This is a genomic window from Enterobacter sp. V89_11 (genome assembly GCF_029967775.1).
Taxonomy (GTDB): domain Bacteria; phylum Pseudomonadota; class Gammaproteobacteria; order Enterobacterales; family Enterobacteriaceae; genus Enterobacter; species Enterobacter ludwigii.
The window spans coordinates 56271-171613 of sequence record NZ_JASCAN010000024.1; the positions used below are offsets into that span (position 1 = coordinate 56271).

Annotated in this window: 107 protein-coding genes, 1 tRNA gene and 3 pseudogenes (2 of these 111 cut by a window edge); 61 read left to right on the top strand and 50 right to left on the bottom strand. The window is 55.2% G+C overall.

The features are described 5' to 3' along the window. On the bottom strand, positions 1–551 hold the 5' portion of the coding sequence (gene msrA, locus QLG09_RS17635; protein WP_078774351.1) for a peptide-methionine (S)-S-oxide reductase MsrA. The gene continues 91 nt to the left of window position 1, outside the view; only the first 551 of its 642 coding nucleotides appear in the window; it begins with the start codon at positions 549–551; its stop codon lies off the left edge, out of view. 225 nt (positions 552–776) lie between these two features. On the opposite strand from msrA, the gene tamA reads away from it, so the two are divergent. From tamA to QLG09_RS17650, 3 genes are read left to right on the top strand one after another with little or no spacing between them, the layout of a single operon-like run. Continuing rightward, positions 777–2510, top strand: coding sequence for an autotransporter assembly complex protein TamA (tamA, locus tag QLG09_RS17640; RefSeq protein WP_020882918.1), 1734 nt, complete (start codon positions 777–779; stop codon positions 2508–2510). After that, complete coding sequence (gene tamB, locus QLG09_RS17645; RefSeq protein WP_282489213.1) at positions 2507–6283, top strand: autotransporter assembly complex protein TamB; 3777 nt, start codon at positions 2507–2509, stop codon at positions 6281–6283. The genes tamA and tamB overlap by 4 nt, the downstream gene beginning before the upstream one ends. A 2-nt stretch (positions 6284–6285) precedes the next feature. Next, the gene (locus QLG09_RS17650; RefSeq protein WP_014168360.1) at positions 6286–6630 is read left to right on the top strand and encodes a gamma-glutamylcyclotransferase; all 345 of its coding nucleotides are present in this window, start codon (positions 6286–6288) and stop codon (positions 6628–6630) included. Between the two features lie 42 nt (positions 6631–6672). Here QLG09_RS17650 and QLG09_RS17655 read toward each other — a convergent pair whose 3' ends face one another. From QLG09_RS17655 to ppa, 4 genes are all read right to left on the bottom strand, one after another. Further along, positions 6673–6966 carry a hypothetical protein gene (locus QLG09_RS17655; protein ID WP_032669643.1) on the bottom strand — a complete coding sequence of 98 codons (294 nt, stop codon included), beginning with the start codon at positions 6964–6966 and terminating at the stop codon, positions 6673–6675. After that, a complete protein-coding gene (locus QLG09_RS17660) occupies positions 6944–7414 on the bottom strand; it encodes a hypothetical protein (RefSeq protein WP_282489215.1) in 471 nt (156 codons plus the stop codon). The genes QLG09_RS17655 and QLG09_RS17660 overlap by 23 nt, the downstream gene beginning before the upstream one ends. Continuing rightward, positions 7411–7995 (bottom strand): hypothetical protein, encoded by a 585-nt coding sequence (locus QLG09_RS17665; RefSeq protein ID WP_020882914.1) that lies wholly within the window; start codon positions 7993–7995, stop codon positions 7411–7413. Before QLG09_RS17665 ends, QLG09_RS17660 begins: the two co-directional genes overlap by 4 nt. Positions 7996–8742: 747 nt before the next feature. Further along, entirely contained in the window at positions 8743–9273 is a 531-nt protein-coding gene (gene ppa, locus QLG09_RS17670) for an inorganic diphosphatase (RefSeq protein ID WP_020882913.1), read from the bottom strand. 309 nt (positions 9274–9582) lie between these two features. On the opposite strand from ppa, the gene ytfQ reads away from it, so the two are divergent. From ytfQ to QLG09_RS17695, 5 genes are all read left to right on the top strand, one after another. Then, a complete protein-coding gene (ytfQ, locus tag QLG09_RS17675) occupies positions 9583–10539 on the top strand; it encodes a galactofuranose ABC transporter substrate-binding protein YtfQ (RefSeq protein WP_020882912.1) in 957 nt (318 codons plus the stop codon). 124 nt (positions 10540–10663) lie between these two features. Beyond that, on the top strand, positions 10664–12166 hold the full coding sequence (ytfR, locus tag QLG09_RS17680) for a galactofuranose ABC transporter, ATP-binding protein YtfR (RefSeq protein WP_020882911.1): 1503 nt from the start codon (positions 10664–10666) through the stop codon (positions 12164–12166). Between the two features lie 10 nt (positions 12167–12176). Continuing rightward, positions 12177–13202: a galactofuranose ABC transporter, ATP-binding protein YtfT gene (gene ytfT / locus QLG09_RS17685; RefSeq protein WP_025205793.1), complete on the top strand. Its 1026-nt coding sequence runs from the start codon at positions 12177–12179 to the stop codon at positions 13200–13202. Further along, entirely contained in the window at positions 13189–14190 is a 1002-nt protein-coding gene (gene yjfF / locus QLG09_RS17690) for a galactofuranose ABC transporter, permease protein YjfF (protein WP_020882909.1), read from the top strand. Before ytfT ends, yjfF begins: the two co-directional genes overlap by 14 nt. 93 nt (positions 14191–14283) lie before the next feature. Further along, a complete protein-coding gene (locus QLG09_RS17695) occupies positions 14284–15855 on the top strand; it encodes a methyl-accepting chemotaxis protein (RefSeq protein WP_049023700.1) in 1572 nt (523 codons plus the stop codon). Here the strand turns inward: QLG09_RS17695 and QLG09_RS17700 are convergent. Together QLG09_RS17700 and fbp are read right to left on the bottom strand one after the other, a co-directional pair. After that, positions 15827–16183 (bottom strand): LysR family transcriptional regulator, encoded by a 357-nt coding sequence (locus QLG09_RS17700; RefSeq protein ID WP_025205788.1) that lies wholly within the window; start codon positions 16181–16183, stop codon positions 15827–15829. The genes QLG09_RS17695 and QLG09_RS17700 overlap by 29 nt on opposite strands. Positions 16184–16331: 148 nt before the next feature. Further along, complete coding sequence (gene fbp, locus QLG09_RS17705; protein WP_020882906.1) at positions 16332–17330, bottom strand: class 1 fructose-bisphosphatase; 999 nt, start codon at positions 17328–17330, stop codon at positions 16332–16334. A gap of 197 nt (positions 17331–17527) precedes the next feature. Here fbp and mpl point away from each other — a divergent pair, with 197 nt between their 5' ends. Next, positions 17528–18904: a UDP-N-acetylmuramate:L-alanyl-gamma-D-glutamyl-meso-diaminopimelate ligase gene (mpl, locus tag QLG09_RS17710; protein ID WP_025205787.1), complete on the top strand. Its 1377-nt coding sequence runs from the start codon at positions 17528–17530 to the stop codon at positions 18902–18904. A 92-nt stretch (positions 18905–18996) separates the two neighbouring features. Here mpl and yjgA read toward each other — a convergent pair whose 3' ends face one another. After that, positions 18997–19548: a ribosome biogenesis factor YjgA gene (gene yjgA / locus QLG09_RS17715; protein WP_014168373.1), complete on the bottom strand. Its 552-nt coding sequence runs from the start codon at positions 19546–19548 to the stop codon at positions 18997–18999. Between the two features lie 95 nt (positions 19549–19643). Here yjgA and pmbA point away from each other — a divergent pair, with 95 nt between their 5' ends. The 14 genes from pmbA to QLG09_RS17785 all read left to right on the top strand — a co-directional run bounded on the left by pmbA (position 19644) and on the right by QLG09_RS17785 (position 31037). Further along, positions 19644–20996 carry a metalloprotease PmbA gene (gene pmbA / locus QLG09_RS17720; RefSeq protein ID WP_020882904.1) on the top strand — a complete coding sequence of 451 codons (1353 nt, stop codon included), beginning with the start codon at positions 19644–19646 and terminating at the stop codon, positions 20994–20996. 41 nt (positions 20997–21037) lie between these two features. Beyond that, positions 21038–21424 (top strand): cytochrome b562, encoded by a 387-nt coding sequence (gene cybC / locus QLG09_RS17725; RefSeq protein WP_014168375.1) that lies wholly within the window; start codon positions 21038–21040, stop codon positions 21422–21424. Between the two features lie 318 nt (positions 21425–21742). After that, positions 21743–22081, top strand: a complete 339-nt coding sequence (locus tag QLG09_RS17730) for a glycine dehydrogenase (protein WP_182268149.1) — start codon at positions 21743–21745, stop codon at positions 22079–22081. Positions 22082–22091: 10 nt separating this feature from the next. Continuing rightward, positions 22092–22454, top strand: coding sequence for an SFCGS family glycine-rich protein (locus QLG09_RS17735; protein WP_003830384.1), 363 nt, complete (start codon positions 22092–22094; stop codon positions 22452–22454). A 2-nt stretch (positions 22455–22456) separates the two neighbouring features. Next, a complete protein-coding gene (locus tag QLG09_RS17740; RefSeq protein ID WP_006810338.1) occupies positions 22457–22756 on the top strand; it encodes a DUF4312 family protein in 300 nt (99 codons plus the stop codon). A gap of 22 nt (positions 22757–22778) precedes the next feature. After that, complete coding sequence (locus QLG09_RS17745) at positions 22779–23555, top strand: DUF4311 domain-containing protein (RefSeq protein WP_014168378.1); 777 nt, start codon at positions 22779–22781, stop codon at positions 23553–23555. 13 nt (positions 23556–23568) lie between these two features. Next, positions 23569–24210, top strand: coding sequence for a DUF4310 family protein (locus tag QLG09_RS17750; RefSeq protein ID WP_014882285.1), 642 nt, complete (start codon positions 23569–23571; stop codon positions 24208–24210). A gap of 42 nt (positions 24211–24252) precedes the next feature. After that, positions 24253–25386, top strand: a complete 1134-nt coding sequence (locus tag QLG09_RS17755; RefSeq protein ID WP_020882901.1) for an amidohydrolase/deacetylase family metallohydrolase — start codon at positions 24253–24255, stop codon at positions 25384–25386. Then, a complete protein-coding gene (locus QLG09_RS17760) occupies positions 25370–26488 on the top strand; it encodes a DgaE family pyridoxal phosphate-dependent ammonia lyase (RefSeq protein WP_014168381.1) in 1119 nt (372 codons plus the stop codon). The genes QLG09_RS17755 and QLG09_RS17760 overlap by 17 nt, the downstream gene beginning before the upstream one ends. After that, positions 26485–27225 carry a KDGP aldolase family protein gene (locus QLG09_RS17765; RefSeq protein WP_014168382.1) on the top strand — a complete coding sequence of 247 codons (741 nt, stop codon included), beginning with the start codon at positions 26485–26487 and terminating at the stop codon, positions 27223–27225. The genes QLG09_RS17760 and QLG09_RS17765 overlap by 4 nt, the downstream gene beginning before the upstream one ends. Before the next feature lie 151 nt (positions 27226–27376). Further along, positions 27377–28513: a lactonase family protein gene (locus QLG09_RS17770; RefSeq protein ID WP_025205775.1), complete on the top strand. Its 1137-nt coding sequence runs from the start codon at positions 27377–27379 to the stop codon at positions 28511–28513. 19 nt (positions 28514–28532) lie between these two features. Beyond that, a complete protein-coding gene (locus QLG09_RS17775) occupies positions 28533–30443 on the top strand; it encodes a PRD domain-containing protein (RefSeq protein ID WP_282489219.1) in 1911 nt (636 codons plus the stop codon). 77 nt (positions 30444–30520) lie between these two features. Next, a complete protein-coding gene (locus QLG09_RS17780; RefSeq protein WP_025205772.1) occupies positions 30521–30763 on the top strand; it encodes a type II toxin-antitoxin system RelB/DinJ family antitoxin in 243 nt (80 codons plus the stop codon). Next, a complete protein-coding gene (locus tag QLG09_RS17785; protein ID WP_282489220.1) occupies positions 30753–31037 on the top strand; it encodes a type II toxin-antitoxin system RelE/ParE family toxin in 285 nt (94 codons plus the stop codon). The genes QLG09_RS17780 and QLG09_RS17785 overlap by 11 nt, the downstream gene beginning before the upstream one ends. Positions 31038–31040: 3 nt before the next feature. Here the strand turns inward: QLG09_RS17785 and nrdG are convergent, their stop codons facing one another. The 5 genes from nrdG to QLG09_RS17810 all read right to left on the bottom strand — a co-directional run bounded on the left by nrdG (position 31041) and on the right by QLG09_RS17810 (position 38729). Continuing rightward, positions 31041–31505, bottom strand: a complete 465-nt coding sequence (gene nrdG / locus QLG09_RS17790; RefSeq protein WP_059306428.1) for an anaerobic ribonucleoside-triphosphate reductase-activating protein — start codon at positions 31503–31505, stop codon at positions 31041–31043. 138 nt (positions 31506–31643) lie between these two features. Next, positions 31644–33782, bottom strand: a complete 2139-nt coding sequence (nrdD, locus tag QLG09_RS17795) for an anaerobic ribonucleoside-triphosphate reductase (protein WP_032679516.1) — start codon at positions 33780–33782, stop codon at positions 31644–31646. Positions 33783–34149: 367 nt separating this feature from the next. Beyond that, a complete protein-coding gene (locus tag QLG09_RS17800; RefSeq protein WP_282489221.1) occupies positions 34150–34722 on the bottom strand; it encodes a PTS sugar transporter subunit IIA in 573 nt (190 codons plus the stop codon). A 1-nt stretch (position 34723) separates the two neighbouring features. Then, positions 34724–37321: a glycoside hydrolase family 38 C-terminal domain-containing protein gene (locus QLG09_RS17805; RefSeq protein ID WP_282489222.1), complete on the bottom strand. Its 2598-nt coding sequence runs from the start codon at positions 37319–37321 to the stop codon at positions 34724–34726. 10 nt (positions 37322–37331) lie between these two features. Then, positions 37332–38729, bottom strand: coding sequence for a fructose-specific PTS transporter subunit EIIC (locus QLG09_RS17810; protein WP_020885398.1), 1398 nt, complete (start codon positions 38727–38729; stop codon positions 37332–37334). Between the two features lie 179 nt (positions 38730–38908). On the opposite strand from QLG09_RS17810, the gene QLG09_RS17815 reads away from it, so the two are divergent. Beyond that, on the top strand, positions 38909–39568 hold the full coding sequence (locus QLG09_RS17815; RefSeq protein ID WP_014168392.1) for a MurR/RpiR family transcriptional regulator: 660 nt from the start codon (positions 38909–38911) through the stop codon (positions 39566–39568). 8 nt (positions 39569–39576) lie between these two features. Here QLG09_RS17815 and QLG09_RS17820 read toward each other — a convergent pair whose 3' ends face one another. The 4 genes from QLG09_RS17820 to treR all read right to left on the bottom strand — a co-directional run bounded on the left by QLG09_RS17820 (position 39577) and on the right by treR (position 44659). After that, the gene (locus QLG09_RS17820) at positions 39577–40323 is read right to left on the bottom strand and encodes an oligogalacturonate-specific porin KdgM family protein (protein WP_025205757.1); all 747 of its coding nucleotides are present in this window, start codon (positions 40321–40323) and stop codon (positions 39577–39579) included. 134 nt (positions 40324–40457) lie between these two features. Next, positions 40458–42113 carry an alpha,alpha-phosphotrehalase gene (treC, locus tag QLG09_RS17825; protein ID WP_059306424.1) on the bottom strand — a complete coding sequence of 552 codons (1656 nt, stop codon included), beginning with the start codon at positions 42111–42113 and terminating at the stop codon, positions 40458–40460. A 51-nt stretch (positions 42114–42164) separates the two neighbouring features. Then, positions 42165–43583: a PTS trehalose transporter subunit IIBC gene (treB, locus tag QLG09_RS17830; RefSeq protein ID WP_025205752.1), complete on the bottom strand. Its 1419-nt coding sequence runs from the start codon at positions 43581–43583 to the stop codon at positions 42165–42167. Between the two features lie 128 nt (positions 43584–43711). Continuing rightward, positions 43712–44659, bottom strand: coding sequence for a trehalose operon repressor TreR (gene treR, locus QLG09_RS17835; RefSeq protein WP_014168396.1), 948 nt, complete (start codon positions 44657–44659; stop codon positions 43712–43714). Positions 44660–45051: 392 nt separating this feature from the next. Between treR and mgtA the strand changes: the two genes are divergently transcribed. Then, positions 45052–47760 (top strand): magnesium-translocating P-type ATPase, encoded by a 2709-nt coding sequence (mgtA, locus tag QLG09_RS17840; RefSeq protein WP_020885394.1) that lies wholly within the window; start codon positions 45052–45054, stop codon positions 47758–47760. 150 nt (positions 47761–47910) lie between these two features. After that, the gene (locus QLG09_RS17845) at positions 47911–50295 is read left to right on the top strand and encodes a family 20 glycosylhydrolase (RefSeq protein ID WP_282489223.1); all 2385 of its coding nucleotides are present in this window, start codon (positions 47911–47913) and stop codon (positions 50293–50295) included. 65 nt (positions 50296–50360) lie between these two features. Here QLG09_RS17845 and ridA read toward each other — a convergent pair whose 3' ends face one another. From ridA to arcA, 9 genes are all read right to left on the bottom strand, one after another. Further along, complete coding sequence (gene ridA, locus QLG09_RS17850; protein ID WP_014168399.1) at positions 50361–50747, bottom strand: 2-iminobutanoate/2-iminopropanoate deaminase; 387 nt, start codon at positions 50745–50747, stop codon at positions 50361–50363. Positions 50748–50821: 74 nt separating this feature from the next. Further along, positions 50822–51283, bottom strand: coding sequence for an aspartate carbamoyltransferase regulatory subunit (gene pyrI, locus QLG09_RS17855; RefSeq protein WP_025205744.1), 462 nt, complete (start codon positions 51281–51283; stop codon positions 50822–50824). 12 nt (positions 51284–51295) lie between these two features. Then, positions 51296–52228 (bottom strand): aspartate carbamoyltransferase, encoded by a 933-nt coding sequence (gene pyrB, locus QLG09_RS17860; RefSeq protein ID WP_014168402.1) that lies wholly within the window; start codon positions 52226–52228, stop codon positions 51296–51298. A 34-nt stretch (positions 52229–52262) separates the two neighbouring features. Continuing rightward, entirely contained in the window at positions 52263–52367 is a 105-nt protein-coding gene (locus QLG09_RS17865) for a pyrBI operon leader peptide (RefSeq protein ID WP_168769597.1), read from the bottom strand. 100 nt (positions 52368–52467) lie between these two features. After that, entirely contained in the window at positions 52468–52947 is a 480-nt protein-coding gene (locus tag QLG09_RS17870; protein ID WP_025205741.1) for an ArgR family transcriptional regulator, read from the bottom strand. Between the two features lie 80 nt (positions 52948–53027). Then, a complete protein-coding gene (locus QLG09_RS17875) occupies positions 53028–54431 on the bottom strand; it encodes a YfcC family protein (protein ID WP_020885390.1) in 1404 nt (467 codons plus the stop codon). A 46-nt stretch (positions 54432–54477) separates the two neighbouring features. After that, complete coding sequence (gene argF, locus QLG09_RS17880) at positions 54478–55482, bottom strand: ornithine carbamoyltransferase (protein ID WP_020885389.1); 1005 nt, start codon at positions 55480–55482, stop codon at positions 54478–54480. Between the two features lie 90 nt (positions 55483–55572). Next, on the bottom strand, positions 55573–56484 hold the full coding sequence (gene arcC, locus QLG09_RS17885; protein WP_282489224.1) for a carbamate kinase: 912 nt from the start codon (positions 56482–56484) through the stop codon (positions 55573–55575). Between the two features lie 10 nt (positions 56485–56494). After that, positions 56495–57715 (bottom strand): arginine deiminase, encoded by a 1221-nt coding sequence (arcA, locus tag QLG09_RS17890; RefSeq protein WP_020885388.1) that lies wholly within the window; start codon positions 57713–57715, stop codon positions 56495–56497. A 675-nt stretch (positions 57716–58390) separates the two neighbouring features. Between arcA and QLG09_RS17895 the strand changes: the two genes are divergently transcribed. The 5 genes from QLG09_RS17895 (at position 58391) to QLG09_RS17915 (ending at position 65301) form a co-directional block, all read left to right on the top strand. Further along, complete coding sequence (locus QLG09_RS17895; RefSeq protein ID WP_014168409.1) at positions 58391–58843, top strand: YhcH/YjgK/YiaL family protein; 453 nt, start codon at positions 58391–58393, stop codon at positions 58841–58843. A 218-nt stretch (positions 58844–59061) separates the two neighbouring features. After that, entirely contained in the window at positions 59062–59970 is a 909-nt protein-coding gene (gene yagE / locus QLG09_RS17900) for a 2-keto-3-deoxygluconate aldolase (protein ID WP_049023686.1), read from the top strand. Positions 59971–59984: 14 nt separating this feature from the next. After that, positions 59985–61952, top strand: a complete 1968-nt coding sequence (gene yagF / locus QLG09_RS17905) for a xylonate dehydratase YagF (protein WP_049023685.1) — start codon at positions 59985–59987, stop codon at positions 61950–61952. Positions 61953–62287: 335 nt separating this feature from the next. Further along, a complete protein-coding gene (locus QLG09_RS17910) occupies positions 62288–63670 on the top strand; it encodes an MFS transporter (protein WP_072126504.1) in 1383 nt (460 codons plus the stop codon). An 11-nt stretch (positions 63671–63681) separates the two neighbouring features. Continuing rightward, entirely contained in the window at positions 63682–65301 is a 1620-nt protein-coding gene (locus QLG09_RS17915; RefSeq protein WP_282489225.1) for a glycoside hydrolase family 43 protein, read from the top strand. A gap of 4 nt (positions 65302–65305) precedes the next feature. On the opposite strand, the gene xynR is transcribed toward QLG09_RS17915, so the two are convergent. From xynR to QLG09_RS17930, 3 genes are all read right to left on the bottom strand, one after another. Next, positions 65306–66064: a DNA-binding transcriptional repressor XynR gene (xynR, locus tag QLG09_RS17920; protein WP_025205733.1), complete on the bottom strand. Its 759-nt coding sequence runs from the start codon at positions 66062–66064 to the stop codon at positions 65306–65308. Positions 66065–66197: 133 nt separating this feature from the next. Next, entirely contained in the window at positions 66198–67202 is a 1005-nt protein-coding gene (argF, locus tag QLG09_RS17925) for an ornithine carbamoyltransferase (protein WP_032679528.1), read from the bottom strand. Next, positions 67172–67267 (bottom strand): hypothetical protein, encoded by a 96-nt coding sequence (locus QLG09_RS17930; protein WP_215723726.1) that lies wholly within the window; start codon positions 67265–67267, stop codon positions 67172–67174. Before QLG09_RS17930 ends, argF (QLG09_RS17925) begins: the two co-directional genes overlap by 31 nt. Before the next feature lie 99 nt (positions 67268–67366). On the opposite strand from QLG09_RS17930, the gene rraB reads away from it, so the two are divergent. The 5 genes from rraB to QLG09_RS17955 all read left to right on the top strand — a co-directional run bounded on the left by rraB (position 67367) and on the right by QLG09_RS17955 (position 70891). Then, positions 67367–67792: a ribonuclease E inhibitor RraB gene (gene rraB, locus QLG09_RS17935; RefSeq protein WP_282489226.1), complete on the top strand. Its 426-nt coding sequence runs from the start codon at positions 67367–67369 to the stop codon at positions 67790–67792. A 46-nt stretch (positions 67793–67838) separates the two neighbouring features. After that, positions 67839–68597, top strand: coding sequence for a tRNA isopentenyl-2-thiomethyl-A-37 hydroxylase MiaE (gene miaE / locus QLG09_RS17940; RefSeq protein ID WP_282489227.1), 759 nt, complete (start codon positions 67839–67841; stop codon positions 68595–68597). Between the two features lie 30 nt (positions 68598–68627). Then, complete coding sequence (locus QLG09_RS17945) at positions 68628–69356, top strand: hypothetical protein (protein WP_049023678.1); 729 nt, start codon at positions 68628–68630, stop codon at positions 69354–69356. Between the two features lie 104 nt (positions 69357–69460). Beyond that, positions 69461–69545 (top strand) — tRNA-Leu (locus QLG09_RS17950). Between the two features lie 227 nt (positions 69546–69772). Beyond that, positions 69773–70891 carry a hypothetical protein gene (locus tag QLG09_RS17955; protein WP_049023645.1) on the top strand — a complete coding sequence of 373 codons (1119 nt, stop codon included), beginning with the start codon at positions 69773–69775 and terminating at the stop codon, positions 70889–70891. 176 nt (positions 70892–71067) lie between these two features. Here QLG09_RS17955 and QLG09_RS17960 read toward each other — a convergent pair whose 3' ends face one another. From QLG09_RS17960 to QLG09_RS17975, 4 genes and pseudogenes are all read right to left on the bottom strand, one after another. Then, positions 71068–71277: a KTSC domain-containing protein gene (locus QLG09_RS17960; protein ID WP_020885377.1), complete on the bottom strand. Its 210-nt coding sequence runs from the start codon at positions 71275–71277 to the stop codon at positions 71068–71070. Between the two features lie 2 nt (positions 71278–71279). Further along, positions 71280–73112, bottom strand: a complete 1833-nt coding sequence (locus QLG09_RS17965) for an ATP-binding protein (protein WP_049023643.1) — start codon at positions 73110–73112, stop codon at positions 71280–71282. Next, complete coding sequence (locus tag QLG09_RS17970; RefSeq protein ID WP_049023642.1) at positions 73102–74364, bottom strand: SIR2 family protein; 1263 nt, start codon at positions 74362–74364, stop codon at positions 73102–73104. The genes QLG09_RS17965 and QLG09_RS17970 overlap by 11 nt, the downstream gene beginning before the upstream one ends. A gap of 405 nt (positions 74365–74769) precedes the next feature. Then, positions 74770–75877 (bottom strand): annotated as a pseudogene (locus QLG09_RS17975) (IS3 family transposase). A 198-nt stretch (positions 75878–76075) separates the two neighbouring features. Between QLG09_RS17975 and QLG09_RS17980 the strand changes: the two are divergent. Further along, positions 76076–76927 (top strand): hypothetical protein, encoded by an 852-nt coding sequence (locus tag QLG09_RS17980; protein ID WP_196761981.1) that lies wholly within the window; start codon positions 76076–76078, stop codon positions 76925–76927. A gap of 367 nt (positions 76928–77294) precedes the next feature. Here QLG09_RS17980 and QLG09_RS17985 read toward each other — a convergent pair whose 3' ends face one another. Beyond that, positions 77295–78170 carry a phosphorothioated DNA-binding restriction endonuclease gene (locus QLG09_RS17985; RefSeq protein ID WP_014168429.1) on the bottom strand — a complete coding sequence of 292 codons (876 nt, stop codon included), beginning with the start codon at positions 78168–78170 and terminating at the stop codon, positions 77295–77297. Positions 78171–78470: 300 nt separating this feature from the next. Here QLG09_RS17985 and QLG09_RS17990 point away from each other — a divergent pair. Further along, positions 78471–78923 (top strand): annotated as a pseudogene (locus QLG09_RS17990) (SymE family type I addiction module toxin). Between the two features lie 95 nt (positions 78924–79018). Here QLG09_RS17990 and QLG09_RS17995 read toward each other — a convergent pair. The 4 genes from QLG09_RS17995 to QLG09_RS18010 all read right to left on the bottom strand — a co-directional run bounded on the left by QLG09_RS17995 (position 79019) and on the right by QLG09_RS18010 (position 81940). Further along, entirely contained in the window at positions 79019–79765 is a 747-nt protein-coding gene (locus tag QLG09_RS17995) for a class I SAM-dependent methyltransferase (protein WP_049023638.1), read from the bottom strand. 10 nt (positions 79766–79775) lie between these two features. Beyond that, entirely contained in the window at positions 79776–80033 is a 258-nt protein-coding gene (locus QLG09_RS18000) for a YjhX family toxin (protein ID WP_014168433.1), read from the bottom strand. A gap of 288 nt (positions 80034–80321) precedes the next feature. Beyond that, positions 80322–80894, bottom strand: coding sequence for a DUF1349 domain-containing protein (locus QLG09_RS18005; RefSeq protein WP_047356922.1), 573 nt, complete (start codon positions 80892–80894; stop codon positions 80322–80324). Between the two features lie 50 nt (positions 80895–80944). Beyond that, positions 80945–81940, bottom strand: a complete 996-nt coding sequence (locus tag QLG09_RS18010; RefSeq protein ID WP_044859407.1) for a LacI family DNA-binding transcriptional regulator — start codon at positions 81938–81940, stop codon at positions 80945–80947. A 241-nt stretch (positions 81941–82181) separates the two neighbouring features. Between QLG09_RS18010 and QLG09_RS18015 the strand changes: the two genes are divergently transcribed. The 6 genes from QLG09_RS18015 (at position 82182) to QLG09_RS18040 (ending at position 89823) form a co-directional block, all read left to right on the top strand. Beyond that, positions 82182–83420, top strand: coding sequence for an MFS transporter (locus QLG09_RS18015; protein ID WP_014168436.1), 1239 nt, complete (start codon positions 82182–82184; stop codon positions 83418–83420). A 19-nt stretch (positions 83421–83439) separates the two neighbouring features. After that, positions 83440–84873 (top strand): glycoside hydrolase family 32 protein, encoded by a 1434-nt coding sequence (locus QLG09_RS18020; RefSeq protein WP_049023635.1) that lies wholly within the window; start codon positions 83440–83442, stop codon positions 84871–84873. Positions 84874–84964: 91 nt separating this feature from the next. After that, positions 84965–86230: an OmpG porin family protein gene (locus QLG09_RS18025; protein ID WP_049023634.1), complete on the top strand. Its 1266-nt coding sequence runs from the start codon at positions 84965–84967 to the stop codon at positions 86228–86230. A 14-nt stretch (positions 86231–86244) separates the two neighbouring features. Next, complete coding sequence (locus QLG09_RS18030; RefSeq protein WP_049023633.1) at positions 86245–87738, top strand: glycoside hydrolase family 32 protein; 1494 nt, start codon at positions 86245–86247, stop codon at positions 87736–87738. A gap of 12 nt (positions 87739–87750) precedes the next feature. Then, complete coding sequence (locus QLG09_RS18035; RefSeq protein WP_020885345.1) at positions 87751–88764, top strand: OmpG porin family protein; 1014 nt, start codon at positions 87751–87753, stop codon at positions 88762–88764. Between the two features lie 108 nt (positions 88765–88872). Further along, a complete protein-coding gene (locus tag QLG09_RS18040) occupies positions 88873–89823 on the top strand; it encodes an aminoimidazole riboside kinase (protein WP_049023631.1) in 951 nt (316 codons plus the stop codon). 271 nt (positions 89824–90094) lie between these two features. Here QLG09_RS18040 and guaD read toward each other — a convergent pair whose 3' ends face one another. The 5 genes and pseudogenes from guaD to trpS form a co-directional block, all read right to left on the bottom strand. Next, positions 90095–91474, bottom strand: a complete 1380-nt coding sequence (gene guaD, locus QLG09_RS18045; protein WP_049023630.1) for a guanine deaminase — start codon at positions 91472–91474, stop codon at positions 90095–90097. 61 nt (positions 91475–91535) lie between these two features. Continuing rightward, the gene (locus QLG09_RS18050; RefSeq protein WP_044858805.1) at positions 91536–91982 is read right to left on the bottom strand and encodes a hypothetical protein; all 447 of its coding nucleotides are present in this window, start codon (positions 91980–91982) and stop codon (positions 91536–91538) included. A 401-nt stretch (positions 91983–92383) separates the two neighbouring features. Further along, on the bottom strand, positions 92384–92722 hold the full coding sequence (locus QLG09_RS22400; RefSeq protein WP_049023629.1) for a hypothetical protein: 339 nt from the start codon (positions 92720–92722) through the stop codon (positions 92384–92386). A 40-nt stretch (positions 92723–92762) separates the two neighbouring features. Beyond that, positions 92763–92930 (bottom strand): annotated as a pseudogene (locus QLG09_RS18055) (hypothetical protein); the annotation flags it as partial. A 173-nt stretch (positions 92931–93103) separates the two neighbouring features. Further along, positions 93104–94108, bottom strand: coding sequence for a tryptophan--tRNA ligase (gene trpS, locus QLG09_RS18060; RefSeq protein ID WP_049023628.1), 1005 nt, complete (start codon positions 94106–94108; stop codon positions 93104–93106). 199 nt (positions 94109–94307) lie between these two features. On the opposite strand from trpS, the gene fosA reads away from it, so the two are divergent. Next, positions 94308–94733, top strand: coding sequence for a FosA/FosA2 family fosfomycin resistance glutathione transferase (gene fosA, locus QLG09_RS18065; protein ID WP_049023721.1), 426 nt, complete (start codon positions 94308–94310; stop codon positions 94731–94733). On the opposite strand, the gene QLG09_RS18070 is transcribed toward fosA, so the two are convergent. Then, complete coding sequence (locus QLG09_RS18070; RefSeq protein WP_049023626.1) at positions 94719–95726, bottom strand: LacI family DNA-binding transcriptional regulator; 1008 nt, start codon at positions 95724–95726, stop codon at positions 94719–94721. The genes fosA and QLG09_RS18070 overlap by 15 nt on opposite strands. 185 nt (positions 95727–95911) lie before the next feature. Here QLG09_RS18070 and QLG09_RS18075 point away from each other — a divergent pair, with 185 nt between their 5' ends. Together QLG09_RS18075 and QLG09_RS18080 are read left to right on the top strand one after the other, a co-directional pair. Further along, positions 95912–97000, top strand: a complete 1089-nt coding sequence (locus QLG09_RS18075) for a cellulase family glycosylhydrolase (protein WP_049023625.1) — start codon at positions 95912–95914, stop codon at positions 96998–97000. Positions 97001–97045: 45 nt separating this feature from the next. Then, a complete protein-coding gene (locus QLG09_RS18080) occupies positions 97046–98440 on the top strand; it encodes an MFS transporter (RefSeq protein WP_228176100.1) in 1395 nt (464 codons plus the stop codon). A 33-nt stretch (positions 98441–98473) separates the two neighbouring features. Here the strand turns inward: QLG09_RS18080 and QLG09_RS18085 are convergent, their stop codons facing one another. Beyond that, a complete protein-coding gene (locus QLG09_RS18085; protein ID WP_282489233.1) occupies positions 98474–98860 on the bottom strand; it encodes a VOC family protein in 387 nt (128 codons plus the stop codon). A gap of 93 nt (positions 98861–98953) precedes the next feature. Here QLG09_RS18085 and QLG09_RS18090 point away from each other — a divergent pair, with 93 nt between their 5' ends. The 3 genes from QLG09_RS18090 (at position 98954) to QLG09_RS18100 (ending at position 101627) form a co-directional block, all read left to right on the top strand. Beyond that, positions 98954–99724, top strand: coding sequence for a DeoR/GlpR family DNA-binding transcription regulator (locus tag QLG09_RS18090; RefSeq protein ID WP_020885337.1), 771 nt, complete (start codon positions 98954–98956; stop codon positions 99722–99724). A 63-nt stretch (positions 99725–99787) separates the two neighbouring features. Then, complete coding sequence (locus tag QLG09_RS18095; RefSeq protein WP_014168451.1) at positions 99788–100390, top strand: ATP-dependent Clp protease proteolytic subunit; 603 nt, start codon at positions 99788–99790, stop codon at positions 100388–100390. A gap of 115 nt (positions 100391–100505) precedes the next feature. After that, on the top strand, positions 100506–101627 hold the full coding sequence (locus QLG09_RS18100; protein WP_025205676.1) for a cupin domain-containing protein: 1122 nt from the start codon (positions 100506–100508) through the stop codon (positions 101625–101627). Positions 101628–101665: 38 nt separating this feature from the next. On the opposite strand, the gene QLG09_RS18105 is transcribed toward QLG09_RS18100, so the two are convergent. Then, positions 101666–101860 carry a DUF2767 family protein gene (locus QLG09_RS18105; protein WP_020885335.1) on the bottom strand — a complete coding sequence of 65 codons (195 nt, stop codon included), beginning with the start codon at positions 101858–101860 and terminating at the stop codon, positions 101666–101668. Positions 101861–102089: 229 nt separating this feature from the next. Between QLG09_RS18105 and QLG09_RS18110 the strand changes: the two genes are divergently transcribed. The 3 genes from QLG09_RS18110 (at position 102090) to foxA (ending at position 105645) form a co-directional block, all read left to right on the top strand. Beyond that, positions 102090–102323, top strand: coding sequence for a DUF2171 domain-containing protein (locus tag QLG09_RS18110; protein ID WP_020885334.1), 234 nt, complete (start codon positions 102090–102092; stop codon positions 102321–102323). Between the two features lie 138 nt (positions 102324–102461). Next, entirely contained in the window at positions 102462–103415 is a 954-nt protein-coding gene (locus QLG09_RS18115; protein WP_047743305.1) for an AraC family transcriptional regulator, read from the top strand. A gap of 121 nt (positions 103416–103536) precedes the next feature. Then, complete coding sequence (gene foxA / locus QLG09_RS18120) at positions 103537–105645, top strand: ferrioxamine B receptor FoxA (RefSeq protein WP_282489263.1); 2109 nt, start codon at positions 103537–103539, stop codon at positions 105643–105645. Positions 105646–105711: 66 nt separating this feature from the next. Here the strand turns inward: foxA and QLG09_RS18125 are convergent, their stop codons facing one another. Then, complete coding sequence (locus QLG09_RS18125; RefSeq protein ID WP_020885331.1) at positions 105712–107127, bottom strand: PLP-dependent aminotransferase family protein; 1416 nt, start codon at positions 107125–107127, stop codon at positions 105712–105714. A 176-nt stretch (positions 107128–107303) separates the two neighbouring features. On the opposite strand from QLG09_RS18125, the gene QLG09_RS18130 reads away from it, so the two are divergent. Next, positions 107304–107465: a DUF1127 domain-containing protein gene (locus QLG09_RS18130; protein ID WP_014168457.1), complete on the top strand. Its 162-nt coding sequence runs from the start codon at positions 107304–107306 to the stop codon at positions 107463–107465. Between the two features lie 59 nt (positions 107466–107524). On the opposite strand, the gene QLG09_RS18135 is transcribed toward QLG09_RS18130, so the two are convergent. Together QLG09_RS18135 and QLG09_RS18140 are read right to left on the bottom strand one after the other, a co-directional pair. Continuing rightward, the gene (locus tag QLG09_RS18135; RefSeq protein ID WP_020885330.1) at positions 107525–107779 is read right to left on the bottom strand and encodes a DUF4282 domain-containing protein; all 255 of its coding nucleotides are present in this window, start codon (positions 107777–107779) and stop codon (positions 107525–107527) included. Positions 107780–107860: 81 nt separating this feature from the next. Next, positions 107861–109249, bottom strand: a complete 1389-nt coding sequence (locus tag QLG09_RS18140) for a PLP-dependent aminotransferase family protein (RefSeq protein ID WP_014168459.1) — start codon at positions 109247–109249, stop codon at positions 107861–107863. Between the two features lie 102 nt (positions 109250–109351). Here QLG09_RS18140 and QLG09_RS18145 point away from each other — a divergent pair, with 102 nt between their 5' ends. After that, positions 109352–109831, top strand: coding sequence for a carboxymuconolactone decarboxylase family protein (locus QLG09_RS18145; protein ID WP_032679560.1), 480 nt, complete (start codon positions 109352–109354; stop codon positions 109829–109831). Here QLG09_RS18145 and QLG09_RS18150 read toward each other — a convergent pair. Beyond that, positions 109818–110720, bottom strand: coding sequence for a LysR family transcriptional regulator (locus QLG09_RS18150; protein WP_025205665.1), 903 nt, complete (start codon positions 110718–110720; stop codon positions 109818–109820). The two genes, QLG09_RS18145 and QLG09_RS18150, sit on opposite strands and share 14 nt — an antisense overlap. Before the next feature lie 100 nt (positions 110721–110820). On the opposite strand from QLG09_RS18150, the gene QLG09_RS18155 reads away from it, so the two are divergent. The 6 genes from QLG09_RS18155 to QLG09_RS18180 form a co-directional block, all read left to right on the top strand. Then, on the top strand, positions 110821–112236 hold the full coding sequence (locus QLG09_RS18155) for an aldehyde dehydrogenase family protein (protein ID WP_282489238.1): 1416 nt from the start codon (positions 110821–110823) through the stop codon (positions 112234–112236). 108 nt (positions 112237–112344) lie between these two features. Then, the gene (locus QLG09_RS18160) at positions 112345–112668 is read left to right on the top strand and encodes an antibiotic biosynthesis monooxygenase (RefSeq protein WP_014168463.1); all 324 of its coding nucleotides are present in this window, start codon (positions 112345–112347) and stop codon (positions 112666–112668) included. Beyond that, positions 112661–113038 carry a hypothetical protein gene (locus QLG09_RS18165; RefSeq protein WP_041162412.1) on the top strand — a complete coding sequence of 126 codons (378 nt, stop codon included), beginning with the start codon at positions 112661–112663 and terminating at the stop codon, positions 113036–113038. The genes QLG09_RS18160 and QLG09_RS18165 overlap by 8 nt, the downstream gene beginning before the upstream one ends. After that, positions 113031–113726 carry a winged helix-turn-helix domain-containing protein gene (locus QLG09_RS18170; protein WP_257806720.1) on the top strand — a complete coding sequence of 232 codons (696 nt, stop codon included), beginning with the start codon at positions 113031–113033 and terminating at the stop codon, positions 113724–113726. The genes QLG09_RS18165 and QLG09_RS18170 overlap by 8 nt, the downstream gene beginning before the upstream one ends. Positions 113727–113861: 135 nt before the next feature. Next, entirely contained in the window at positions 113862–114332 is a 471-nt protein-coding gene (locus QLG09_RS18175) for a MarR family transcriptional regulator (protein ID WP_025205651.1), read from the top strand. Continuing rightward, on the top strand, positions 114329–115343 hold the 5' portion of the coding sequence (locus tag QLG09_RS18180; RefSeq protein ID WP_282489264.1) for an HlyD family secretion protein. The gene runs 53 nt beyond the window's last position; only the first 1015 of its 1068 coding nucleotides appear in the window; the start codon lies at positions 114329–114331; the stop codon falls past the right edge of the window. Before QLG09_RS18175 ends, QLG09_RS18180 begins: the two co-directional genes overlap by 4 nt.

Below are 115343 nucleotides of genomic sequence, written 5' to 3' on the forward strand. Positions count from 1 at the left end.
TCCGCATAGTAGAACGGTTTGGCAGAGGCGATTTCTGTGGTGACCTCGCGGTTGTCACCGGCATCGCGCATCGCTTTCTGGAAGCGCGCCAGACTTGCGCGGGCGGCCGTCTCCTGCTCCGGAGTGAGAGGGTAGATAGCCGAGCGGTACTGGGTGCCGTGGTCGTTACCCTGACGCATGCCCTGGGCCGGGTCGTGGTTTTCCCAGAACACCTGCAGAAGTTGCTCATAGCTAATGACGGCAGGGTCATACACCACGCGTACGGCTTCGGCATGACCGGTCTCGCCAGAGCACACTTCGCGATAGGTTGGGTTTGGCGTATACCCCCCCGTGTAACCCGCCGCGGTGCTGTAAACGCCGGGGAGTTGCCAGAAGAGACGTTCTACTCCCCAGAAGCAGCCCATGGCGAACAGGGCGATTTCCATTCCATCAGGAACGTTTGTCATTGAATGGCCATTCACGGCGTGTAAGGTCGCCACAGGCATAGGGGTGTTGCGTCCCGGTAATGCATCAGCTTGTGAAACAAGATGCTTTTTGTCGAATAAACTCACGATGGGGGCCTCCCGGGCTGCGATGTTTCGGTTAAGGTTGTCACGAAGCGTTTAATTGAACACAATAAATGCGCTGAATGAGTCTAGATTTAATCATAAGAAATATTTGGGTGTTACACCCGTTTTCAACCCGTGATGTGGGTTTTTGGCTAACAGGCCGTATTTTGCCGCGGAGCGGCACTTCATTTGCTTCCAGGGTGGAAAAAGGGATATTCAGGAGAAAACGTGACAAAAATCCGCCAGTTATGTTTGGTCAGTTTATTGCTGACAAGCGGGGTTGCCAGCGCGGCGAATGTCCGTTTGCAGGTTGAGGGGTTATCCGGGGCGCTGGAAAAAAACGTGCGTGCGCAGCTGTCGACCATCGAGAGCGACGAAGTGACGCCGGACCGGCGTTTTCGCGCGCGCGTGGATGATGCGATCCGCGAAGGGCTGAAAGCGCTGGGTTATTACGAACCCACCATTGATTTCGATCTCCGTCCGCCGCCAAAGAAGGGGCGACAGGTGCTTATTGCCCGCGTTTCACCGGGTGAGCCGGTGTTGATCGGCGGCACTAACGTCATTCTGCGCGGCGGCGCGCGTACGGACCGGGACTACCTGGATCTGCTCAGCACGCGGCCGAAAAACGGTACCGTGCTGAACCACGGTGACTACGATCATTTCAAAAAAGAGCTGACGAGCGTTTCCCTGCGTAAGGGGTACTTTGACAGCCAGTTCGACAAAAGCCAGCTGGGCATTGCGCTCGACAGGCACCAGGCCTTCTGGGATATCGATTATGACAGCGGCGAACGTTATCGTTTCGGCGATGTGACCTTCGAAGGCTCACAAATTCGTGAAGAGTATCTGCAAAACCTCGTGCCTTTCAAAAAGGGCGATTACTACCAGTCGCGTGATCTGGCGGAGCTGAACCGCCGACTCTCCGCCACCGGGTGGTTTAACTCGGTGGTTGTCGCGCCAGAGTTTGATAAATCGCGCAAAACCAAGGTGTTGCCGCTGCATGGCGTTGTTTCGCCGCGCACCGAGAACACCATTGAGACCGGTGTTGGTTATTCGACCGACGTCGGTCCGCGCGTGAAAGCCACGTGGAAAAAGCCGTGGATGAACTCATACGGTCACAGCCTGACCACCAGCGCCAGTATCTCGGCGCCGGAACAGCAGCTCGATTTCAGCTACAAAATGCCGCTGCTGAAAAACCCGCTTGAACAGTATTACCTTGTTCAGGGCGGTTTTAAGCGTACCGACCTGAACGATACCGAGGCAGATTCCACCACGCTTGCGGTATCGCGATACTGGGACCTCTCCAGCGGCTGGCAGCGCGCCATTAACCTGCGCTGGAGTCTGGACCATTTTACCCAGGCCAACGTCACCAACACCACCATGCTGCTCTACCCGGGAGTGATGATCAGCCGTACCCGCTCGCGTGGCGGCCTGATGCCAACCTGGGGCGATTCCCAGCGTTACTCCATCGATTACTCCAACACCATGTGGGGTTCCGATGTGGATTTCTCGGTGATTCAGGCGCAAAACGTCTGGATCCGCACGCTGTATGACAAACACCGCTTCGTGATGCGCGGCAACCTCGGCTGGATTGAAACCGGCGACTTCGACAAAGTTCCGCCGGATCTGCGCTTCTTCGCCGGTGGCGACCGCAGTATTCGCGGTTACAAATACAAATCCATCGCGCCGAAAGATGATGACGGCAAGCTGATTGGTGCCTCCAAGCTGGCTACCGGCTCGCTGGAGTACCAGTACAACGTCAGCGGAAAATGGTGGGGCGCGATGTTTGTCGACGGCGGCGAAGCGGTAAGCGATATCCGCCGCAGCGACTTTAAAACCGGCGCGGGCGTGGGCGTACGCTGGCAGTCTCCCGTCGGGCCAATCAAGCTCGATTTCGCCGTGCCGGTGGGTGATAAAGAAGAACACGGTTTACAGTTTTACATCGGTCTGGGGCCTGAATTATGAGTTTATGGAAGAAGATAAGCCTCGGGGTGCTGATTTTTATCGTACTGCTGCTCGGTACGGTGGCGTTTCTGGTCGGAACGACGTCTGGCCTGCATCTGCTGTTTAACGCGGCTAACCGCTGGGTTCCCGGGCTGGAAATTGGCCAGGTGACAGGCGGCTGGCGCGATCTGCGTCTGAAAAACATCCGCTACGAGCAGCCTGGCGTGGCGGTAAACGCGGGGGAATTTCACCTCGCGGTGAAGCTGGGCTGCCTGCGGGACAGCAAGCTGTGCGTTAACGATCTGTCGCTGAAAGACGTGAACGTGGCGATAGATTCGAAGAAAATGCCGAAATCGGCACCCGTTGAGGAAGAGGATAGCGGCCCGCTGAATCTCTCCACACCGTATCCGATTGCCCTCTATCGGGTGGCGCTGGATAACGTCAATGTCAAAATCGACGACACCACCGTCTCCGTCATGGATTTCACCTCCGGCCTGCGCTGGCAGGAGAAAAACCTCACCCTGACGCCAACCTCCCTTCAGGGGCTGCTGATTGCGCTGCCGAAAGTGGCGGACGTGGCGCAGGAAGAAATTGTCGAACCGAAGATCCAGAACCCGCAGCCGGAAGAGAAACCGCTGGGCGAAACGCTGAAAGATCTCTTCTCTAAACCTGTGCTGCCGGAGATGACGGACGTTCATCTGCCGCTGAACCTGAATATCGAAGAGTTTAAAGGCGAGCAGCTGCGTCTCACCGGCGATACCGATCTGACGGTCTTCAACATGCTGCTTAAAGTCAGCAGCATCGACGGCAACATGAAACTCGACGCGCTGGATATCGACACCAACCAGGGCTCGGTTAACGCGTCAGGGAATGCCCTGCTGCGCGACAACTGGCCGGTGGATATCACCCTGAACAGTTCGCTCAACATCGACCCGCTGAAAGGCGAAAAAGTGAAGGTCAACGTGGGCGGGGCGCTGCGCGATAAACTGGATGTCGGCGTTAACCTCTCCGGCCCGGTGGATATGGATCTGCGCGCGCAAACACAGCTGGCGGAAGCGGGGCTGCCGCTCAACCTTGAGGTTGTCAGTAAGCAGCTCTACTGGCCGTTCACCGGCGAAAAACAGTTCCAGGCCGATGACCTGAAGCTGAAGCTGAGCGGCAAAATGACGGATTACACCCTGTCGTTCCGCACGGCGGTGAAGGGGCAAGGTGTTCCGCCAGCGACGATTACGCTGGATGCTAAAGGCAACGAACAGCAGGTGAATCTCGACAAACTGACCGTTGCGGCGCTGGAAGGCAAAACGGAACTCACCGCGCTGCTCGACTGGCAGCAGGCGATCAGCTGGCGTGGCGAGCTGAAGCTGACGGGGATCAACACGGCCAAAGAGGTACCGGACTGGCCATCAAAACTGGACGGCCTGATCAAAACCCGCGGCAGCCTGTATGGCGGTACGTGGCAGATGGACGTGCCGGAAATCAAGCTTACCGGTAACGTGAAGCAGAATAAGGTCAACGTTGAAGGCTCGCTGAAGGGCAACAGCTATCTGCAGTGGGTGATCCCGGGTCTGCACGTGGCGCTGGGCCGTAACACGGCGGATATCAAAGGCGAGCTGGGGGTGAAAGATCTTAATCTGGATGCCACCATTGATGCACCAAATCTGGATAACGCCCTGCCAGGGTTGGGCGGCACGGCGAAAGGGTTAGTGAAGGTGCGCGGCACGGTAGAGGCTCCGCAGCTGCTGGCCGATATCACCGCCAGCAACCTGCGCTGGCAGGCGCTGACCGTTGCGCGGGTTCGCGTCGAAGGGGATGTGAAATCCACCGATCAGATTGGCGGTAACCTGAACCTGCGCGTGGAGCGCATTTCTCAGCCCGACGTGAACATTAATCTGGTCACTCTGGATGCCAAAGGTAACGAAAAACAGCACGATCTCCAGCTTAAGGTGCAGGGCGAGCCGGTATCCGGTCAGCTTCATCTGACCGGAAGCTTTGATCGCAAACAGGCGCGCTGGAAAGGGACACTGGACAATACCCGCTTCAACACCCCGGTAGGGCCGCTGGCGCTGTCCCGCTCTATCGCGCTGGACTACCGCAACGCCGAACAAAAGATCAGTATCGGACCACACTGCTGGACCAACCCGAATGCGGAACTGTGCGTGCCGCAGACCATTGATGCGGGGGCGGAAGGGCGTGCGCAGCTCAACCTTAATCGCTTCGACCTGGCGATGCTAAAACCGTTTATGCCGGAGACAACTCAGGCCAGCGGCGTCTTTAGCGGGAAAGCCGATGTCGCGTGGGACACAACCAAAGAGGGGCTGCCGCAGGGTAGCGTGACGCTCTCCGGTCGTAACGTGAAGGTGATACAGGAGGTAAACGACGCACCGCTGCCTGTGGCGTTTGATACCCTCAACCTGAGTGCCGATCTGCATAACAACCGCGCGGAGCTGGGGTGGCTTATCCGTCTGACCAACAACGGTCAGTTTGACGGGCAGGTGCAGATTACCGATCCGCAAGGACGCCGTAATCTCGCCGGTAACGTTAATATCCGCAACTTCAACCTGGCGATGGCCAACCCGATTTTCTCACGTGGAGAAAAAGCGGAGGGGATGCTCAGCGCGAACCTGCGTCTGGCGGGCAATGCGCAAAGCCCGCAGCTGTTTGGGCAGATGCAGCTTAACGGCGTGGATATCGACGGCAACTTTATGCCGTTTGATATGCAGCCAAGCCAGATTGCGATGAACTTCAACGGCATGAGCTCGACCCTCGCCGGGGTGGTGCGTACCCAGCAGGGGCAAATCAACCTCAGCGGCGACGCCGACTGGAGCCAGCTTGATAACTGGCGGGCCCGTGTTGCGGCCAAAGGCAGCAAGGTGCGGATCACCGTACCGCCGATGGTACGTCTGGACGTATCCCCGGATATTGTCTTTGAAGCCACCCCAAGCCTCTTCACGCTGGACGGCAACGTGGACGTACCGTGGGCACGCATCGTGGTGCACGAGGTGCCTGAGAGCGCGGTGGGCGTCTCCAGTGACGAAGTCATGCTCAATGAAAATCTCAAACCCGTTGAGCAGAAGAGCGCCGGTATTCCGATCAACAGTAACCTCACCGTTCACGTCGGCAATAACGTGCGTCTGGATGCGTTTGGGCTGAAGGCGAGACTGACGGGGGATCTGAAAGTCGCGCAGGACAAGCAGGGTCTGGGTCTGAACGGCCAGATCAATATTCCTGAAGGGCGCTTCCATGCCTATGGTCAGGATCTGATTGTGCGTAAAGGTGAGCTTCTGTTCTCCGGCCCGCCGGATCAGCCACTGCTCAATATCGAAGCGATTCGTAACCCGGAAGCCACCGAAAACGACGTTATTGCGGGTGTTCGCGTTACCGGCTCTGCTGATGAACCGAAGGCGGAGATCTTCTCCGACCCGGCAATGTCCCAACAGGAAGCCCTGTCTTACCTGCTGCGTGGGCAAGGACTGGAGAGCGGCCAGAGCGACAGTGCGGCGATGACCTCGATGTTAGTGGGTCTGGGGGTTGCACAAAGTGGGCAGGTTGTGGGTAAAATCGGCGAGACGTTCGGCGTAAGCAATCTGGCACTGGACACCCAGGGCGTGGGTGACTCCTCGCAAGTGGTGGTCAGTGGCTATGTACTGCCGGGTCTGCAGGTAAAATATGGCGTGGGGATCTTTGACTCACTGGCAACACTCACGTTACGCTATCGCCTTATGCCTAAGCTATATCTGGAAGCAGTGTCCGGCGTAGACCAGGCACTTGATCTGCTCTATCAGTTTGAGTTTTAGCAATGCGAATATTTGTCTACGGCAGTTTACGAACCAAGCAAGGCAACAGTCACTGGATGACCAATGCCCTGCTGCTGGGGAATTACAATATCGAGAACTACCAGTTGTATAGCCTGGGCCACTATCCAGGCGCGGTTCCTGGGGAAGGAACAGTACAGGGTGAAGTTTATCGTATTGATAATGCTACACTTGCCGAACTTGATGCCTTGCGCACCAGGGGCGGTGAATACGCTCGCCAGTTGATCCAGACGCCGTATGGAAGTGCGTGGATGTACGTCTACCAGCGTCCGGTCGAGGGGTTAAAGCGGATTGTAAGCGGTAACTGGTTAGACAGAGACCAGTACTGAAAAAAACAACGCCACCGTCAGGTGGCGTTGTTTTTTATGGGCTTAGCTCTCTTCTGTGCTTCGGCGTCGGGTCAAAAACAGCGGAACAAAAAGCATGATGTACGGAGCAACCAGCCATATCAGACACAGGGCGCGTGAAAAGCCGTAGTAGTTGATGCACCGCGTATTGCTTGAAATGACGGGAATAAAAAACAGTAAAAACAGCAAAATGGCATAATCGCTACGGTAGGGGATCCATAAATAAAACAAAAACCAGGCGAGCTGGAATGTCATGATGCAGAGATACTGCCATTTGCTGTCTTTACCGTAACAGTCAAACGCCTTTATGTAGCCCATCTTTATGCTTTGAAGAAAGAAACTTAGCATGTAAAACGCTCACGATCGCGACGGTCAGGAGTGTGCTGGCCAGCAACTCGATTAAAAAATAGCTATGGGTGATGTTAGTTGCACCTGAGCTCAAGGTATACCATTTACTATACCCTCTATGCACTGCAACAAAAAGGGTATACAAACCTGTATTAATAAAGAACTGAAGTAGACACGAAATGATTATATTCTTCGGCAATTTTTTTAATACAGCGAGTAAAGCATAAACAATTAAAACGGATAGGGAAAAATACAGGCCATTAATAAAATTAGATAATACAATTGAATTTATATTAGTAAATATCAGGTCATGGCTGCCATAAAACCATGACAAATATTCAAAATGCGTTGCTCTGCCAAAGATAAAAGCTGCGATTGCTAATACGAGTATACCAGAGATATGATGTTTCTTTCTCATAATTTTGCCCCGCTAGCCAGAAGCGCTTTCATCGTTTTGCTGGCTTCTAACTGATCTTTAATTATGGCAAGGTCGCGAGTATTTTGATTATATTTGGCAATAGCCGTTGGCGTTCCTTTACCACCGTTGTCCATAAAGAAGACAATATCTTGCCGTCCATACAGTAGAACCTGCGGGATAGGATCCCGTCCATAATTGACCGCCTGCGGGAGGGAGTGGATAGATTCTGTAGTGAGGAAACGAGGGATATCTTTATGCTCAATGTTCCCTAAAGGTGTTGTAGCAATAAGGGAACCGATGAATTCCGTTGTATAAACTAATGAATCTGTATCTTTAGTCGTAACTTTTGAACCTGTAATATATTTAATCTGTTGCCATAAGGTTATATCTTTGGGGGCAATCTTAACACCATCCATAAACATATCTTGCTTTCGTTTCAACTGAATGACTGTGCGATGGACTTGAGTCAAAGAAGGGCTTATTTCACCAAAGGAAGGCATAAGGCCATCACGTGCATAGAGCCTTTCAATGATGAAGTAAATTCCAGTTGGGCGGGCAACATCAATGTTAATCGATGACATAGTGAACCTGTGGCGTGTGATGGCATATGTTTATCATAGCAGTATGTTATTAATGGTTAAACCATTCAACTGGCTCCCACCATATATGATAGGTTTCTCTGTATTGTAATGATCGGTATTAATAAAAAATAAGAATATTCTTAACGATCTCGTGTCTCCCAGTGATGATTTATACGGCACGTCCGCTGCTCTGCCTGTCTGCATTTTGTGAATAGGTTAACAATCACATGTGAAATTGATACTGAATTACTTTTTCCTTCGAACATGCTTCCTGTTTCTATCATCGTTTCCCTCCATGCTGGCGCATACCTGCCTGAAAGAGTACAACAACCTCTGTACCTACGTTGTTATCGTTTGTATAACTGCGGAGGTGTCGACATGTGAAACCAATAATCAGTTAGTGATCACTCCGGTGACAAAACAATATTCACTCGACGAGTTGTTATTTCAGTAAGATCTGTCAACACCTGACATGAGTGAACAGGACGCGTGGGGGGGAAACTTTGCCCGCGATGCCGGATTTAGCGTGCCACTGTTGTGTGAGGAACGGGATATTCGGGGCATCATCCTGGTGAACCAGGTCCGGATGATGGATTCAGCTGCACTTCAGGAAAAGTGAATTGATGTGGCGTCAGATGAAACAGTAGGAGATGCACTCCTACGGTGTCAGGCAATCGTGAATTTAACCGCAGACGCAAGGCACAAAAAAGCCCCGACTCGCGGGGCCTTATTATTCAGCGGTAAGAATTACTTCTTCGCAGCGCGTTCGAAAGAGGAGATGATTTCCGCTTTCGCTGCTTCTGCGTTTTCCCAGCCGTCAACTTTAACCCACTTGCCTTTTTCGAGGTCTTTGTAGTGCTCGAAGAAGTGAGTGATCTGCGCTTTCAGCAGTTCTGGCAGGTCGTTCACATCTTTGATGTGATCGTACTCTTTGCTCAGTTTGGTGTGCGGAACAGCAACCAGTTTCGCATCTTCACCAGATTCGTCGGTCATTTTCAGCACGCCAACAGGACGGCAGCGAATGACTGCGCCTGGCTGCAGTGGGTATGGCGTTGGAACCAGTACGTCAACCGGGTCACCGTCCAGAGACAGGGTGTGGTTGATGTAACCGTAGTTGCATGGGTAGAACATGGCGGTAGACATGAAACGGTCTACAAACAGTGCACCGCTCTCTTTGTCCACTTCGTATTTGATAGGATCTGCGTTAGCCGGGATTTCGATAACTACGTAGATGTCTTCTGGCAGTTCTTTACCCGCAGGGACGTTGAGTAAGCTCATGTCTGTGTCCTTTAAAATGGATGGTAAACAAGTGGCAGGTATTATAGCCAACTGGCGCTGAAAGTCTCCGCCTGTTTTCGTCTTCTCTCCACGTTCTCCCCACTTTTCAGACCGATTCCATGACAGGAAAATCCATAAACTCAGCCGCTTTTTTAATGGTGAAATGAAAGCGATTACAAACTTGTGATTAACGTTTTATTCACTTTTCTGAAGTGTGATGTAACGCAATTCGTTACATATTTCATTGGCTATAGTCATTTCGCAGAACATCTTTTAACCAACAATAAACACCCCTACGAGGACGTTCATATGTGGAAGCGCTTACTTCTTGTCACAGCAGTTTCGGCAGCCATGTCGTCTATGGCGATGGCCGCCCCTTTAACCGTAGGTTTTTCCCAGGTCGGCTCTGAATCCGGCTGGCGAGCGGCAGAAACCAACGTTGCGAAAAGCGAGGCCCAGAAACGCGGTATCACCCTGAAAATCGCCGATGCGCAGCAAAAACAGGAAAACCAGATCAAAGCCGTGCGGTCATTTATCGCCCAGGGCGTTGATGCCATCTTTATTGCGCCGGTCGTGGCCACTGGCTGGGAGCCGGTCCTGAAGGAAGCGAAAGACGCTGAGATCCCGGTTGTTTTGCTCGATCGTTCCATTGATGTAAAAGACAAATCTCTCTATATGACCACCGTCACCGCCAACAACGTTCTCGAGGGCCAATTAATTGGTGACTGGCTGGTGAAACAGGTGGATGGCAAGCCGTGTAACGTCGTTGAGTTGCAGGGGACCGTCGGGGCGAGCGTGGCCATCGATCGTAAGAAAGGCTTCGCGGAGGCCATCGCCAAAGCGCCAAACATTAAGATTATCCGTTCTCAGTCCGGCGACTTTACCCGCAGTAAAGGTAAAGAGGTCATGGAGAGCTTTATCAAGGCTGAAAACAACGGCAAGAACATCTGCATGGTTTACGCCCACAACGATGACATGGTGATCGGGGCTATTCAGGCAATCAAAGAAGCGGGGCTGAAGCCGGGCAAAGATATCCTCACTGGCTCTATCGATGGCGTGCCGGATATCTATAAAGCGATGATGGACGGCGAAGCGAACGCCAGCGTGGAGCTGACGCCAAACATGGCTGGCCCGGCATTCGATGCGCTGGAGAAATTCAAGAAAGACGGCACCCTGCCTGAAAAAGTGACGATCACCAAATCGACGCTCTACCTGCCTGACACCGCGAAAGAAGAGTTAGAGAAGAAGAAAAATATGGGCTACTAAGGCCTTTTCCCTCGCCCCTTACCCCACTCCTCTCCCCTGAGGGGAAAGGGTATACAAGGGCGGGTAGACTGGCATGAACATTTCCCTCTCCCCAACCGGGAGAGGGCGAGGGTGAGGGGGAAACATGACCGACACACAACACCAGGAAATCCTCCGCACAGAGGGCTTAAGCAAGTTTTTCCCCGGTGTAAAAGCGCTGGATAACGTTGATTTTAGCCTGCGACGCGGTGAGATTATGGCGCTGCTGGGAGAGAACGGTGCGGGAAAATCGACGCTGATTAAGGCACTTACCGGCGTTTACCATGCCGATCGCGGCACAATCTGGCTAGAAGGCAACGCCATTTCGCCAAAAAACACCGCCCATGCACAACAGCTGGGGATTGGGACGGTTTACCAGGAAGTGAACCTGCTGCCGAATATGTCGGTGGCGGATAACCTGTTTATCGGCCGTGAGCCAAGACGCTTCGGCCTGCTGCGACGCAAAGAGATGGAAGCGCGGGCCACCAGGCTGATGGAATCCTATGGCTTCTCCCTGGACGTTCGCGAACCGCTGAACCGTTTTTCCGTCGCGATGCAGCAAATTGTCGCGATTTGCCGGGCGATCGATCTCTCCGCGAAAGTGCTGATCCTCGATGAACCCACCGCGAGCCTTGATACCCAGGAAGTTGAAATGCTCTTTACCCTGATGCGCCAGCTGCGCGATCAGGGGGTAAGCCTGATCTTCGTCACCCACTTCCTCGATCAGGTGTATGAGGTTAGCGATCGCATCACGGTGCTGCGCAACGGCAGCTTTGTCGGCTGCCGCGAAACCCGAGAGCTGCCGCAGATAGAACTGGTCAAAATGATGCTGGGCCGCGAGCTGGAAACCAACGCGCTTCAGCGCGCAGGCCGCACGTTGCTCAGCGATAAACCGGTCGCGGCCTTCAGCGATTTTGGCAAAAAAGGGGTGATCTCGCCCTTTAATCTGGACGTGCGGCCCGGTGAAATTGTCGGGCTGGCGGGCCTGCTGGGTTCCGGGCGCACCGAAACCGCCGAGGTGATCTTCGGGATCAAACCTGCGGACAGCGGCAGCGCGCTGATCAAAGGTAAACCGCAGACCCTGCGATCGCCGCATCAGGCCTCCTGCCTGGGCGTGGGCTTCTGCCCGGAAGACAGGAAAACCGATGGTATAATTGCCGCCGCCTCGGTGCGGGAAAATATCATTCTGGCTCTGCAGGCGCAGCGCGGATGGCTACGCCCCATCCCGCGGAAAGAACAAAACGCCATTGCCGAGCGATTTATCCGTCAGCTCGGTATTCGTACGCCGAGCGCTGAACAGCCCATTGAATTTCTCTCCGGTGGCAACCAGCAGAAGGTATTGCTGTCACGCTGGCTGCTGACTAAACCCCAGTTCCTGATCCTCGATGAACCGACGCGCGGTATCGACGTTGGGGCGCACGCCGAAATTATCCGGCTTATCGAAACGCTGTGTGCAGACGGTCTGGCGCTGCTGGTTATCTCATCCGAGCTGGAAGAGCTGGTGGGGTATGCCGATCGCGTCATCATCATGCGCGATCGTAAGCAGGTGGCAGAGATCCCGCTGGATAAACTGTCCGTTCCGGCAATCATGAATGCCATCGCGGCGTAAGGAGTTAATCGTGATGCCCCGTTCGCTTCCGCAAACCGGTGCAACCAGGCGCCGCTTCACCTGGCCTACCGGCACGCCGCAAATTATCGCGTTGCTGCTGGTGCTGCTGATCGATAGCCTGGTCGCCCCGCATTTCTTTCAGATTATCGTGCAGGATGGCCGGCTGTTTGGCAGTCCGATAGACATTTTAAACCGTGCCGCCCCGGTGGCGCTTCTGGCCATTGGTATGACGCTGGTGATCGCCACCGGCGGGATTGACCTCTCCGTCGGTGCGGTGATGGCCATCGCCGGCGCCACGGCAGCGTCCATGACCGTCGCCGGGCACAGCCTGCCGGTGGTGCTGCTGGCTGCATTAGGTACCGGGGTGCTGGCCGGACTGTGGAACGGCATTCTGGTGGCGGTCCTGAAAATTCAGCCGTTTGTCGCCACTCTCATCCTGATGGTGGCCGGACGCGGTGTGGCACAGCTTATCACCTCGGGTCAGATTGTGACCTTCAACTCCCCCGGGCTGGCATGGCTTGGCAGCGGTAAACTGTTCTTCTTCCCGACGCCGATCGTTATTGCGCTGGTCACATTAGTCGTGTTCTGGCTCTTTACCCGTAAAACGGCGCTGGGCATGTTCATTGAAGCGGTCGGGATTAACATCCGTGCGGCGCGAAACGCCGGGGTTAATACACGGCTGATGGTTATGCTGACCTACGTGCTGAGCGGCATTTGCGCCGCCATTGCCGGGGTGATCGTCGCGGCGGACATCCGTGGTGCGGATGCCAACAACGCCGGGCTATGGCTGGAGCTGGATGCGATCCTGGCGGTGGTTATCGGTGGCGGATCGCTGATGGGCGGGCGGTTTAATCTGCTGCTCTCGGTGATCGGCGCGCTGATTATTCAGGGTATGAATACCGGGATCCTGCTCTCCGGTTTTCAGCCGGAACTCAACCAGGTGGTGAAAGCGGTGGTCGTGCTCTGCGTGCTGATCGTCCAGTCGCCGCGCTTTGTCAGCATCATTAAAGGGATCCGTGGCCATGATAAAACGTAATTTACCGTTAATGATCACCCTGGGCGTGTTTGTGCTGGGTTATCTCTACTGCCTGACGCAATTCCCGGGCTTTGCCTCTACCCGGGTGATTTGCAACATTCTGACGGATAACGCCTTTTTAGGCATTATCGCCGTTGGCATGACCTTTGTGATCCTCTCCGGTGGGATCGATCTCTCGGTTGGGTCGGTGATCGCTTTCACGGGCGTATTCCTCGCAAAAGCGATCGGTTTCTGGGGGATCTCGCCGCTGCTGGCCTTCCCGCTGGTGCTGGTGATGGGCTGCGCGTTTGGCGCCTTTATGGGGCTTTTGATCGACGCGCTGAAAATTCCGGCTTTTATTATCACCCTCGCCGGCATGTTCTTCCTGCGCGGCGTGAGCTACCTGGTCTCGGAAGAATCGATTCCGATTAACCATCCTGTCTACGACACGCTCTCCAGCCTGGCGTGGAAAATCCCCGGCGGCGGTCGTCTGAGCGCAATGGGGTTGCTGATGCTGGGCGTGGTGGTGGTGGGGATCTTCCTTGCCCACCGTACCCGGTTTGGTAATCAGGTCTATGCCATTGGCGGCAGTGCCACCTCGGCAAATCTGATGGGGATCTCCACCCGCAGCACCACAATCCGCATCTATATGCTCTCGACCGGACTGGCGACGCTGGCGGGGATCGTCTTCTCGATTTATACCCAGGCGGGTTATGCCCTGGCAGGCGTCGGGGTGGAACTTGATGCCATCGCCTCGGTGGTGATTGGCGGCACGTTGCTCAGCGGCGGCGTTGGCACGGTGCTGGGGACGCTGTTCGGCGTGGCGATCCAGGGACTGATCCAGACCTATATCAACTTTGACGGCACGCTCAGTTCATGGTGGACCAAGATCGCCATTGGCATTCTGTTGTTTATTTTTATCGCTCTGCAGCGCGGCCTGACGGTGCTCTGGGAGAACCGACAAAGCTCGCCTGTTACCCGTGTAAACACTTCAGTAACAGAGCCATAACACGCTGAATTTGCTTAAAGTCTAAACATTTTCCGGTAGCGGCCGATACTCTTTTTTTATGCCCAGAAATATCTCGCTACCGGAAATAATATCATGCTTAAAACGCTATCGATTCGTACCGGCTTGCTCTCTTTACTGGCCGTTATGACCCTTCTGCTGCTGATTGTCAGCGGCATTGGCATTTATGCCCTCACACAGAGTTCTTCTTCACTCCAGCGCATCAACCACCTTCAGGGTGAGCAGATGGTGCAGCTTAATTCTGGCTATACCCTGATCCTGCGCGCGCGTAATGAAGCGGGTCAGGCGGTCCGGATGATGGAAATCGGCATGCTGGATGACGCGGCCAAATCGGTGAAAAACATCAATCAGGAGATTGCCCAGGCCCGTAAAACGCTGAAAGGCGTGATCGACGGCGGGGTGGCGGATGAGCAGGGACAAAAATTGCTGGATAAGGTGGCCGCGAGCCTGGCGACCTATAACCAGCAGGGGATCGACCCGATGCTGAAAGCCCTGAACGATCAGAGCGCAGACAGCTATTACGATCTGCTTGAGAACACGCTGATCCCGGTGGCGGCGCAGTTTGATAATGATATGCAGGTCTTTCAGAAATGGAGCGAAGCGCGCGGGAAAGCGGAAGTGAAGGCCGTGCAGTCGAGCAAAAACCGGGTACTGATCCTGATCGTGGTGGCCGCGCTGCTGACGGCTGGCATTATTGTGCTGGCGTGGCTGGTACTGCGTCACATGCTGCTCAAACCGCTTTCGGCCTCCATTGCTCAGCTGGAGAACGTGGCGGCGGGCGATTTAACCCATACGCTGAATGACCCGGCGAGCCAGGAGTTTAACCGCCTGAACACGGCCATTGAGGGGATGCGGCAGTCTTTGATGAACTCGGTTTTACGGGTACGTGATGCCAGCTCGCAAATTGATACCGGCAGCCGCGAGCTGACGGCGGGGAACATGGATCTTGCCCAGCGCACGGAATCCACCGCGACATCGCTTGAGCAGACGGCCGCCAGCATGGAAGAGATCACCGCCACGGTGAAACTCAATGCAGACAACGCCGAGCAGGCGCACCAGCTGGCGAAATCCGTGTCTGACACCGCCGATCACGGCAGCGAAATGGTCTGCTACGTCATTGAAAAAATGCGTGATATCGCCGGCAGTTCGGCACGCATCGCCGATATTCTGAGCGTCATTGACGGCATTGCCTTCCAGACCAATATTCTGGCGCTGAACGCCTCGGTGGAAGCGGCGCGCGCGGGTGAGCAGGGGCGCGGGTTTGCCGTTGTCGCCGGTGAAGTGCGAAACCTCGCCAGCCGCAGCGCTGACGCAGCAAAAGAGATCCGTTCGCTTATCAGTGATTCTCAGACCCACGTAAACGAAGGCAGCGAGCTGGCGCAGCAGGCTGGCGAAACGATGGATGAGATCGCAACAGAAGTACTGCGCATGACCAAACTGATGCGCGAGATTGCGACCGCGTCCCAGGAGCAGAGTCGCGGCATTGAGCAGGTGAATATTGCCGTGAATCAGATGGACGAAACCGCGCAGCAGAATGCGGCGCTGGTCCAGCAATCTTCTGCCGCGACGCGCTCGCTGGAAGAGCAATCGCGTCAGCTGATGGACGCCATGGCATCATTTAAACTGACGGCTCAGACAGCGGCATAATATTTTCCCGCCCCGGCGCATTCTGTGTCGGGGTTTTATGTGTCGCTGAATTTAATGCGCCAATATTATCGTGAATATCACCCATTAATATTTCCAGAGACTGGGTTAATGCTAATGCATTTTCAGTCGGCTCAAGATATAACCCTTTGCGGAAAAATAGCGGCTCGTCAAACAGCTGATTAAAGCGTTTTAATGCCAGACTCACCGCGGGGCGCGACATCTCCAGACGTACAGAGGCTTTTGCCATACTGCCGCAGCGGACCACTTCAATAAAAACAGGGATAAGATTTAAATCAATGCCGGTATTAGCACGGGAATAATTTTTCATGACGGTTAGGCTCCAGGAAATATTTGTCAAACTGTTATGGAAATAATGCAGGAGCAAAACCGAATATTAAAGCGTGTTTTTTATAAACACTTATACGGTAAAATATATAAATGAAGCGGGGAGCCTGAAGGGCTCCCCGTGTTATGGGTTATGCGTCCGGATACTCACGGATAAAACGTTCAACGTCATCAACCATATGGGTGTTGCCGACAAAGAACGAACGACGCTGGTGCAGGCTTTCCGGCACGATGTCCAGAATACGCTCTTTACCGTCGCTCGCCTTGCCGCCAGCCTGTTCGGCCAGGAACGCCATTGGGTTGCATTCATACAGCAGACGCAGCTTGCCGTCAGGGTGGCTTGCCGTGCTTGGGTAGAGGTAGATACCGCCTTTCAGCAGGTTGCGGTGGAAGTCAGCAACCAGCGAGCCGATATAGCGGGACGTGTACGGGCGCTGAGTGGCTTTATCTTCTTCCTGGCAGAACTTGATGTATTTCTTAACGCCGTTCGGGAATCGGATGTAGTTGCCTTCGTTGATGGAGTAGGTGTTGCCCTTCTCCGGGAAGCGCATACGTTCCTGGCTCAGGCAGAAAACGCCCAGCGAGGGATCGTAAGTAAAGGCGTGAACGCCGCAGCCCGTGGTGTACACCAGCATGGTGGAGGAGCCATAAACGACGTAACCGGCTGCCACCTGGTTACTGCCCGGCTGCAGGAAATCTTCCTCTGTCACCGGCGTGCCAACAGGCGTGACGCGGCGGTAGATGGAGAAAATGGTACCGACAGAAACGTTAACGTCGATGTTAGAGGAACCGTCCAGCGGATCCATCAGCACAACGTATTTAGCGTGTTCACACCCTTCGAAAACGACAATTTCATCTTCTTCTTCGGAGGCGATACCCGCCACGATGTCGCGCGCGCGCAGTGCAGCTTTCAGTTTTTCATTTGCGAACAGATCGAGTTTCTGTTGAACCTCGCCCTGAACGTTCTCGGCACCGCTGGCACCCAGGATATCGACCAGACCGGCCTTGTTGATATCACGGTGGATGATCTTAGCGCCCAGCTTTATTGCCGACAGCAAAGCAGTGAGTTCACCCGTAGCATGAGAAAACTCGTGCTGCTTTTCGACAATAAATTCACCTAACGTTTTCATAACACTTTCCCTGCATCTTTGTGAGTAGAGCGATTGTATGTTCACTAAAACGACTAAAGCCCAACAATCTTAACAAACATTCAAATATTAGCGCAGAGGTGAATCGCGCCAGCAATATACGGATTTACCTGAAATGCGTTTCGCTGTCGCAGACATGTGAGTAAAATGTGCGCCACATTGAAGAAGGATAGTGACGTATGCGCATTCATATATTGGGGATTTGTGGCACTTTCATGGGCGGACTGGCAATGCTGGCGCGCTCTCTGGGCCATGAAGTGACAGGTTCGGACGCCAATGTGTATCCGCCGATGAGCACGCTTCTGGAGAAACAGGGCATCTCTCTGATTCAGGGATACGATGCCAGCCAGCTGGATCCTGAGCCGGATCTGGTGATCATTGGCAACGCCATGACCCGCGGTAATCCGTGCGTTGAGGCGGTTCTGGAACGCAACATTCCGTTCATGTCTGGCCCGCAGTGGCTGCATGATTTCGTGCTGCGCGACCGTTGGGTCGTTGCCGTAGCCGGAACGCATGGCAAAACCACGACCGCCGGAATGGCGACCTGGATCCTCGAAGCCTGTGGTTATAAGCCAGGCTTTGTGATCGGGGGTGTGCCGGGTAATTTCGATGTTTCTGCGCGTCTGGGTGACAGCCCGTTCTTCGTGATCGAAGCCGACGAGTATGACTGCGCGTTCTTCGACAAGCGCTCCAAGTTTGTGCACTACTGCCCGCGGACGCTGATCCTCAACAACCTTGAGTTCGATCACGCGGATATTTTTGACGACCTGAAAGCGATTCAGAAACAGTTCCACCATCTGGTGCGCATCGTTCCGGGTCAGGGCCGCATCATCCTGCCGGAAAACGACATCAACCTGAAGCAAACCCTGGCGATGGGATGCTGGAGCGAGCAGGAGCTGGTGGGCGAGCAGGGGCACTGGCAGGCGAAAAAACTTAACGCGGATGCCTCCGAGTGGGAAGTGCTGCTCGACGGTGAGAAAGTGGGTGAGGTGAAGTGGGGCCTGGTGGGCGAGCACAACATGCACAACGGCCTGATGGCGATTGCCGCAGCACGTCATGTGGGCGTTCAGCCTGCGGATGCGGCGGATGCGTTAGGCTCGTTCATTAACGCCCGCCGTCGTCTGGAGCTGCGCGGTGAAGCCCACGGCGTCACGGTGTATGACGACTTTGCGCATCACCCGACCGCCATTCTGGCGACGCTTGCGGCCTTACGCGGCAAAGTCGGCGGGACCGCCCGCATTCTGGCCGTGCTGGAACCGCGTTCGAACACCATGAAAATGGGCATCTGCAAAGACGATCTTGCGCCATCCTTAGGGCGTGCCGATGAAGTCTTCCTGCTGCAGCCGCAGCATATTCCGTGGCAGGTGGCCGAAGTGGCCGATGCCTGCATTCAGCCTGCGCACTGGAGTGCGGATGTGGATGCGCTGGCGGATATGGTGGTGAAAGCCGCACAGCCTGGCGATCACATTCTGGTGATGAGCAACGGCGGTTTTGGTGGGATCCATCAGAAGCTGCTGGACGGTCTGGCGAAGAAAGCGCAGGCGGTCGCCGAGTAAAAAAAAGCCCGGTAGCGCTCACGCTTACCGGGCTTTTTCTCCCTCGCCCACAGGGAGAGGGGCGAGGTTAAGGGCACTCAACGATGCTGTGCTTACTCTTCGTTTTCAGACAGCTCACGCAGATACTGGAAAATCAGGCGTGCAGACTTCGGCGGCTTGTTCGCCTCTTTCTCTTTCTGGGCATTGCGGATCAACGAACGCAGCTGCTGGCGATCGGCATCCGGCCACAGGTTCAGTACTTCCGGTACCGCATCATCACCTTGTTCAATCAGACGATCGCGGATCTGCTCAAGCTTATGGAACAGCGCAACCTGCTGGTTGTGGCGGTTTTTCAGTTTGTCCAGCGCCTGGCGGATCGGTTCAACGTCACGCTGACGCAGCATTTTACCGATAAGCTGAAGCTGACGGCGACGGCCTTCTTTCTTGATTTTCTGTGCCAGTTCAATGGCATCGCGCAGATCCTGGTCGAGCGGGAGTTTATCCAGCGCGTTTTTACCCAGTTCTACCATTTCCGCGCCAAGCTGTTTTAACTCTTCGGCGTCACGTTTAATTTCACTTTTACTGACCCAGATGATCTCATCATCTTCGTCTTCGATGTCATCACCGGGAACGTCGTCGAGCCAGTCTTCGGGCTGCTTAGTCATGTCAGGCTCCTTAAAAAAAGAGGCTAATGTTACCAGTTAAGACGCGCACTGAAAAACGGTTCTCTGTTAGACTTCAATTAACTCTCTCTTACAGTATGGCATTTGCGATGAAAGTAACCTCACAAGTTGAAGCGCAGCGTAAGATTCTGGAAGAAGCCGTCTCCACCGCGCTGACGCTCGCTTCAGGTAAATCAGATGGCGCCGAAGTGGCGGTAAGCAAAACCACCGGCATCAGCGTCAGCACCCGCTACGGCGAAGTGGAAAATGTAGAATTCAACAGCGATGGCGCCCTGGGGATCACGGTTTATCACCAGAATCGCAAAGGCAGCGCGTCATCGACCGATCTCAGCCCGGATGCCATTGCCCGTACGGTGCAGGCTGCGCTGGATATTGCGCGTTACACCTCGCCCGATCCTTACGCCGGCGTTGCCGACAAAGAGCTGCTGGCATTCGATGCCCCGGATCTCGATCTTTTCCACCCGGCGGAAGTGACGCCGGACGAAGCGATCGAACTGGCTGCCCGTGCCGAGCAGGCGTCTCTGAAGGCCGATAAACGCATCACCAATACCGAAGGCGGAAGTTTTAACAGCCACTACGGTATCAAAGTGTTTGGTAACAGCCACGGGATGCTGCAGGGCTACTGCTCAACGCGCCATTCGCTCTCCAGCTGCGTTATCGCTGAAGAGAATGGGGATATGGAGCGTGATTACGCCTACACCATCGGTCGCGCGCTGGGCGATTTGCAGTCTCCTGAGTGGGTTGGCGCAGAATGCGCGCAGCGCACGCTGTCCCGTCTGTCGCCACGTAAACTCTCCACCATGAAAGCCCCGGTCATTTTTGCCAATGAAGTGGCGACCGGCCTGTTTGGCCACCTGGTGGGGGCGATTGCTGGGGGCTCCGTTTACCGTAAATCAACGTTCCTGCTTGACTCGCTGGGCAAGCAGATCCTGCCGGAATGGCTGACCATTGAAGAGCATCCGCACCTGCTGAAAGGGCTGGCCTCGACGCCGTTCGACAGCGAAGGTGTGCGCACCGAGCGCCGCGATATCATCAAAGACGGCATTCTGACGCAGTGGCTGCTGACCAACTACTCCGCGCGCAAGCTGGGGCTGAAAAGCACCGGTCACGCGGGCGGCATTCACAACTGGCGAATCGCGGGTCAGGGCCTGAGCTTTGAGCAGATGCTTAAAGAGATGGGCACCGGTCTGGTCGTCACCGAGTTAATGGGCCAGGGCGTAAGCGGCATTACCGGCGATTACTCGCGCGGCGCGGCGGGCTTCTGGGTTGAGAACGGTGAAATTCAGTATCCGGTAAGCGAAATTACCATCGCCGGCAACCTGAAAGACATGTGGCGCAATATTGTTACTGTCGGTAACGATATTGAAACACGTAGCAATATACAGTGTGGTTCAGTCCTCTTACCGGAGATGAAAATCGCCGGGCAGTAATACCCGTAAAGGCGTTTTAATAATAAAAAAGGAAGTGAGCAATGCGTAAACACCTGTTAGCGATCGTCGCAGCGTCAACGCTGGTTCTTGGTTCTTCTGCGTTTGCTGCCGATCTTGAAGACGACATGGGCATCCTCAGTGAAAACCTGAAGGTGGTGCAGAAAACGGACAATGCGGCGGAAATGAAAGGCGCATTGACCAAAATGCGTGAAGCGGCACTGGACGCACAGAAATCCACGCCGCCAAAGCTGGAAAATAAAGCGGCAGACAGCGCTGAGATGAAAGACTACCGCCACGGCTTTGACGTGCTGGTCGGTCAGATTGACGGTGCACTGAAGCTTGCCAACGAAGGCAAAGTGAAGGAAGCCCAGGCGGCAGCCGACCAGTTTGTGACCACGCGTAATACCTATCACAAAAAGTATCGTTAATTCTCGGTACGCGCTTTCCCCGTGCGGGGGCGGTTAATCGCCCCCGCATGTTTGCTTTCCGGGCATAAGAAAACCTTATCCACCTCACATATTTGCACGCCTGCCCATAATCTTTTTCGCTCCCACGCCCCCTTAATTGCCGTCAGATAGCGTGATATTCATCACGTAAATACAGTGATTTATCTATATTCAGCATATTTATGTGGCACAGATCACTGCCGGTGCTCGCCTTTCCACTTCGAAGTGGAAAACAACTCGCTACAAACAATTCCCCCCCAACGTTAGTTTTATTCCAGAGCCATTAACGGGGTAAGACGAGTGATTAACGGAGCGGTAATGAACGACGTTGGAGATCAGGCGGTGCAAACAGAGCAGCTCGCTAACACCATGCTGACGCAGGTGTATGCCCTGCTGGCCCGGCACAACATCATCCCCAACGCAGTACAGGAACAGATGCTCACCTCCCACGTTCGCGCGATGGCGCACCGGTCCGTGACCGGCGAGCCGCTGCCGGAGGTTGAAGCCGAGCTGTTCGACGAAATTTCTCCCGATTCAATGCGGCTTGCCCGTGAAGTGGTCGCGCAGTTTGGCAACCTTCCTGATGAAGAGGCCTGGCTGCTCTCCGTTCACTTCGAAGTCGCGAAAGACAACCTTTAAGGAGCAACACATGGAACAGATTACAGTCGTGATTGGCGATCGCCTGGGTAAAGGTCAGAAAGTGGCGGCAGGCGTTGAAAAAGCCGGTGGACGTGCGGTTGTCGTGCCGGGTGTGGCGGCAGACATGAAGCTCGGTGACGTGATGAAAGCGGAAAATGCCACCTTCGGCATCTCCTTCTGCGGCAGCGGCGGCGCGGGTGCCATCACCGCACAAACCAAATATGGCTACAAAGCCAAATACGGCATGCGTTCAGTGGATGAAGGCGTCACCGCCATCAATGAAGGCTGCAATGTGCTGGGCTTTGGCTTTATGGATAAAGAAGAGCTGGGTGAGCGTCTGGTTCAGGCGTGGCAGAAGAAACACGGCGCATAAGCATGAAAGAACAGTTCACAACCACGGTGAGAGTGAAGGGCAAAGGCGACGCTAAAGCGCGCGCCTTTGCTGATGCGCTCAACCACGTTCAGGCCGCGGTGATGAAAGCCTCACCGCATATCTTACTGCGTATTGAGCCACAGGATGTGCAGGTCGTTCAGGCGCAAGAAGCGGTGCGTAAAGAAGCTTTTCTGTTCTTCTTTCTGCGCCGGGAAAGACGCACCTACAGCGTGGAGCTGGATGTGACCGTCAACGTGACTGCCATCAATCTCGACCAGGTGGATTTCGTCACGCAACGCTGATTATTCATAAAAGGGCAGACTGATGTTCTTAATTATATTAATAAAATCGCTCATCATTGGCGGCCTGGTTGGCGTCGGTGTGGGGGCCGGGGCTGCACGCATGTTTCATGCGCCTACCACTCAGGGTATGGGCGCGTTTCGTACGTTGGGGGAACTGAACTCCTGTGAAGGGGATCCGGCTTCTCACTTCTCCTTCGGGTTAGGCTTCTTCTTTAACGCCTGGGCCTCTTCCGTGGCTGCAGGTGCATTCACACAGGACGTTGACCACCGCATCATCCCGAACTGGGGTGCTGCAGCACTGATGATTAAAAACCGTAACGTCGGCGAAACGCTGCACGATCCGCGCAAAATGGCGATTGCCTGCGGCGTGATCGGCATGATTGTCGTCACCTTCCTTAACCTCACCGCCTCTTCTGTTCCGGCTGCGCTTCAGGTGACCGCCGTGAAGGTGCTGGTGCCTGCGGCAAACCTGCTGGTCAACACCGTGATGCCGGTGATCTTCTGGCTGGCCGCCATCGATGCGGGTAAAAAATCGGGCTTCTGGGCCACCATTTTTGGCGGCGCGGCGCAGCTGATCATGGGTAACGCCGTACCGGGTCTGGTGCTGGGTATCCTGATTGGTAAGGGCGTTGAAGAGAGCGGATGGAACCACGTCACCAAAGTGATGATGGCGGCCATCGTGGCGCTGTTCGTGCTGAGCGGTTTCTTCCGTGGCTTCGACATGAAGATGATCGAATCCTTCCATCTGACCGTGCCGAACTGGCTCGACATGATCCACAACGCGCTCAGCGGTAAATAACAGGAGCCTCGACATGGAACAGAATAAAGGTTTTTGGTATGCCGACTGGTCGTTCCCGATCTTCGTTGGCCTGCTCTCTTCCGGTGTTTTCGCCGGGACGCATATGTACTACCTCTACGGCATCGGCGCGTTCAACGAAGTGGCCTTCGTGGCGATGCTGAAAGCGGGGATGGATACCGGCGTTTACGGCGCGGTGGCGGCGTTCGGTGCGAGCTTCCTGTTCGCCCGTATTATCGAAGGGTCGCTGGTCGGTATCCTTGATATCGGCGGGGCGATCCAGACCGGGGTGGGCCTCGGGGTTCCGGCGCTGCTGCTGGGCGCGGGCATCATGTTCCCGGTGACCAACTTTATCGCCGCGCTGATCACCGGCCTGGTGATTGGCCTGGCAATTGGCTACGTCATCATCCTGGCGCGTAAGTTCACCATCAATCAGAGCAACTCCACCTACGGGGCGGACGTGATGATGGGTGCCGGTAACGCCTCCGGTCGTTTCCTCGGGCCGTTGATTATCCTCAGCGCCATGACCGCCTCCATTCCTATTGGCGTCGGCTCTCTGGTGGGTGCGCTGTTGTTCTATATCTGGCAGAAGCCGATTACCGGTGGCGCCATTCTCGGTGCAATGATTCTGGGCTGGCTGTTCCCGGTCGCCCTTTAATGCCCGCGGGCGCCCCGGCGCCCGCCTTATCAGGAGATCCTCATGTTTGATTTACTCCTGCGCCGTGCGCGCCTCACCGACGATACCCTGACCGATATCGCCATTCAGGACGGAAAAATCGCGGCGGTGGGCGACATTACCGCGCCCGCCCGTAAAACGGTTGAGTTGAACGGTGAAGTGTTCGTCAGCGCAGGCTGGATTGACTCCCACGTTCACTGCTACCCGAACTCCCCTATTTATCACGACGAACCGGACAGCGTGGGCATCGCCACCGGCGTGACCTCGGTGGTGGATGCCGGCAGTACCGGCGCGGATGACGTGGACGATTTTTATGAAATCACCCGTAAAGCCTCAACCGACGTTTATGCCTTACTGAACATCTCCCGCGTGGGGCTGATTGCCCAGAACGAACTGGCCAATATGGCCAACATTGATGCGAAGGCCGTGAAGCAGGCCGTTACGCGCTACCCGGATTTTATCGTTGGCCTGAAAGCGCGCATGAGCAGCAGCGTGGTTGGCGAAAACGGCATAACGCCGCTTGAGCGCGCGAAAGCCATCCAGAAAGAGAACGGCGACCTGCCGCTGATGGTGCACATCGGCAACAACCCGCCTAACCTCGATGAAATTGCCGACCTGCTCAGCTCAGGCGACATCATCACCCACTGCTACAACGGCAAGCCGAACCGCATTCTGACGCCATCCGGTGAACTGCGTGCGTCCATCACCTCCGCCCTGAAACGCGGTGTGCGCCTGGACGTCGGACACGGTACGGCGAGCTTTAGCTTTGAGGTGGCGAGACGCGCCATTGCGATGGGCATTCTGCCACACACCATCAGCTCGGATATTTACTGCCGCAACCGCATTAACGGCCCGGTAGGGTCGCTGGCAAGCGTGATGTCGAAGTTTCTCGCCATCGGCATGTCGCTGCCGCAGGTGATTGAGTGCGTCACCGCGAACGCCGCCGACGGGCTGCGTCTGACGCACAAAGGCCGTATTCAGCCAGGCCTTGATGCCGACCTGACGCTGTTCACGATAAAACGCCAGCCAACGCTGCTGGTGGATGCTGAAAATGACAGCCTGCAGGCTGAACACATTCTGGTGCCGCTTGCCGCCATCCGCGCAGGCAAGGGCTACATGACCGAACAAGGGAGCACGGAACATGCCTTCGATTTATGAGAAGTATCACTTAAAGCAAGTCATCAACACCTCAGGCCGTATGACGGCGCTGGGTGTCTCCACGCCGCGCCCGGACGTGGTGCAGGCGGCGATGGATGGCATGAATCACTATTTCGAGATGAAGGATCTGGTCAACAAAACCGGCGAATACATCGCGAAGCTGCTGGATGTGGAAGGGGCGACGGTGGTCTCCTGCGCGTCAGCGGGCATCGCCCAGTCCGTGGCGGCGGTGCTGGTCAAAGACAGCGACTGGCTGCTGGAGAACCTGCACGTCACCCCAATTGAGAACAACGAAATCGTGCTGCCGAAAGGCCATAACGTTAACTTTGGCGCACCGGTAGGCACCATGGTGGCGCTGGGCGGCGGCAAGCTGGTGGAAGCGGGCTACGCGAACGAATGCTCCGCCGATCAGCTGGCGGCGGCCATCACGCCGCGTACCGCGGCCATCCTTTACATCAAGTCTCACCACTGCGTGCAGAAAAGCATGCTCAGCGTAGAGCAGGCGGCGGTGGTGGCGCGTAAGCACGATCTGCCGCTGATCGTGGATGCGGCCGCGGAAGAGGATCTTCACGTTTACTATCGCTCCGGTGCCGATCTGGTTATCTACAGCGGTGCGAAAGCGATTGAAGGGCCAACCAGCGGGCTGGTGATCGGCAAAACGCAGTATGTTGAGTGGGTGAAACGCCAGACGGCAGGGATTGGCCGCGCAATGAAAGTGGGTAAAGAGGGGATCCTCGGCCTTACCTGTGCCATCGAACACTACCTGACGGCGACCAAAGAGAGCGGCGAAGAGATGGTGGCGAAGATGACGCCCTTTATTGACGCGCTTAATACCCTTAACGGCGTGACGGCACGCGTGGTCTGGGACAGTGCCGGTCGCGATATCGCCCGTACCGAGATTAAGTTTGATGAAGCCACCACCGGTGTTGGCACCGGCGACCTGGTGACCGCGCTGAAGCAGGGCGAGTACGCCATTTATTTCCGTGGCTACAAGGCCAACGAAGGGATTATCGAAGCGGACGTGCGCAGCGTGAATGCCGATCAGCTGAACATTGTTTATCGCCGCATGAGTGAAGTATTAGGACAGGAGAAAAAGGCATGAAACTGACCCCCAACTTTTACCGTGACCGCGTCTGCCTGAACGTGCTGGCAGGATCGAAAGCCAACGCCAGCGCCATTTACGAGGCGGCGGAAGGCCACGTGCTGGTGGGCGTGCTCTCCAAAAATTACCCGGATGTCGCCAGTGCGGTTGCCGATATGCGCGACTACGCTCAGCTTATCGATAATGCGCTCTCTGTGGGCCTCGGCGCGGGCGATCCGAACCAGTCCGCGATGGTCAGTGAGATCGCCCGTCAGGTGCAGCCGCAGCACGTTAACCAGGTGTTCACCGGCGTGGCAACCAGCCGTGCGCTGCTGGGGCAGAGTGAATCCGTGGTCAACGGCCTGGTCTCTCCGACCGGCACCGTTGGCAAGGTGAAAATCTCCACCGGTCCGCTGAGCAGCACGGCGCCGGACGGCATTGTGCCGGTTGAAACCGCGATTGCCCTGCTGAAAGATTTTGGCGGCAGCTCCATCAAATACTTCCCGATGGGAGGCCTGGCGTGTCGGGACGAATACCAGGCAGTGGCGGAAGCCTGCGCCCGTCACGATTTCTGGCTGGAGCCGACCGGTGGGATCGATCTGGAGAACTATGAAGCGATCCTGCAGATCGCCCTTGATGCGGGCGTGAGTAAAATCATTCCGCATATCTACAGCTCGATTATCGACAAAGCCAGCGGCGACACGCGTCCGGAAGATGTGCGTACGCTGCTGGAGATGACGAAGAAGCTGGCTAAGTAGTCTTTACCCCTCACCCCGGCCCTCTCCCCAAAGAGGAGAGGGTGTAATTGTCCCCTCTCCCCAAAGAGGAGAGGGTGTAATTGTCCCCTCTCCCCTTTGGGGAGAGGGTTAGGGTGAGGGGCAAAAACCGCACAAAACCAAAGGAGCCACCATGCACACCCGCAATCTGCTCGTCGCTTCACTCTCGTTACTCGCTACCACCGCCATCGCCCAGACGCAGTACGCCTGGGTCGGGACGTACAACCCCAACGGCGAGGGGCTGTACCGCTTTACCCTCGACCCGCAAACCGGTGCGCTCGCGAATAAAACGCTGGTCAGCACGCTGCCAAACGCCGCGCAGCTCACCGTCTCGCAGGATGGTAAGACGCTCTATCTGGCGAGCGAAGTGGAGCAGGGCGTGGTGCAGGCGCTGCGCGTGGGCGATAACGGCGAACTGAGCGAGCTTAATCAGGTGGCGTCCGGCGGAGCGGGGCCGGTCTATCTCTCCCTGACGCCAAAGGGTCACCACCTGCTGGTGGCGAACTACGTCAGCGGCTCGATTGCTGTTCTGCCCGTTAATGCAGACGGCAGCCTGGGGGAGGCGACGGACACGCATCAGGATCGGGGAGAGCCGGGCGCGGCGAAACCGGCGGCGGCGGTGGAAGGCAGTTTTGCCATTAGCGATCACAATGGCCCCCATGCGCACATGATCGCCGCCGATCCGCGCGGGAAATACGTTTTTTCTACCGATCTGGGTCTGGATCGTATCTACCAGTACCGTTTTGACGATCAAACAGGCAAGCTGACCCCGAACGATCCGCCGTTTATCAGTGCCTCCTCGAAAGGGGCCGGTCCGCGGCATTTCGTCTTTACGCCGAAAGGCGATGCGTTATGGCTGATTAACGAAGAGGCATCCACGCTCACGCACTATACGCTGGATGCCCGGGGCAGGCTGCAGGAGGGGAAAACCCTCTCCGCCCTGCCACACGGCTATAAAGGCACCAGCTTTGCCGCCGGGCTGGCGCTCAGTGCCGATGGCAAACAGCTGTATGTGGCTAACCGTTTGCATAACAGCATCGGGCACTTTACCGTAACAGCGGATGGCACGCTGACGCATCAGGACGATGTGTGGACGCGTGGTGATTACCCGCGCACCCTGACGCTCGACAAACAGGGGCGCTGGCTGTACGTCATGAATCAGCGCAGCGACAACATTACCCGTTTTCGCGTGGCGCAGGACGGCAAACTCAGCGCCGAGCCGGACTATACCCCGGTCGGCAGCCCATCCCAGATGGTCATTTCACCCTAAGCCGTAAGAGGACAACCCCGTGCGATTTCCGAACCAACGTTTAGCGCAACTTTTCGATCTGTTGCAAAACGAGACGCTGCCGCAGGACGAACTGGCGCAGCGGCTGTCGGTCTCCACGCGAACCGTCCGCACTGATATCACCGCCCTGAACGCGCTGCTGGCGAGCCACGGCGCGCAGTTTATTCTCAGCCGCGGCAATGGCTATCAGCTCAAAATTGACGATGCAGAACGCTATCAGCAGCTTCAGTCCTCACACCCGCGCGCGCTGCGCATTCCGCGCACCGGGCCGGAGCGCGTGCACTATCTGGTGGTCCGTTTTCTCACCTCCGCGTTTTCGCTCAAGCTGGAGGATTTGGCGGATGAGTGGTTTGTCAGCCGTGCGACGCTGCAAAGTGACATGGTGGAAGTGCGCGAGTGGTTCCACCGCTACAACCTGACGCTGGAGACCCGACCGCGCCACGGCATGAAGCTGTTTGGCAGCGAGATGGCGACCCGCGCCTGTCTCACCGATCTGCTCTGGGAGCTGGCACAGCAGGATAGCCTGAACCCGCTGGTGACCGACGTTGCGCTCAATGCGGGGGTGGCGGAGCAGATGGTTCCCGTGCTGCACGATGCGCTGACGCGGCATCACATTCGTCTGACTGACGAGGGCGAGCTGTTCCTGCGCCTGTACTGTGCGGTGTCGGTGCGTCGCATCAGCGAGGGCTATCCGCTGCCGGAATTTCACGCAGAAGATGTGGCCGAGAATGTCCGTGAGGCGGCGAAAGACATCGCTGTGACCATTCAACAGCTGGCGGATAAAGCGCTTTCGCCTTCAGAAGAGAGCTGGCTCTGCGTTCACATCGCGGCACGTCAGATCCAGGAGATTGCCCCCAGTGCCATCAATGCCGATGACGACGAAGCGCTGGTCAATTACATCCTGCGCTACATCAATACCCACTATAACTACAACCTGCTCAGCGACGAGCAACTGCATGCGGATCTGCTCACCCACATCAAAACCATGATCACCCGCGTGCGCTATCAAATCATGATCCCTAATCCGCTTCTGGATAACATCAAGCAGCACTACCCGATGGCGTGGGATATGACCCTCGCGGCAGTGTCGAGCTGGGGGAAATACACGCCGTATGTGATCAGCGAAAACGAGATCGGTTTCCTGGTGCTGCATATCGGCGTCGGGCTGGAGCGCCACTACAACATCGGCTACCAGCGCCAGCCGCGGGTGCTGTTAGTTTGCGATGCCGGGAATGCGATGGTCCGGATGATTGAAGCGGTGCTGCAGCGCAAATATCCGCAAATTGAGGTGACCCGCACGCTCACGCTGCGCGAGTATGAGCTGGCGGAACCGATCGGCGAAGACTTTGTTATCTCGACCGCCCGGGTGAGCGAAAAGTCTAAACCGGTGGTGATGATCGCCCCGTTCCCGACGGACTACCAGCTTGAGCAGATAGGTAAGCTGGTGCTGGTGGACCGAACCCGCCCGTGGATGCTGGATAAATACTTCGATGCCGCCCATTTCCGCATTATCGACAGGCCGATTGACCAGCAAATGCTGTTCCGGGAGCTGTGCGAGCAGCTCGAAGAAGAGGGGTTTGTTGGCGCGGAGTTTCTGGATTCGGTCGTGGAGCGAGAGGCCATCGTCAGCACCATGCTGGGCGACGGCATTGCGCTGCCGCACTCCCTCGGGCTACTGGCACAAAAAACGGTGGTTTACACCGTGCTGGCACCGCAGGGTATTGCCTGGGGGGATGAAACCGCCCACGTGATTTTCCTGCTCGCCATCAGCAAGCGCGAGTACGAAGAGGCGATGGCGATTTACGATATTTTCGTGACTTTCCTGCGTGAGCGCGCCATGTCACGGCTGTGCAGTTGCAATGATTTCGCCGGGTTTAAAGCGGTGGCGATGGAGAGTGTGAGCCGGTTTTGAGAGACGTTATCCAGAATTCGATGTAATGCAAATGTAATGCTAAAATGCATTACACATTCGATTTCACTGGAGACATAATGGCCACGCTGAACGTCCGTCTGGATGACAAACTCAAAAACGAGGCTTATGCCGTGCTTGAAAAACTCAATATCACGCCAACGGAAGCCGTTCGGTTGCTGTTTCAGTACGTTGCGGAGACGGGGCGTATGCCGGTGAAAACGGTCACTGTTAGCGACAGTGAAGATGAACTCATACAGACAGCCCGTGAGCGGCTGGCTAATCCGCAAAAAGGAATTAAGGTTAGGCTGGATGACTTATGAACTCGTATTTGATCCGAGGGCGTTCAAGGAGTGGACCAGGCTGGGTGATACCGTAAAAAATCAGTTTAAGAAGAAGCTTGCGAACGTGTTGGTGAACCCCAGGGTTGAATCGGCTCGCCTGTATGGCCTGCCTGATTGCGACAAGATAAAACTCAGATCCCAGGGTTATCGTTTGGTCTATCAGGTTCATGACAACGTTGTGACGGTATGTGTTATTGCTATCGGTAAAAGAGAGAAATCAGCCGTTTCTCATGACGTAAACAAACGGCTTTAGCGATCACCGCAAATGATGCACAACCTGGTTGCTGCTGCCGCGCCAGATCAGCGCAGGGTCTTTTAAATCCTGCACAAACTTGCCGTCAACCAGTACGTTAATCAAATCCACCACTTCCCTCTGTTCAGCATTCAGTTCTTCAAGCTTATAACCCGTCCAGACCCAGATATCCTTGCCTGCACATTCGCGGCGAATGCGTTTTATCAGCTTCAGAATGTCCGGCACGTTTTGCGGGTGAAGCGGGTCGCCACCGGAGAGTGAAATCCCCTGGCGATGAATGCGCGTGTCGTTGAGATCGTGGATGATCCGCTCTTCCATCTCTGCGGTGAACGGCAGGCCTGAATTCAGGCGCCAGGTGCTTTTGTTGTAACAGCCGGGGCATTCATGGACGCAGCCTGAGACAAACAGAGTGCAGCGGGTGCCGGGGCCGTTGACGATGTCGACGGGGTAGTATTGATGATATCGCATAAGAAGATGTCCAGAGTGTGTGTGCGCGGGTGCCCTCACCCCAGCCCTCTTCCACAGGGAGAGGGGGAAAACGTAGGTGCGCGTTCGGTTCCCTCTCCCTGAGGGAGAGGGGTAGGGTGAGGGGAAACCCCCGACGCCTTAACCGATCTGCCCATTCCCCAAATGCTTCACGCGTCGCTTAACCTCTTCCTGCTTACCGGCGTTAAACGGACGCGCATCGGGACTCCCGAGATAGCCACATACGCGGCGGGTCACTGAGACGCGAGCCGCATCGTGGTTACCGCATTTCGGGCAGGTGAAGCCTTTGCTGGTGCACTCAAACTCACCGGTAAAGCCACACTCGTAGCACTCGTCAATCGGGGTGTTGGTTCCGTAATACGGCACGTGCTGATAGCTGTAATCCCAGACATCTTCCAGCGCCTTCAGGTTGTGCTGAATGTTCGGATACTCGCCGTAGCAGATGAAGCCACCGTTCGCGACGGGCGGATACGCGGCTTCAAAGTCGATCTTGTCGTAAGGGTTCACCTTCTTCTCCACGTCGAGGTGGAAGCTGTTGGTGTAGTACCCTTTGTCGGTTACCCCTTCGACAATGCCAAATTCAGCGGTATCCAGGCGGCAGAAACGGTCACACAGGTTTTCACTCGGGGTGCTGTACAGGCTGAAGCCGTAGCCGGTTTCGTCTTTCCACTGGTCAACCGCATCGCGCAGGCGCTGAACAATGGCGACACCTTTTTCACGCAGGGCGTCGCTGTCATACATGTGCTGGTTGCCGAACAGCGCGTTGATCGTTTCGTGAATACCGATGTAGCCCAGAGAAATCGACGCGCGACCATTTTTGAAGATCTCCGACACGTCATCGTCCGCCTTCAGGCGCACGCCGCAGGCCCCTTCCATATACAGGATGGGCGCAACGCGGGCTTTCACCCCTTCCAGACGCGCGATACGGGTCATGAGGGCCTTTCGTGCGAGCTGCAGACGTTCGTCCAGCAGCGCCCAGAAGGCCGCTTCGTCGCCTTTGGCTTCGAGGGCGATACGCGGCAGGTTGAGGCTGATCACGCCGAGGTTGTTACGGCCGTCGTGAACCTGTTCGCCGTTTTCGTCTTCATACACGCCGAGGAAGCTGCGGCAGCCCATCGGCGTTTTAAACGAGCCGGTCACTTTGACCACCTGGTCGTAGTTCAGGATGTCCGGGTACATGCGCTTGCTCGCACACTCCAGCGCCAGCTGTTTGATGTCGTAGTTAGGATCGCCAAACTTGTGGTTCAGGCCGTCGCGGATAGCGAACACCAGTTTCGGGAACACCGCTGTCTTACGGTTTTTACCAAGCCCGGAGATACGGTTTCGCAGGATCGATTGCTGAATCAGGCGTGATTCCCAACTGGTACCCAGACCAAAACCGAAGGTCACAAACGGCGTCTGACCGTTGGCGGTATGCAGGGTGTTCACCTCGTATTCCAGCGACTGGAACGCGTCGTAGCACTCTTTTTCGGTACGGGAGTGCGCGTAGCCATCGGCGTCCGGGATTTGCCACTCTTCAGCGGTTTGACGGTGTTTATTGAAGCTTGCCGTGACGAACGGTGCCAGTACTTCATCAATGCGGTTAATGGTGGTTCCGCCGTAAATATGGCTGGCGACCTGAGCGATAATCTGCGCCGTGACCGCTGTGGCCGTGGAAATCGATTTTGGCGGCTCAATCTCGGCGTTACCCATTTTAAAACCGTGGGTCAGCATGCCTTTCAGGTCGATGAGCATGCAGTTGAACATCGGGAAGAAGGGCGAGTAATCGAGATCGTGGTAGTGGATCTCACCGCGCTCATGCGCCGAGACCACGTCGCGCGGCAGCAGGTGCTGACGGGCATAGTGTTTGGCAACAATACCGGCCAGCAGGTCGCGCTGGGTGGGGATCACTTTGCTGTCTTTGTTGGCATTTTCATTCAGCAGGGCGGAGTTGGTCTGCTCCACCAGGCCACGAATCTCCTGATTAAGACGACCGCGTTTCTCACGCTGAACGTCCCGATCGTGGCGGTATTCGATATAGGCGCGGGCTAACTGCTTGTAGGGGCCCGCCATCAGCTGGTTTTCAACCGCGGTCTGGATCTCATTGATATCGACCTGGCTGCGTTCGTTCATCTGGCTGCTAACGACTTCTGCGACGGTGGCGCAGTAATCTGCGTCATCGACACCCGCTGCTTTAGCTGCACGCAGAATGGCTTCCTGGATGCGCTCTGATTTAAACGGCACTTTACAGCCATCACGTTTCATCACATGCGGTGTCATGATCACTCCATTTTTAAAAACAGGTTATCCACAGAGGTGGAGAAGTGTTCACCGGGCGTATTGTCAGCCAGGCCAGAGACTTCCCACGTTCCCAACGCGTGTTATCCACAATTCCGGAGAGCTGAGTCGCCGTCTTGTTGTTGGAATAGTAGACGATAAATACAATATGTTGGGTCGGCGTGCATTTTAAGTGCTACATATAGTGATTTGCATCAAACATGTTTGCGATTTATTTGATTCAGAACAAAGTAAAAAGACGAGAGTACAAACGACGGGCACTCCAGCGTTTGTAAAGACGAGAGGGAAAATTCTGATTAATTATTCAACAAAAACAAGCGCTCAGCAGCATGTGCCGAGCGCCAGTCGGTTAACTCACCCCGCATGCCCAGTTCAGTCCGGCCTGGAGAAAGGCTGCCGCCGCAATACTCCCGAGTATCAGCGGGATAACAAGTGAGCGCCCGGGTTCGGCGTCCGCGTTTTGTGGCGTTTCTCTGCGCAACGCGGACAGCGCTTCTTCGCCGGTGCGCGCCGCCAGAAGCGCGTTACGCACGCGCTCTTCCGCCAGCGAACTGGTCAGCGTCGTCAGCAGCTGCATATGCGTACTGCCGGCCTCGGCGTGCGGAATGGCGAGCAGAAAAACCATCCTGACCGCTTCATCGCCTTCCAGCCCCGGCCAGATAACCGGCTCATCAAAAAGCGCCAGGCAAAACGCCGCCTGCTGCACCGCGTCTGATTTACCGTGCGGAACGGCCAGCGATTCGCCCAGCGCGGTGGGACCTTCACTTTCGCGGTGTAAGACGCTCTGGATAAAGGCGTCTTTATCGGTGATGACGTTTCGCCCGACAAGCGGTTCGGAGAGCCAGCGGATCAGCGCTTCAGGCGTGCGGCAGGGTGGGTTAATAAACACCAGTTCGGGGTGCGTGAGTTCAAGCAAGTTCATGTTAAGCCTCAATCAAAAAATCACAGGTCGCAGAAGGGGGGATCGTCGTCACCGATGGCACGTGTTCTTCCAGATAATTGAGCTGGGGACGCTCTGCCAGGCCAGCCGGAACAGGGACAGGCTGCGTCCCGGCGTTGAACACGCGGGCGATCGTGCCAGGCGATCGTTGCGCATGAGGCAGGGCAGAAAGAACGAGCGGTTCCGGTAAGGCGAATAACGAAAATTCTGCCGGCAGCGTGCGTTCGGGCAGGCGCAGCGAAAAACGCTCAAGCCGGTTATCGAGGGTATGCAGCGTTTGCCGTTGATAGGTGAAGGGGTGACCCGTCGCCTGATTCTCCAGCTGGCGCAGCGTCAGATGGTCTGCGTTGTCGGCCAGCGCCACGGTGAAGGAAAAGTGCAGCGGTTTGAGCAGCTGCGCATCGGGCGTGTCGACCACCGTATTGTTAATGCCAGACGCCCGGCCAGGTCGCCAGTCAAGATCGCTGCGCCCCAGTACGCCGGTTGATTTGAATAAGGTCAGGGCAATGACTGCCGGATCGCTTCCAATAACCTGAAACTCTTTCATGCCGCGGCTATTCACGACCAGCGCTTTGCCCGCTTGCGCGATAGCGATAATGCCCTCGCTGGTTTCGATGTCCACGGGCTTCTCACGATAGCGCTCCTGCCAGTGAGTATCGTCGTACCCCGTTTCGCGCTCGATTATCGAGAACGGCTGCGAGGCGAGGGAGTGACGGGTGCAAATATCGCTGTTGATCAGTAAACGTAGCCGGTGATCGCAGTGGCTGTTTACCAGCGAGCTATCAACATGCAGGTTCGGATCGTCGTGACGTAATTCGCACACTATGCGCATTGATAACGGGGTGCGGGTATTTTCCCGGCGTCCAGCGAGATCCGGCGGCAGCGACATGATCGCCTCAAGTACCATCGTTTGGCAAAGAGGGGTTTTGCTGCAGTCGATCAGCGTGAAATGCGCGCAGCGCGTCGGTTCATCGCCCGCGAGCGGCGAGAAATCATAGCTGTCTCCGGCATCCGCGCAGTCTTCAAGACTGAATAACGACGTGATGCGCCTGGCGTTGCGTTTGTCTTCAAGCACCAGCGTACCGGCCTCCAGCGTCAGTCGATAAACCGTATTCTCTATCTCCCCTCCTTTCGCGGCGCAGGTCATGGCAAACGGAGCCGGCGTGTCTTTTAGGTTGACGGTGATATAGCCCACCGGCGGCAGGAGAGGCGTCTGCAGAACAACATGCCAGCGGAAATAAGGCGGAAGGTGCGTTTCGCGTTCGCCCTCACAGGTGAGGGAGATGGCCGTTCCTCCGGGTAACGTCTCGCGTTCCAGAACGTCGAAGGGCAGCGGCTGGCCCTGATACGTCAGGGTGATATTGTCGGCCCGACTGTACAGGGTGGTGTGGATCACGCAGCGGGTCGGGGTGGCCAGCGGGTTGAAAATGAGCAGGTCACCCTCCTGACAGCATGCGGCGGCCAGTGACTTCACCACCAGATTCCACAGGCTGTGACAAAGCTGCTCTGTCTGCTCGAGCCGATGAAGAATGTCGCGGTTAGTGGCATCGCTGTTGCAGCCGCCCATGGAGTCGTGGGCATGGCTTCGCAGAAGCTTCTTCCAGAGGGTGTCCACGATCGGGAGCGTGACCGGAATGCCCTGATGACGCGCCATGGCGATAGTGGGCTCCAGTTGTCGCAGGATGAACTGCTCGATGTCGGCATTTTTCTTTTTGATGTCGTAACGCACAGACCCGATCGTTTTGTGAATGCGGGTGTAGCGCGGCGATTTCAGCTCACCTTCCCATAATGCCAGTTGTTCCCGTTTTGTGCGCAGCAGTGCGACGTACTGCTCCAGCGAGCTGAGGACGTAACGGTCCTTCGTGGGAGAGTGCGCGCTGGCAGCCTGCAGGATATGCGGCAGCGCCGGGTCGATGCTGACCTGATCGCCGCCGCAAGGAAGGAGGAGGTCGTCAATCTGCGACCGTGAACGCAGCAGATCCACCATCGGGTAGATCTTGCCGTGCAGATGGCTGGCCTCCGCGCGCATGTTCTTGGCCGCACCATACCCCAGCGCCATTGCACAGGCGATGATGGTTGCACCTGACGGCGCGCGCCAGAGAAACTGGCTGTTTTTGGCCTGAGTGTCGTGGTCGATACCGCGCCAGAAAACGATATTATCGATATTGCAGCCCTGCAAAATCGTGGGCATCTGCGCGTTATGCCCAAAGGTATCCGGCAGATAACCGACCTGCATGGCATGCCCCAGCGCCCGAGCGGCGAAAATGCCGTACTTGAGGTTGCGGATAATCGATTCGCCGTGAACGTTGTAGGTATCCGTCTGGGTGAACCACGGCCCGACAAACACGCTTTTCTCCCGGACCAGTTTTTCCAGCCGGGGCCGGTAATCGGGATTGATGGCGAGAAAGTCATCCACCACCGCCATCTGCCCGTCAAGGTGATAGCACTGCCAGGCCGGGTCCTGCTCCAGCGTCTCGATGACCTCCGCAAAGTTGTATGACGCCAGCACCATGCTGTCCTGGCGGGTGAAATACCACTCCTGATCCCAGTGGGTATGGGCTATGACGTGGATCTGGCTCATTGCGCTCTCCTTATCTTGCGTTCTTTGGGCTGAGATAAAGCACGCCCAGGGCGCAAATCAGTGCGCCAATAAAGACGCTTGCCAGGTACCCGACCACATTGGTCGCCAGCGGCCAGCCCCAGATAGCCGGCAGGGGCAACGTCTGCTTCACGCCGAGGGCAATCGCCACCAGCGCACCTGCGACGGCTCCTGTCATGAACACGGGGATCAGGCGTGGGTTTTTCAGAATGAACGGGATAGCGCCTTCTGAAATACCGATAAAGCCCAGCAATAACGAAGTGCTGCCAACGGTTTTCTCTTCACGGCTGAACACATCCGGCAGGCCAAAACGCCCATTGAGGAACGCGGCGAGGCCTACCCCAATAGAAGGAATCACGATGGAGAGCTCGCGGGCGGTTAAATCAAATGTCTCGCTCATGCCGTTCAGGCCGAGCGCGACCGATCCTGCCGCCTTGTTGACCGGGCCGCCGAGATCGAACGCGGTACCCGCGGCGATCATGGCCGAATAGAAGCCGCGTCCGGTATCACCCGCCGAGGTAAAAAAGACCACCATCAGCTGGTTAAGCGAACCAAAAATCGGGTTGATCAGATATTCCATTACCATCACCAGCGTAATACCGGTGATCAGCGGAACGACCAGCATGGTTTTAAGGGTGGTAAGCTGCTGTCGGACGTGAATTGCATCATTCAGCCAGCGCACCAGATAGCCGACAAAAAAGCCGATGCCAATTGCGCCGAAAAAGCCGGAGGGCATAAAGCCTTCAATATCAAAGAAGCGTTTGTAGACCTCATCTGACATGATGCCGCCGATCAGTCCGGGGATCAGCGCCGGTTTACCGGCAATGGAAAAGGCCAGATACATCGCAAAGACCGGGTACATGAACTTGATGGTCATAAAGCCCATTTTATCCAGCACGCTGAACGGCGAATGCTCAATGTTAATAAACTGCCCGGTAATTTTGGCCGTCGCCATCATCAGGCCGCCCATTACCACGACCGGTAACATATAGCTGATGGCCGCCATGATATGGCCGATAAAAATCTGGTAAGCCGAACGCTGAATGGCGTCTTCGTCCGCCACAGTGGTGACGTTTTTCTGCATGGCCAGCGCCTGACGCAGGTAGCGGTCGGTATTTTTAATCAGCTCTTGCGTGCGGATCTGAAGGTGAGGAACGTGTTCAAAACGTTCTGCATCCTGAATGGGAACGTCGGTTGCAAGAATAATGGCCGTGGCGGAGGCAATATCCTGTTTCGTTAATCTGTTTTTTACGCCGTCGCTGCCCTGCGTTTCGACCTTGACCTCAATATTATGCTCTTTTGCCCATGCAATAATTTTACTTGCCGCCATAAACGTGTGCGCGATCCCTGTAGGACAAGCCGTTACAGCGATAATTTTTTGATTCATCATTGTAATAATTCCCTGGGTGTGAAAATAGCGAAAGTATAAAGAGAACTTAAAACAGTGTTTAAGGTTTGCTAATACTAATTACGTATCGTCATACGCTATGTTGCAATATGTGAAGCGCCTTCCAGAGACTATTTCGCTATTCTGCTAATATCATGTTGGGTTTTAACAGGACGTAATAAATGAATTCATTTCAGGGAAGTGAACGGTTGATATTTGAATACATTCAGCACCACGCACGCAATATTTCTGATATATCGGCAAAAGAGATTGCGCGTGATACTTTTACGACAACCACCTCGGTTAATCGTGTCTGTAAGAAAATGGGCTATAAAAGTTATACCGAGCTTCGCTATCGGTTTTTACGCGACCATTTTACGTCTGTCCCTGCCGAGCCTGCGATGGGGCCGCAGGCAGACGATATCGTGGTGGACGTGTCCCGGTTACTGACCCATTCCAGCCATATCTATTTATATGCACGCGGGGCGTCTCTCACCAGCCTCAACTACCTGTCGCGTTTTTTGTCACTGGCGAGCCTGCCGCACCTGATTCTGAATGATATGCACCAGTTGACCCGGGTATCGAAGGGCACGCTGGTGTTGATCAGTAAATCCGGGGAGACGCAGTCGCTGATTGAAATGGCGCGTAACGCGCTGCGTAAAGGGCTAAAGATTATTGCGATTACCCGTCAGGGTTCGACGCTGGCCGGGCTTTCGACTCTGTGCTGGCCGTTGTCGATTGATATGAATGCCGTCTCGTTATACCAGCGAGAGGGGCAGTTGGACCTGTTAAGCGCCGTCGATCGTATCGGCTGCAGGCTTCTGCAGCACGATACGGAGTAGGCAGGCCGTCAGAGTTGTTTCACGATACCCAGACGAATGGCGTAATCATTTTCATGATTGCCATCCTGAGTGAGGTAGGTTTTATCCAGCGACACCAGTTCGACGTAAGGCGTCCAGCCGTCGTCGAGCTTGTAGTTGAACGCTACGGTGTGCTCCCAGTAGGTATCATCCCCGGTTCCCTGATCGACATTATCCTGCCAGCGGAAGCGCGGGTTATAGGACATGCCGAATTTCCCGATGTTGTACGCGAACCACAGGTCGAACTGGTGCGACTCGCGGCGGGTGTAGCCGCTGCCGTCCAGGCGTTTGTCGCTGTGCGCGTCGTTAACGGTGTTATAGCGGTAGCGGGCAGACAGGTTCAGGCCGTTATCGAATGCTTTCCAGCCCTGGATGAAGGGCCGGTAATGCGTATTGCTGGCGGTAAAGACGGTCACCATCCCTGGCGCGATGGCGAACCCATTTCCCAGATCAAAACGCCAGCGCGTTTCGATTTCCTGTGCTGCCTCCGTTAACCCTTTTTCGTCCGGATTATATCGGTCGGTATCACCAAAGAACGTATCGTTATGGTTTTGCGCCGCTTCGACGGAGAAGTAAAAACCGTTATCAGCCTGATGCATCACTTTAATACGTGAATCATTTACGTCTGAGCGCGTATTATGACCAAAGCGAAGATCGACGGAGGTATTTCCGCACCATCCCTGGGTACTTAATAATAATGCGCTAATACATGTTGCTTTAATAATTGTCTTTTTCATAATGTCCTGCCGAGGTTATTTAAATGGCAGGGCTATTCTTATTTTGGCACACCGTGAAGTAAAAGTTATCGTCGTACATTTAGCGTATCGCTAAACATAAAAAAAGAGATACAGCTGGCTGTATCTCTTGAGGGTTATTCCTGTATCCACCAGATGGCTTCAAACGGGCGCAACAGCAGGTTGTCGGGCTGAGGGGGAGCATCCGCATAGTTGCTCAGTGCGACCCGCCATGCTCCCTGTACTGACGCGGGAACCCATTGCTGGCGCTCACGGCTCAGGTTTGCCACCACCATCAGCGTCTGGCCCTGCGACCGCCGGCGATAGCACCACAGGGAAGGGTGGTCAGGCAGCAGGTCTTCATAATCGCCCCACGTCAGCACCGGCAGGGTTTTGCGCAGGCGAATCAGCGTCTGGTAGGTGTAAAACACCGAATCAGTATCGTCCAGCGCCGCACGGGCATTGACCGTCTCGTAGTTGTCGCAAACGCCAATCCACGGCTCACCCTCGGTAAAGCCCGCATTGTGTGTGGCATCCCACTGCATTGGCGTGCGGCCATTATCGCGGGATTTACTCGCCAGAATAGCCAGCAATTCTTCAGGGGCGCGACCGTTGGCCCGCAGTTCAGCGAACATATTAAGGCTTTCAACGTCGCGGTAATCGGTTATACGGCTGAAGTGCGGGTTGGTCATACCCAGCTCTTCGCCCTGATAAATATACGGGGTGCCCTGCATTCCGTGCAGCACCATACCGAGCATTTTCGCGGCGTGGGGACGGTACTCCCCTTCATCGCCAAAGCGCGACACAATGCGCGGCTGATCGTGGTTACACCAGAACAGCGCGTTCCAGGCTTTGTTGTGCATGCCCTGCTGCCAGTGGCGGAAGAGGGTTTTCAGCGCCACGAAGTCCGGCCTGGCCAGGGTCCACTTTTCGCCGCCGGGGTAATCCACTTTCAGGTGGTGGAAGTTGAAGGTCATCGACAGCTCGCGCCCGTCGAGAGAGGCGTATTGCTGACAGTTTTCCAGCGAGGTCGACGACATCTCGCCTACCGTCATCAGGTTTCGCGGGGTAAAGACGTCGCGGCTCATCTCCTGAAGATACTCATGAATGCGCGGTCCGTCGGTATAGAAGCGACGGCCATCGCCCACGGCGTCATCCGGGAAATCCTGGTCTTTGGAAATCAGGTTAATCACATCGAGGCGTAAACCGTCCACGCCACGGTCGGCCCAGAACTCGCACACCTTTTTCAGTTCGGCGCGCACCTGCGGGTTTTCCCAGTTGAGGTCCGCCTGCTCGGGGGCGAACAGGTGCAGATAGTACTGCTCGCTCTCGGCGTGCCAGCGCCAGGCGTTGCCGCCAAATTTGGAGCGCCAGTTATTGGGCAGTTGTTCCGGCGTACCGTCGCGCCAGATGTAGAACTGGCGATACGGGCTCTCTTTATTCAGCGATTCCCGGAACCAGGCGTGCTGCGTTGAGGTGTGATTGAACACCATATCCAGCACGATACGAATGCCGCGTTGATGGGCCTGCGCGACCAGCTCGTCAAAATCATCCAGCGTGCCGTAGGCCGGGTCGATGGCGGTGTAATTCGCCACGTCGTACCCGTTATCTACCTGCGGGGAAATATAAAACGGCGTCAGCCAGATGGCGTCGATGCCGAGGGTTTGCAGGTAGTCCAGCCGCTGCGTGACGCCGCGTAAATCGCCGGTACCGCAGCCCGTCGTGTCCTGAAAACTCTTTGGATAGATCTGGTAGATAACGCCGTTCTGCCACCAGTGAGGAAGGGTATTCATAATGCGTTCCTGCAAATGCGAAGGGGCGCAACTGCGCCCCGAAAGATGAAGTTAAACAATCTGCAGCGCGCCCTGACGGTACTTACGCTGGTAAACCACGGTGGTGAGAGCCATTGGAACGACAATCGCGATGACCATCGCCAGGGAAAACACCTGCCAGAAAGCGGGCTGGATGGAGAGAATACCAGGCAGACCGCCGACACCGATCCCGTTCGCCATCACACCGTACAGACCGCATACCAGGCCTGCCAGACCGGAGCCGATCATCGCGCACAGCATCGGGAAGCGGTATTTCAGGTTGATACCGTACATCGCCGGTTCGGTGACGCCGAGGTAGGCGGAGATGGCGGCCGGAACAGAAATCTCACGCTCGTTATGCTTGCGGCTGACCAGGATAATGCCCGTGACCGCCGAGGCCTGCGCAATGTTAGACAGCGCGATGATAGGCCAGACCGGCGTACCGCCCAGGCTCTGAATCATCTGCATATCAATCGCCAGCGTGGTCTGGTGCACGCCGGTGATCACCAGCGGGGCGTACAGGAAGCCAAACAGCATGGCACCAATCGGCGCGAAGCTGCCGGTCATCAGGTGACGTACCGCGAAGGCAACGCCGTCGCCAATCATGCGGCCAAACGGACCGATAAACGCATGGGCGAGGAAGACGGCCAGAATAAGGGAGCAGACCGGCACCACCACCAGATAGAGGTAATCCGGTACGATGCGTTTCAGGCGCGTTTCAATAAAGCCCAGCGTCAGACCGGCCAGCAAGGCTGGGATCACCTGCGCCTGATAGCCCACTTTCGCGATGGTGAACAGACCGAAGTTCCACACCTCAGGCACCTGCTGACCAAGTAAGTAAGCGTTCATTAACTGCGGAGAGACCAGCGTGACGCCCAGCACGATACCCAAAATCGGCGTGCCGCCCATTTTGCGCACCGCTGACCAGCAAATCCCGACCGGCAGATAGAAGAAGATCGCTTCGCCAATCAGCCACAGGAAGTCGTAAACGGTTTTCAGCGCCGGGTACATCTGCGCCAGGGTTTTGCCGTCGCTCATCGGCACATCACCGATAACGTTGCGGAAGCCCAGAATCAGACCCCCGCTGATCAGCGCCGGGAGCAGCGGGAAGAAAATCTCCGCGAAGTGGGAAATTAACTGCTCGTGCCATTTCATATTCTGGCGTGCAGCTTTCTTGGCTTGCTCTTTGTCGGCTGAACTGTGCCCGGTTGTCGCCAGCAGAGCCTGATAGTAATCGCCCACTTCGGTACCAATGACGACCTGGAACTGACCGGCGTTGGTGAAGCAGCCTTTAACCATGGAAAGCGCTTCAATGGCTTTCGGATCGGCTTTGGCCGGATCGTTCAGCACGAAGCGCAGGCGGGTAATGCAATGGCTGACGGTCGCGATGTTTTCACGGCCGCCTACCAGGACAATCAACTGGTCGATATCTTCTTGTTTGACTTTACTCATCATGAAACCTCATGACCGATGGTGAGGGGTGTAATGACCTGAGCGCAAGCCTACTCCTTCAGCGTGACGGCGAAAATGGGAACGTTCCCGAAATTGGGCGAAGATCACAATAAACGGATAAACGGGGGTTATGAAAGGTGGGCAGGAATTACGATCTGACGCGGCTCAGCACGTCCGTTAATTTGCTCGATCAGCTGTGCAGCGGCCTGCCTGCCTGACTCGGCGTAGCCCGGGTCGACGGTGATAATCTCCGGGTGCAGAAACTTCATCAGCGGCGTACTGCCTACGCTCGCGATCTGCAGCCCTTCTATGCGTTGCTCCTGAAGATATTTACTCGCGCCCAGCGCCAGGGTATCGGTGGCGCACACCAGCGCCGTGGTCTGCGGGGTCAGCACGCTGGCGACCTGCTCGTAGCCCTGTTTCATTCCCAGACCCGGCAGAGACGCGACGGCGGAAAGGTTGTGCTGTTTACAGAAGGTCAGGTAGGCCTCGTGACGCCGCTTGCCGGTGGTAACGTCTGCATGCGGTACGCCGAGGTAGCTGATATGGCGATGGCCTTTATCGTACAGACGCTGCATCAGGGTAATAATCGCCCCCTCATCGTCGTAACAGACGGAGGCAAAACCGTGAGCATCGCGCGCCAGCATCACCATCGACGCCTGCCAGGGCTTCAGCATCTCCTCTTTGATGCCGGTAAAACCGAACAGCACCACGCCGTCAATGTTGCGCCGCTGGAGCATACCCAGATGCTCTTCAACCAGCTGCGTGGAGAACTGGCTCTCCATCATGATTGGGTCGTAGCCCTGCTCATAAAAGGCGGGCAGCATGGTCTGAACGGCGAGGTTCTCGGACAGGGAATCCAGACGCGAGACGATAATGGCAACCACTTTGTCACTTTGCCCGCGCATGGCGCGCGCAGAACGGGAAGGGGAAAAACCGTGCTGATTCATTACCGCCTCGACGCGCTCGCGGGTGCGTTCGCTGACACCGCTCTCATTGTTGAGCACGCGCGATACGGTGGATTTCCCCACGCCGCTTAAACGCGCGATGTCTTTTATCGTAAGGCGGTTCTGCATGCTGTATTCCCTGTAACAATGACAACGTGGTCAGTAGAGCCTAATGCTATAGCGTGTTTTCGCTATGGGCAAAGTCTGGTTTACGTTCGGTTTATTTGCGGGGGAGTATAATACCGCCCGAATCGCCGCAAACGGTACGGTTAAATCCTTATACTGCGCGGCGGCACCCTACTTTTTTACTTACCGGAGGTGACATGGATCCCGATCCCACGCTTCTCCTGAACGGGAGCGTTCTTTCTTTCCGGTAAGCCAGCCTTTGTGCTGTCTCACCGGTATGTGAGGCAGCAACGTCCTGCACGTTCCTGCTTAAAACATTAAGTGCCTGTCAGGTACGGCCTTGCCACGCCTGCAGGAAATACTGTGTCCGCGTTTGCGGGCGCGGGGGAATGACTATGTTTAAAAATATCACCCGGCAGCTGCAGGCGATGCTGAGCCGCCACCTGCCACATCGTCTTGTTCAGCGCGACCCGCTGCCAAATGCCAAAAATATGGCCTCTGCAGCGATCCCTGCTTCCCTGAGCCAACGCTGCCTGAACGTGGCGGCGATGGATGAAAACGAAGTCTGGCGTGCCTTTGGCGGGCATCCGGAGGGGCTGAACGCGGCGGAAGTGGAAAAAATCCGTGCCGTGCATGGCGATAACCAAATTCCGGCGCAAAAACCGGCGCCGTGGTGGGTGCATCTGTGGACCTGCTACCGTAACCCGTTCAACCTGCTGCTGACCGTGCTTGGCATTATCTCCTATGCCACCGAAGATCTGTTTGCCGCCGGGGTTATCGCCCTGATGGTGGGGATCTCCACGCTGCTGAACTTTATTCAGGAGGCCCGCTCTACCCGCGCGGCAGACGCCCTGAAAGCGATGGTAAGCAACACCGCAACCGTCTCGCGCGTCATTAACGATCTCGGGGAGAACGCCTGGGTTGAGCTGCCTATCGACCAGCTGGTGCCGGGCGATCTGGTGAAGCTGGCGGCCGGCGACATGATCCCCGCGGATTTACGTATTCTTCAGGCGCGGGATCTGTTCGTGGCGCAGGCCTCGCTGACCGGTGAATCTCTGCCGGTGGAAAAAGTGGCGCGCACCCGCGACCCGCAGCAGATGAACCCGCTCGAGTGTGACACCCTCTGCTTTATGGGCACTACGGTGGTCAGCGGCACGGCGCAGGCAATGGTCATCGCTACCGGCGGCAACACCTGGTTTGGACAGCTGGCCGGGCGCGTGAGCGAGCAGGAGAGCGAACCGAATGCCTTCCAGAAGGGGATTGGCCGCGTCAGCATGCTGCTGATCCGCTTTATGATGGTGATGACGCCGATTGTGCTGCTGATCAATGGCTATACCAAAGGCGACTGGTGGGAAGCGGCGCTGTTTGCGCTCTCCGTCGCCGTAGGGTTAACGCCTGAAATGCTGCCGATGATTGTCACCTCCACGCTGGCGCGCGGAGCGGTCAAACTGTCAAAACAGAAAGTGATCGTCAAACACCTGGATGCCATTCAAAACTTTGGCGCGATGGACATTCTCTGCACCGATAAAACCGGCACGCTGACCCAGGACAAAATTGTGCTGGAGAACCACACCGATATCGCCGGTAAAACCAGCGATCGCGTGCTGCACAGCGCCTGGCTGAACAGCCACTACCAGACCGGGCTGAAAAACCTGCTCGACGTCGCCGTGCTCGAAGGCGTGGATGAAGAATCTGCCCGCACGCTTTCCGGGCGCTGGCAGAAAGTGGATGAGATCCCGTTCGACTTCGAGCGCCGCCGCATGTCGGTGGTGGTGAGCGAGCATCCGGACGTGCATCAGCTGATCTGCAAAGGCGCATTGCAGGAGATCCTCAATGTCTCAACCCAGGTGCGCTATAACGGCGACATTGTGCCGCTGGATGAAACCATGCTGCGCCGTATCAAGCGCGTCACCGATAACCTGAACCGTCAGGGGCTGCGCGTGGTGGCGGTGGCGAGTAAATTCCTGCCTGCACGCGAAGGGGACTATCAGCGTATCGACGAATCCGATCTGATCCTCGAGGGTTATATCGCATTCCTCGATCCGCCGAAAGAGACCACCGCGCCTGCGCTGAAAGCGTTAAAGGCCAGCGGCATCACCGTGAAAATCCTTACCGGCGACAGCGAGCTGGTGGCCGCCAAAGTGTGTCATGAAGTGGGGCTGGATGCGGGTGACGTCGTTGTGGGAAGTGATATTGAGCCCCTCTCCGATGATGCGCTGGCGACGCTTGCGCAGCGCACCACGCTGTTCGCCCGGCTGACACCCATGCACAAGGAGCGCATTGTCACCCTGCTGCGTCGCGAAGGGCATGTGGTGGGCTTTATGGGCGACGGCATTAACGATGCGCCCGCCCTGCGTGCGGCGGATATTGGTATCTCTGTAGACGGTGCGGTGGACATTGCCCGTGAAGCGGCGGATATCATTCTGCTGGAAAAGAGCCTGATGGTGCTGGAGGAGGGCGTTATCGAGGGACGTCGTACCTTCGCCAACATGCTGAAGTACATCAAGATGACCGCCAGTTCCAACTTCGGTAACGTTTTCAGCGTGCTGGTGGCGAGTGCGTTTCTGCCGTTCCTGCCGATGCTGCCGCTTCACCTGCTGATACAGAACCTGATGTACGATGTCTCTCAGGTCGCCATCCCGTTTGATAACGTGGACGACGAGCAGATCCAGAAGCCGCAGCGCTGGAACCCGTCCGATCTGGGGCGCTTTATGCTGTTCTTTGGCCCGATCAGCTCCATCTTCGACATTCTGACCTTCTGCCTGATGTGGTTTGTGTTCCATGCCAACACGCCGGAACACCAGACGCTGTTCCAGTCCGGCTGGTTCGTGGTAGGGCTGCTGTCGCAAACGCTGATTGTGCATATGATCCGTACGCGTCGCATCCCGTTCATCCAGAGCCGGGCCGCGTGGCCGCTGATTGTCATGACCGGTATCGTGATGGCGCTCGGCATTGCACTGCCGTTCTCGCCGCTGGCCAGTTACCTCCAGCTGCAGGCGCTGCCGCTGAGCTACTTCCCGTGGCTGGTGGCGATCCTCGCGGGCTACATGGTGCTGACGCAGATGGTCAAAGGCTTCTATAGCCGTCGGTATGGGTGGCAGTGATTTCTCCCCTCTCCCGGCACAGGAGAGGGGTACGTTTCCTCCCAAATTCAACAACCTGTGATCTCCGTCAGCGCATTCGCTTGACGACAAAATGAGCGCATGTTAACTGAATGTTTTGCCTTTATTTGGCCCGTCAGATAAGGAACATTCATGTTACGGTACAGTCTCTTAACCGCCGGGCTGATGCTCGGCGCGTCAGCGCTTGCCGCTCCGGCAGGCGACCTTCCCCTGATGCCCTGGCCTGCGAAGGTTGAACGTCCCGCGACGCAGGGCGCACTGGTACTCAACAACACCCTTTCCGTCAGCGTTACCGGAGACGACCTCGGCGACGCGGTCAACCGTCTGCGCCAGCGCATCGCCCTGCAAACCGGCTGGACGCTACAGCCGCAGGCCGTTAAACCGGACAAGCCCACTATCCGCATTGCCATTACCAAAAAAGTGAAGCCGCAGCCGCTGCCGGACAGCGATGAGCGCTATACGCTCACGGTCGATGCCAGTGGCGTGGATATCACCGCCAACACCCGTTTTGGCGCGCTGCGCGCCATGGAAACCCTGCTCCAGCTGATACAAAACGGGGCGGAAAACACCTCCCTGCCGTGGGTCACTATTGAGGATTCCCCCCGTTTCCCGTGGCGTGGGCTGCTGCTTGACTCGGCACGACACTTTATCCCGCTGCCGGATATCAAGCGGCAGATTGACGGTATGGCGGCGGCAAAACTCAACGTGTTGCACTGGCATTTGACCGACGATCAGGGCTGGCGCTTCAGCTCGACACGCTATCCAAAGCTCACGCAGCTCGCCAGCGACGGGCTGTTTTACACGCCGGAACAGATGCGCGACGTTGTGCGCTATGCCACCGAGCGCGGCATCCGCGTGGTGCCGGAGATCGACATGCCGGGCCACGCCTCGGCGATTGCCGTGGCCTACCCGGAACTGATGAGCGCCCCGGGACCGTATGTGATGGAACGCCACTGGGGCGTGCTGAAACCGGTCCTGGATCCGACAAAAGCGGCGACCTATCAGTTTGCGGAGGCGATGGTCAGTGAACTGGCGGCGATCTTCCCCGATCCGTATCTGCATATCGGCGGCGATGAGGTGGATGACACCCAGTGGAAAGCGAACGCCGCCATTCAGCAGTTTATGCGCGACAACACACTGGCAGACAGCCACGCCCTGCAGGCCTATTTCAATCGCAAGCTGGAAAATATCCTCGAAAAACACCACCGGCAGATGGTGGGCTGGGATGAAATTGCTCATCCTGATCTGCCAAAAAGCATCTTGATCCAGTCCTGGCAGGGCCAGGACGCGCTGGGGCAGGTGGCGCAAAATGGCTATAAAGGCATTCTCTCGACCGGCTTTTACCTCGATCAGCCCCAGTCCACCGCCTATCACTACCGCAATGAAATTATGCCGCAGGGGTTAAACGGCGAGGATGTGATTGGCGACACCGACAGCGCTCAAAGCTGGACATTCACCATGCCGCGTCTGAAAGGCAAGCCGGTGGAGGGGAGCTTCACCCTGGTGAAAGGGGATTCCGGCTGGCGTGGATTTATTGATTTCGCCGGGAAATCCCGTCGTGCGGTACAGGATATTGCGTGGCGCGACGACAATCAGGTGACGTTTACCGTCGATACCTGGATGGGCGAAACGCGCCCGGTGGTGTCGGTGGACAACGATAAGCTGAGCGGCTATTTCCTGGTGGGCAATGCCCGCTATCCCATTAGCGGCAAGCGGCTGGACGATATCCCCAAAGGCATCCCGCCGGTGGTACCGGACGCCGCTCATCAGGTGAACCTGCTCGGCGGGGAAGCCGCGCTGTGGGCGGAAAACGTGGTCGCACCGGTGCTGGATATCCGCCTGTGGCCGCGCACCTTTGCGGTGGCGGAGCGGTTATGGTCCGCGCAGGACGTTAACGATGTCGACAATATGTACACCCGCCTGCAGGCGATGGACAGCTGGTCGACGGTCTCGGTCGGGCTGCAGCAGCATACTCAGCAGCAGGTGCAGTTCACGCGTCTGGCGAATAACGCCGATACCCTTCCGCTGCAAATCCTCGCGCAGGCAATCGAGCCGGCGCAGTATTACACCCGTCAGCACCTTAAGTTCCAGGCCGGAAATTACCATCAGTTCGAACCGCTTAACCGGTTTGCTGATGCGCTCAACGCCGAAAGTGCCACGGTGCGCCAGATGAACAAATGGGCTGACCGCCTGGTCAGCGACGCGGAAGACACGGAAAGCGCCGACGCGCTGCGCCACGTCTTCAACCGCTGGCAAAGTAACACCAGCGATGCGCTGGCATTAAGTGAAAACAGCTACGCACTGAAGGCGATTAAACCGGTCATTCAGGAGGTGGATAAGCTGGCCTCGATTGGTCTGCGGCTGACGGATCTGGTGGCGCGTCAGGGGACGCTGGATGACAACGAAATTGCCTCTATTCAGGGCGAGCTGGATAACGCGGCGAAAATACAGGATGAAGTGGTGATTGCGGCGGTGTATCCGCTGGAAACGCTGCTACGGGCGACGCGGAATCAGTAGCAAAACGCCCGGTAGCGCGTTGCCTGCCGGGCGCAAAGGCAGCCTCGGCTGCCCCTGACTGAAACTTAGCGACGTACGGCGATCGCTTCGATTTCAATTTTCACGTCTTTAGGCAGACGCGCAACTTCCACACAGGAGCGTGCAGGGAAAGTGGCGTTGTGCTCAGTGAAGAACGCTTCGTACGTGGCGTTAACGGTCGCGAAATCGTTCAGATCTTTCACGAACACGGTGGTTTTCACGATATCGCCCACTTTCAGACCCGCAGACTCCACGATAGCCTGTACGTTTTCCAGCGACTGACGCGCCTGCGCCGCCACGTCTTCTGGCACTTCACCCGTTTTTGGGTTCACCGGGATCTGGCCAGAGGTAATAATCATGCTACCCAGATCAACGCCCTGAACGTATGGGCCGATAGCCGCTGGTGCATTTTCCGTCGCGAGTACTTTGGTCATGATTTCTCCAGAATAACAGCTGATTAAATGTTCCCGGCCATTATAGGGAGGCCGGGATCCTTTACCAACCTCAATTAGTTGGCCAGCACCACATAATGAGAAAACTCTTTTTCGCAGTATTTGCATTTGAGTGCGATGTCATCGGCACGTTTTTTCACTGCAAAACTGGACGAAACCGGCTCAGCATGACTGATGCAGTTGCTGTTCGGGCAGACCAGCACATTTTCAATGCGATCCGGCAGATTAGGACGGGATTTACCGACCACTTCGTACTCGTCGATGCGGTTCACGGTGGCATCCGGCGCGTACAGAGAGAGCTGGTTAACCTGCTCGTCGGTCAGGAAAGTGTTTTCAATCTTGATCAGGTCTTTGCGGCCCATTTCACCCGACGGCAGGTTCAGGCCGATGGTGATGCGCTGATCGGTTTCGGTCAGCTTGAACAGCGTCAGCAGCTTAAAGCCGATCTGGGCAGGGATGTGGTCAATCACGGTGCCACGTTTGATGGCTTCAACCTGGAGTTTGTTATCGTGTGTCATTGTCATTTCCCCTTACAGAGCCAATTCGCGATTCAGAACCAGTGCCAGTAACGCCTGGCGGGCGAAGATGCCGTTTCCGGCCTGCTGGAAGTACCAGGCGTGTGGCGTTTTATCCACGTCGGTGGTGATCTCATCGATACGCGGCAGCGGGTGCAGCACCTTCATATTCTCGCGTGCACCGTCGAGGTCGCTGGCGCGCAGCACAAACTGAGCCTTCACGTTGGCGTATTCAGACGGATCCAGACGCTCTTTTTGTACGCGGGTCATATACAGAATATCAACGTTGCCCATCACCTCTTCGATGCTGGCATGCAGACTCCACGGGATCCCTTTTTCGTCCAGCATGTCGAGGATGTACTGCGGCATCGCCAGCGCGTCCGGCGCGATGAAGAAGAAGTGGTTGCCGTTAAATTTCGCCAGCGCCTGGGTCAGCGAGTGAACGGTACGGCCATATTTCAGGTCACCCACCATGGCGATGTTCAGGTTTTCCAGACGGCCCTGCGTTTCCTGAATGGTGAACAGATCCAGCAGAGTCTGTGTCGGATGCTGGTTGGCCCCGTCTCCGGCGTTCAGCACCGGAATACCGCCGGAAAATTCGGTCGCCAGACGCGCCGCGCCTTCCTGCGGGTGGCGCATCACAATCGCGTCAACGTAAGTACTGATAACTGAAATGGTATCCGCCAGCGTTTCGCCTTTTTTACCCAGCGAGGTGTTGCTGCTGTCTGAAAACCCTACCACGCTCGCGCCGAGGCGGTGCATGGAGGTTTCGAAGGAGAGGCGGGTGCGGGTCGACGCTTCGAAGAAGCAGCTCGCAATCACCTTGTGCTTCAGCAGTTCCGGTTGCGGATTTGCCTTCAGTTTTGCCGCGGTTTCCAGAACCAGTTCCAGCTCTTCGCGGCTGAGGTCGTTTATGGAAATGATGTGTTTTTGATAAAGCGGATTCATGTTTATCTCCTGACGCCGGGCAAAAAAAAGCCCCTCAAATGAGGGGCTCTGGGAATAGATTGTGCAACGGGAAGAAAAACGGCAGGCCAGCGTCTGATTTCAGACGCGGTAAGACGTTATGTCGTACACGCTTGACCATGCTTCCTCCCGGCAAATTGTCGGGCATTATACGCAGCTCGATTTTCGGATCAAGGGGTTTAATGCACACTTTACTCAATGCAAACGGTTCTTTATGAATATTAATTCGTTCTGAGTAAATAATTAATTTGTTTATGCACCAGCGCAGTACGCTTCACCACCCGTGGAGCGACCCAGACGATACTGCTTCCGGCAACCACACCTAAAATTTCCGGTAACTGGTGATAATCCAGAATTCGCGCCACCGCACGGCCATATCCGGCCACGGTATGAACAAGGATAAATTCGCTATTATGCTCCACGCTCACCACCATTTCGGAAACGGTACGCGCGGCATCGGGGGCAGGGCGCAACTGAGGATTCAACGAATAAATCTTTAGCCCTTTGGCATTTCGAATTTTTATGACACCGAGCAATTTCAGCAGACGCGAAACGGTCGACTGGCTGATGCTGTCAAACCCTCTCTCCTGCAAATCGCGGCGGATTTCTTCCTGGGAGAGATAACTCTTTTCGGCGATCAGCTGCTGGCACACCGTTAGCTGCAGTTGTTCTCTGGGAGAGCAGTCTTCGTAATCCATCATATTTCCCATATCAGTTCCCGACATAACCGGTGGCACCGCACCGGTCCGTAGGCCGGACAGGCGCAGTGCCAGCCGGCAAATTACAACAAGGCACCCAGGCTTAACGCCACCATAATCACCACCGTCAGGATCGCCAGCAGCGGCGCAACCCATTTCAGGTAACGCACGTAAGGCACACGGGCAATCGCCAGACCGCCCATCACAACCGCTGAGGTCGGCGTGACCAGGTTAACGATGCCGGAGGCCGACTGGTAAGCCGTAACCACCAGGTCGCGGTTGACGTTAGCGAAATCAGCAAGGGGTGCCATGATCGGCATCGTCAGAACGGCCAGGCCGGACGAAGAAGGCACAAGAAACGACAGCACGACCTCAAGCCAGTACATCACGTTGATAAACGCCACCGTGGACAACCCGCTGACCAGCCCTTCCGCGCTGTGCAAAATGGTGTGGGTAATCATGCCCTTATCCATAATGACTACGATACCGCGCGCAATGCCGATAATCAGCGCGACGCCCAGCAAATCTCGCGCGCCGTTGATAAACGTCGAGGTCAGCTCCTCTTCGCTCATGCGGGCAATCAGCCCGACGATAATGGCGCTGGCCAAAAATACCGCCGAGATCTCCGCCATCCACCAGCCCAGCACCGCTACGCCGTAGATCATCACCGCGAAGGCGAGGGCGAAGATCAGCAGAATGATTTTGCGCACCGGGGTAAATTCCAGCGACTGCTCGCCTTTATTGCCGAGGAAGTGGGCGAGGTTCTCTTCCTGCTTGTCTGCGACGATGGAGCATGACGGATCCAGCCGCACTTTACGGGCATAGCGCATTACCCATGCCACGCAAATGATCCAGCCGATCACCAGCAGCGCCACGCGCAGGGCGATACCGTTGGTGAACGGGATCCCGGCGGCGTTAGCGGCGATCACCGTAGCAAACGGGTTGATGGTGGAGCCGAGCGTGCCGATCCCGGCCCCGAGCAGCACGGTGGATGCAGCGACAACCGGATCGAAACGGGCGGCCAGCATCACCGGGACCAGCAGGGTATAAAAGGGCAGGGACTCTTCGGCCATGCCGTAAATGGTGCCGCCAGCCGCGAACAGCGCCATCAGGATCGGGATCATCCATTCTTCACGTCCGCGAAGGCGGGTGGTTACGCGTTCGATCCCGGCGTCGATCGCCCCGGTTTTGGTGACGATCCCGAGAAATCCCCCGATGATCAGGATAAACAGCGCGACGTCGATCGCCCCGGCCTGGCCGGAAACGGGATCGTACAGCCCGGCAATGGGGGCCATCAGTACGGAAACCAGCCCCTGCGGATGCGCCGCCACGTGCGCGTACGTTCCGGCAATCGGCACTTCTTTACCGAGGGTTTCATTCATTGCCATCTGATACTGACCGGCAGGCACGACCCAGCTCAGTGCCGCCACAACGGCAATCAGAAAAAAGAGAATGGTGTAAGCGGAGGGAAACTTGAACTTGCCCATGATGTTCTCCTGTACCCGGCGCACCCCGTGGCGCGCCGGGCGGTGATTAGTCGCCGAGTGTCGCCACCATGACCGCTTTAATGGTGTGCATGCGGTTCTCTGCTTCGTCAAAGACGATTGAGTTCGGTGATTCGAAGACCTCTTCCGTCACCTCCAGTCCTTTCAGGCCGTAGGCCATCTCGATTTCACGGCCGACTTTGGTGTGTTCGTTGTGGAACGCCGGCAGGCAGTGCATGAACTTGACGTTCGGGTTGCCGGTGGCTTTCATCACCTGGGCGTTAATCTGGTAAGGCTTCATCAGGCTGACGCGCTCGGCCCAGGCCTCTTTCGGCTCGCCCATCGAGACCCACACGTCGGTGTAGAGGAAATCGGCACCGTGTACGCCTTCCTCCACGTCGTCGGTGAGCGTGATGCGTGCGCCGGTCTCTTTGGCGATGGCGCGGCACTGCTCAACCAGCCCGGCTTCCGGCCAGAACGATTTCGGTGCGACGAGGCGGATATCCATCCCCATTTTGGCGGCACCGACCATCAGGGAGTTGCCCATGTTGTTCCGCGCGTCGCCAAGGTAGGCAAAGCTCAGATCCGGCAGGGTTTTGCCCGGAGCATGCTCCAGCATGGTCATCAGGTCGGCGAGGATCTGCGTGGGGTGAAACTCGTCGGTAAGGCCGTTCCACACCGGCACGCCCGCATACTCGCCCAGCTCTTCCACGATGGCCTGGCCGTAGCCGCGATACTCGATGCCGTCGTACATCCGCCCCAGCACGCGGGCGGTGTCTTTCATCGACTCCTTGTGGCCAATCTGCGAGCCGCTTGGGCCGAGGTAGGTCACCTGTGCGCCCTGGTCAAAGGCTCCGACTTCAAAGGCGCAGCGGGTGCGCGTGGACGTTTTTTCAAAAATCAGGGCGATGTTTTTCCCGACCAGGGTTTGTTTTTCACGTCCGGCTTTTTTGGCGGCTTTGAGTTCGATGGCCAGGTCGATCAGGTACTGGATTTCTGCCGGGGTGTAGTCCAGCAGTTTGAGGAAATTACGGTTTTTCAGATTGATGGTCATTGGGTCGTCCCTTTTAAAATGGTGTTGTCTGGTGCCCTCACCCCGACCCTCGCCCACAGGGAGAGAGGGAAGGTGAGGGGAAAATACGGTTCAGTGGCGAATCAACGTGCCTTTCTCGCCCGCCAGAATGTCTGCCCCGTCGGCCAGCGCGCCGATCCCGGCGATGCCGTTGCAGGCCTCGACAAACTCGCGGCAGGCGGCCACTTTTGGCCCCATCGAACCGGCGTCAAACTGCATGCCCCTGAGCAGTTCCGGCGTGACCTGTGCCAGCGGACGCTGGGTTGGTTTGCCCCAGTCGAGGTACACCGCGTCGGCATCGGTCAGGATCAGCAGGGCATCGGCTTCAATCTGGCGCGCCAGCAGGGCGGCAGAGAGGTCTTTGTCGATCACCGCTTCAATGCCGTGATACCCATTGGCGTTTTCCACCACCGGCACGCCGCCGCCGCCGTTGCAGATCACCAGGTGATCGCGCTGTATCAGTGCCGTGATGGCGTCGCTCTCAACGATGCGTTTCGGCTGTGGAGAGGGAACCACCCGGCGGAAATAGCTGCCGTCGGCCTTGAACACCCAGCCTTTCTCCGCCTGCAGCGTTTTTGCCTGGGCTTCGCTGTAGACCGGGCCGATGTATTTGGTCGGGTTGGTAAACGCCGGATCGGAGGCGTCCACTTCCACCTGGGTGAGCAGGACGCTCACCTCACGCTGGGGCAGGTTGTTTTTCAGCGCCTGCTGGAGCATGTAGCCGATCATTCCCTGACTTTCGGCGCCGAGGATGTCCAGCGGGTAGGGGGTGACTTTGTCGTACGCGCTGTTTTGCAGCGCCAGCAGCCCAACCTGTGGCCCGTTGCCGTGAACCAGTACCACGCGCCACTGTTCCGTCAGCCCGGCGATAGTGCGGGCCGCTAGCTCGATGTTCTGGCGCTGGATCTCCGCTTCCAGCGGCTCGCCGCGTTTCAGCAATGCGTTACCGCCAAGCGCCACAACCAGAGTGGGTTTTCGTTCCATGATGGCTCCTTTAAATTCCGTCGCGTTCCAGTGGGCAGCTCATGCAGCGCGCGCCGCCGCGGCCGCGTCCCAGTTCGTCACCCGGGATAGGCAGCACGGTGATACCCGCTTTGTCATATTTCTCGTTGGTCCAGACGTTACGCTCGTAGCCAATCACCACGCCCGGGCGGATGGTCAGCACGTTATTCGCGTCATTCCACTGTTCGCGTTCGGCTTCAAAGGCGTCGCCGCCGGTGGTGATCAGGCGTACCTGATTAATGCCGAGCGCTTTTTCAATGGCGTGTAGCAGATCCGTTTCCTGGGTGCGCAGCAGGCCACCGCGGCCGTCCGGGGTGAGCGTCCAGCACTGAGCGTCTTTGCGCACCACTTCCGGGTAGACGGAGAAAGTGTCCACGTCGATGTGGGTCATGACGGTATCGAGGTGCATACAGGAGCGGTGTTTTGGCAGTTCCACAGCGATGACGCGCTCGGCCTGGCGGTGTTTGAACAGGCTATTGGCGAGGAACTCAACGCCCTGCGGCGTGGTGCGTTCAGACATGCCGATTAACACTGCGCCGCGGCCAATGACTAATACGTCGCCGCCCTCTAACGTGGCGTGGTCGTAATTAATGTTTTCATCGCCGAAATACTTAATAAAATCGCCATCGGCAAATGCAGGGTGCCAGCGATATATGGCCCGGAGATTATTGGTTTCACGCTGGCGGGCCGCTTTGGCCATCGGGTTAATTGACACGCCGTTATAAATCCAGCACGAGGTATCGCGGGTAAATAAATGGTTAGGCAGTGGCTTCATAATAAAATCATTTGCCGTGTGGGTATCCACCACCATATTTTTAAAGGCAGCCGGAATTTCACCGTAGGTTAATCCGCCGCTTAATCTGCGTGCCAGTTCGCGGTGTGGCATATCTGCCAGCCAGCCGCGCACGTCGCCGGCAAAGGTTGGCCCGAGGCGATAGTCAGAGATTTGCGTCTCCAGCAGCCAGGTTTTGGCCTCTGCAATATCAAGGGTTTGCGTGAGAAGGTCGGTCAACAGCAGGACTTCCACACCCTGTTCGCGCAGGGTGTTAGCGAAGATGTCATGCTCCTCACCCGCCCGCTCAACCGAGAGCACATCATCGAATAGCAGCTCCTGGCAGTTCGATGGCGTTAAACGTTTCAGACTTAAATTTGGGCGGTGCAGCATAACGCTACGCAATTGACCAATTTCAGAACCGACGTAATGCTTTTCCATAATTATTCCTTTAACTGTTTTTCAGAATAAAAAGGGCATGCGCCATGTGATGTGTTTATTTACATGGCGGCTAAGCTCAATTGATTTCGAGATTTATAGTAGGCGCTTAAATAATGAATATTGTGACGTCGCTCACGTGAGAATAGCTATTAAGGAGTTTGTTTTCATTTGCATGATTCGTATCAGATAATGATTAATTTGATTATATTTGCGGGTGAATAGCTAAGCAGGATCCGTTGGCATTATTTGGAGTTGTTATTATTTTGTAGAATTTAATGTTTTGACATATTTAGTTATGCTATTGATTTTAATGATAATTAAACGGCGCGCAGAATGACTATGCACTATTATCCATTAACTATTTTCGACTTAAGAAAAATCAATAAATAATTATGGGATTTAATAGCAAATTACCAAAATGATAAAGTGTGAAGTCACAGAGAGTTTTGCTATGAAGCGTATACGATCAGTAAGTTAGCATCACGGCCTGAAAGCGGAGGGCTGAGGTTATGCATAAAGACTGCATAAATGCCTGTGAGCGATTAACAGTGAAGTAACACATTTCCCGATAAACATGCGCTCGCGCAAAACTCATCGAAAAAGCGGTGGTAGGACAGTCTGAATTCTCGTATAAAAGATTAAAATGAAACGCTGTTTTATATTGAGGGTTTATTTATGATCGCTGGCAACATCCATCATCTGCAGTCCTGGCTACCTGAAGAACTGCGTCAGGCTATCGAGTACGTCAAGGCGCACGTTACCGATGCTACCCCCTGCGGCAAACACGACATCGACGGCAACAGCCTGTTTTATCTGGTGTCTGAAGATATGACCCAGCCGTTTGCCGAGCGCCGCGCTGAGTATCACGCCCGCTATCTGGATATTCAGATAATCATGAAAGGCCAGGAGGGGATGACCTTCAGTACCCTGCCGCACGGTACGCCGGACACCGACTGGCTGGCGGATAAAGACATCGCGTTTTTGCCCGAGGGCGGGCAGGAGAAAACGGTGGTGTTAAGTGAAGGTGATTTTGTGGTGTTCTATCCGGGTGAAGTGCATAAGCCGCTGTGCGCGGTGGGCGCGCCTGCGAAGGTGCGTAAAGTGGTAGTGAAAATGCTGGTGGGGTAAGCCCTGTTAGCGTAAGAGAAGGGTGAAATGTTCCCTCTCCCGGTGGGAGAGGGTGAAAGCATCAGGCCGCAGCCCGTCATTATGTGATCCAGCTTATATTTTCCGCACTCCCTCCTCGCCTCCCATTTACCTGCGCTTTTTCTGCGTCATAGTATGATCGTTAAATTAATGAACGCTGTTCTATAATGTAGAACAAGATAATTCAGCAAGGAGATCTCATGCCGCAGACCGCGTTGTTCACGGGAATCATTCCCCCTGTCTCCACCATCTTTACCGCCGATGGACAGCTTGATAAACACGGCACTGCCGCGTTGATCGACGACCTGATCGCCGCAGGCGTCGATGGCCTGTTCTTTTTGGGCAGCGGCGGCGAGTTCTCCCAGCTAAACGCCGAAGAGCGTAAAACCATTGCCCGGTTTGCTATCGATCATGTCGATCGCCGGGTGCCGGTGCTGATCGGCACCGGTGGCACCAACGCCCGGGAAACCCTTGAACTGAGCCAGCATGCGCAGCAGGCCGGCGCCGACGGGATCGTGGTGATCAACCCGTACTACTGGAAAGTGTCTGAATCGAATCTGATCCGCTATTTCGAACAGGTGGCAGACAGCGTCACGCTGCCGGTAATGCTGTATAACTTCCCGGCGCTGACCGGGCAGGATCTGACTCCGGCGCTGGTCAAAACCCTGGCCGACTCGCGGAGCAATATTGTCGGCATCAAAGACACGATCGATTCCGTCGCCCATCTGCGCAGCATGATCCACAACGTCAAATCTGCCCATCCGCACTTCACGGTGCTGTGCGGCTATGACGATCATCTGTTTAATACGCTGCTGCTGGGGGGCGATGGCGCGATCTCGGCCAGCGGTAACTTTGCTCCGCAGGTGTCGGTGAATCTGCTGAAGGCCTGGCGTGACCAGGAGGTGGCGAAGGCGGCCGAATACCACCAGATCCTGCTGCAAATACCGCAGATGTATCAGCTCGATACGCCGTTTGTGAACGTCATTAAAGAGGCGATTGTGCTGTGCGGCCGCCCGATCTCCACATACGTGCTGCCGCCCGCGTCGCCACTGGATGAACCGCGTAAGGCGCAGCTGAAAACCCTGTTGCAACAGCTCAAGCTCTGCTGAGCCGGAAGATGACGATGACCATTGAGAAAATTTTCACCCCACAGGACGATGCGTTTTATGCCGTCATCACCCATGCGGCCGGGCCGCAGGGGGCGCTGCCGCTGACGCCGCAAATGCTGATGGAATCCCCCAGCGGTAACCTGTTTGGCATGACGCAAAACGCCGGTATGGGCTGGGACGCCAACAAGCTGACCGGCAAAGAGGTGCTGATTATCGGTACGCAGGGCGGCATTCGCGCCGGGGACGGACGACCTGTTGCGCTGGGCTACCACACCGGGCACTGGGAGATTGGCATGCAGATGCAGGCGGCGGCGAAGGAGATCACCCGTAATGGTGGGATCCCGTTTGCGGCCTTCGTCAGCGATCCGTGCGACGGACGCTCTCAGGGCACCCACGGCATGTTCGACTCCCTGCCGTACCGTAATGACGCGGCGATCGTGTTTCGTCGTCTGATCCGCTCCCTGCCGACGCGGCGCGCGGTGATCGGCGTGGCAACCTGCGATAAAGGGCTGCCCGCGACCATGATTGCGCTGGCCTCCATGCATGATCTGCCGACCATTCTGGTGCCGGGTGGGGCGACGCTGCCGCCTACCGTGGGGGAAGATGCCGGAAAAGTGCAGACCATTGGTGCGCGTTTCGCTAACCATGAGCTGTCGCTGCAGGAAGCCGCCGAGCTGGGGTGCCGCGCCTGCGCATCACCCGGCGGCGGCTGTCAGTTTCTCGGCACCGCGGGAACGTCACAGGTGGTGGCCGAAGCGCTGGGTCTGGCGCTGCCGCACTCCGCGCTCGCCCCGTCCGGGCAGGCCGTGTGGCTGGAGATTGCCCGTCAGTCTGCGCGGGCGGTGAGCGAGCTGGATAACCGTGGGATCACGACCCGCGATATCCTGACCGACAAAGCCATTGAAAACGCCATGGTGCTTCACGCGGCGTTTGGCGGCTCCACCAACCTGCTGCTGCACATCCCGGCGATTGCCCATGCGGCGGGCTGCACCATTCCGGATGTGGCGCACTGGACGCGCATCAACCGTAAGGTTCCGCGTCTGGTGAGCGTGCTGCCAAACGGCCCGGACTACCACCCGACTGTGCGTGCTTTCCTGGCGGGCGGCGTGCCGGAGGTGATGCTCCATCTGCGCAAGCTGGGGCTGCTGCATGAAGATGCCATGACCGTTACCGGCCAGACGGTCGGGGATAACCTCGACTGGTGGGAAAACTCAGCGCGTCGGGCGCGTTTTCGTCAGTGCCTGCGCGAGCAGGATGGCGTCGATCCGGATGACGTGATCCTGCCGCCTGAGCGCGCCCACGCGAAAGGCCTGACCTCGACGGTCTGCTTCCCGACCGGCAATATCGCGCCCGAAGGGTCGGTGATCAAAGCCACGGCCATCGACCCGTCTGTTGTGGATGACGATGGCGTTTACCGCCATACCGGCCGGGTGCGGGTGTTTGTCTCTGAAGCGCAGGCCATCAAGGCCATTAAGCAGGAAGCGATCCAGCAGGGCGATATTATGGTGGTGATTGGCGGAGGCCCGTCCGGCACCGGCATGGAAGAGACCTACCAGCTGACCTCCGCACTGAAACATATCTCGTGGGGCAAGACGGTCTCGCTGATCACCGATGCGCGCTTCTCGGGGGTATCAACCGGGGCGTGCTTCGGCCATGTGTCGCCGGAAGCGCTGGCAGGTGGCCCCATCGGCAAGCTGCGCGACAACGATATCATTGAGATCAGCGTCGACCGCCTGTCCTTAACGGGCAGCGTTAACTTTATCGGCACGGCGGAACAGCCGCTGACGCCGGAAGAGGGGGCGCGCGTGCTGGCGTCGCGTCCGGTGCATCCTGACCTGCACGCCCATGCATTTTTACCGGACGATACCCGCCTGTGGGCGGCTCTGCAGTCGGTGAGCGGCGGCACCTGGAAAGGGTGTATCTATGACACCGATAAAATCATCGAGGTAATTAACGCCGGTAAAAAAGCGCTCGGCCTTTAATTATATTTCTGGCTCTTGTCGTCTACGGAAAATATTCCGTGGACGGCTTTTGCATGTCTGTTTTTTATTATTTCGAAAATAATGTAATTGCATGAAAAACAAAGTCTTTAAATGATATCAGGATGTCGAGTGGCGTCACAAAAGCAAAATATCATAATTCAGAAATAAGATATGACCATTGTCGGTTAATTGAACACTTAATTACACTCTATTAACACGATGTTGTGAATTCAGCACACGAAATAAGGGTGTATTCCTGATGATGCACCGGGCATTTATTTGCCTGAATCAGGACCCTGGCGTTTGCACTGTTCCACGTACTGCCGTTGGGGGTAATGATGCAATTAACCATGAAAGATAAAATTGGCTACGGGCTGGGTGACACCGCCTGCGGCTTTGTCTGGCAGGCCACCATGTTCCTGCTGGCCTATTTCTATACCGACGTGTTTGGCCTGTCGGCGGGCATTATGGGGACGCTGTTTTTAGTTTCCCGCGTGCTGGATGCCGTCACCGATCCGCTGATGGGGCTGCTGGTTGACCGCACCCGCACGCGTCACGGCCAGTTCCGTCCGTTCCTGCTGTGGGGCGCGATCCCGTTTGGGATTGTCTGCGTGTTGACCTTCTACACGCCGGACTTCTCCGCGCAGGGTAAAATCATCTACGCCTGCATAACCTACATTCTGCTGACCCTGGTCTACACCTTCGTTAACGTCCCTTACTGCGCCATGCCGGGCGTCATCACCGCTGACCCGAAAGAGCGCCACGCGCTGCAGTCCTGGCGCTTTTTCCTCGCGGCGGCGGGTTCGCTGGCCATCAGTGGCATTGCCCTGCCGCTGGTGAGCATCATTGGTAAAGGCGATGAGCAGGTCGGCTATTTCGGCGCCATGTGCGTGCTGGGGCTGAGCGGCGTGGTGCTGCTCTACGTCTGCTTCTTCACCACCAAAGAGCGCTACACCTTTGAGGTGCAGCCGGGCTCGTCGGTGTCGAAAGACCTCAAGCTTCTTTTCGGCAATACCCAGTGGCGCATTATGTGTGCGTTCAAGATGATGGCGACCTGCTCCAACGTGGTCCGCGGCGGGGCGACGCTCTACTTCGTGAAGTACGTCATGGATCACCCGGAGATGGCGACGCAGTTTCTGCTTTACGGCAGTCTCGCCACCATGTTTGGTTCGCTCTGCTCATCCCGCCTGCTGGGGCGCTTTGACCGGGTGACCGCCTTCAAGTGGATAATCGTGGCCTACTCCCTGATCAGCCTGCTGATTTTCTTCATCCCGGCCGAACATATCGCCCTGATTTTCGCCCTTAACATTCTGTTCCTGTTCGTCTTTAACACCACCACGCCTCTGCAGTGGCTGATGGCCTCTGACGTGGTGGATTACGAGGAGAGCCGCAGCGGTCGCCGCCTCGACGGGCTGGTGTTCTCCACCTATCTGTTCAGCCTGAAGATCGGTCTGGCGATTGGCGGTGCGGTGGTGGGTTGGATCCTGGCGTATGTGAACTACTCCGCCAGCAGCAGCGTGCAGCCGGTCGAAGTGCTGACCACCATTAAAATTCTGTTCTGCGTGGTGCCGGTGGTGCTCTATGTGGGCATGTTCATCATGCTGTCGTTCTACAAACTCACCGACGCCCGCGTGGCGGCCATCAGTCAGCAGCTGATTAAGCACCGTGCAACGCAGGGTGACGCCGTGCCCGACGCTGCGACAGCCGCATCCCATTAACAGGAGGCAACATGACAACGATAACAAACCCGATCCTCACCGGCTTCAACCCGGATCCGTCCCTGTGCCGTCAGGGGGAGGATTACTACATCGCCACCTCGACGTTTGAATGGTTTCCGGGCGTGCGCATCTACCACTCCCGCGACATGAAGAACTGGTCGCTGGTCAGCACGCCGCTGGACAGGGTGTCGATGCTGGACATGAAGGGCAACCCGGACTCCGGCGGCATCTGGGCACCGTGTCTGAGCTACGCCGATGGCCAATTCTGGCTGCTGTACACCGACGTGAAAATTGTCGATTCGCCGTGGAAAAATGGCCGTAACTTCCTCGTCACTGCGCCCTCCATCGAGGGGCCGTGGAGCGAACCGATCCCGATGGGCAACGGAGGGTTTGACCCGTCGCTGTTCCACGACGACGATGGCCGCAAATACTACCTCTACCGGCCGTGGGGGCCGCGCCATCACAGTAACCCGCATAACACCATCGTGATGCAGGAGTTTGACCCGCAGACCGGCACCCTTTCGCCCGAGCGCAAAACCCTGTTTACCGGCACGCCGCTCTGCTACACCGAAGGGGCGCACCTTTATCGTAAAGAGGGCTGGTACTACCTGATGGTCGCCGAAGGCGGCACCAGCTATGAACACGCGGTGGTGGTGCTGCGCTCAAAAACGCTCGACGGGCCGTACGAACTGCATCCGGACGTGACGATGATGACCAGCTGGCATCTGCCGGAGAACCCGCTGCAGAAGAGCGGCCACGGCTCGCTGCTGCAGACCCACACCGGGGAGTGGTATATGGCCTACCTCACCAGCCGACCGCTGCGCCTGCCGGGCATACCGCTGCTGGCCTCGGGCGGGCGCGGCTACTGCCCGCTGGGACGCGAGACCGGCATTGCGCGCATCGAATGGCGCGACGGCTGGCCGTACGTTGACTGCGGCAAACACGCGCAACTGACCGTCCCCGGCCCGCAGATAGCGGAGCAGCCCGCCGCCTCCCGGGACAGCTGGCGGGAGGATTTCGACGGCAGCACGCTTGACCCGGAGCTGCAGACCCTGCGCATTCCGTTCGACGACAGCCTCGGCTCGCTGAGCGTGCGCCCGGGGTATTTGCGGCTTTACGGCAACGACTCGCTCAACTCGACCTTTACCCAGTCGACCGTGGCACGCCGCTGGCAACACTTCGCCTTCCGGGCAGAGACGCGCATGCAGTTCTCGCCGGTTCACTTCCAGCAGAGCGCCGGGCTGACCTGCTACTACAACAGTAAAAACTGGAGCTACTGCTTTGTGGACTATGAGGAAGGGCAGGGCAGAACGATCAAAGTGATCCAGCTTGACCACAACGTGCCGTCGTGGCCGCTGCATGAACAGCCGATCCCGGTACCGGACAGCGCAGAGAGCATCTGGTTACGGGTTGACGTCGACACCCTGGTTTACCGCTACAGCTACTCGTTTGACGGTGACACGTGGCACACCGTGCCGGTGACGTATGAAGCGTGGAAACTGTCGGATGACTACATCGGTGGGCGCGGCTTCTTTACCGGCGCGTTTGTCGGCCTGCACTGCGAAGACATCAGCGGTGACGGCTGCCACGCTGACTTTGATTACTTCACCTACGAACCGCTCGCGAAATAGCGGCTCAGGCCGGGTAACCCAGCGCGCGTGAGAGCTGGAGCCCGGCCTGCTGAAGCTGCTCGCGGAAGCTGGCCAGTTCGGCGTCATCCACCCGTGACGTCAGCGTCGAGAGACTCAGGGCGGCAATCACGCGGGATTCATGGTTCCACACCGGTACCGCCACGCAGCGCACGCCCTGCTCGTTCTCTTCGCGGTCGAAGGCGTAACCCTGCTCGCGGGTCTTGGCGAGGGCCTCCAGCAACGCGTCGCGGGAGGCAAGGGTGGAAGGGGTATAGGTGGTGTACTGATAGCCCTCAAGCAGGGCGTTCAGCTCGGCCTCGCCAAGCCAGGCAATCAACACCTTGCCGATGGCGGTGGCGTGAACCGGCAGCCGACGACCAATGCGTGAATAGGCGATAGCCGCCAGCTTGCCTTCAATCTTCTCGATATAAACGCCTTCACGACCGTCCAGGATCCCCAGATGGGTGGTCTGCCCGGTACGCTGCGATAGCTCCGTCAGCCAGCCTTTCGCCTTCTGGCGAATATCGATTGAGCCCACCACAAAATGGCCGCGCTCCACCAGCTTCATGCCGAGGCGATATTTACCGTTTTCCGGGTTCTGATCGATATAGCCGTGAAGCTGCAGGGTTTTCAGCAGCGAATGGAGGGTACTTTTGCTCAGCCCCATCAGTTTGCTGATGTCGGTGATCTTAAGCTCGGTGGCCTGCTCGTTAAACAGGTCGAGGATCTGCAACGCACGTTCAACAGACTGAATAATCGGCATAATGCTGGTATGTCCACGCAGGAATTAAGGCGAAAACGTACCTTTTTCAGGCGAAAAAATCAATGAAGTGGCGCCGGTTTACGCCCTCTCCCGGTGGAAGAGGGCCGGGGGGAGGGCACCAGACCGCAGAGGATCACTCCCCAAGCGTCGCCACCATCACCGCCTTAATGGTATGCATCCGGTTTTCCGCCTGGTCAAACACAATGCTCGCCGCCGATTCAAACACCTCGTCCGTCACTTCCATTCCGCCGTGCAGATCGAACTCTTTCGCCATCTGCTTACCCAGCGTGGTCTGGTCGTCATGGAATGCCGGCAGACAGTGCAGGAACTTCACGTCCGGGTTACCGGTCAGCGCCATCATCTGCGCGTTCACCTGATACCCGCGCAGCAGGGCAATCCGCTCGGCCCACTTCTCTTTGGCCTCGCCCATCGACACCCACACATCGGTATAGATGAAGTCCGCCCCTTTCACGCCGGCCGCTACCTCTTCCGTCAGGGTGATCTTCCCGCCATTCTTCTCCGCCAGCGCGCTGCACTCCGCCACCAGGCGCTCTTCCGGCCAGCAGGCTTTGGGTGCCACCAGACGCAGATCCAGCCCGGTTAACGCTGCCGCTTCCAGCATCGAGTTACCCATGTTGTTACGCGCATCGCCCGCATAAACCAGCGTCATCTCGTTAAACGCTTTACCCGGCAGGTGCTCCTGCATGGTCAGCAGGTCCGCCAGCAGCTGCGTCGGATGGAATTCATTGGTCAGCCCGTTCCACACCGGCACGCCCGCATACTGCGCCAGCGTTTCGACCACGTCCTGACCGTGACCGCGATACTGAATGCCATCGTACATCCGCCCGAGTACCCGCGCGGTGTCCTTAATTGATTCTTTATGCCCAATCTGGCTGCCGCTCGGCCCTAAATACGTGACGCGCGCGCCCTGGTCAAATGCGGCAACTTCGAAAGAGCATCGTGTACGGGTTGAGTCTTTTTCGAAGATGAGCGCGATGTTTTTGCCAGTAAGTTTTTGTACTTCCTTACCCTTTTTTTTATCGGCTTTAAGCTGAGCGGCAAGGGTCAGCAGGGAATTGAGCTGTGCAGGGGTAAAATCGAGCAATTTCAGAAAGTGTTTCTTGTACAGATCAGACATTTTATCCTCACATGGCAAACGCCACTTATTGAATTAAAATTCACTTTATATGTGTAATTATTCATTTGCAACCCCGTTTCACAAATCTTTCCAACAAAGGTGGAGGCAAACCCGTCCGTGTGTGAAAATAGAAGTATCTGCCGCACTTTAAAGAGGAATGAGCCATGGCAAACCCGGAACACCTGGAAGAGCAACGCGAAGAGACGCGCCTGATTATCGAAGAACTGCTGGAAGACGGTAGCGATCCGGACGCGCTGTACACCATCGAGCACCATTTCTCTGCTGACGATTTCGACGCGCTGGAAAAACTGGCGGTAGAAGCTTTCAAACTGGGTTACGAAGTGACCGAGCCGGAAGAGCTGGAAGTGGAAGAGGGCGACACCGTCATCTGCTGCGATATTCTGAGCGAAGGCGCGCTGAAAGCAGAACTGATCGACGCTCAGGTCGAACAGCTGATGAACCTGGCCGAGAAGCTCGAAGTGGAATACGACGGCTGGGGAACCTACTTCGAAGATCCGAACGGTGAAGACGGCGAAGAAGGCGACGACGAAGATTTCATCGACGAAGACGACGACGGCGTGCGTCACTAAGCGTTTCAGGCGGTGGCGCGTGCCACCGCTTTTTCAAGGCAGAACCATGGATTACCCGCAGATACTCGCCCCCGTTCTTACCTTCCTCCAGTGCCCAACCCCGACAGCATGGATTGATCACGCCCGCGACCCGGCGAACCTGCCGCTGCTGCTCACCGACCACATGGTGTGCGAGCTCAAGGCCGCTCAGACCGCGCTGCTGCTGGTGCGTAAATACGTCGCCGATGAAAGCGGTGCCGACGCGCTGCTCGACTGGCTCAAACCCTACGAAGCGTTCACCTTCCGCGAAGGCCCGGAACCGGATTTTGTGGCCCTGCACAAGCAGATTGGCAAAAGCGTCATGCCCAAAACCGACGACCCGTGGGGCCAGGCGCTTATCGACAGCATGGTGCTGCTGATTAAAGAAGAGCTGCACCACTTCTGGCAGGTGCGCGAGGCGATGCTGGCGCGCGACATTCCGTACGTCAAAATCACCGCCAGCCGCTACGCCAAAGGGATGCTGAAAGCGGTGCGCACGCATGAACCGCTGACGCTTATCGACAAACTCATCTGCGGTGCCTACATCGAAGCCCGCTCCTGCGAGCGTTTCGCCGCGCTGGCCCCGTTCCTCGACGACGACCTGCAGAAGTTCTATCTCTCGCTGCTGCGCTCGGAAGCGCGCCACTATCAGGACTACCTGACGCTTGCCCAACAGGTGAGCGACGACGATATCTCACCGCGCATACAGCTTTTTGGCGAAATTGAAGCCACACTTATCTCGACACCGGACAACGAGTTTCGCTTTCACAGCGGCGTGCCGGTGTAAACCGGCATAGCAAAAAGAAAAGGATGCGAGATGAATAAAACGTGGATCCGTATAGTCGTGGTGACTCTCCTGGCCGCCGTCGTGGCGTTCTGGGTCTACTTCGACAAACAACGCCAGCACACCCCCGAACAGCAGCTAGATACCACCCTCAACGCAATGCCCGCCTGGCAGGTGATTAAAGAGCAGGAGCCTGTGCTTCATCAGCGCATTCTTGACCAGATGGCGGCCCTGCAAAAAGCCGGCGAGCCGGAGCAGAAGATTATCGACACCATCCAGCCGCAGATCCTGCATCTGCAGATGTCGCGCCTGCAAAACGCGCCGGACGCTAACGTGGTGAACTATATGACGATCAACATGGAGCAGACCGCCGCCATCCAGAAGGTGAGCGACGACGCCTGTTTCCGCTTCCTCTACCCTGCGGTAAAAGGGGGCGTCAACCCGATGCGCATGCTGGATAAAGACCTGATGACGCGGCGCATGCAGGCCGACGCCGACATGATGCGCGCGGCCTACGGCAAAAACCGCCACACCGTAACTCCGGAAGAACGCGACGCCGCGGTGACGGATGTCCGCCCGATTATGAAAACGCTGGCCGACAAGTACGGCGAGGACATCCAGCTGCTGCAGATGCCGGAGAAGGCGGTGGGCAAAGAGAAGCTCTCCTGCGACATGGTGCAGGAGATGTGGGCGAAGGTGCTGGCGCTGCCAGAGCAGAAGGCGGCAGGCGTGATTCGGCTGGCGGTTTCCGAGGTAGAATGACAGGGCGCTGGTTTTTTGGGCACTTAGCGTAGGTTTAGCGCGTCGCCGCTTGCATGGCGGCGCGCGACAGGTATAATCCACAACGTTTCCGCATCCCCTTCAGTGCCGAAGTGGCGAAATCGGTAGACGCAGTTGATTCAAAATCAACCGTAGAAATACGTGCCGGTTCGAGTCCGGCCTTCGGCACCAAAAGATGCAAATCAAAGTCGCTTAAGGGCGGCTTTTTTTGCGTCTGAAATCCGGTATCCGCAAGGCTTTCCACGCATTTTCACTCAACCTAAGTCAACCTGATTCAATCTACATCAAATTATTGATGCGGGTACAACTGCGGGTATATATTTAGATTGATACAATACAACTTTACTATGTTAAATGGGCATTTAAAAGAGTAATAATCAATGTGTTAGGATAATATAATGAACAACTACTCAGATGTAACACGTTTATACACTATGGAAGGTGCAACGCATATTTATTCAAGTGAGCCTGCCTTACTGACCACGGCTGATCTTTACCAAGTCAATCGCAATCCTGCCTATCTGAAGGCATTAGAAGGCTGTAATATTTATCTTATTACTTGTCGTGAGCGGATATTTATTAAGCCAGAAAAATTTTTACTGAATGGTAGGACTGTTATTGGTTCATTTCTTGTTAAAAGAGTGGCTGGCTTTGTTGAGGTACCGTTTGAATATTACATCTCTAAAGAAATTGTGCCGGAAGAATACCAAATCATCGATATTGCTGTTGATTTAAACGGAACTAAACTTGTTATAATAACTGAAAATATAAAACAGATTGTATCTGTTAGTAATCTGATTGCAGAGGCCCGTTCAAAATTACTTCCCACTGATACTGATCTAAGAGTTATGTATGTTGGTCAAGGTATTGGGCGAAAAGGGACGCGTACTGCTGTTGACAGATTGCGAGCTCATTCAACTTTACAACGTATTCTTGCAGAAATGAGTACTCATTTTCCATCATTCGAAGTATTACTGCTACTTTATCGGTTTGAGCATGGACGAACCATTATAAGCAATGGTGGCAATATGAATGTAGAACCGCTTTCTTCAACAACAGAAGATTCGCTCCATTTCAACAGACTAAGTAATGTGAAATTGACTCGTGCTGATATAGTTTCTTTAACCGAAGCGGGATTAATAAACTATTTTAAACCCGAATATAACGTTTTAATTAAGCATTCTGATTTTGCATCAAGGTCACGCTTGAAAATTCTTAATCGCCTTCTAAATATTGGTATTACCGGTCTGATAATAGAGATTTGTAGTGCGAATATTCGATCTAGAATTGGAACTGAACATGCTATACCAAAAGATCTCGCGGATTTGTATACATCTGATATTTTAGAAGGAAAAAATATCAAGGATGCAGAAATACGTAAACAATGGCAATCCGAGTTATATGTCCAGAGCCATAGTCATTGTGCCTCATTTCCTTTAACAAACACATATGAAAGAAATACCTTTTTGCATGGAACTATATTCATCGATGATAGTGAGGTTCCATTCAATACTTAAATTGAGTTGAAATAACTCCAAAGGGGGGCTGCTCTATCAAAAAAGTTTTCTTACAAAGGATCTGATTAAAATATTACATTTATTAGGATAAGTATATGGAGAATGAGATATCCTAACCATATAACAACAATACTGATAGAGATCGGGTTGTATGTGAAACAACCCGATTGAATAGATCAAACTCTCGAAAATGGAACAGCATGCTTTATATACATATTAAAAAATTGTCCCTTAGAAGGGGCTGATTTGAATTGCTCGTAAAGATGCTCATTAACATTATAGTATTGGTAAACAGCCCCATCCTTAAATTCGATTTCCATGGTTTCACTGGCGGAATCATAACCAGCAGACATAATGTTTGACGATGATACGGCGTCGCGGTGCATATTTAGCTCTCCTCAGGTTCATCTTCGATTGGTGAACGGGTGATTTCAAGTTTTTGGACAACTGCATTAGTCTGCTGACTACGCCAAGAGGCAACCACACGGTCATAGCCTTCGGCTGAACGCCTACTCGCCCAGGCTTGGGTTACCTTGGGATCATTACTACGTGGTAAGTGCTTTTGGCAGGGCAAAGTAATGCGACAGCGGACAGGGAGTCGAGCAGCTTCCCCGGTAATTATTGCTTCACCAGTTCTCAACACGGGCAAAAGGTCCATCAGCCCGGCTAAGTTATCCGGCAAAGTTCCTTTCACACGCGCACGATCTACGGGATTTGATAACCGAAGCGCGATGATCGTGCCACATTGAGATAAAACGGTCTCATCTACTTCTGCTGGTCGCTGGGACACAATCATAGCACCTACACCATATTTACGACCTTCTTTTGCTATGCGTTTTACCACTTCAGAGGCGACTGTTCCAGCATCAGGTCCAAGATAACGATGAGCCTCCTCCATCACTACTAAAAGAGGACGCTCTACACCTCCCTCTGATTTTTCCCGACTCCAAAAAAGTGCTTCATAAACAATACGTAAAATAGAACCGATGAGTCGAGTCAAAACTCCGCTAGGGACTCCGGACAAATCCAATATAGTGATTTGTTTATCATGGCCGAGCCAACCTTCTAACAGTTTGTCGAGATCTGTTTTAACTGCTCCCGTTAGGTCAGGCTCCCAATCGCCAGGATGAAGAAGAAAATCATAGCGGCGATCTAGTAGGCGGGAACGAAGTAAATTTAATGGTCTTCGAATACCTCTAGCTGCTGTGTTGGTGAATGGCCCTTTGGCACCCATTGCATGAGGTTGATACTTTGGCGCGACCAAGGTTTCTGCATCCCCAGATTCTTCAAGCGCAGGTTCATCACGATTTGCACCGATATAGGTGGTTGTTTCAAAATCAACTAATTCATACCAAAGTCGTTTTAAGCTAAACGGTACCGGGCTATCTACAGTAAGAGTTCTAGAATCAATACCTGCTCTTGGATTTACTTTAATGCCCTTGTCTTTTAACTCCACAATTTTATCTGTGAAGGCAATTTCGTGAGCTTCAGAAAGCCCTCCTGTTATGAAATCTAAAAGTTCACCAGCCTCTAAAGCCCAATAGGGAACAAATAAAGGTTTTTGATCCTGGTTAGGGGTTGCACTGAAAACAGTCGATACGTCTTCCAAAGCTTTAGTGTACTCACCGTGGATGTCGAGCATAAGGATACGAGCGCCAGGTGATCCCTGAATTTCATCTTTCCGAATAATTGATCTCAGGAGGCTAGCGACAGTTGTGGATTTACCTGCCCCAGTTGACCCTAGTATTGCTGAATGGCGCGTTACAAGAGCATCTAAAGAAAGACGTACGTCAATGTTTTCCGCGCTCGCAAGATGTCCTATGCTCACTTGGTCGTCACCGATTGAACCGTAGATTCTTCTTAGATCAGCTTCAGTAACCAAGTGTACTGAGTCATTTATATTAGGATGCTGGCTTAAGCCTCTTTCGAATTGACCACCGACTGTTTCACCAGCAAGCTGGACTGTCATCCATCTACCTGAGTCAATTTCAGAAACATCAGATTGTGAGGGTGCGGCAGTGGCCCCGATCTCAGAAACGATACCAAATAGGTCCTGATAGCCCTGAGGAATTCTGACAAAACTGCCTACTTGGCCAACTCGATATGTATGTCCTTTAATGACGGCAAAGCCGGAGTCTAAGGACTCAGCAAGTTTTATAGTGAGGGTGGCGCCTGAGACAGCACTAACGGCACCTAAATATGTCGGATCATTACCACTCATCTTGGCCTTCCTCTAGCTCAACCGCATTTCTGCCGCTTCCATTGGTTTCATCCTCAGCTTTATCTGGTTCATCCCTTTTCAAAGATTGTGCTATCAAGTCATTTGCTTGAGCTAATGCACAGAAGCGAGCAAAAGCTGCAAAGTCCCCTAATAAAAATTTATTTGGCTCTTTCGGCCACCGTGCTGCCCAGAAACTTTCACGAATACTTCCCCAGTTTTTAGGTAACTCCCCTGGACGCCATTTTCCTGAAACTCCTCCAATGACGGCTCCATCTGCTGCGTAGACGCTCAGGTTAGGTCTGTCACTTGCTAATTTTACAGCTGGCTCTTCCTTTGCAAGATCTTGATATTGAAACGCCAAAACTGCCGTATTGGCGTTCATAGCCAAACTTTCATCAAGAACGGCACAAATATGTGCATCCCTAAATGAAAATCCAACCGTGAGCAACAAAGAGTCGGGGGTAAGTAAAAACCTTTTAAGTCTCTCAAAGAGAGCAGAATAAGGTTGTTTTTGAGTTAGGTCATATTTTAAATGGTCCGGGTAAACTAATTCGGCGGCCTCTCTACCATGTCCTCGGACAACCGCCCCGTCTTCCAAAGCCCAGCCTAGGGAACCATGCATCTTCCATAGCTTTGCCCATCGAGCAGGTAAGTCGTCGCCTGCTACTGATACAGGGTCAAAGAAAGGCTTGCTGCCGCCAGAAAACCCGTCAAAATAAGGAGACCTAACGCGTTCAAATGCCTCTTCGAAAAGAAAATCATAATTCGTAGTGAATATTTCTACAGAGTTCGACCGAACGGTACCAGTAATCCATGCAATTAAATCAGAATATGCGTTTCGTTCTTTGGGTAAATAAACTCCGACTATTTCAGAAATTTTTTTACAAATATCTTTGCCTAGTTGCCTATACTCTTTTGAGTCTAGCCCCTCGACTTTCGTTTTCCCCAGCGCTTGCTCTAATAAACGGATACGTGATAGAACTGACTCAATATTAGCGGTACTTCCCAAACTTGCTTTTATTGCTTCTACCGCCTTCGTTTGAATCTCTGTCAACCCGGAGGTTGCTTGGAATGTCAATGCCTCGACGCCCGGAATAAGCGATTTTCCATTTGGGTCGATTTCATTTTTTTCATTTACGCGGATTGCGAGTGGTGCTCCTGCGCCAACAAGAATTCCAATACGCTTCCTACCCTGTGATAGTACCTGGCGCAAATCAGACATAAACCGATCTGGATTGTGGAACGTTTCCATGCTTCTCCCCTTACTAGATGTGGCTACCTGCGCACTCCGCGAAGCTTTAAGAGTTGATAACATCTTCCTGCATAGCCGTTATCCCAACAACTTCTTTAACCTAAGTTACAAAATTTTAACATTGTTGGGAGAAGTCAAATTTGCTATGCCGTTGAGAGAGTATTAGTAGCAGATTAAGCGCTTAGTACAATATCTTCATCTTGGGTTTATTTTGCTTGCTTCATGGTTGCAAAATTTATGTGATGAAAGTCGCATATCGGCGTTACTTAGTCGCAATTAAATCTGATTTGTATGTAAAGAAAGATGCTGACCTGCTCACCGTAGATTAACACACCGCGATGTTAGTAATGTCTTCATATGACCCTAACCCGAATATACTCAAGTCATAATCAGGAATAGCCGGCTTCAGTCTGGCTGCATATTCTGGCAACCGGCAGGTTTCTCGGAAAATTCGGACGGGGTCATCCGTTCCAGTGCATAGTGGGGACGTTTCTGGTTATAGTGTATGCGCTAGGCCTCGATTTTGCACCGTGCATCCTCCTGGAGCATGAACCCGTTCTTGTTCAGACACTCCTGTCGTAGCCTGCCGTTAAACGACTCCACCTTCGCATTGTCCGTAGGTGTTCCCGGTCGTGAGAAGTCTATACGGATCCCTCGTTCATACACCCACTTGTCCAGCATTTTTCCTGCAAATTCAGAGCCGTTATCGGTTTTCAGCAATTGGGGTAAAGGACGTTTGAGCGCAATGGTGTTCAGCATCTCTATAACCTCCGTTGAGCACAGATTCTGACCCATGCAGATCCCCAGACATTCCCGTATCTAGAGATCAATGACTGTCAGCAGACGTAACCAACGCTCGTCAAATAAGGCGCCAGAGACAAAGTCCATGCCCCAGATATGATTCGGATACCGCCCATAAGGCTGGGGCTGTCGACGCTGTGCTGATTTATTCCGGCGTGGGCGTTTGAAACGCAGGGACAGGCCCTGCTCGCTGTAGAGTTGATAGATGCGTTTGTGATTATCCCGTCAGCCCTCCCGCCTGAGCATGACGTAAACCCGGCGATAGCCATAGTGGGTCCGGGTATCGGTGATCTCCCTGATACGAAAGCGTAGTGCACTATCGTCTGCCACCACAGAACGGTAGCGGAATGAGCTGCGGTTGACCTGTAGTGCAATTAGACCTGCCTCTCGCTGGCCCTGTAGCGTGCCTGCAGGTCCCGGACCCATTCGCGCAGACGCGCCAGCGTCAGTTCTTTTTTGCCAGCACGTCCTGCTGCTTGGCTTAGTCGAGGCTGAGATCGGCAACCAGTTTTTTCAGCCTGAGATTCTCTTCCTCAAGCTGCCGCATATGCTTCAGTTCTAAAGGAAAAATCCCGCCATATTTCTTGCGCCATGTATAGAACGTGGCATCAGAAATGCCCAGCTTACGGCAGACCTCCGGCACGGACGTCCCCAGTTCGGCCTGCTTCAGGGCTAAAACAATCTGCTCTTCGGTGAATCGTGATTTTTTCATCGGCACCACCTCCGCTCAGGGAGTGTAGATCATGCCGGCATTCTGTTTCTGAATGGCACAGGATTTTGGGTCAGGGTCACCTCTACAATATATAGAGGGAATAAAAAGCTTTTATGAGCTAAATTGTAGTCTTCCGTTATAGTTGGCAAAATATTAGAAGGGATTGATAAGATTATGTGGACGCTAGATGATCTACGTATGTTGGATAAAAAATATGCTGAGGAAGGTATTCACGTTCATCAAAGACCGCTGAACGCCGCAATTGAACTTCTTGGAACAAGTTTCAGCCTTGGTATTATTAGTAATCCCGAGGTTCAGCGCATCGTAGATGCTTACACTACCATGATACCTGAAGTCGAAACAAGTTGGCCTGGTGCAGGAATAGGTCTAATTGCATCTATGGATCAAGTGAGGAAAACAACTTTTCCTATTTTATACGGGGAGAACAATCTAGAAATCTGGAAAATAGCAGGATTTTCAAGTGACGAAGAATGGTGGGAATGGTGTAGAAAAGAACGAACTATTGCTGCAGAAGTTTCTTTTGCTATTGCTGATATTCATGATTTCACTATGGGGCTAAATGAAATTGAAAATTGTGCATCAGAGGCTTTGACACTCTGGCAAATGTGCAGATCCAATCTAGAAGATATGGCAAATACACTGCCTAATAGCTTTAGCCATGATTCAATTATCCAGCCGATCTGTATGGTAGCAGAGCTTTCCTTAAAAGCTGTTTTAGTTTGGCACGGAGTCGATCTAAAAACTTTGAAAGGAAAGAATGGCCATAATCTGGCGTATTTGGCACAAACAGTTATGGATAAAAAACCCCATCGTGACGATAGTCAAATTAAAACCGTGATTGATAACCTCCCCCCTTACGTAGCCAGTCGCTATAAACCGGCAGGACTTAAACGTCTACAAGTTGTTCGGTTAGCTCTTGGAGTTCAATTTATTGCAGCATCTAGTTTACGTCGAATCACTACGTCAGATTTAGCTATACAAATGGAATCAGGAGGGTTTCCGGGGCCACGTCAAGTATTCACTATTTGAAGGTGAACAACCAGTAAATCTTCCGTACCACATGTCCTTCGGTTCACCTGAAGCCAAATTAGCGAGCCAACCAATTAGATTGGTGGCTCGGGAAGAGTATCCGACCTGCATCCTAGAGATTAACACAGTGCGCTGTTAGCAGCGTCCGCTCCTGGCACTAGAGCTGCCTGTCAGATTAGGTTTAGATCTATACCATAGCTGCGTCAGGTCAAATCTGAGCTAATACAACTCAGTCATGTTTGTCCGGGTTCGAAGCCGAAACAATGAATTTCGTCTTGGTATCTGTGTTGGTATAAAACGTAAATATTTTTTACTAATTATTTTAAATCATGAGGTTAAGATTTATGTGCGAGTCCGGCCTTCACACTCACCCCCTATACACCTCCCTCCGATGCCATTCCACAAACCCTTCCCCTGGATAATTCCCTTTCACCATCGGCAGTGCTATCTGCTTCCCGGCGAAATCCCAGAACAGTCTTCCCACAATCCCATTCCCGTTGCCATTTACCGCCTCAGACACCAGAACCCGCAAACTGTCATCCAGCCCAATCGATCCCTTATCAAACGCTTTATGATGAATTGCACACAGCGCCAGCCCGTTCGGGATTTCACACGGCCCGCCAAACTGTTTCCACTTGATATGCGCGGCTTCAAGTGCAACGGAGGTGTTATCATGTCGCATGTTGAATCCGCAGATTGCACATTCATAGTTATAGGCTCGAAGCACCTGCTGGCGAAACAACGGATCGCGAACCTTACGGATCTGTTGAATATCAAAACCCATTTCATCTGCGATCTCTTCCTGGATGCTTTCCGGGAAATGCGCCTCAAGGATCTTCTGTGCCAGCGAGCCGATCAGCTTCTTGTTCTTTCTCAGTAGCGCATAGTGTTCTTCATCAAAACCGCCAGCGACCTTATGTTCAACAAGCTCTTTTACCGGTGGCTGTTTGCTGCCAGTGGTGGAACAGAGTTCACTGTTCTCAAGATCCCAGAATCCATCCCCTTTGAGCCGCCAGAAGGGCATGTTCGGATAATGTTCTTTCCTGTCTGGACCAAAGCGTTCTAACAGGCTTAGCAGTTGAGCATGTACCTCGGTACCGTAGTCAAACAGACGTGCATGCCCCTGCTGATAGTTTGCCAGCACGTACAGAAGCAATAAGGGTTTATGTGGCGCACGTTGTTCGCCCTTGCGCCAGATAGTGATGTTGGCAATTGCCTGTTCGAGTGTTTTGCTGGAAGCCATCGCGTTACGGAAGAAGGTAAATAATTGCGATGATGCTCGCAAAACCCAGACCAATCAACCCGCAATCAACAAAAACATGGCCTTAGCGCACACAACACTATTTCCTGAATCCCCCTCGCAAATTCCAAATTTACCCCACGCCAAACCGCTGTATTTATATTCAGCCTGGTATAATACGCATCAGAAATAACGCCGAACGGCGGAGTAAGTTTCACAGGAATTATTTACAACGAGACGCGATATGAAGGTGCTGCAACACCCCCATACCGCTAACCACAAGCAACTGAAAAGGAGTTGAAAATGGCTGCGCCGAATTTTATGCCAGAGTTTACGGTTTGCAAAACAGAATCAGATGCTTTCACCGGCATGATTGAAAACCGCGAGCTGGTACGCAAAAACAGTACCCGCCGACTTCACGGCAACCAGACCAGTGCAGCGCCTGTTCATCCCCGCGCAGAAACGCCGGAAGCAAGCTCCGCCTGCTGCGAACTCTATGCCCGGATAGATAATAAATATCTTCCGCTGGGGGGAGACTGGCTAACCCGGGCAGGGTTTATCAGCGGTATGCCGGTTTAAATCCGGGTGATGAAAGACTGTATTGTGATCACGCCGCAGCATACAAGAGAATTATGGGGATGCCTGGAAGGGATGAGTGTGGTGAATATCAATAAACAAAAAGTCGCTCAGTGGTTAAAAACATTTCCGGGGGCGTTAAATGATACGGGCGATATCCCGGTGATTAAGCGTGGGTAAATGTGACTGAATCCGCGTTCATATTATCCTGAGCCGCCTTAATACCTGATGAGTGACGGCGGTATAGTCGTTAAGGCTATACCGCCTGTTTCAGGCTATCGGGCAATCAACGCAAACACCCCCCAGCCAAAGTACTCTCGTGTGTAGGTGACGTGGCGTTTGGGCGCAATTGTCAGCTCCGCGCGAACTTCTTGTGCAAAGTCATCGTCAGGGTTTTCCGCCAGCCAGCGACGCAGGGTCATCCATTTCGCCGCTTCGTATCTGTCCCAGCCTTCCTGGTCTGCCAGGACCATTTCCACCAGGTCATAGCCCTGTGCGTCGAACGAGGCGACCAGATCGGGCAGGGTGAGAAAGTCTGCGATGGACGAGACGCCGCAGGCCTGGGCTACCTCATCGCTCGCAGGAACCTGACGCCAGTAGGGTTCGCCGATGAGTATCATCCCGCCGGGCCGGAGGCTTTTTGCCAGCAGCGCCATTGTTCCGGCGACGCCGCCGGCAATCCAGGTGGCGCCCACGCAGGCCGCCACATCACATTCTTCACCTGCGACGTACCCGGCCGCGTCGTCATGAATAAAACGCACGTGCTCGCTGACGCCGAGTTCGTCAGCACGGCGCGTTGCCTGTTCGGTGAAAAGTCGGCTCATGTCGATGCCGGTGCCGGTAATGCCATGATCGCGCGCCCAGGTGCAGAGCATCTCCCCCGAGCCGCTGCCGAGATCGAGAATGCGCGTGCCTGGCTTCATGCGTAACACGCGGCCCAGCGTGGCGTACTTTTCCGGGGTGAACGGATTATGAATGCGGTGTTCGCTTTCGCTGACGGTAAAAATACGTGGGATATCCATCATCCTCTCCTTAACGATTATCTGGCTGGGCACGAACGCTGTTCAGCCCGGTCGTGTTAATGCGGTAGGGCTGACCGTTGACGGACTTGATCAGCTTTTTGGTTTTGAGTTTTTTGAAGACGGCGAGCGTGCAGTCGGCGAGCAACAACCCTTCGCGGCTGTAGCATTCAACGGCGGTGACGCGGCCTGAGCTATCGCGGACGTGCGCAATACGTCCACCTTTGGCGAGAACGTGTAAGGTACGTTGTTCCTGACGGGATAAATTCATACTGGAAAACCTGTTTAATCATCATGTGCAAAACGTGCAAACACACCGCGGTGTCCGCATTCGATTTCGGCGCATTGATAATCAGTCCGGCCTGAAAGGTCGGGGAGCTGATTATCGGATGATGACATTCTCCAGCATCAAAGCCTCGGGTTGAGTTGAGAGGTATTTACGGGGTGAATAATATCACCTGTTTATTTTAAGGGAATGGTCGGGTGGGAAAAGTGTGATCCAGGTGGAAGCTCAGGCAGCGCCATCAACGGATCGTAGAGCCGGATGGCGCGATGTAAATCAGCTGAGATCGTGCAGCGCTTTATCCATGGCCGGAGCGAGACTGAAATCACTAAACTCGACGGCTAAGCCGCTGCGTTCAGGCGTGCAGCACATGACACCGACTTTCACTGGCCCCGACGGGAAATGGCATAAACGCAGCAAAGGCCACGACAGCCCGTCTGCTGAGTACTGTAACCGTAACGCGTCTCCCTTGCGGGTCAGGCGAAGCCAGAACTCCCGGGGGTTACCCGGGAAGATACCGGTTGCCCAGTCGGAGGCCTGTAACGTCAGTACGCTGCCAATGGCCGGTGCGCCATCATTGTATTCAATCCCGGCCTTGAGCCAGTGTTGCTCGTCCGACATCAGCATGATCCCCGCCTGGTCATAGAGCGTGCTGAAATCAGCGCGGATTTGAGTCTGAAACGTGAAATCACCCGCCGCGTCAGTCGCGTAGATGTGGCCCGAGAAACGCTCGAATCCGTACCACGTATGGCGCCAGAAATCGGTGTGGTCGTCGGTCACGACCGATAACGTGTTGTTCTCGCTATGCCATTCGGCAGGTTCGTTTATCCAGTAAAATTCGTTTTGCATAATGTCCCCAGGTGACTGTCAAAAGGTCGTCGGTATGCGGCCTCTCTTGCTCAACAGGATTCGCGCCTGAGCCAGGGGCTCTCGACCAGCACCTTATCCCGGTGGGTGTCGCCATTGATAATGTGCAGGGTACTTAAGCGCCCAATCTCATAATGCGGCAGCTGGACCGTGGATAACGGGGGTAAAAACAAATTTCCGATGCCGACAAGATTATCGTAGCCAAGAACGGCAATATCCTGTGGGATTCGGATCCCCTGCGTTAACAGCGTCTGATACACCATGAAGGCAATACGGTCGTTACCACAGATGACCGAATCAAATTGCGGTTTCCCCTGAACGATATGCGCCAGCAGCATCTCCGGAATATCCCGGTAGTGCTCATCGCCAAATTGCATATAGCAGTGCTCAAGCGTATCAGGATCGATACCGGCTTCACGGCAGGCGCGATCAAGCCCCTGACGGCGGCGACGCGTCGCCAGATGGTTGACAGGTAAATGCAGGCAGAGAGGGCGGCTGTATCCCGCCGCCAGCAAGGCCTGTACGGCCGTATACTGGCCTTGTTCATCGTCAGGTATATAGCTGGCAACCGGTTCTCCCGTGTTCTCGCAGTTGGCCAGAACGCAAGGGTGCTCCAGTAGCCGGGGCGGGATGCTCACTTCACGCAGCCCCATGGTGGTGAAAATGATCCCCCCGGGCCGGTGGGCGAGCAGCAGGTCGACAATATCGTCAGGGTTATCATCGGTAAACATATTCACCACGAAGCTGTTCCAGCCATACGCCCGCGCGGTTTCCTCGATAGACAGCGTGATTTCTACCGAAAAAGGGGTGGTGACGGTATCCAGCGCCAGTACGCCGATGGTTTTGTTGCGGGAGCCGACACGACGAACCTGTCGGGCTGAGAGGTCAGGCACGTAATTTAACTGCAGGATCGCCTCCTGCACCCGGGACAGGGTTTCAGGCTTTACGCGTTTCGGATCATTGAGCACCCGAGAAACCGTCATGAGCGATACATTGGCCAGTTTGGCCACATCTTTTAAAGACGCCATAGCTTTCCATTATCTGAATGCATTCGACCCGGTAAGGTGTTGTGAGCCAATGCGAATGTCCTATTCTAGGCACCGACACCCAGGGTTACGCAAGTCACGCTCAAAAGTTTGAGCGCGATCTCAACACATTAATGTTAACGTTAACTTTTGTGATTAACATCGAGTATCACATCAAAACCGAGTGTACGCCTGAAATGTTAACGTTACCATCTTAGCATATCCTTCTTGCGAGATTACGTAGATGAAAAAACGGCCTACTCGAAGTTACATGCTGCTCAGCGCTCTGCTGTTCTTTTTCTTTGTGACCTGGTCCTCATCAAGTTCACTTCTCTCAATCTGGCTTCACCAGGAAGTGGGGCTAAAGGCATCGGAAACCGGCATTATTTTTTCCGTGTTATCCGTCTCCGCGCTCTTCGCACAGGTCTGTTATGGCTTTATCCAGGACCGACTTGGTCTGCGCAAACATTTGTTATGGTTTATCACCGCGTTGTTGATCCTCTCCGGCCCGGCTTATCTGCTTTTTAGCTACTTGCTGAGTGTTAATATTCTGCTGGGCAGCGTATTCGGGGGCTTATTTATCGGGCTGACGTTTAATGGCGGTATCGGCGTTCTGGAGTCCTATACCGAGCGCGTTGCGCGTCAGAGTACCTTTGAGTTTGGGCGGGCACGCATGTGGGGGTCTCTGGGCTGGGCGGTCGCCACGTTTTTTGCCGGGTTACTGTTTAATATCAACCCTGACCTTAACTTCCTGGTGGCGTCATGCTCAGGGTTAATCTTCTTCTGTCTGCTGGCCCGCTTAAAGGTGGCCGCGCCGGCAAGCATGGAGAAACTCGAAATTGGCGCTAAAAAAGTTTCTCTGGAAGACGCCCTGCGTCTGCTGACTCTGCCGCGCTTCTGGGCGCTGATATTCTTCGTGGTCGGAACCTGCATTTACGGCGTATACGATCAGCAATTCCCGGTCTATTTCTCGTCACAGTTCCCGACATTACGAGAAGGGAACGAGATGTTTGGCTATTTAAACTCTTTCCAGGTCTTTCTCGAGGCCGCGGGTATGTTTTGTGCGCCGTGGCTGGTTAATCGCATTGGCGCTAAAAATGGCCTGATATTCGCAGGTATGGTGATGGCGCTGCGCATGATTGCTTCCGGGCTGGTGGAAGGCCCCTTGCTTATCTCCATTACCAAACTGCTTCACGCGGTCGAACTGCCAATATTGTTAGTCGCCATATTTAAATACAACAGCCTGAATTTCGACAAACGTCTCTCCTCCACCATTTATCTGGTGGGATTTGCCTGCACCAGCTCCGTCATTGGCACCGTATTGTCCCCGCTGGCAGGCTTTAGCTATGAGAGATTTGGCTTCGCCCAATCCTATCTGATCATGGGCATCATGGTGTTCAGCACCACGTTTATTTCCATTTTCCTTTTGCGCTCAACTAAATCCTCATCTGAGCCATCTTTTCTGCAGCAAAACGCTGTGTAATGTACTGAGAGTAAAGACGATGACATCCTTATTAGAACAGGCTGAACAGGTGCTTGAAAAAGCACAATCCGGGATTAATCCGCGCTGGTATCCGCGCTATCACCTCGCCCCTCGCGCAGGCTGGATGAATGATCCTAATGGCCTGGTATGGTTTGACGGCTGGTATCACGCCTTTTATCAACACCATCCCTATTCCCCGAAATGGGGGCCGATGCACTGGGGGCATGCCCGAAGCAAAGATCTGGTGCATTGGGAACATCTGCCCGTCGCGCTAGCGCCGGAAGGCCCGGCGGACAAAGACGGCTGTTTCTCTGGCTCCGCCGTGGTGGACGGCGATACGCTGGCGCTCATCTACACCGGACATAAATTTCACGGCCCGTCGGACACAGACGACAACCTCTACCAGGTGCAGTGTCTGGCGACCAGTCGTGACGGCATCCATTTTGAACGGCACGGCAGGGTGATTGATACACCGCCCGGACTGCATCACTTTCGCGATCCGAAGGTGTGGCGCGAAGGTGAGTTCTGGTACATGGTTGTCGGCTCCCGCGTGGAGAATACCGGCCAGGTGCGCCTGTACCGTTCCACCGATCTCCGCGAATGGCATGACGAAGGTATTTTCGCCGAGGCTGATGAAGGCAAGGGCTTTATGTGGGAATGCCCGGATTTCTTCACCCTGGGAGAGAAGCGTGTCCTGATGTTCTCGCCGCAGGGCATGGCGGCGGAAGGGTATCACTATCGCAACCTGTTCCAGAGTGGCTATTTACTTGGGGACTGGCAGCCAGGTCAACCGTTCACCCACAGCGGACAATTTACTGAGCTGGACCACGGCCACGACTTTTATGCCCCGCAGAGTTTCGTGACCCCGGATGGCCGACGCATTGTCATCGGGTGGCTGGATATGTGGGAATCACCGATGCCCGAACAGCAGGATGGCTGGGCCGGAATGCTCTCGCTTCCACGCGAATTAAGCCTTGTCGATGGCCGGGTGAGAATGAAACCGGCTGCCGAAGTGACCGCGCTGCGTGGCAGCTATTATCCCACGCCCGTCCGCTGCCTGAACAATCAGAACGTCCTTGTCGCGGCAGATGCCGACGCGGTCGAAGTTCAGCTGGCATGGGATTTGAGCGCATCGACGGCTGAACAGTTTGGTATCGCGTTGGGCGACGGGCTGAGAATTTACGTCGACGATCAGGCCGGGCGTCTGGTGGTGGAGCGCCGCTATCCGCAATATTCGCTGGAAGGCACGCGCAGTATTCCGCTACCAGCAGACAGCATTCTGTCACTGCGAATTTTTATTGACCGCTCATCGGTGGAAGTTTTTATTAACGATGGTGACGCTTGCTTAAGCAGTCGTATTTATCCGCAGCCGGGCGAGCGCGATATTTCATTGTTTGCAAATCAGGGTGTGGCCTCATTATACGATGCGGGATACTGGTCTTTAGATAAATAATCTCCGTTCCGACCTGTTTCTTGCAGGGTGAGTTTTTATTTCTGCCAGTCTCTGGCTGGCATGTTATTGTCTGGAATAATGAGAGAGCAAAATGGATGAAAGCGTAATACCTCAAAATTGCATTACCTCGAAAGATAAAAACATATTTGTTCCAGGAAAACAGACGCTGGCATTAATGGTGATATTAGCGGCATTTCCTGCCATTGCTGAAGACGTTACAGGAAACTATCAAAGCTATTTTCAGGATGAATCAGACACCAACGGTACGAGTGTATCATCAGCCAATAACGGTAATGAACAATCGTCCCTTCGTGCTTCGTCTTCTCCGGTTGCTGCAGGTCAAAAACCTGAACTCACGACCTCGTCAAAGCCCGTGACGTTATCGGCGCAAACGGAGAATAAAAAAGCGGAAGTGAAAAAGCGTCCTAAAGGGGATAACCCCGAAGACGTCAGTCTGTTGCGTTTAAGGCAGGAAGACCCGCCGGTTCACTGGAACAGTATCGGTCGTAACATGGAAGTGGGTGGCCTGCATGGAAACATCGGGTCTCAGATAGAAATTGACGATGTTCGCTGGAGCAATAATAAGAAAAACAGCGGCAAGTTTAAACTCGCCACCATTCAGGCTTTTTTAAGGCACGATGAATTGCCTAACTGGTATTTCGGTTTCTGGAATGCCAGAGAAGACAGTTATAAAGGACAGTTCAGTAATCAGGACTATCAAGGCACCAATACCATCAATGAATTTTTTGTGGGCCATATTTTCGAAACCTGGCGAGGGAATATCGGTACGGAAGTTATGGTCGGCTCCGAAACGGCAACGAAACGCTGGAAAAACCGGTTCAAGGTCTGGCAGGACCTGCGACTGTCCAGCAAATGGAGCCTGGCCGGATACGCATATGGCGAATACCAGCCTCAGGGGAACGAACCGGGGAATGGCGATCTGGAGCAGTACATTTTCGAAATTGAGCCAGCCATTCAATACCGCGTGAATCCGGATCTCGGACTCTATTTGCGACCCTATTATTACCATAACCGCCAGGAACGTCAGAGCTGGGGCGATATTGTCGAAGAAGAATGGAAAGTCACGGCTGGGCTCTGGCGAAACTGGTATCCATTATTAACCTCCCTGTATGTTGGATTTGGCCAGGACAAAATAGATAACGCCAGCAATGCCAGCGAAGTTTTCTATGACGGTCGGTATAAGTTTATCGGTGGCACGCTGAGTTATCCGGTATTTGGTGAAGTGCGATTATACGGTGAATTCAAAGCACAATTTACGAAAGAAACCGGGCTTTGGACATCGACCGGTCACTCATGGAACCCGTTTACCGTGGTTGGCGTGAATTATAACTTCTGACATTCAGGTGTAGCATGAAAAAATTAATAGTTGCGGCATCTGTCGCGCTGCTTGCGCTTTCAATCGGCAATAATCCTGCCTGGGCGCAGCCTTCGAAAGAAACATTACAGAATAAAAGTATCACCCATATTAATGGCTTTTTCCCGCGGGTTGACGGTTCATTTGTGGGCGACCCCATGCCCGTTTTTAACGATGGCAAATTTGATATTTATTATCTTAATGATGTCCGCGGCGGCAGCGATCTGGGGGTACATGCTTTTCATCTCTTGTCGAGTGCCAACTTGTATGATTATCAGAACCATTCCGAAGTGATCCCCTACGTTAACGACGTTGACGATCCTGAACTGTTATTGGGAACCGGTTCGATTATTAAAGTCGGCGATACCTGGCATGCCTGGTACACCGCACACAATGAAAATGTGTTCCCGGTTGAGTCTATTATGCACGCGACCAGTAAGGACCGCCTTCACTGGGTGAAACACCCGCAGGACACCATTTTACCCGGCGGTAACTATCGGGGTAATGATTTCCGGGACCCTCACGTCGTTTGGGTTGAGGAAAAGAAAGAATACTGGATGTTAATTACTACCCGCAGTAACGGTCGTGGGGTTATTGCCCGGTACAGTTCAACGGATTTAACGCACTGGGAAGATCGCGGCGTATTTTTTGATAACGACACCATCACCAGCAATGCCAACCTCGAATGCCCGACACTGGTTTACTTCAACGGACGCTGGTATCTCAGCTTTAGCGACCAATGGCCGTTACGCCTGACACAATATCGGGTTGCGGATAATCCGGAGGGGCCGTGGCGGAAACTGGGCAATTATGTGGTCGACGGCTCGGGTTTTTACGCGGGGAAACTGGTTCTCAAAAACGATCGGCTGTTTGTTTTCGGCTGGATCCCGACGAAAGCCGGTAACCGAGACAGCGGCAACATTGACTGGGCAGGGAATCTGGTTGCCCATGAGCTCACCGCAGATGACCAGGGCCAGCTCAACAGCATCCTGCCCCAGGAGCTTCAGAAGGTCATCAGTGACAATCCTAGTCCGGTAACCACCTTAACGAGCACCAAAACGCTTAAAACGGCCACGTCGTTCGGCCCCTTACAGTCGGCGCTGTACCCGGCCTTGCCTGAACGCGGTGAGTTGAGCGCAACCATCGATGTTCCTTCTGCCGGAATGGTGATGAGCTTTGGTCTGACCGACGACAGAGTCAGTGATGCGATGCTGAACGTTGTGTTCAATAAGAGCAAAGGAAAAGTCTATTTTTTCAACGCGCCGCTCGCGTCGATTCATCAGGCTAACGCGGAATCCTGGGTGGATGTTCCGATCGGGGAAAAAATTGAGTTACGCGTTCTCATTCAAAACTCAATTGCTGTCTTTTATATAAACAATAAAGCGGCATTCAGTACCCGGATGTATTCCATGCAGGAGAAGCCGTGGAGTATTAGCCTGCCTCAAAACGACCATTTTCACGCGACGTTGAAAATAAAAGAAATGATTTAACGGGATATTATTATGAAAAACTATCATGCCCTGTCTGTTATTTTTGCTCTTCTGTTTCCCGCGCTGGCGAATGCGAGCATGAGCATCATGAAGGACCCCTCGGGAAAGGTTGTTGCCGTGGACCCGTGGTCCTATCTGGACGAAGAGGTTATGTGGACCTCAGCCCGCTCCTCCAATCCTGCCGGTGGCCGCGTTCATGGCCAACTGAAGATGAAATATGCCATTGAGGACAATAACTGGCGTAACAGCCATTTCCACAACGGGAATGATTCACTGACGTTTGTACAAGGCGTGATGCGACACGATGCGTTACCCGGTTGGTATCTGGCTTTTTCTGAGGGCAGAACCACCCACTATAACGGGACGTGGGAGGATCAGTCTTACCTTAGTCAAAACCAGTGGACTCAGTTGATCATCGGCCATGAATATTTTTATAAACGTCTGCGCTATGGCTGGGATGTTATGGGTGGAAGCGCCTCAATCGAGGACCGCTGGCAAGGCCGCGTTAAGTTCTTTACCGATCTTCGGGTTACGGACAATTTCTCATTCTTTAACTATTTGTATCAGCAGATCGATCACCGCCGCAGCGGTGGATCGCAAAATGACCGCGACGTGCGCTCATTTCAGATTGAGCCTGGCGTGCAATATATTATTAATAACACCACCGGCGTCTGGTTCCGCCAGCAATTTGCCTCTGCCATTTTAGACAGGGCGCAGTGGGGCGATATTGACGAAAAAAGCTGGACCACGTCTGTCGGCGTCTGGCGCAACTGGGGGAAATTATCCACAACGCTCAGCGGCGGGTATGGCCATTATAAGAAATACAATGCGCAGCCTGAAGATGGCGAAGTCTTCCAGAATACCCGCAACCGCTTCCTGAAGGTATCGGCGAATTATCCTTTAACCTCTCGTTTTACCGTGTCGGGAGAAGTTACTGGCTCGTTGATAAAACAGGACGGAAGCTGGGTAACCCACGGTGAGGCTGTTACCACCGAATATAAGCTGATGCTGGATTATAACTTTTAACCCGTATGCCTGGATAATCCATGGCACCTGTTCACGCTTAAGCACTATTAAAAAAGTGACCTTCCCGCAGGTCACATTTAAAAAGTTAATTATTATTGAGGAAATGTCATGAATATCTGGACTCTTGGCGATGCAGTGGTGGATCTTCTACCGCTTTCAGACATGCAATATCAGGCCTGCGCAGGAGGTGCCCCGTTCAATGTGGCAATTGGCGCTGCGCGTCTGGGCTGCCAGAGTGGTTTTATTGGCCGGGTCGGTGAGGATGACTTTGGTTATTTTCTGAAGAAAACGCTGTCTGACGCAGGCGTTTCAACCGAAAGTCTGCAGTTGGATAATCAGCACAGAACCAGCACGGTATTGGTCTCTCTGGGCCGCGCTGGCGAGCGTGGATTTACGTTTTTAACCAACCCTTCCGCGGATCAATTTTTAACGCCCGATGCGCTGCCCGGTTTTAGCGACGATATTCTGCACTTCTGCTCTCTGGCCCTGGTCGCCGAAACGTGTCGTCATACGCTCGTCACCGCCATCAGCCATGTAAAACAGCGTGGGGGGTTACTGAGTTTCGACGTGAATTTACGGGAGCAAATGTGGCCCGATAAGCATGAAATGCTCGAGACGGTGCGTCATTTCGCCGCCCAGGCCGACATTCTTAAATTCTCGGAAGAAGAGTGGCACTGGATGACCGGCTCTCACGATTTTTCCCATGCGCTTAATGCTCTCAATGCTCTGCCCGCGCAACTCAAAGTCGTGACTTACGGTGAGCAAGGTGCCATGGTGCTGTGGCGCGACAGCGTTATTCATTTCGACGGTTATACCGTCAACAGTATTGATACAACCGGGGCTGGCGACGCGTTTGTCGCAGGGTTGCTGGCCTGGATTGCACATCGCGGGATGCCGCAGAATGTTGAACAACTCCACCAGTCCATGGCTCAGGCCAGCGCCTGCGGTGCCCTCGCGACAACGCGCAAAGGGGCGCTGACCGCGCTACCTGATACCAACGCGCTCAATACCTTTATCACTCGATTCTCGCTACCGGATTACGAGGTGAAAAAGGGCTAAACAGGGTGAGAACATGTTTGGCTGGCGCGCGCATTTTCGTGCAGACGTGTACTCAAGTCATTTCAAACTTAGCAGGGAAGATGACAATGGCCGAACACGGGGGGCAAACAGGTCGCTGCAAAACTTCAGCTCCCCGCTTGCTGGTTCAGCCATGCGGAGAATCCCTGCTTCGTGTTTACACCAGGTTCGCTTCGGGCATACCTCTCCCTGAGAAAAGAAAGCATTTCACAGGGAGCCACGATGATGCCGCAGACGGTGCCGCTGTATGATCTTACTGAACTTTCACGGCTTTTCCGTCTACCCAGACACGGCTGATGTTATTTCGCCTGGCGTTAAAGATGATTTTTTGCAGTTTATCTTCAGGCTGGTCTTCAGCAGGATGAATATAAATATCGCTTCCTGCAGCCCGGGTATCGATAACGATGGCATCGAACTGGTATCCGACCTCCAGCTTTCCTACAGGCAGCTCAAGCACGCCACCCGCACCGGCTGTCGCCAACCAGAATGCTTCCTTGAAGCTGACTGCCGAGCCTGGTCTGCCGCGGTGTTCCGGTTTGATACGGGCATCGACGCCATCATTCAGGGCTTTACTGGCGGTGATGGCATGGCGGCAGGCATCAAATACCGAGGGGCTATGGCCACCGGCAATATCGGTGCCTAACCCGACGTTCAGTCCACGGTCCAGCATTGCTCGCAGAGGGAATACTGCATTGGCAAAATAGAAATTTGAAAGGGGGCAGTGCGCGACGCCAGCCCCCGTTTTCTTAATCAGGTCAGCATCGTCATCTTCAATGTGGTTTGAATGCGCGAGGATGGTTTTTTGGGTCAACAGGCCAAAATCACGCAGCGCCACGGTGTCCGTTTTCCCCAGGCGTTCTTTAACGTAACCATGTTCCCAGTCACTTTCTGAGCAATGGGTTTGCACGTGGCAGCCTGTTTCTCTCGCCACTGTGCCCAGTCTTTTCAGCAGGTCGTCCGTGCAGGAGGGAATAAACCGCGGGGTGATAACCGGGAGCACACGTTTTGCCGTATTACCGGGTAACTCTGCGACAGCGCGAATAAATGCACGCGTTTCCGCCTCGGCCGATGCCGCCGTTTCGTCCCGATAATAGTCAGGGCACTGGGAGGGATCGTCCATCGCGACGCGGCCCACCAGGGCGCGCTGCCCCTGGGCCAGACATATGCGGGCCAACTCGACGCTGCTTTCAGTGTGCAGGGTGGCGAAGTAGACGGCGGTGGTTGTGCCGTTCGCCAACAACGCGCTGACCAGTTCTGTATAATTTCGGCGGGCAAAATCGACGTCGGCGTATCGGGCTTCCAGCGGGAACGTGTAGTCATTCAGCCACTTCTCAAGCGGTTTATCCAGCGCCTTGCCCATCTGAGGCCACTGCGGGGCGTGGACATGCAAATCGATCAGGCCGGGAAGAAGATACTGGTCAGAAGAGAGTTCAGTGAGCTTACCCGCTTTACAGGCGGCGTCACGTACGTGCCGGAACGCGCCATCGTTATGTTGAATAATATCCACAATGGTGCCGCTACCGTCGATACAGAACAGCGTGTCGGTGAAGTGAATTACATTTTCCTTTGATTTTGCCGTATAGCCCTGCGCGCTAACAACCCGTTGCCAGGGGAATGCGTGGTAGGTGTTCATCTGTTTGTCCTTTTTCACGGTTATGCTGAAGAGAAAATGTCCCGGATAGCAGTAGGTTTTTTCAGGTCGCAGGATCCTGCACTATCCAGACCCCCGTGTTTTGCCTGATATCCGGTTTAATGGCGCCCTGACGCTGGTTGTAGACAAAGGTGCCGGTGCTGTCGCTAAGGCAGACGAGCGTGAGGGTAAACAGCGTCGTCTGGCCCTGAAAATCCTCCTCTGCTTCCAGAACGCCTACGCTGTGTGCCAGGCCTGTTTGGCTTTTAAAAACTTCATAACGGTATTTCCCTTGCACCTTATCGCCTGTGCGCAAGATATGGCTGGTATACGTATCGTCAGTGAACTCCAGCCGGAGCAGGCTATCGGCATTGGGGTTTTGCACAGACCATAGCGGACCCGTTTTATTGATAAAGATTTTGCCGGAGAGCGTCTCCGGTACGTTGCAGGTCGCCTGAGCAAATAGCGGAAGCGCCAGCAGTACTGAAAGTAATGTTATCCTGAGTTTCATCTTATTTGTCCATATCTTTGCCGGAGGAGAGGTAGGGTATCTTCCGTGCATTCATTTTTATTCGTTAAAAATCCTGGCACAAAAATGAAATACATCAATAAATCGAAAGGTTAATAAGATGGCGAAAGTTGAGGCTATCAAAGAGATAGCAATGATTTATTACGCTGGACATGCTTTATAAGCCGAAGGGTGAATGCGGTAGTGTGTCTGGCAGGGCATGATTAAGCAAAATGGCGAAACGAATGTTGTCTTATTGTCGGTTTGAATGGCTTTTTTATCGCGGTATTTTTCATATACTTCGTGTTGTGGTGAATCCCCCTGTGCGGTGGGGCATAATTTATAGGTTAACGTCATTATGCGGGCTTTGCTCACCGGGAGGCACCCGGCACCACACTGTTCTATTAAATGTTTATAAAAGAAGGTAGATATAACATCGCCACGACCCATATGAATAAGCCAGGGATTTTCAAAGGCCACGGCTCAAGGATAGCTATGCAAGCAAATGCACCTACCACGAGCAGAGGGCCTGATAACACGTTAAGGATCCCACCTAAAGTAAGTCTCTTTCCTGGCAGTAATCTATTGAGTACTAATGAAATAATGTAAGCACTCATAGTAATGATGGAAAAGGCGATTGTTTTATCATGCCATGTGTCGAATTCAATCCAGCAAAGACTATAGGCAAAAATTAAATATGAGCAAAGAAGCAGGTTTATAATTGGGATGGTAAACTTACTCATATGACCCTGCCGTAGTGTTTGTTTTTGGTTTTTCTATTGTTATTTTCTCAGTCTTGCGTGTATATCGTGTGTCCGTGTCAACGATACCATAAACCCGATATCCATAATCTAACGGTACAGATAGCCCTCCATTTATAAGCCCAGTCACGGTATCAGGCGAGGAGATTATATTGCATAATCTCCTCGCGATATCTTCTACGTCAGCCATAGTATCTCTTTAAATCTGTTATAAAGAGTAATATCAATGTGATATTAATGCAATTAAAGCAATTTATATAATCTACACAAGAAATTAAGAATTATTAGGGGCATTAATATTATCTTAAATGAGACAATAAGCGGTTTCATGCCAATCCCACGCACTCCACCGCTCAAACTAACTTAACTAAACACTGGCACCCCCAGCCCAACCTTCACCTCCCTCAGCGTTCCCTGCGTCACCGCCTGCGCCCGTTCCGTGCCGCGCTTCAGCATCGCCATCAACTCCCCTTTATCCTGCATGTACATCGCCCTCCGTTCCCGCATCGGTGCAATCAGCTCCTGCAGGCACGCCTCCAGCTCCTTCTTGCATGCCCGGTCACCCAGTCCGCCCGCCTGATAATGCGCCTTCATCGCTGCCACTTTCGCTTTGTCCGGATGAAACGCGTCGAGGTAGGTAAACACCACGTTTCCCTCAATCTGCCCCGGGTCGCTCACCTTCAGGTGGTTCGGGTCGGTGTACATGGCACTGACCGCACGGTGAATCGTCTCTTCACTGGCAGAAAGGTGTAGGGTGTTGCCCAGTGATTTCGACATCTTGGCGCTGCCGTCGATGCCGGGCAGGCGGCCGGTGTCGCTGAGCATCGCTTTGCAGTGGCGCAGCACCGGGGCAGGCAACAGGCTGTTCATCTTGTGCACAATCTCATTGGTCTGCTCAATCATCGGCAGCTGGTCGTCGCCGACGGGGACGCACTCGGCTTTGAACGCAGTGATGTCCGCCGCCTGGCTGATGGGGTAGGCCATAAAACCGACAGGCAGCGAGCGGGCAAAGCCTTTCTGCGCAATCTCATTTTTCACCGTCGGGTTACGCTCGACGCGGGCGACGGTGACGATATTCATATACAACATTGTCAGCTCGGCGAGAGCGGGAAGGGCGGACTGCAGGCAGAGTGTCGTCAGGTTCGGGTCGATGCCGGCGGCGAGGTAGTCGGCGAGCACTTCAGGGATGTTGTCGCGGATTTTTTGCGGGTTGCTGCCGTTGTCGGTCAGCCCCTGCAGGTCGGCAATCAAGACATACTGGTTATGCGTCTGCTGTAGCGCCACGCGCTGGCGCAGCGAACCGACGAAATGGCCCAGGTGCAGTGGGCCGGTTGGGCGGTCGCCGGTGAGGATGGTTTGAACGTTCATAAAGACTCCTTAATGTGCAAGTGCCGAAAGGGGTCTTAGAAATGTGAAAGCCGCCTTTCGGCGGCTATCTGAAAATGGGGAAAACTACTCCGTGCCGCCTTTAAGAAGGCAGCCACCAGCGGTTTACGGTGAGCACGGCGTGGTTTATGTTCATGAAGTTACCGTACCACGTCTGGCGCAAAAAACAAAAGGGCACGTCATGCTGCAATCACTCAACCATCTGACCCTCGCGGTCAGCGACCTGCAAAAAAGCGTCACCTTCTGGCACGAGCTGCTGGGGCTGACGCTGCACGCCCGCTGGAATACCGGGGCCTATCTTACCTGCGGCGATCTGTGGGTCTGCCTGTCGTATGACAAGGCGCGCGGTTACGTGCCGCCGCAGGAGAGCGACTATACCCACTACGCGTTTACCGTTGCGGCGGAAGATTTTGAACCGTTCTCGCACAAACTGGAGCAGGCAGGCGTTACCGTCTGGAAGCAGAACAAAAGTGAGGGGGCATCGTTCTATTTTCTCGACCCGGACGGGCACAAGCTGGAGCTGCACGTGGGCAGCCTCGCCGCGCGGCTGGCGGCGTGCCGGGAGAAACCCTATGCCGGAATGGTCTTCACCTCAGACGAGGCTTGATGTCCGTACCTTCAGCCTGCCCGCCAGCGTCACGTGGGTGGCGGCATCTTCCTGATTGCACAGGTATTCCACCGCCAGCCGTCCCAGTTCGCTGTAGGGGAGCTGGATACTGGTCAGCGGTGGGGTGAGTTGCTCGGAGATCTTCTGGTCGTCGTAGCCCGCCAGCAGCATATCCTGCGGGATGCGCACGCCGTTTACCGCCAGCGCCTGATAGCAGCCGATCGCCAGCCAGTCGCTGGCGCAGAAGATGGCGTCCGGGCGTTTGTCCAGCGCCAGCAGAGAGGTGGTGGCGGTAAAGGATTCGCTGAACTGCCAGTTGGTCTGGCGCACCAGACTCTCGTCACAGGCTAAACCGGCCTGCTGTAAGGCGGCCTGATAGCCGGCCAGCCGCTGGCGGGAGGCCTCCATCCAGCTCTCGCCGGTGATGTGGGCGATACGCGTTGCACCGCAGGTGATCAGGTGTTTGGTCACCTGGAAGGCGTTGGCGTAGTCGTCCGGAATAAACGACGGCAGCAGCGGCGAGCCGGGGTCGCGCTGATTGAGCAGCACCAGTGGAATGCGGGTGCAGTCCTGAAAAGCGGTCATGTCGACAAGCGTGGTAACGGGGGAGGCGAGGATGATCCCCACGCAGTTACGCTTCTCCAGCTGGCGGATAATGTTCAGCGCCAGCTCTACGTCATCACCGTAGTCGTACACCGTCAGCAGCGCTTCGTTGCGCCATGCGGCTTCCCGCGCCTGGCTGATGGCATCGATAAAGGGATCAAAGCTTTGCAGGGAACTTACCAGCAGGGCGATTTCCTCCTGGTTGCGCGGGGCGTGAATGGCAGGCAGGCGGTCATAACCGAGCTCGGTCGCCACGCCGATCACCCGCTGACGGGTCTCGTCACTGAGCTTGATGTTACGGGACTGGTTGAGCACCAGCGATACCGTCGCCTGCGACACCCCCGCCGCCCGCGCAATATCGTTCATCGTGACTTTTGTTTTTCGCTTCATCCGTCCTCTCCCTCTCGCGACACCGCATCATACCCTAACTGTTCGCTTACGCGCCGTCGATCACGTTTCTTATTCGCGCCTGCGTGAACTTTGTGAAGGCTGTCGCTTTTCGGAGCGTCATGAATTGCGCATTTATCCCGCAACTAATATTTATTAGCTAAATATTATCAGTAAGAGGACGCGTAATGAAAGAGCAGTGGAGCAGGGAGCAGGCACAGGCGTGGTATCAGCAAAAGGGCTGGCTGTGTGGGTTTAACTATTTACCGTCAACGGCGGTGAACTGGACCGATATCTGGCAGGAAGAGACCTTCGATGCCGATACCATTGACCGCGAACTGGGCTGGGCGGCGGAGGTGGGCTACAACACCCTGCGCATCAACCTGCCGTTTATTGTCTGGGAACACGACCGCGACGGCCTGATGGCGCGCATCGACGCGTTTCTGGCGATGGCCGACAGCCACGGGTTCAGCACCATGCTGACCCTGATGGACGACTGCGGTTTCTCCGGCGATGAACCGTATCTGGGGCCGCAAAAACCGCCGGTACCGGGCAAGCACAACAGCCAGGCGGCAGCGAGCCCGGGGCGCGATAAAGTCTGCGATCCCGACTGCTGGCCGCAGATTGAGCGCTATATCCGCGACGTTATCCGCCAGTTCCGCCACGATGAGCGCGTACTGCTGTGGGATCTGTATAACGAGCCGGGCAACCGCGGCATTTTTGCGACCGGTACGCAGGAGGTGCAGTACGACGCGAAGCTGGAGACCTGCGCGCATGAGCTGATGAAGCTGGCGTTCCGGTGGGTGCGTGAAGAGGATCCCACTCAGCCGCTCACCGTCTGCGCGTGGCGTCTGCCGGCGGAAGAGGAGGGCGAGACGTTTTATCAGCATCCGCTGGATCAAACCGCGCTGGCGCTATCCGACGTGGTGAGCTTCCACGCTTACACCAACACCGGACGCATGACCGCGATTATCCAGCAGCTGCAGGCGCTTGGGCGGCCAATCTTCTGCACCGAATGGCTGGCCCGCCACGTGGGCAGCACCCTCGAGGAGCAGCTTCCGTTGATGTACACGGCGAAGGTCGCGCCATATCAGTGGGGGCTGGTGCGCGGTAAAACCCAGACGTGGCTGCCGTGGCCGGTGGTGATGAAGGAGTCTACGGACTACTGCCGCCTCTGGTTCCACGACGTCTTTGAGGAGAACGGTATCCCGTTCTCGCGCAGTGAAATGGCCTTAATGAAGAAGCTCCGTAAGATCGCCCCGAAAGCGCAGGGCTAATAATATCGACCCGGCGGTCTGCCGCCGGGCAACCAGGTACGCACTATGGCAATGACAATGAAAATACCGTCTCGCGAGTTGTGGTCTTATTTTGGTTATGGATTAGGTCAGTGTTTTAGCTTTGGTTTAGTGGGTTCGTTTATTAACTATTTTTACACCGACGTGCTGGGGATTTCGGCGCTGGCGGCGAGTACTATCTTCCTGATTGCCCGCGCGTGGGATGCGGTTCACGACCCGCTATTTGCCAGCATAATGGACACCATTAACACCCGGTTCGGCAAGTTTCGCCACTTTTTGCTGATCGCCCCGTTACTCATTACCGGCGTCACGCTGCTGTCGTTCTATAAAATCGAAGCGGACATGACCACCAAAATTCTCTACGCCGGGGTGACGTACATTCTGTGGGGAACGCTGTACGCCATCTCTGATATCCCGTTCTGGTCGATGTCGTCGGTGATGACTAACGACTCCGGGCAGCGCACCCGCGCGGTGACGGCGGCCATGCTGGGGGTCAACGCCGGGATCGCCTGCGCCAACATTTTCTTCCCGAAACTGGCGGCGTTCTTCGCCCAGTACAGCAACGACAAAGGCTATTTTATGGCGGCGCTGGTGATGATGCTGGTCGGCCTGCCGCTGATGCTCAACGGCTTTATGCAGATTAAGGAGCGTGTGCCGCCGAGTCCGGAAAAGGTGACGATACGTGACACTTTCCATAACCTGCGCCAGAACAAGCCGCTGTTTATCGTTCTGCTGTCGTTCTTCTTCTGCGTGTTCCATAACGTGGCCGGCGGCCTCTACATCTACTTCTTTATCAACAATATGGGTGACGGCAGCCTGCAGATGGCGATCGGCGTGATGGGGATTATGGCGGCGGTGGTGTGTCTCGTCGCCCCGATGCTGACGCGCAAGATGCAGAAGCGGAAGCTGTTTATGATCCTCTGCGGGCTGGATGTGGCGGTACGCGTGGTGATGTGGTTTGTGGGCTATCAGCAGACGGCGATGCTGTTTATCCTGCTTGGCCTGAGTACGCTGTTCGTGATGATGTCCAACATTCTCACCTCGTCGATGATTGCCGACACCATCGAGTATGCGGAGTACCACACCCACAAGCGCTGTGCGGCGATCACCTTCTCCGGACAGACCTTTACCGGCAAGATGTCGGTGGCGGTCGGCGGTGGGCTAATCGGCGTGTTTCTGACGATGATCGGCTATGTCCCGCAGGCACAAACCCAGAGTGACGGCGTGCTGTCGGGGCTGTTCTTTGGTATCTGTCTGCTGCCCGCCATCGGCTCGCTGATCCGGCTTGGGTTTATGTCGCGCTTTACCTTTACCGAGGAGAAGCATGCGGAGATTTGCCGCCTGCTGGCGGAACGTCAGCACGAGAAAGCGCAGCAACGTGAGGACGAGGAAAATCTGGTGCGCCCGGCCACGGTGAATTAAACATTAACGCCTGCATGGCAGGCGTTATGTCTTTTACTCTCCTGTGAGCTCAATCCGGTTGCCGTCCGGGTCCGCAATCACTGCTTCATAAAACCCATCCCCGGTCATGCGGGGGGCGCTGAGCAGGGTGCCGTTTGACTGCGCCTGCGCCGCCATACGGTCCACCTCAGCCTGACTGCCGACGTGAATGGCGATATGCGCCCAGCCAATAAACTCCGGATAAGCCGGGGCGTCGGGCAGGTCCGGCACCGTCATCAGTTCAAGGGGTGGACCGCCATCCAGGGTAATAAAATGTGACGCAAAGCCCGGGCGATTTTTACTGAGGTAGCGTTCATTACGGCGTCCGCCAAAAACCGTTTCCCAGAACTGTACCTGTGCATCAAGGTGTCGGGTCCAGAGTGCAACGTGGGCAATGTTCATTGTTATCCTCGCGGTGAGTGCTGATTGACAGAGCACGCGCAGTGCAACATTATGCGCTTTGATGCTCGGTTTTGTTATTTTAAAGGACTTATAATGCTCGATTATGCTGCTTTTCCGGAGCAACGACAAGCGCTGATCCGTCAGATCCTTCAGGAGAGCGGAAGGGTGGTGTGCACCGAACTGGCGACACAAATGAAGGTCTCCGAGCACACCATTCGCCGTGATTTACATGAGCTTAGCAAAGAGGGCTTCTGTAAAAAGGTCTACGGTGGCGCGGTACTTCAGCTGCCGGATGCGGGGACATTTAGCCGCCGCGAGCAGGAAAACAGTGCACAAAAAGCCACAATCGCGCAGAAAGCGGCAACGCTGATCAAAGCAGGTGGCTGTATCTTTATGGATACGGGCACCACCAACCTGGCGCTGGCGAAAGCCCTTCCTGCCGAACTCAGCGTGACGGTGGTGACCAACTCCCCGGCCATCGCGACCGCGCTGCTGCAACATCCGCTGTGCGAGGTGATCATCACCGGCGGGCAGATCCAGCGGGCGTCCGGCGCGACGGTGGGTGCCACGGCTGCAAGCCAGCTTGAGGGGATTATCTTTGATCAGGCCTTTATCGGTGGCTGTGCGATGGATCCTGAGATGGGGCTGACCGGTTTTGATTTTGCCGATTGTGCGTTCAAAAAAGCGGTGATCGCCCAGAGCAACCAGACCATCGTGGCGTTGACTGCTGACAAGCTTCCCGGCGTGGCGCGCTTTGTCGTGGCAAAGAGCCGGGACATTGATGTGCTGGTGGTGGACGCGAATATTAAACAGGACGTTATCGACGCGTTTGCGGCGCAGGATGTTCGCATTGTGTGCGCCTGAGGACTTTGACCGGTAAAACAGGCTACACTCTGGTTTTGAGCGCTAAATGCTGAGGACATAACAATGCACTACACACTGAAAGAAGGCGATAAGGATAAAGCGGAAGGGTCAAACGGCGCGGGCGCGCTGCAGCAAAAACTGCTCGAGTCCCGCTCGATTGTTATCTCCGGTGAGATCAACCAGGAACTGGCGCAAAAAGTCATTACCCAACTGATCCTGCTGCAAAGCGTGAGCAACGATCCGATCAAGCTGTACATCAACAGCCAGGGTGGCCACGTGGAAGCGGGTGATACCATCCATGACTTCATCAAGTTCATCCGTCCGGACGTACACATCATCGGCACCGGCTGGGTGGCGAGCGCCGGGATCACCATCTTCCTGGCGGCGAAAAAAGAGCACCGCTACTCTCTGCCCAACACCCGCTTTATGATCCACCAGCCGCTGGGTGGCGTGCGTGGTCAGGCGACGGATATTGAGATTGAAGCGCGTGAGATCATCCGCATGCTGGATCGCGTGAACAAGCTGATCGCTGACGCCACCGGCCAGCCGCTGGAAAAAGTGAAAAAAGACACCGACCGCAACTTCTGGATGTCTCCGGCAGAAGCGCTGGACTACGGCATTGTGGGTAAACTGATTACGCATTATGACGATCTGAAGCTGGATTGATCCCTCAGGGCCGGACGTTTGCGCCGGCCTTCTCCTCTCGTTTGACCCATGACAAGTTCCCCCTTGACCGTCTCCCCTATAATCGCGCCTGTTTACCCTCTCACTGGTGCTACCCATGGCGTATCAACTGAACCTGAACTGGCCGGAATTTCTTGAAAAATACTGGCAGAAACAACCCGTAGTGCTGAAAAATGCCTTCCCTGATTTTGTCGACCCGATTACCCCGGACGAACTGGCAGGGCTGGCGATGGAGCCTGAAGTCGATAGCCGTCTGGTCAGCCATTCCAACGGTAAATGGCAGGCCAGCAATGGTCCGTTTGAGCACTTCGATGGCCTGGGCGAAACCGGCTGGTCGCTGCTGGCGCAGGCGGTAAACCACTGGCACATGCCTGCAGCGGAGCTGGTGCGCCCGTTCCGCGTCTTGCCAGACTGGCGTCTGGATGACCTGATGATCTCCTTCTCTGTCCCTGGCGGCGGCGTGGGCCCGCATATCGATCAGTACGATGTGTTTATCATTCAGGGGATGGGAAGCCGCCGCTGGCGCGTGGGTGACAAGCTGCCAATGCGCCAGTTCTGCCCGCATCCGGCTCTGCTGCACGTTGATCCGTTTGAGCCGATCATCGACGAAGATCTGGCCCCGGGCGATATCCTTTACATTCCACCAGGCTTCCCGCACGACGGCTTTACCCACGAAACGGCGCTCAACTACTCCGTCGGTTTCCGCGGGCCGAACGGCCGCGATCTGATCAGCAGCTTTGCCGATTACGCGCTGGAAAACGATCTGGGCGGCGAGCACTACAGCGATCCGGATCTGACCTGCCGCGAACACCCTGGACGCGTGGAACAGTACGAGCTGGATCGTATTCGCCAGATGATGATCGACATGATCAGCAAACCTGATGATTTCACAAAATGGTTCGGTAGCTTTGTCTCGACGCCGCGCCATGAGCTGGATATTGCCACCGCAGAACCGCCGTACACGGCAGAAGAAGTGCTTGATGCATTGCAGGGTGGCGAAACGCTGTCTCGCCTGAGTGGTCTGCGCGTGTTGAATATCAACGGCAGCGTCTTCATCAACAGCGAACTGCTGGAAACGGTAGATGCGAAGGCTGCGGACGTGCTGTGTCGCTACACGGAACTCGGCCAGGCTGAGCTGGGCGAGGCGCTGAACAATCCGGCGTTTATTGACGAACTGACCGGACTGATTAACCAGGGCTACTGGTTCTTCGACGAGTAACGGCTGGCGGCGTTTAGCCAGGCTAAACGCCGCCTCGTTCAGACCAGCATATTACAGGCTTTCCAGTAATTCAGGAGCCGCTCATCGTCGCGCTCCTTCTCTGCTTTTGTTTTCATCGCCTGCGCCAGATTTTCACGCGACAGCTCGTGGCCTTTTTGCACAATGTCTAAAACCGCTTCACCAAGAGCCAGTGAAATTTCTGTACGATTATTACGAATATTACGAATCGTCATTAATGCCTCCTCGTTGGTTGCGATAATGTAATTATGAAATAAAAAATAAACTGCGAGAATAATTCATCTTATTCTTATTTTTTCATTATGCTTCGCTATGCCTCGCGGTAGTCATAATATCCTGTTGTGTCAATGATGTTTCAAAATGCTAATAAGCGCCCGTAAGCCAAATTTATGCGCTACAGTTAATTCCGTGCAACGGCCAAATAACCAAAACGGGAGAATTATTATGGTAGATAAAAACGCAATTATGGATCACGCTCAGGTTGTCGCCAGCTGCGGAACACACGTCGGTGTTGTGGACCATCTGGATGGTGAGCGCATCAAGCTTGCGAAAAGCGATCCGGAATCCGGTGGGAAGCACCACTTTATACCGCTCGGTTGGGTGGACAAAGTGGATGATAATAAAGTTGTCCTGACCAAAAACCATAAAGAGGTTTTTGCTGAGTGGCAGCAAGCATAAATATATCTCTTTAACTGAAATATATTTCTTCGCTCCGGCTCAGACCGGAGCGTAATACGTTTTATGCCCAGTGATTGCTGCCACCACCAATGAATGGTACTGTTTCGTTTGTCCTTTCCCCGATGCAGGCACCGTCATATGCTCCAGCGTGAAAATAGATCAGCGAAACGCCTGTTTTTTGTTGAGGATTTTCAGATATTCGGCGAGCGCTACGGCATCGACTACCGGTTCCCGCAGTTAAAAGATGCGCAGGTCAACAACCGTGCCGTGTTGCAGGGGAATGTGGAAGAGATGACGCTTTCATCCGGCATTTCACTGACCCACTCCAACGTTCGCGTTTTACAACCTTACGAAACCACCTCTCGCCATAGCAGCCCACTCTATATGCTGGTGGTGCTGGAAGGGGGCGTCACGATCGCGCTTAATGGCGTTGAATATGTCGTACGATCCGGCATGGCCTTCAGCTCCCGCCTGAGTGAAGAGCAGATAATGTGCGCGCGTCACGATGCCGACAGCACGCTGAAAACGCTCTCGTTTGGCCTGTTCCCACACGATGCCAGGCGCGAGACCCTGCTTGAGTCGCTGCTCCAGGAATGGCAAAGCCTGAATGCGCCCACTCTGGTCTGGCACGTCCCTGAGTTTATCCTTGCGGGGATCCAGCATGCTCAGCAGCAGGGTCTAAGCGCGTTATCCCGTCAGCTGTTGCTGGAAGGGCTGATGTATCAGCTTCTGGGACAGGGTTTGGCGCAGCGCCAGCAATCCTTCCCGTGCCGGCCTGAGCATGCGCGTCTTGAACGCGTGCGCAGCAGGCTGGAACAGTCTCCGGAGCAGGATCATACTCTTGCGCAGCTGGCCGCCCTCGCCGCCATGAGCCCGAGCAGCCTGCGCAGCAAGTTTCGTCAACGCTACGGCTGCACCCTTTTCGATTACCTGCGTGAATGTCGGCTCGCGCTGGCGCGTCGCTATCTGCTTGAAGGCTATAGCGTGCAACAGGCGGCGTGGATGTGTGGCTATCAGCACGCCACCAATTTCGCTACCGCGTTTCGTCGCCATTACGGTATTGCACCGGGCGACGTGCGCAAACGCCGCTAACCTACTTTCTCTCTTCGCGCGAACGCAACCCGTGCGGTTTAGCACCGCGCATACGTATCCTGGCGGCGCGCATAGCTGTTTGCTCTCTCAAAAAGGTAATAATTCTTATTAACAATAAGAAATACCTTTGGAGAGGGTTATGTTTGCTAAGTCACGTCTGGCACTGCTGGTGGGATGGGTTACCGGTAGCGTCGCTTTTCCTTTACTGGCGCAGGATGCCCAAAAAACGGACACCGTTGTGGTCACGTCGCAGATGCAATCTGCTGCCACCAAGCTTGAAACGCCGGATATAGAGACTCCGCAGTCGGTCTCTATCGTTACCCGCGAGCAGTTTGAAGAGCAGGGCGCGACCAGCGTGCGCCAGGCGGTGAGTTACACGCCGGGGGTTTACAGCAACCAGATTGGCGCGTCAAACCGCTTCGACTACATGGTGCTGCGCGGTTTCTCCGACGGCAGTCTGGATAATGTCTACCTCGACGGCCTGAAGATGATGGGAGACACCAACTCTCACAGCTCGCTGGTGGTGGATCCCTGGTTCCTCGACAATATCGAGGTGGTGCGTGGCCCGGCCTCCGTGCTGTACGGCCGTTCATCGCCGGGCGGTATCGTGGCGCTGACCTCCCGCAAGCCGTCGTTCGATCCGGGTGGGGAGATTAAGCTATTTGCCGGGAACAATAACCAGCGCGGGGCGATGTTCGACGTCACCGGCCCGGTTGATGATAACGACCGCGTGGCGGTGCGCCTCAGCGGGATGACCCGCTATGCCGATTCCCAGTTTGATCCGCTGAAGGAAGAGCGCTACGCGCTGATGCCGAGCCTGACCTGGCGCATCACTGATAACACGCGTCTGGATCTGATGGCCTATCTGCACCGCGATCCGGAAGGGGGGAGCCACTCCGGCCTGCCTTATGACGGCACCGTGGTGCCGCATAACGGTAAGAAAATCACCAACACCTTCTTTGAAGGTGAGGATGACTACGACAAGTACGATCGTCGGGAAAACATGGTGGGCTACAACATTGAGCACATGTTCGACAGCGGCTGGACGGTGCGCCAGAAGCTGCGCTATCTGCACACCAAAGTGGAGCTGAATCAGGTATATGCCGCGGGCTGGCTGAACGATACCGAGCTCAACCGCGGCTATTCCGGTTCTGACGAGAAGATGAATGCCATCACGCTGGATAACCAGGTCGACGGCAGTTTCGATACCGGGGCAGTTAACCACCGCGTGCTGATCGGCCTGGATTATCAGGACCGTACCAATAACGTGACCGGCTACTACGGCGGTTTCCCGCCCATCGACGCGTTCCACCCGGTTTACGGTGCGAAACCGGATTACATCACCCAGTACAGCAAGGAAAAACATAAGCTGCGCCAGACCGGGTACTACCTGCAGGATCAGATGTCCATCGACCGCTGGCGCCTGACGCTGGGCGGGCGTTATGACCAGGTAAGCGTGTCGAACGTTGATAACGTTAACCATACCCGCAGCGACCTGGATAAGAACAACGTCAGCAGCCGCGCGGCGTTGCTGTATCTGTTTGATAACGGTGTCGCGCCGTACGTCAGCTACTCCACGGCCTTTACGCCGACCAGCTTCGCCGATGAGCAGGGCAACATTCTGGACCCGATGAAAGGCAAGCAGTTGGAAGCGGGCGTGAAGTATGAACCCGAGGGGATGAATAGCCAGTTCAGCGCCTCGGTGTTCCGCATCAACCAGAAGAATATCGCCACCAAAGAGGAGCCGACCGATCCGTACCGTTCCATCGGTGAGATCGAGTCCGAGGGCGTTGAGCTGGAAGCGGTGGGTCAACTGACCGACAGCCTGCGCATGCAGGCGGCGTACACCTATACCGACATTCGCTACAAGAAGAGCAGCCCGGAAGAGGAGGGCAAGCGCGCCGTCTATGCGCCGCGGAATATGGCCAGTGCCTGGCTCAGCTACGACGTGAAAACGGGCCCGATGGACGGTCTGACCGTCGGATCCGGCGTTCGTTACGTTAACGGCATTACCAGCGATCGCCAGAACACCCATACGCTGCCGTCGTATACGCTGGTGGATATGGTGGTGGGGTATGACCTGTCGAAGGTGGGGCTCACGGGCATGAGCGCGCAGCTGAACGTCAATAATCTGACCGATAAACGCTATGTGGCGGCGTGTAACTCGCTCTCCTACTGCTATTTCGGCGCGGAACGCAGTATCGTTGGCAGCGTTTCATGGACGTTTTGAGTCGGTGACAGTGCCGGGCGGCGGTGACGCCTTGCCCGGCCTGGTGGAGGAGGGCATCAGGCCGCACTACGCCTCCATCGCAATCACAATTGCCTCACCCATCTTCTTCAGCGCCTCGCGATGCTTCTCCGTTGGCGGTAACGCAACGTTGATCCGCAGGCAGTTGCGGTACTTGCCGGACGCAGAGAACAGCGACCCGGCTGCCGCCTGGATCTTCAGCCGGCACAGCTGCTTGCTGACGCACACCATGTCGACATTTTCCGGTAACTCCACCCACAGCAAAAAACTGCCCTGCGGGCGCGTCACGCAGATCTCCGCCGGGAAGTACTGCCGTACCCAGCAGGTATAGGTTTCCATATTCTGCTGATAAATCTGGCGCATACGGCGAACGTGACGATGATAATGGCCGTCGCGAATAAACGCCGCCACCGCCATCTGCGTTCCCGGCACGTTAAAGCCGCCTGCAGCGTATTTCATGTGCATCACCCGGTCGTAATAGCGCCCCGGCACAATCCAGCCGACGCGCAGGCCCGGTGCCACGGTCTTGGTAAACGAGCTGCACAGGAGTACGCGGCCATCAATGTCCATGGAGTGAATGGTGCGCGGGCGCGGGTATTCCGCCGCCAGCTCGCCGTAAATATCATCCTCCACGATCACGATATCGTGCCGCTGGGCGAGAGCCAGCACCTGCTTCTTCCGCGCTTCCGGCATGATAAAACCCAGCGGGTTATTGCAGTTAGGCACCAGGATCACCGCTTTAATGGGCCACTGCTCCAGCGCCAGCTCTAACGCTTCAATGCTGATCCCGGTTTCGGGATCGGTGGGAATTTCGATGGCTTTGATGTTGAACCCGCGCAGCATCTGCATGGTGCCGTGAAACGACGGGGATTCCACGGCCACAATATCGCCCGGTTTGCATATCGAGAGCAGGGCAATCGACAGCGCGCCGTGGCAGCCATTGGTGATGACAATCTCATTCGCGGCCACGGTAGAGCCGCCGTCCAGCATCAGCCGTGCGATCTGCTCGCGCAGCTCGAGCCGACCGTCGAGCACGTCATAGCTCAGCATCTCGCCCGGATTGTGCTGCGCGATGCGGCTCATTTCACGCCACAGCGGTTTCAGGCTCGGTTGATTGACGTCCGGCGAGCCGCCGCCAAAGGAGATCATCTCTTTGTCGGCACGGGCATCCAGCAGCATCATCACTTCATCCCACTGGGTGACGTCTACCGGACGCTGCACCGGACGCGTCATTGCCGGTACGGGTGGCATGGCCTTACGTTGCGAGACAAAATAGCCGGAGCGTGGCTGAGGCGTGATCAGCTGCAGATTTTCGAGGATCTGGTAGGCCTGCTGTATGGTGCTGATGCTAACGCCATGCTCCTGGCTCAGCGCGCGCACCGACGGCAGACGTTCACCGCTGCGATACAGCCCTTGTTGAATGCGTTCCGCCAGAAGGTTGGCGAGATGTTGGTAGCGCGTCATGCTGTATCCTTTGTTTTCACCATACAGATTGTAAAACCAGTACAGATTGCCGCAAAAAACGGCATGCAGATACACTTTTAGCGGATCTGTATGTTAAACAAAAGATGTTTTTGAATCTGTATTGTACGCCCTGAATTCCATGATGATAACGCTACTGGCACAGTGAGGAGAGCATCATGGAATTTTACGAGAACCGTTCAAAACGTCCGTTTATTGTTTTTGTCTGGATCGGCAAAACGCTACGCAACTGGTACCGTATTCACCGCACCCGTCGCATCCTGAGCAAGATGAGTGACGAGCAGCTCAAGGATGTCGGGTTGTCGCGCTATGATGTGTAAGCGGGCAGGGTCGGCGCTGGCCGGGTAAGGAGAAACCCCTACCCGGCGCAACGGAGAGATTATTCGACTGATTTCACCGCGGTGTTTTCAGCGATGCGGCGCAGATATTCGTTATTCTTAAACGCAACCATGATCAGTTCGAACGTCACGCGACAGCCGATCAGGCTGAAAATCATCCCGATAAATCCGGTGATCAGATGATCGGTAAACATGGAATACACGCCGGCAATCAAAATCACCAGCATGACGATCCAGTAGAAGAAGACCAGCACGCGTGGCGTTAATAAGTAGTCAAATCCCAGAATGGCTTTCATTTTCTTTTCCTTAGAAATATAAAAAAGGCTCAAGATTGTATCTTTATCACGTTCTTTTATGGCGTGGATAGCTATCTGATTTCAGAGTAGTAATTCCAGCGTTTCTTGTTTTGGCCTTTCAAGTAGTGCCACCGCCTCCTGATACGTGCGCACGTTGTTATAGCCCATCACCAGGCCGTACCGCTTGCCCGAGCCGCGATACCACTCCGAGAGCGCGTTAACCTGCAGCTGCTGCGCTTGCCAGCAGTGCGCGATTTCCCGGTCACAACTCCCCTTCGAAAGGAATGCCACGATGTGCATCCCACCGTCGTTTTGCTCGGTGAAAAACAGGTCGCCATACACCTCCTGTAAAGCCTTAATCATCCACTCCCGCCGGGTCTGATACAGGGCCCGCATCTTCTTAAGATGTCGGAAAAAATGGCCTTCGTTGAGAAAGGCGGTGAGGATCTTTTGCGTCAGCACCGGCTGGCCGCTGGTAACGATGTCCGCGCAGTCGGTAAACGCCCCGAGGGTGCTGGCGGGCATCACCACGTAGCCCATGCGCAGCGACGGCATAATGGTTTTGCTGAAGGTGCCCATAAAAATGACCCGGTCGTGCCGGTCGAGGCTTTTTAGCGACGGCAGCACCTTGCGGGTGTAGTGAAATTCCCCGTCGTAGTCATCCTCAATAATCCAGGCCTCGTTCTGACTCGCCCAGTCGAGAAGCTGTTGTTTACGCGGCAGAGAGAGGGTGACCGCCAGCGGGCTCTGGTGCGACGGGGTGACAATGGCGAAGCGGGCATCGCGATGGTGGCGCAGCAGGTATTCCGTATCGATCCCGGCGCGATCGACCGGCACGGTGTGCAGGCGCGGCACGATCCGCTTGAGCAACTGCTGGCCCATAAAGTAGCCCGGATCTTCAAACACCACCTTGTCGCTGCGGCTGGCCAGCGTATCGAGGATCAGGCGCAGGCTACCGCTGTAGCCGCTGGTGATCAGCACCTGCTCGGCGGTGCAGGCGAGCCCGCGTGAAATATTAAGGTAGCTGGCAATCGCCTGGCGCAGCGGATACCAGCCCAGCACGGGCGGATTCAGCATCTCTTCCTGGCGCATGGCGCGCGTCGCCTGGCCTGAAAGCAGCAGCCATTTTTTATAGGGAAAGCTGTCGAGGGAGGGAATGCCGGGGCGCAGAAAACCTGCCCGTTCGCGCTGGCCGATCAGCGAGGCTGGAAGCGTGCCGGTGGTCTGCTCCGCAGGGGCGTGCTGCGCGGGCAGTAACAGGTCCGGATTGACCCGCGTGCCGCGTGCCCCCTGGCTTACCAGATACCCTTCGCCCGTCAGGATGGCGTAGGCGGTTTCAACGGTTTTGCGCGCCACCTTCAGCTCTTCCGCCAGCACGCGAATGGCGGGGACTTTGTCGCCAGGCTTTAGCACGCCACGCGTGATGTTGTCGCGATAGCGGGTATAAATAGCGTGATAGCCCGGTTTCATGTCCTACCTCGTTTGACGGTTTTTGTGTCTTTTTACTATGTCATTATCCGCGTAGATTGTCCTCATCGCATGACATATGCCGCACAAAAAAGAGGAAAGACAATGAGCACTCGCGTAAACCACCATAAGATCACACCTGCCCTCGCCAACGCGCTGTCCAACCTGAGCATGGAAGTGGCGAAAACCTCTCTCGACCCGGCGCTGAAGCACCTGATCGACATTCGTGTCTCACAGCTGAACGGCTGTACCTTCTGCCTGGATATGCACTCGAAAGAGGCCAAAATCGCCGGAGAACGCGAGCTGCGCCTGTACCATCTGGCGGCATGGCGCGAGTCCCCGCTGTTCAGCGCCCGTGAGAAAGCGGCGCTGGCCTTTGCCGAAGCGCTGACGCAAATTAGCGTGCATGGCGTGAGCGATGCGCTCTACCGCAGCGTGGCGGAGCACTTCTCGGACGTGGAAATTTCAGAGCTGAACTTTGCCATTGTGGCGATCAACGCCTGGAACCGTCTGGGGATCACGTCCCGCATGGCGCCGGGCTCGCTGGACGCGGCTTACGGGCTGAACAAAGCTAACCTCGAATAACCCCGCGCTCACGGATCATCGCCACCAGCGCCCGTAACCCTGGCGGGACGTGGCGATGCCCCGGATAGTACAAACGCAGCCCGGCAAACGGCTGCGTCCAGTCGTTTAACACGCTCACCAGTTCTCCGCTTTCAAGCTCTTCCCGGATATACAGTTCCGGTAAAAACCCTATCCCTAATCCCGCCTTCACGGCCCGGATCGAGGCGAAAAGATCGGACGTGGCAAAGCGCGGCGGTACCGCCAGAGCGTAGTGTTCTCCGTGACGCGCCAGCTCCCAGCGGTAGATCCCACCGTGCGCCATGCGCATACCGATCCCCTGATGTAAGAGCAGATCCTCCGGCGTGTGCGGCGTGCCGTGGCGGGCAAAGTAGTCCGGCGTGGCGGTGACAAGCTGGCGGATCTCACCGGTCAGCGGCACGGCGATCATGTCCTGCGGCACGGATTCTTCAAGACGGATCCCGGCGTCGTAACCTTCTGCGACGATGTCGATCATTCGTGCTTCGCTTAGCGTCTCGACGCGCATTTTCGGGTAGCGGATCATAAAGTCGATCAGCAATTGATCCAGAAAGAGCGCACCGATATGGTTCGGTACGTTTAAGCGCAGGGTGCCGGCAGGTTCGCCGGTATCACTGTGGATCTCTTCGCTGGCCTGGCGTATCGCCTGCAGGGCCGGGCCGATACGCGCCACATAGCGCTGCCCGGCGTCGGTAAGCGCCACGCTGCGGGTCGTGCGGTTAAACAGGCGCGTCTCCAGGCGGCTCTCCAGCCCGGCGATAGCGTTACTTACCGCCGTGGCGGACATGCCCAGCTCCTGTGCCGCCCCGCGAAAACTGCCGCGCCGCACAACCGCCATGACCACTTCCAGCTCTGTCAGACCCGAACGATGCATAGATTATCCTGAAAATCGAAACAACCCTTGCAGCATAGCGTGGATTATCGCAACGGAGAAGCCGTGCCAGACTGTGTCCATACAGCCTGAGGAGGTTTATATGCACAACATCGAACAGATCTTTATCAACGGCGAATTTGTTACCCCGCACGGCACCGAACGTTTTGATTTATACAATCCGGCGACGGCGCGGGTGATTGGCCAGGTTCGCCTGGCCGATGAGGTAGACGCTGAGCATGCCATCGCGGCCGCGAAAGCGGCATTTCCGGCGTGGTCGCAAACCCCCCGACAGGAACGTATTGCCGCGCTGAAACGCATGCATGCCGCCGTGGCCGCCCGTCATGACGCGCTGCTGGACGCGGTGATTGAAGAGTACGGCGCGCCAGCCTCGCGCTCGGCGTGGATGGCCCGCTACCCGGCAGATGTCATTGCCCAGGCCATCGAGGCGCTGGAAGCCTTTGAGTTTGTGACCACGGCGGGGGCGGCAACGGTGCAGATGACGCCGCTTGGTGTCGCCGGGCTTATTACCCCGTGGAACAGCGACGCGGGGTTTATCTGCGGCAAACTGGCGGCTGCGCTCGCGGCGGGCTGCACGGCGGTGATTAAACCGAGCGAGATGAGCGCGCTGCAAACCCGCATTGTCACCGAGGCGCTGCGCGATGCCGGGTTACCGCCGGGCGTGTTTAACATTGTCACCGGACGGGGCGATACGGTCGGTGAGACCATCAGCCGCCATCCGGACGTGGCGAAAATTTCGTTTACCGGTTCGACCGTTACCGGCAAAGCGATACTGCGCAACGCGGCGCAGAGTGTTAAGCGGGTGACGCTGGAGTTAGGCGGTAAATCGCCGACGATCCTGCTTGATGATGTCGATTTGGCGCAGGCTATCCCGCTGGTGGTACAGGCCGGGTTTATGAACAGCGGGCAGGCGTGCGTGGCCGGAACGCGCATTCTGGTACCGCAGTCGCGTAAGGCGGAAATCGAAACTGCGCTGGCGCAGGCCGTCGCGGCCGTGAAATCCGGCGATCCGCGGGATAACGCGACAGAAATTGGCCCGATGGTCAGTGAAAAACAGTGGCTGCGGGTGCAGGGCTATATCCGTAAAGGTCTCGACGAGGGGGCAAACCTGCTGGTGGGGGGCGAAGGGCGTCCGGAAGGGACGCAGGACGGCTGGTTTGTGCGCCCGACGCTGTTTGCTGACGTCACAAATCAGATGGCGATTGCCCGGGAAGAGATCTTCGGCCCGGTACTGTGTGTGATCGCTTATCAGGACGAGGCCGAAGCCGTCGCCATTGCCAACGACACCGAGTATGGCCTGAGTGCGATGGTGCTGGGCAGGGATGTCGAACGTGCGCGTCGCGTGGCGCAGCAGATTGTCGCGGGCCGCGTGCTGGTGAACACGCTGGCCCATGAGCCTAAAGCGCCGTTTGGCGGGTTCAGGCACTCCGGCGTGGGGCGTGAAATGGGCGAGTGGGGGATCCGCGCGTTTATGGAGCCGAAGTCGATTCTGGGATAACCGTTTGTCGCCCTCCCGAAAAGAGGGCGACAATACTTCGCCCTTCACCGAAGCATCCGCATTTTCTTTCCTGCATGCTCTCCGCACCCTCACAACGGAGAGACAACCATGATTGCAGTCCTTTTCGAAGCCCAGGCCGCGCCTGCCCACCAGGCGCGTTACCTGCAGCTCGCAGCCGAACTCAAACCCCTGCTGGCGGATATCGACGGGTTTATTGATATCGAGCGTTTTCAGAGCCTGACCACCGACGGCAAAATTCTCTCCCTCTCCTGGTGGCGGGACGAAGAAGCGGTCCGCCGCTGGAAGCAGAACGTCTTTCATCAGGCGGCGCAGAGGGAGGGGCGGGAGGCCATCTTTACCTACTACCGCATTCGGGTGGCGCAGGTGGTGCGGGAATACGCCTCAGAAACCGGAGGGCATGCGGATGTATGACGTTCATGTGATTTTCGACGCTACGCCAGGGGAACTGGCGCGATTTGGCCAGCTGTTGGGGCGCAATGGTGTGGGGCTGGAGGGCGGCGGCGTGTTTGGTACCGAAGCCCATTTCCTGGTGGAAGAGGGCGAAAAAGCCCGTCGCGTGCTGCTTGAGGGCGGGTTTAACGTCCGGTCAGTCCGTAAACCGCTGATCAGAAAACTGCAGCAGGCGCGCCCCGGTGAGCTGGGCGAGATTGCCGCGGCGTTAGCGGCTCACGGTGTGTCTGTACTGACCCAGTACAGCGACCATGCGAATCACCTCATTCTGCTGACGGATAATGATAAGCTGGCGGCAGAGATCACCAGACCATGGGCAGTCAATGCTTAAGACCCGTTTACCCCCTGACAACAGCGCGCTGCTGGAGCAGGCCATGGCGGCAGTGGCCGCTGCCATGGCGGATCCGTCGCGTGTGAAAATGCTCTGTGCGCTGATGGATGGCAGGGCATGGACCGCCACCGAGCTGAGCGCGGCGGCGGATATCGCCCCCTCCACTGCCAGCGGGCACCTGACCCGTCTGCTGGACGGAAAGCTGATTACCTGCCTGTCACAGGGGCGGCATCGCTATTACCGCCTGGCAGGACACGATGTGGCGGAACTGGTCGAGCAGATGATGGGGCTGTCGTGGAGCCGCATCACCCCGCCGGAAACCTCCGCCCCGAAAGCCCTGCGTGAAGCCCGCACCTGTTACGACCATCTGGCAGGGACGGTGGCCGTTCAAATCTATGATTTTATGCAGGCGCAGGGCTGGCTGGAGACGGACGGATCAGCCCTGACCGTGTATGGACGCGAACAGTTCCTGACGCTCGGTATTTCATTAAGCGCCAATCCGCGCCGTAAGGCCTGCTGTGCCTGTCTTGACTGGAGCGAGCGGCGGTTTCATCTTGGGGGCGAGGCGGGCGCGGCGCTCCTCGCGTATCTGGACAGCAACGGCTGGATCCAGCGGGTGGCGGGATATCGGGACGTGGTGGTCACCGAGTCGGGAAACGTTGCGATTAAAAAACGTTTTAGCCGCTAAAGTCTCGGCGGTCTGATGCCCTTTCCCACCGGGAGAGGGCATTCGTCTTTCGCAATTCCTGCTCTTTTGTCTCTCGTTTCTTGATACTTACCCTGGTAACTATTATCTTGACCGCGTGTTACGAGAGGATATCGCATGCGTGAAGAAGAACTGTTTAGCCGCAGACCGATGGGGATGCGGATGGCCATGATCGTGCGTCAGTGGCGCGCCGTGATTGACGACGCCATTCTCGAGACCGGGTTAACCCAGTCGAGCTGGACGGTAATGATGCAGCTTCAACAGCTTGGGGATAACGTCTCGGTGAGTGAACTGGCGGAGGTGCAGGGTATTGAACTGCCGCCGCTGATGCGCACGCTGACACAGCTGGAAAAACAGGGTTACCTGTTACGCACCGTATCGCCTTATGACAAGCGTATCCGGCTACTTACGCTGACGCCGGAGGGGAACGCCGTACTCAGGACGCTCTCTCGGGTGATCGAGACATTTCAGGCGCGCGTATCGCAAAACATCGCGCCGGAGCATCTCGATATTTTCAGCGCCACGTTGAATCAAATCGCCTGCAATTTGCGGAAAATCCGCGAAGAAGATAACAAGACCGAAAAATAATGACTCCTGAACAAAAGTTTGCCCGCTGGGTAAGGGTAAGTATTGCCTCTTTCCTGCTGATGTTTGTCTACTTTGTCGTCGCGGACATCTGGATCCCGTTGACGCCGGACTCCACCGTCATGCGCGTGGTGACACCGGTTTCTCCGCGCGTCTCCGGCTACGTGGCGGCTGTCCATGTACACAACAACAGCCAGGTGAAGCGAGGCGACCTGCTGTTTGAGCTGGATGACACGCCGTTTCGCAATAAAGTGGAAGCAGCACAAATCGCGCTGGAGCAGGCACGTCTTTCTAACGAACAGCTGGATGCGCAGATCGCGGCCGCACAGGCCAGCCTGAAAACCGCCGTGCTGACCGCGCGTAACGACAAGGTGACCTACGATCGTTATCAGAAACTCAGCACGCTGCAGAACGTGTCGCAGGCGGATCTGGATAAAGTCCGGACCACCTGGCAGAGCAGCGAGCAGTCCGTCAGTTCGCTGCAGGCGAACATCCGTAACCTGCGCATTCAGCGCGGTGAGCGGGAAGAACACCGCAACGTCACCCTGCAGAAATACCGCAATGCGCTGGATGAAGCGGAACTGAATCTTGGCTGGACGAAGGTTTACGCCCAGGCGGACGGCACGGTCAGTAACCTGCAGCTCAGCCCCGGCTATTACGCCTCCTTCGGCTCAGCCGCGCTGGCGCTGGTGAATAATCAGGCCGATATCGTGGCCGACTTTCGCGAGAAGAGCCTGCGCCATACCCATCAGGGAACCGATGCCGCCGTGGTGTTTGACGCCTTCCCGGGACGCGTCTTCCGTGCGCATGTGACCAGCAGCGATGCGGGGATCCTCGCCGGACAGGAAGCGGTGAACGGTGAGCTGTCCGAGCCAGAAACCTCCAACCGGTGGGTTCGTGATGCCCAGCGTATGCGTATCCACGTGGCGCTGGACGAGGCGCTGCCGAAGCAACTTCCGACCGGTGCGCGTGCCACCGTGCAGCTCTATAACAGCGAAGGGCCGTTTGCGCGCT

Excerpts from the sequence above, each read along its gene's own strand:
- tamB (WP_282489213.1), top strand. The coding sequence starts at position 2,507 with ATGAGTTTATGGAAGAAGATAAGCCTCGGGGTGCTGATTTTTATCGTA.
- QLG09_RS17650 (WP_014168360.1), top strand. The coding sequence starts at position 6,286 with ATGCGAATATTTGTCTACGGCAGTTTACGAACCAAGCAAGGCAACAGT.
- QLG09_RS17655 (WP_032669643.1), bottom strand. The coding sequence starts at position 6,966 with ATGGGCTACATAAAGGCGTTTGACTGTTACGGTAAAGACAGCAAATGG.
- QLG09_RS17660 (WP_282489215.1), bottom strand. The coding sequence starts at position 7,414 with ATGAGAAAGAAACATCATATCTCTGGTATACTCGTATTAGCAATCGCA.
- QLG09_RS17665 (WP_020882914.1), bottom strand. The coding sequence starts at position 7,995 with ATGTCATCGATTAACATTGATGTTGCCCGCCCAACTGGAATTTACTTC.
- ppa (WP_020882913.1), bottom strand. The coding sequence starts at position 9,273 with ATGAGCTTACTCAACGTCCCTGCGGGTAAAGAACTGCCAGAAGACATC.
- ytfQ (WP_020882912.1), top strand. The coding sequence starts at position 9,583 with ATGTGGAAGCGCTTACTTCTTGTCACAGCAGTTTCGGCAGCCATGTCG.
- ytfR (WP_020882911.1), top strand. The coding sequence starts at position 10,664 with ATGACCGACACACAACACCAGGAAATCCTCCGCACAGAGGGCTTAAGC.
- yjfF (WP_020882909.1), top strand. The coding sequence starts at position 13,189 with ATGATAAAACGTAATTTACCGTTAATGATCACCCTGGGCGTGTTTGTG.
- QLG09_RS17695 (WP_049023700.1), top strand. The coding sequence starts at position 14,284 with ATGCTTAAAACGCTATCGATTCGTACCGGCTTGCTCTCTTTACTGGCC.
- QLG09_RS17700 (WP_025205788.1), bottom strand. The coding sequence starts at position 16,183 with ATGAAAAATTATTCCCGTGCTAATACCGGCATTGATTTAAATCTTATC.
- fbp (WP_020882906.1), bottom strand. The coding sequence starts at position 17,330 with ATGAAAACGTTAGGTGAATTTATTGTCGAAAAGCAGCACGAGTTTTCT.
- mpl (WP_025205787.1), top strand. The coding sequence starts at position 17,528 with ATGCGCATTCATATATTGGGGATTTGTGGCACTTTCATGGGCGGACTG.
- yjgA (WP_014168373.1), bottom strand. The coding sequence starts at position 19,548 with ATGACTAAGCAGCCCGAAGACTGGCTCGACGACGTTCCCGGTGATGAC.
- pmbA (WP_020882904.1), top strand. The coding sequence starts at position 19,644 with ATGGCATTTGCGATGAAAGTAACCTCACAAGTTGAAGCGCAGCGTAAG.
- cybC (WP_014168375.1), top strand. The coding sequence starts at position 21,038 with ATGCGTAAACACCTGTTAGCGATCGTCGCAGCGTCAACGCTGGTTCTT.
- QLG09_RS17735 (WP_003830384.1), top strand. The coding sequence starts at position 22,092 with ATGGAACAGATTACAGTCGTGATTGGCGATCGCCTGGGTAAAGGTCAG.
- QLG09_RS17740 (WP_006810338.1), top strand. The coding sequence starts at position 22,457 with ATGAAAGAACAGTTCACAACCACGGTGAGAGTGAAGGGCAAAGGCGAC.
- QLG09_RS17745 (WP_014168378.1), top strand. The coding sequence starts at position 22,779 with ATGTTCTTAATTATATTAATAAAATCGCTCATCATTGGCGGCCTGGTT.
- QLG09_RS17750 (WP_014882285.1), top strand. The coding sequence starts at position 23,569 with ATGGAACAGAATAAAGGTTTTTGGTATGCCGACTGGTCGTTCCCGATC.
- QLG09_RS17755 (WP_020882901.1), top strand. The coding sequence starts at position 24,253 with ATGTTTGATTTACTCCTGCGCCGTGCGCGCCTCACCGACGATACCCTG.
- QLG09_RS17760 (WP_014168381.1), top strand. The coding sequence starts at position 25,370 with ATGCCTTCGATTTATGAGAAGTATCACTTAAAGCAAGTCATCAACACC.
- QLG09_RS17765 (WP_014168382.1), top strand. The coding sequence starts at position 26,485 with ATGAAACTGACCCCCAACTTTTACCGTGACCGCGTCTGCCTGAACGTG.
- QLG09_RS17770 (WP_025205775.1), top strand. The coding sequence starts at position 27,377 with ATGCACACCCGCAATCTGCTCGTCGCTTCACTCTCGTTACTCGCTACC.
- QLG09_RS17780 (WP_025205772.1), top strand. The coding sequence starts at position 30,521 with ATGGCCACGCTGAACGTCCGTCTGGATGACAAACTCAAAAACGAGGCT.
- QLG09_RS17785 (WP_282489220.1), top strand. The coding sequence starts at position 30,753 with ATGACTTATGAACTCGTATTTGATCCGAGGGCGTTCAAGGAGTGGACC.
- nrdG (WP_059306428.1), bottom strand. The coding sequence starts at position 31,505 with ATGCGATATCATCAATACTACCCCGTCGACATCGTCAACGGCCCCGGC.
- nrdD (WP_032679516.1), bottom strand. The coding sequence starts at position 33,782 with ATGACACCGCATGTGATGAAACGTGATGGCTGTAAAGTGCCGTTTAAA.
- QLG09_RS17800 (WP_282489221.1), bottom strand. The coding sequence starts at position 34,722 with ATGAACTTGCTTGAACTCACGCACCCCGAACTGGTGTTTATTAACCCA.
- QLG09_RS17805 (WP_282489222.1), bottom strand. The coding sequence starts at position 37,321 with ATGAGCCAGATCCACGTCATAGCCCATACCCACTGGGATCAGGAGTGG.
- QLG09_RS17810 (WP_020885398.1), bottom strand. The coding sequence starts at position 38,729 with ATGATGAATCAAAAAATTATCGCTGTAACGGCTTGTCCTACAGGGATC.
- QLG09_RS17815 (WP_014168392.1), top strand. The coding sequence starts at position 38,909 with ATGAATTCATTTCAGGGAAGTGAACGGTTGATATTTGAATACATTCAG.
- QLG09_RS17820 (WP_025205757.1), bottom strand. The coding sequence starts at position 40,323 with ATGAAAAAGACAATTATTAAAGCAACATGTATTAGCGCATTATTATTA.
- treC (WP_059306424.1), bottom strand. The coding sequence starts at position 42,113 with ATGAATACCCTTCCTCACTGGTGGCAGAACGGCGTTATCTACCAGATC.
- treB (WP_025205752.1), bottom strand. The coding sequence starts at position 43,583 with ATGAGTAAAGTCAAACAAGAAGATATCGACCAGTTGATTGTCCTGGTA.
- treR (WP_014168396.1), bottom strand. The coding sequence starts at position 44,659 with ATGCAGAACCGCCTTACGATAAAAGACATCGCGCGTTTAAGCGGCGTG.
- mgtA (WP_020885394.1), top strand. The coding sequence starts at position 45,052 with ATGTTTAAAAATATCACCCGGCAGCTGCAGGCGATGCTGAGCCGCCAC.
- QLG09_RS17845 (WP_282489223.1), top strand. The coding sequence starts at position 47,911 with ATGTTACGGTACAGTCTCTTAACCGCCGGGCTGATGCTCGGCGCGTCA.
- ridA (WP_014168399.1), bottom strand. The coding sequence starts at position 50,747 with ATGACCAAAGTACTCGCGACGGAAAATGCACCAGCGGCTATCGGCCCA.
- pyrI (WP_025205744.1), bottom strand. The coding sequence starts at position 51,283 with ATGACACACGATAACAAACTCCAGGTTGAAGCCATCAAACGTGGCACC.
- pyrB (WP_014168402.1), bottom strand. The coding sequence starts at position 52,228 with ATGAATCCGCTTTATCAAAAACACATCATTTCCATAAACGACCTCAGC.
- QLG09_RS17865 (WP_168769597.1), bottom strand. The coding sequence starts at position 52,367 with ATGGTCAAGCGTGTACGACATAACGTCTTACCGCGTCTGAAATCAGAC.
- QLG09_RS17870 (WP_025205741.1), bottom strand. The coding sequence starts at position 52,947 with ATGATGGATTACGAAGACTGCTCTCCCAGAGAACAACTGCAGCTAACG.
- QLG09_RS17875 (WP_020885390.1), bottom strand. The coding sequence starts at position 54,431 with ATGGGCAAGTTCAAGTTTCCCTCCGCTTACACCATTCTCTTTTTTCTG.
- argF (WP_020885389.1), bottom strand. The coding sequence starts at position 55,482 with ATGACCATCAATCTGAAAAACCGTAATTTCCTCAAACTGCTGGACTAC.
- arcC (WP_282489224.1), bottom strand. The coding sequence starts at position 56,484 with ATGGAACGAAAACCCACTCTGGTTGTGGCGCTTGGCGGTAACGCATTG.
- arcA (WP_020885388.1), bottom strand. The coding sequence starts at position 57,715 with ATGGAAAAGCATTACGTCGGTTCTGAAATTGGTCAATTGCGTAGCGTT.
- QLG09_RS17895 (WP_014168409.1), top strand. The coding sequence starts at position 58,391 with ATGATCGCTGGCAACATCCATCATCTGCAGTCCTGGCTACCTGAAGAA.
- yagE (WP_049023686.1), top strand. The coding sequence starts at position 59,062 with ATGCCGCAGACCGCGTTGTTCACGGGAATCATTCCCCCTGTCTCCACC.
- yagF (WP_049023685.1), top strand. The coding sequence starts at position 59,985 with ATGACCATTGAGAAAATTTTCACCCCACAGGACGATGCGTTTTATGCC.
- QLG09_RS17910 (WP_072126504.1), top strand. The coding sequence starts at position 62,288 with ATGATGCAATTAACCATGAAAGATAAAATTGGCTACGGGCTGGGTGAC.
- QLG09_RS17915 (WP_282489225.1), top strand. The coding sequence starts at position 63,682 with ATGACAACGATAACAAACCCGATCCTCACCGGCTTCAACCCGGATCCG.
- xynR (WP_025205733.1), bottom strand. The coding sequence starts at position 66,064 with ATGCCGATTATTCAGTCTGTTGAACGTGCGTTGCAGATCCTCGACCTG.
- argF (WP_032679528.1), bottom strand. The coding sequence starts at position 67,202 with ATGTCTGATCTGTACAAGAAACACTTTCTGAAATTGCTCGATTTTACC.
- QLG09_RS17930 (WP_215723726.1), bottom strand. The coding sequence starts at position 67,267 with ATGAATAATTACACATATAAAGTGAATTTTAATTCAATAAGTGGCGTT.
- rraB (WP_282489226.1), top strand. The coding sequence starts at position 67,367 with ATGGCAAACCCGGAACACCTGGAAGAGCAACGCGAAGAGACGCGCCTG.
- miaE (WP_282489227.1), top strand. The coding sequence starts at position 67,839 with ATGGATTACCCGCAGATACTCGCCCCCGTTCTTACCTTCCTCCAGTGC.
- QLG09_RS17945 (WP_049023678.1), top strand. The coding sequence starts at position 68,628 with ATGAATAAAACGTGGATCCGTATAGTCGTGGTGACTCTCCTGGCCGCC.
- QLG09_RS17955 (WP_049023645.1), top strand. The coding sequence starts at position 69,773 with ATGAACAACTACTCAGATGTAACACGTTTATACACTATGGAAGGTGCA.
- QLG09_RS17960 (WP_020885377.1), bottom strand. The coding sequence starts at position 71,277 with ATGCACCGCGACGCCGTATCATCGTCAAACATTATGTCTGCTGGTTAT.
- QLG09_RS17965 (WP_049023643.1), bottom strand. The coding sequence starts at position 73,112 with ATGAGTGGTAATGATCCGACATATTTAGGTGCCGTTAGTGCTGTCTCA.
- QLG09_RS17970 (WP_049023642.1), bottom strand. The coding sequence starts at position 74,364 with ATGGAAACGTTCCACAATCCAGATCGGTTTATGTCTGATTTGCGCCAG.
- QLG09_RS17980 (WP_196761981.1), top strand. The coding sequence starts at position 76,076 with ATGTTGGATAAAAAATATGCTGAGGAAGGTATTCACGTTCATCAAAGA.
- QLG09_RS17985 (WP_014168429.1), bottom strand. The coding sequence starts at position 78,170 with ATGGCTTCCAGCAAAACACTCGAACAGGCAATTGCCAACATCACTATC.
- QLG09_RS17995 (WP_049023638.1), bottom strand. The coding sequence starts at position 79,765 with ATGGATATCCCACGTATTTTTACCGTCAGCGAAAGCGAACACCGCATT.
- QLG09_RS18000 (WP_014168433.1), bottom strand. The coding sequence starts at position 80,033 with ATGAATTTATCCCGTCAGGAACAACGTACCTTACACGTTCTCGCCAAA.
- QLG09_RS18005 (WP_047356922.1), bottom strand. The coding sequence starts at position 80,894 with ATGCAAAACGAATTTTACTGGATAAACGAACCTGCCGAATGGCATAGC.
- QLG09_RS18010 (WP_044859407.1), bottom strand. The coding sequence starts at position 81,940 with ATGGCGTCTTTAAAAGATGTGGCCAAACTGGCCAATGTATCGCTCATG.
- QLG09_RS18015 (WP_014168436.1), top strand. The coding sequence starts at position 82,182 with ATGAAAAAACGGCCTACTCGAAGTTACATGCTGCTCAGCGCTCTGCTG.
- QLG09_RS18020 (WP_049023635.1), top strand. The coding sequence starts at position 83,440 with ATGACATCCTTATTAGAACAGGCTGAACAGGTGCTTGAAAAAGCACAA.
- QLG09_RS18025 (WP_049023634.1), top strand. The coding sequence starts at position 84,965 with ATGGATGAAAGCGTAATACCTCAAAATTGCATTACCTCGAAAGATAAA.
- QLG09_RS18030 (WP_049023633.1), top strand. The coding sequence starts at position 86,245 with ATGAAAAAATTAATAGTTGCGGCATCTGTCGCGCTGCTTGCGCTTTCA.
- QLG09_RS18035 (WP_020885345.1), top strand. The coding sequence starts at position 87,751 with ATGAAAAACTATCATGCCCTGTCTGTTATTTTTGCTCTTCTGTTTCCC.
- QLG09_RS18040 (WP_049023631.1), top strand. The coding sequence starts at position 88,873 with ATGAATATCTGGACTCTTGGCGATGCAGTGGTGGATCTTCTACCGCTT.
- guaD (WP_049023630.1), bottom strand. The coding sequence starts at position 91,474 with ATGAACACCTACCACGCATTCCCCTGGCAACGGGTTGTTAGCGCGCAG.
- QLG09_RS18050 (WP_044858805.1), bottom strand. The coding sequence starts at position 91,982 with ATGAAACTCAGGATAACATTACTTTCAGTACTGCTGGCGCTTCCGCTA.
- QLG09_RS22400 (WP_049023629.1), bottom strand. The coding sequence starts at position 92,722 with ATGAGTAAGTTTACCATCCCAATTATAAACCTGCTTCTTTGCTCATAT.
- trpS (WP_049023628.1), bottom strand. The coding sequence starts at position 94,108 with ATGAACGTTCAAACCATCCTCACCGGCGACCGCCCAACCGGCCCACTG.
- fosA (WP_049023721.1), top strand. The coding sequence starts at position 94,308 with ATGCTGCAATCACTCAACCATCTGACCCTCGCGGTCAGCGACCTGCAA.
- QLG09_RS18070 (WP_049023626.1), bottom strand. The coding sequence starts at position 95,726 with ATGAAGCGAAAAACAAAAGTCACGATGAACGATATTGCGCGGGCGGCG.
- QLG09_RS18075 (WP_049023625.1), top strand. The coding sequence starts at position 95,912 with ATGAAAGAGCAGTGGAGCAGGGAGCAGGCACAGGCGTGGTATCAGCAA.
- QLG09_RS18080 (WP_228176100.1), top strand. The coding sequence starts at position 97,046 with ATGGCAATGACAATGAAAATACCGTCTCGCGAGTTGTGGTCTTATTTT.
- QLG09_RS18085 (WP_282489233.1), bottom strand. The coding sequence starts at position 98,860 with ATGAACATTGCCCACGTTGCACTCTGGACCCGACACCTTGATGCACAG.
- QLG09_RS18090 (WP_020885337.1), top strand. The coding sequence starts at position 98,954 with ATGCTCGATTATGCTGCTTTTCCGGAGCAACGACAAGCGCTGATCCGT.
- QLG09_RS18095 (WP_014168451.1), top strand. The coding sequence starts at position 99,788 with ATGCACTACACACTGAAAGAAGGCGATAAGGATAAAGCGGAAGGGTCA.
- QLG09_RS18100 (WP_025205676.1), top strand. The coding sequence starts at position 100,506 with ATGGCGTATCAACTGAACCTGAACTGGCCGGAATTTCTTGAAAAATAC.
- QLG09_RS18105 (WP_020885335.1), bottom strand. The coding sequence starts at position 101,860 with ATGACGATTCGTAATATTCGTAATAATCGTACAGAAATTTCACTGGCT.
- QLG09_RS18110 (WP_020885334.1), top strand. The coding sequence starts at position 102,090 with ATGGTAGATAAAAACGCAATTATGGATCACGCTCAGGTTGTCGCCAGC.
- QLG09_RS18115 (WP_047743305.1), top strand. The coding sequence starts at position 102,462 with ATGCTCCAGCGTGAAAATAGATCAGCGAAACGCCTGTTTTTTGTTGAG.
- QLG09_RS18125 (WP_020885331.1), bottom strand. The coding sequence starts at position 107,127 with ATGACGCGCTACCAACATCTCGCCAACCTTCTGGCGGAACGCATTCAA.
- QLG09_RS18130 (WP_014168457.1), top strand. The coding sequence starts at position 107,304 with ATGGAATTTTACGAGAACCGTTCAAAACGTCCGTTTATTGTTTTTGTC.
- QLG09_RS18135 (WP_020885330.1), bottom strand. The coding sequence starts at position 107,779 with ATGAAAGCCATTCTGGGATTTGACTACTTATTAACGCCACGCGTGCTG.
- QLG09_RS18140 (WP_014168459.1), bottom strand. The coding sequence starts at position 109,249 with ATGAAACCGGGCTATCACGCTATTTATACCCGCTATCGCGACAACATC.
- QLG09_RS18145 (WP_032679560.1), top strand. The coding sequence starts at position 109,352 with ATGAGCACTCGCGTAAACCACCATAAGATCACACCTGCCCTCGCCAAC.
- QLG09_RS18150 (WP_025205665.1), bottom strand. The coding sequence starts at position 110,720 with ATGCATCGTTCGGGTCTGACAGAGCTGGAAGTGGTCATGGCGGTTGTG.
- QLG09_RS18155 (WP_282489238.1), top strand. The coding sequence starts at position 110,821 with ATGCACAACATCGAACAGATCTTTATCAACGGCGAATTTGTTACCCCG.
- QLG09_RS18160 (WP_014168463.1), top strand. The coding sequence starts at position 112,345 with ATGATTGCAGTCCTTTTCGAAGCCCAGGCCGCGCCTGCCCACCAGGCG.
- QLG09_RS18165 (WP_041162412.1), top strand. The coding sequence starts at position 112,661 with ATGTATGACGTTCATGTGATTTTCGACGCTACGCCAGGGGAACTGGCG.
- QLG09_RS18170 (WP_257806720.1), top strand. The coding sequence starts at position 113,031 with ATGCTTAAGACCCGTTTACCCCCTGACAACAGCGCGCTGCTGGAGCAG.
- QLG09_RS18175 (WP_025205651.1), top strand. The coding sequence starts at position 113,862 with ATGCGTGAAGAAGAACTGTTTAGCCGCAGACCGATGGGGATGCGGATG.